Source organism: Pseudomonas sp. CCC3.1, assembly GCF_034347405.1.
Taxonomy (GTDB): Bacteria; Pseudomonadota; Gammaproteobacteria; order Pseudomonadales; family Pseudomonadaceae; genus Aquipseudomonas.
Genome location: NZ_CP133778.1, coordinates 4,282,501 through 4,397,843, shown reverse-complemented (window position 1 = coordinate 4,397,843; position 115,343 = coordinate 4,282,501). Strand labels below are relative to the sequence as shown.

Sequence of the window (115,343 nt, the reverse complement as noted above, 5' to 3'; positions counted from 1 at the left end):
CGGCGTACGGTATCACCGCCGCCATTACCGATGACACTCAGATGATGCTTTTTACCGCGGAAGGCTTGTTGCGGGCCTACGTGCGCGGTAGCTCACGAGGGGCTTGCCACGTCCCTGACGTCATTCATCATTCACTACTGCGATGGCTGATAACCCAGGGTCACGCTGCTGCGATACCGGTTGATCGAGACGGGTGGTTGTTCGAGCAACCGGCGCTCTGGTCTCGGCGCACACCTGGTACTACCTGTCTCACTGCACTCAAGGCCAGTCCACGGCTGGGCGCTGTGGCCGAGAACAACAGTAAAGGCTGTGGTGCCCTGATGCGAGCCGCACCTTGCGCCTTCTTTGCAAACGCCTTTGACTACGCTGCCCAGTCAGGACGCCTGACTCACGGGCATCCTACGGGCTATCTGGCGGCCGGGATGTTTGCCGATATTCTCCAGCGCATTGTCGATAGAGAAGACAGCCTGGAACACGCGATCACTCAGAGCCTGGCCCAATACGGTCAAGTTCCCGGTATGGAAGAAACACGAGCCCTCATTGAGCGTGTTCTCTTCTTCTTTTACGAGGGCTACCAGCCCACCGCGCAACGAATAGGCGAACTCGGTGGTGGCTGGGTCGCCGAAGAAACGCTGGCTATCGGATTGTGGTGCGCCCTGGCAGCCTCCTCGTTAGAAGAGGGCGTGATCAGAGCGGTGAATCACGGTGGTGATAGCGACAGTACCGGGCTCATCACCGGGCATTTGTTGGGGGCACAGTATGGTGCTACAGCGATTCCTGCTCGATGGTTAGAGCAACTGGAATTGCGTGAGGTGATTGAGCAGGTAGCTGAGGATCTTGAGCGCGTGCCGCGTGAGTACTGTGGGGTTGGCGGCGTGTTCGATCAGCAGATCGAATTGGCATATCCCGGGAGTTGAGCGCACGTAACGCAGGGTGGCTCAAAGGGGCGCTCGCGGAGCTACTGGCGCTGCAACGATTCTGAAGAATAGGTGGGTGATAGTTCGCCCGTTTTATCGAGCCGCGAACAGGACGGGGCTTTGAGCATTGAGACTTCACATCAGCTTTGTTCAGCACGATGTACAGCGACTCTGCATGGAACGGCGTGGACTCGATGAATTCAATGTCGGAGTATCGATGATACACAGGTTGCCAAATAGGTCCGGATCCATGGGAGCCTTGACGCTGGTGAAGGGCAGAATGCGCTGGTCAAGTACGTGGTGCAACGCTTTCAGATCAACTCCAATGTCAACGACCCCAAGCCCGAGGCCCAACAACTGGTGCTGGCGAACCGGGCTCATTTGCGGCCGTGGCTTTGCATCGATTGAAACGCGGCAGGAGCATGCGCGTTGTGACGTTCACGCCCCTGTCTGCTGGCTACCCTGGCTACCCTTGATCAGATCGCCCGATCGAGCAGCTGCGCCTCGGCGATTTGGCCATCTTGATAACGCAGCAACACCTGGTGTTCACCTTGATTGAATAGCGATTGGTGCAGCTGGCGGATGTCGAATGGACCTTGTGCCAGCGAACCGGCAATGCTGTCCAATTGCGCCGTGAAGCTTTGGCTTAGCGTGCTATCGAGGCTGAAGACTCGTGAGCTGGTCAGTTCCATCTGCGAGCTGTACACACTGCGACTCTGGGTGGCGATAGCGTCGAGCTGCCCCAGACTTGCAAGTACCTTGGCTGCAGCGCTGCAGTGACGTTGCTGCGGATCAGCCATATAGCGCAAGGCGCTGCTCACAACCTGCAACTGAGTAGCTTGCAAGTATCCGCTCACCCAACCTTCCATCTTCGCCAGGCTGCCTTTCAGCGCTTGGCGGGCACTGTCTGCCCCGAACAGCTTGTCGGCCTCGACAGCCTGGGCGACGTCCAGCTCTTCTTTCATTTTGCGGTCGAAGAATTGCCTCAGAGCCGTGATCTGGCTGTGCTGGCTTTCGAGGGTCTGCACAGCGTAGTGACTAATGCCGTCTTGCGCGTAGTGGTCGAGCAGGTCCTGGGTATAGTCGACCATTCCGGCGAGCGATTCCCAGCGGGCTTCGTCCAGTTCGCGCAGCACGCTGTCGAGCTGGCGTTTAATGGCGTTCAGCTTCTCGTTGATATCGTGCAAGTGCTTCTGGCCCACGGCTGAGGACACCGCGTTCCACACCGCACCGCTGAGTAGCACGTTCTGCAGGTCTTCAGGCAATGACAGGCTGGCCTGCTCGCTGATCTTGCCACCGGTACGGACGAAAGCTCTGACGCTGCCATCATTGTTGGCGTTTTTGGTCAGTGTCTCGAAGGGCAGGCTACACACTACATAGTTGCCCCTGGACATCTCTCCTAGCGCGGCAAGCCCCGGCACATTGGCCAGCAACGGGCTGAGCGCGCTGATCTGGTCGGTGGGGAGCGCACGATGTACGCCTGCAGGTGGTCGCTGCAGCACGTTGAGTTTCAGCAGTGTTTCGCCCTGGCCGTTCTGCACGACCAGCTCCGAAGCGCCCGGCGTGGAGGCGGGAGCGACAGTGTTCGGCGCCGGTGAGCGTGTCGCAGGCGCTTCGTGGCGCAGGCGAATCCAGCCCATCTGGGCCACAAATGGCACGGTCACCCGGTAGGCTTCGGCAATGCTGCTATGCAGGCCGAAGCCTAACGTGGCGACGGCGCCTATGGGGTTCAGGCGAAACCCCGTGGTTGCCACGGTGAACAACGCCGCGCTGCTTGCTGCCGACAGACCGACTGCAGTGCCAGAACTGACTGAGAGCGCGTCCTTGAGGTTGAACAGCCCGGCCAGCACCATGGTACTGGTGGTGCGCTCAAAGCGATCTTCGGGTGCCAACTCACGCCAACCGGCACCGAACAGCGCCAAGGCGATCTGACGTTCCTTGTCGGCGACGGACCGGCTCGCTGCGTCGCTGCCATTGAGCTTCTGATAAACGTCGTTGACGATTTCGGCATAGGGCACAGCGGACTTTTTCAGGAAACGGCGCGTCAGGTTCATCGCCGAGTGCCCGCCGAATTGCTGCAGTTCGTGTCCCAGCAGCTCGAGCTGCTGTTGTTCGTAGCCGGCAGGTCGGGAGCTGTGCTTGGCTTGTACCAGCCGCTTCTTGATGTCCGCGTCCAGACCGGCGCGGCCTCTTGAGAAGTCGGTGATGATGTCCACCAACATGTCCACCTCATCGGCCTTGGCGCTGAGCAGGCTGGCGAAGAGTTCGTCGTCGCAATCGATTCCTGTAGTTGCCATCGTGTTCTTGCCTCTCGGTGTCTAAATCAGGTTCAGGGGAGCCGCCGGCCAATATGGAGCGTGGGCTGCATCGCGCTAATTTGCCGTCGGCGGCTGCGTGGCCACTACCAGTTGAACCTCCACTCGACGGTTGAGGGCACTGGCGGGGTCTACGCCCGGTTTGGGGCGTGAGTCACCGTAGCCTGCCACCACCACGCGCCGTGCCTGCTGTGGCTCAATCGCCTGAATCAGCAGCTTGCGAGCCTCGCGTGCCCGTGCGGCAGACAAGGTGTAGTTGTCGTCATACACCGTGCAAAAACGCTCATAGTCGGTGACCGGGCGGGAAACCGGCAGGTTGTCGGTATGCCCCTCTACCAGCACTTGTCCCTGGCCATAATCCTGGATGAAGGTGGCCACCCGTGCGCTGAGCAGGGTCAGTGCGCCCTGGGCGGCTGGGGTAATGCAGGCGCTCCCTCGGGCGAAGGCATTGTCGGGGAGGGTCAGACGGCGGTTCTGAATGTCGATGTCCACCAGATCCGTTTCGCCGGTGCGCTGCAGGTCCGACTGCATAGCGGCCAGCAGTTTGCTCAGGCTTGCCCGCTGGGCTGCGTCGCCTTTGCTGCGCTCTTCTTGACGAGCGGCCTCCATCTGCTGCTTCTCAACTGCCATCGCAGCCTCGGCCGCTTTGTTCTGCAGCACCGACACCACAAGCATCAGCATCACTACGGCCATTACCCCAGACATAAGGTCGGAGATCGAGACCCATTCATTGGGTTTTTCTTTCATGGCCGTCTCACGCTGTCAGAGGCTCGTCGGAAGGCTTGCGTGCCAGCGGCTGCTGGGCTTGATCGGCCATCTGCTGGAGCAGGGCAACCGTAGAGCCCGCCGCTTGCTGCAGGGGTTGCAGGTGATTGGAGAACTGCTGCCCGACCTTTTCCGCCAGCGCTTGGGGCAGGTTGGCGACCTGCTGCGTGCCTTGCTGCGTGCTGGTTGTCAGCGTCTTGAGTTGGGAGGACAGCTGCGCCAGATTTTTCACCGCTTCGCTGAGCAGTTGGCCGCGCTGGTGCGGGTCGCTGCGCAGCTCACCTGCCAGTTTTTCGAGCACTAGCAAGGTTTGCGTGCCTTGGGCGAGCAGTTCCTGGAAATGCCCATGCAGCTTGTCAAAGCTATCGGGCAGCTCTTTCAACTGTTCGAGCTTCTTGCCCGTGGCTCGCATGTTCCTATTACTCTCAGAGATATCAGTCAGCCCTTGAGTGATCTGTTCTCCCAGCGTCCTCATGTTTTTTTCCATCTGACTGATGGCGCCGTTGAGCTCGTCGTTGGTCGTCGTGAACATCGCGCTGGCGTTGGTCTGAGCCCTGTTGGCCCCTTCGATGTTGCGGCTCACGCTCGCCATCACCTCATTGACCTCGCCAGAGAGCCGGACTACGGCCTCGGAAATATTGTCGGTAGCCGATCGCAGGTTCTCCGACATCGTCGTGGTGTTGTGAGTGAAGTCCTGGCTCATCCGGTTGACGTTATCCATCATCCCGGTCTGCAGCTCGTTCATTACGTCACTCAGGCGTGAGATGTTGGCATCGAGACTGCCCTGCATCGTCTGCAGGTGGGCATGGAAGTCATCGTTGAGCTTGTCGATGGCCGCACCGACGCTCTTCTCCATGGTTAATACGCTGCCTTCCAAGGCACTTGCAGATTGGGCCAGCTGCTTCGCGGCTTTACCCATGGTAATGCCGGCTTGCTCGAGCGTATTGAGGTTGTTGGTACTGGTGGTGACGAACAACTCCAGGCTCTGCTGGCTGGCTTGTGTATGCGCGCCAACTGCCTGTGTCGCTTCGATACCTTTAGTCGAAAGTGTGGCCAACTCATCAAACCGCTCTTGCAGATGAGTCGCCTGCGCGCGGTCTGCGTCGAGTTGCGCGCCATGCTGCTCAGTCAGGGTCGCCAGCAAGGTTTGGCTCTGGCGCTCACTTTCATCTCGCGCGTGCTCCCATTGCAGGGTAGCGGTCTGTTGTAGGCGCTCCGTCAACTGGTGGCCGTGTTCGAGTGTCTGCCCCAGCCCGGTGAGCTGCTGGCTCGACTGTTCCAGTTGCGCCTGTAGGCGGCCGAGGCCAGCGTCGAGGCCCAGCAGGGTTTCTCCTTGGCCCTCGAGCAGGTCCAGGCGCGGCAGGTGGGCGGAGTAGCGAGCCAGTGCCGCGAGATAGCCTTCCGCTCCGCTGAGTTGTTGCAGCTGCTGCAGTTGCCCGTCCAGATTGGCGGCGGTCCGCGCGAACTGCTCATCGCAGGTTTGTCCGCGTTTCAACTCGATCAGCTTAAGCTGCTTGAGTTCATTGCCCAGCAATTGGCTCTGACCGGCAATGGCCTGCACCAGTTGCTCACCGACGGCGGCCAGGGCCTGCCGGGTGAGTTGGTCACGGAGCTCGGTTGCGTTCTTGTGCTGATCCCGGCGGTTGTCGATGTCGCGCTTCATGCGGTCGACGCACCAGCCGGTCCGGCGGCTTTCAGCGGACCAGCGGGCAGAGTCCCACAGTTTCAGCGCGATAAAAGCGATGATCCCCCAGGTCGAGGTTTTGAACTTGGTACCCAAGTCTTTCATCATGCCCGTGAGCTGGCCCAACGAGTCGCTCATTGCGTTCAGAGAATCGGCGTTGCCCTGCAGGATTCCAGAGGCTTTGTCCAAGGCCATGCCCAGGCCCAGGAAGGTTCCCAGCAAGCCGACGATTAACAGCAGCCCCGGCATATTGGCTACGATGCGTTCGGGTAGAGTGGCCACTGCCTGGTTCAACTCACCGAGTGCCCCGTGCTCGATGTCCAGCGCGCCCTTGTGCGTGCCGCCTTGCCAGTTGCGCTCCCAAGCCGGAGCGCGGCCGAACACCTCGGCGGTGATCAGCGAAACCAGCATGCCACCTATGATCACCGTGCAGAATACCAACTCCAACGGGTTCCCCAACGATGGCGATAGGAACTCCAGAACTGTGCCACTCACGCTGCCACCTCAACCTGGGTGAATTGTTCGGCACGCTTGCGGCAGTCGGCTTCGAAGATGTTGGCGAAGCTGATGATCAGCGATTGTTCCTCGCGCTTGAGGTTCTCCCACTTCTCGCCGTTTTGGGCGCAGCGAATCAGCAGTTCACCCACCTCAAAACCGTCGTCGATAAGGTATTCACGGTCCTGGTCGATCAGGCGCTGCTCGTCATTTTCCAGTAATTGCAGGAAGCCCTCGGCTGCATAGACATAGTTGCGCTTGGCGAGGACATCGCTGGCAAGTTTGTCCAAACGGGCCTCGTCGGTAGGCAACAGTTTTTCGAGGTCGGTGAGCACCTTGGCCTCCTCGACCGGCAGTGGTTCCAGCTTCGCTAAATTGTTCAGGCGCTTGACGATCACCTGGTCGCGGGACACGCGCTTGCCCAACTCCTCCCAGGTGTCTTGATGCTGCTTTAGGTCCAAGCCCCACACGTTGATCATCTCTTCGAACACGAACGGGATCACCGGCTTGCCGAATCGAGCGGTGGTCAAGCTGTCGAGGCGCTCCATGGCATCGTCATCGAGTTCGGCGTGGCCTTCTATCAACTGGCTGGCGATCTGAATGATGAACAGCGGCTCATCCAGCACATTGTGAATTTCTTTGACGTGCTCCATCTGCTCTTCGTACAGGGGCAGCAGTTTCTGCACGGCTCGAATGCGTAGGTAGTGCTCGAAGTTGACGAACGCTTCATCCTCGACCAGTCGGCTGATCCGAGCACGAACCAGCTCGTAGCGGTTGCTCATGGCCAGGCCTTCGAGCGCTTGGCGGCCCGACTCATCAACGTGCTCCATCGCGGCTTCGAGGTCGGCGGCCCGCTGTTCGGCTTCTTTGACTTCCTGATCGTTAAGCAGATGGCGCTTGATGTCGCGGGCGCGGGCGATAACCCATTTGATCGCCGCATCGACCTTGGCTACAAGCGGATGGTTATCCAGATGCTCCAAGACAGCCAGTGCCTTGTCGAGCGCCATGCTGATGCCCTGAACCCAAGGGATTGGCACATTCGCGGCGATGGTCCTCAGCACCATACGGGCTTTGGAGATATAGGGCTTGGCGGCCTTGTATAGACGCTTGACTTCACCAACGAAGGTTTCGGCCTTGTCAGCCAGCCAGTTGACCGCCTCTACGACCTTCTCCTTGACCACCTGAACCGCTTTGCTGACAAAACCTTTGATCTTGCTCAACCAGCCCATTTACCCGTCACTCCTTGAGTTCACGCCCAACAATTTGCGTGCGATATCGGTACGCCCGGTCTGTTCGCCAGGTGTGGAAACATTTATGTCATTGCGTGCCAGGAGCAATTGCTCGATGGCGCCGAGCACATGCTCAGGCGTCAGCCGTCCACCGCCGCCTTCCAGCAAGGGTTTGGGCAACGCCAGGCGCAGGCAGGTGCGGATTTCCCGGCCAGAGAGACCGGCAGAGGGCTGCACTAGCGCCTCAATCAGATCTTCGCGCACCAGGCTCAGAGGGATGCCTTGGACCAGCAGCTTGGCCCAGATCGCTCGACGTTCGTCATCACCTGGAAGCTCGAAATGAATATGCTGAGAGATGCGGCTGACGAACGCCGAGTCGTAATTGCGAGCGAAGTTGCTGGCGAAAATCACGATCCCGGGGTGTTTCTCCAACTCGATCAGCAGGGTCGAGCGCATCGCGTTGACTTCATTGTCGATGCCCTGGGTCACTGAGGATAGGCGACGACCGAGCAGCGTATCGGCCTCATCGAGAAACAGCACCGCGTCCTCGTTGCGCGCTGCGGCAAACAGGCTGACGATGTTCTTCGAGGTGTCACCCATGAACTTGCTTTCCAGGTCAGCGATGCTGGCATTGATCAGCCGCTTGCCGATACTGCCGGCGAATGCTTCGGCGGTGAGGGTCTTGCCGGTCCCTGGGGCGCCATGAAAATTGAGCAGCGTGCCTCTGCCGTTTGGGTCGACCTGCGCGAAACCCCAGGTCTCATAGATGACGTCGTGATAGCGAATCTTGACTAAAGCCTCATCCAGTTGCTGACGATTACTGGCCGAGAGCACCACGTCCCGCTCAAGGGTGAAGCGCGGTTCGCTGCTGCGTTGCGGTGCACAGGCGTCAGCTAGGGCGGGTGCGTCGGGAGCGACGAGTTCAGGACGAAGGTTTTTGTACAGGTATTCTCTGGAAGACATGCTCAGCTCTGTCTCAGGTTATGGGGCAGGCAGATGACCAGGCCGGAGGGCGAATGGCTGAGCAGAGCAAATGTGCGGCGCAGGGGAATGTTCACACGAGAATTCCATTTGTCGAGGTGATGGGTGCGAAATGAATTGTGGCCATTTGCTTGTATCGGCCGGCTGCGACGGTACTTGAGGTGGATGTAAAAGAAAAGCGCGTCGGATTTATTCTCGTAAGCCGGTTGGGGCTGGGCTTGCTGCTTCCACTGCGAACTGGCATTTTGCGCGAAGATATCAATGCGGCATCATGCCGAATGAGCGTGAGCAACCCTCACGACGACCGTCCTGAAAGCGTCGCGACGACCGAAGAGGAAAAACGATGTCGATCCCGGATTTTCAAAGTGTCATGCGCCCCGTGTTGGAGGCTGTTCGGGACGGTGTTGCGATACCGCTTAGCGCACTTCGCGAGTGCATCGCTGATGTACTCCAGCTAACTGAAGATGAGCGCAAGGAGCGGCTGCCATCTGGGCATCAAACGGTGATCAACAACCGCGTGGGCTGGTCTAGGACGTATCTCAACAAAGCAGGTTTGTTGACTATCCCGAGCAAGGGCATGGTGCAAATCACCGACCGTGGTCGGCAAGCGCTGGCCAACGGCCCTGCGCGCATCACCGTGACTTGGCTGAAGCAGTTTCCTGAGTTCGCCGATTTCCACACCGCCAAACCCCAGACCACCGAGGTGCTGAGCGTGATGGGGGGTGTGGCTGTGGAGCGCGCCGAGACGACCCCGGATGAGCAACTGGCTGATGCTCACCAGGCACTTATTCAGTCGCTCGCCGAAGACCTTCTGGCACAGGTGAGGGCTGCCAGTCCGATTTTCTTTGAGCAGCTGGTGGTCGATTTGATGTTGGCCATGGGCTATGGCGGCTCGCGTAAAGAAGCCGGCAAGGCAACCCAGGCTACTAATGATGATGGCATCGACGGGATTATCAATGAGGATAAGCTCGGGCTGGACGTGATCTACCTGCAGGCCAAGCGCTGGAGCAATACGGTGCATCGGCCGGAGATTGATAAGTTTATCGGTGCGCTGACTCGGCAGCGGGCGCGTAAGGGGGTGTTTATCACCACCTCGGATTTTTCCGTGGGGGCCCGGGAGGCGGCGCTTGGGCTGGATATCAAAGTGGTGCTGATCGATGGGGTTGAGATGGCTCGGTTGATGGTTGAGAACAATTTGGGGGTTAGTGTTAAGCAGGTTTATGAAGTGAAGCAGCTGGATAGTGACTACTTTTCTGGGGAGTGAAGGTGGGGGAGGTGGGTTGATTGCTTCACCGGGGTGATTTTAATCTGCTCAGTAAGCTATTGATTTATAAAACTAATATCGACTTTTGTTTTTGGTTGGAATACCAATTGGAATACAGCACTCCACTTGACTACTCGTTTGCATTCGAACTGACCAGCACGCTTCGTAACCATGATTGGCAGTGAACTGCCCATAGCTGCAGATGGCGACAGGTAGAAGTCGGTCAACGATCGGATCGGGGCGCTGAGCATCTTTCTACTCGGCCTGCGCAGTTCATGCCTTTCTGTCCTGCATCAGCATCCGATCATGTATCGTGATGTAACGCTAAAATTTGGCCATGCCTCGCGGTCAGAAAGGACTCTGGATGTATGAGTGAATCAGCAATTCCGAACGCTTTGATTTTCGATTTGGAGGTGGTACCTCCGACTGAGTCAAAGCCGGCCAAAATAATAATGGTCGGGGCGTTGCGGCCCACTACAGGCCAAGAGTTAGAGCTCAAGATTTCCAAAGATCCAATGGCGGCGCTTGCTCAGTTGGATGCACTGGGGCAGGGGGCAGACTGTGTACTTGGGCACAACCTGATCGACCACGACCTGCCATTGCTCAAGTCCCAGGCACCTCAACTGGCGCTGCATGACCTAGCTGTAGTCGATACCCTGCGCTTGTCGCCGCTGGCTTTTCCAAAAAATCCGTATCACCGGCTGATCAAAGATTACAAACTCATCCGCGAAAGTTTGAATTCCCCGCTCGGAGACTGCCGCTCAACGCTTACGCTTTTCCAGGACCAGCAGGCCGCGTTTGCCGATCTGAAGTTGATGAATGTACGGGAGCTAATGTGCTACCAAACATTGATCGCTGCAAAAGGTAGTGACCTTGAGTCTATATTCCAGGCGATTACACAGACCCCTGCGCTTCCTCTCGAAGAGCTGCGCGCGGCAATCACGCAGCTTCTGGTCGAGACTGATCCGGCGTTCAAACGGCAATACAAAGTTTGCCAGACCCGGCTCTTCAGCTTGTTGGAAAATGATCTGGAGCGGGATGAGTTGCGCTGGCCACATGCCTATGCGCTCGCCTGGCTTCGCGTCTCTGGCGGTAACTCGGTGCTCGCACCTTGGGTGAGGCATCAGTTTCCCGAGGTCGGCCGAATCATTGGAGAGTTGCGCGATACCCCCTGTGGGAAAAAGGAGTGCGAGTACTGCAGCTCCGAGCATGACCCGGTCCAGGAGTTGAAACGCTACTTCGGTCACGACGAATTCCGTCGTGATAGCGATGGTCGGTCTCGCCAGCATGATGTGGCGCTTGCTGGTATGCGCGGTGAAAACGTCCTTGCCGTATTGGCCACAGGGGGCGGTAAGTCAATCGGCTATCAACTGCCGGCCCTGAACCGCTATCACCGAAATGGCAGCCTGACGATCATTGTCTCGCCGCTCCAATCGCTGATGAAAGATCAAGTAGATGGGCTGATCGCATCCAACGTCCAATGTGCTGCCGCCCTGAGCGGTCTGCTGACTCTCCCTGAGCGAGCCGATGTCCTGGAAAAAATCCAGATGGGTGACATCGGCGTGCTGCTCGTCTCGCCTGAGCAGTTTCGCAACAACACTTTTCGCCGGGCCCTCAGGCAGCGACAGGTTGGCGCCTGGATCTTCGACGAGGCCCACTGCCTGTCAAAGTGGGGTAATGATTTTCGCCCTGACTACTTGTATGCCTCGCGCTTCATTAGTGAATACCACAGAGACCAACCGCTCGCTCCGATTGGATGCTTCACTGCGACAGCCAAGCCGGACGTACTGGCGGACATCCGCGCGCATTTCCAAGACACCCTTGGCATTACTTTCAAGGAGTTCATTGGCTCGCACGAACGCGTCAACCTGCGCTTTGAAGTTGTCCCGTGTCAGAAGTCGGAAAAACGCCAGCGTACACAGCAGTTGCTGGAAGACAATCTGGTCACCCAAGAGGGAGGGGCCGTGGTCTTTGTCTCCAGCCGTAAAGGTGCGGAGGAGCTTTCGGAGTTTCTGGTTGGGAAGGGTTGGGCTTGCAAGTATTTCCACGCAGGGCTCCCGCCTGGCGAGAAGACCGACATTCAGAACGATTTCATCAAAGGGGTGCTTCGAGTCATCGTTGCCACCAACGCCTTCGGCATGGGGGTCGACAAGAAGGATGTCCGCCTGGTCATCCACGCGGATATCCCCGGCTCACTTGAAAACTACCTGCAGGAGGCTGGCCGCGCCGGTCGAGATCAGGAAAGCGCCCGCTGCGTGCTGCTCTACGATCCACAGGATATTGAAGCGCAGTTTGGGATAAGCGAGCGCTCCAAGCTCAGTCTTCGTGATATCCAGCAAATTCTGAAAAAGCTGCGCGGGGAAACTTCAAAGCGCAAAGGACGAGAGTTGGTTATTACGGCCGGCGAGATTCTGCTGGATGCAACTGTCGAAACGACATTCGCGGCAGAAGATCGTGATGCCGAAACCAAGGTGGTGACGGCCATCGCTTGGCTGGAACGTAGTGATTTTCTGCGCCGTGAAGAAAACCAGACGCGTATCTTTCCCGCCCGCGCTGCGCTCACCCTTGAAGAATCGCAGGCGCGTCTCGTGGAGGCGAAACTCCCCCAACGCAGGTTTGCCGAATTCAAGGCAATCCTCAACTACCTTTTTCAGGCCAAGGCCGACCAACGCATCAACACCGATGAACTCATGACGCTTACCGGCCAGTCGCTGGAGGAGGTTGCCGGGGCCTTGAAGCAGATGGAGCAGATGGGAATCCTGATCAATGATTCTCAGCTGACGGTGTTTGTCCGGCATGGCATCGTCGGCTCATCCAATCAGCGGCTCATGCAATCGCTGGAACTTGAAAAGGCATTGTTCGAGTTGCTGCCTGAACTCTCGCCAGATGCAGAAAATGGTGAATGGCAAGACATCAACCTTTCCCAGCTCAACACCGCATTGAAGGCCAGGTTGGAGCGCGACGATGTGAATCCCATTCAGGTACTCAGGCTGCTCAAGAGTCTGGCCCAGGATCGCGACGGTGAAAGCCAACAGCGCAGCACCTTCGAAATTCGCCCGATCAATCGTGATCATTTGAAGCTGCGCTTTACCGGCCGTCATAGTTGGAAGCGTATCAGTGCGTTTGGTGAGAAACGCCGCACCATTGCAACGCTGCTGCTTAATTACCTCATCTCCCAACTTCCACCGGGTGCCCGAGCCCGCGACCTGATGGTCGATACCACCTTTGGCAAGCTGGTCGCCACGCTTGAGGGCGATCTGGTCTTGAAATCCACGATGCCGGCAGGTCAGTTTCGCAGAGCGGTGGAGCACGTGCTGTTGTATATGCACCAGCAGGAAATCCTGACTCTGAACCACGGTATGACCGTCATGCGGCGTGCGATGACAATCAAAGTGGACGGCGAAAAGGCTGAAAAGAAGGTGGGGTTTTACAAGGACGATTACGCGAAGCTCGATGAACATTACCGGGAAAAATGTGTTCAGGTGCATGTCATGCGTGAATATGCCGAGCGCGGAATCCATGACATGGAACCGGCGCTCAGGCTGGTACTGGCGTACTTTGGCAACCCCAAGCGTGACTTCATCAAAGAATATTTCAATGAGCGCGAAGAAGTTCTGAAACTCGCAACCAGCGAGCAGTCTTGGAAGGCCATCACCCATTGCTTGAGTACCGTCCAGAGATTGGTCGTTGCCGACAACGATGACGTCAACCGATTAGTTCTGGCCGGTCCAGGGTCTGGCAAGACACGTGTCATCGTCCATCGGATTGCTTACTTGTTGCGCGTGCGCCGAGTACCCGCCAGCAGCATCATTGCCTTGGCATTCAACCGGCATGCGGCCAATGAAATCCGCAAGCGCTTGTTAGCATTGGTTGGAGCCGATGCTTACGGTGTCAGCGTACTGACCTACCACGCGATGTCGATGCGATTGACCGGCACCCGCTTCGAGCGCGGTGAGCCCGTCGATGAGAAGCGGTTGACTCAGGTAATCACCGATGCGGTGCACTTGCTGGAGGAGGGTGGTCGGGCGACCGGTGAGGACAACTTATGCGAGCAACTGCTGCGTGGCTACCGTTACATCATGGTTGACGAGTACCAGGACATTGATGAGATGCAGTACCGACTAGTCAGTGCGTTGGCTGGGCGCAATGCAGAAGAGGACGGGCGCTTATGCATTTTGGCGGTTGGTGATGACGATCAGAATATTTACGACTGGCGCCATACCAGCAATCAGTACATCGAGCAGTTCCGCGACAACTACGATGCCAGCGTCACCTACTTGGTGGATAACTATCGTTCGTCCGCCAATATCATCAATTCGTCGAACCGGGTGATCGGGGAAACTGAAGGCCGGATGAAGGCAGATCATCCCATCACCATCGACAAGGCTCGCCGGGAGCTACCCGCAGGTGGGCAATGGGAGGCGAGAGATCCGTCCCGGGCGGGTAAGGTGCTGCGAATCCAGCTTCCTTTTGCTGACCGGTCCAATGGCAACCTACAGGCTCAAGCTATGGCGGCTGAGCTGGCGCGGCTTATTTCACTGGAGGAAAACGGCACCTGGAACGGATGCGCGATACTGGGCCGAACTCATGCCTATCTCAAACCGGTCCAAGCCTGGTGCGAACTCAACGAGGTCCCTTATTTTCTCGCCTCCGAGAATGAGGACTCAATCCCTTTAACGCGCCAGCGGGGCTTCCTGAAAGGGATAGGGTGTTTACGCTTGATCGAGCAGCCTCAGACGGCGACGGAGGTCATCTCTACGCTTCGGCCGAGCCTGGATGATCCGCACTGGCAAGAGTTCTTTGAAACAGCCCTCCTGTGCCTTGTTCAGGAAATGGGCGAATGCCAGCTGTCTTCACAGTCAATCATCGACTGGTTATACGAGTACCCGCGGGCACTTCGCAAACAAGGAAGGCAGGGCTTGTACCTTGGCACCGTACATTCCGCCAAAGGCCTGGAGTTTCGCCATGTCGGATTGCTGGACGGCGCCTGGAGCAGCACATCTCAAAACTTGAATGCCGATCGCCGCCTCTACTACGTTGGCATGACGCGGGCGGAACAAACATTGACCTTGGGAGAGTTCGAGTCCGGAAATCCTTTCAGTCCCAAGCTTTCACACGGTGCCTTGGTACAAAGCTTTTCCGGCGATTTCGATCCACGACTGTCTCGCACCTACATTCAGCTTTCGCTGGCTGACGTAGACATCGGCTTTGCCGGCAGAAGCACTGCGACGCATCAGATACACCGGGCGATCGCCGAACTACAAACGGGCCACCCCCTTCTGCTCACGCGCGATGGCGAGCGGTACTTGCTTCAGGACGCCCAAGGGCGAGTCGTTGGTCGTACTGCGAAAAACTTCAAAGCGAACGTAGAGATAGACCAGTGTCATGTGGAAGGGATAATCGCCCGGTATGCCGATGAGGCTGATCTGCAGTTTCGACCTGCTCTGAAAATGGACATGTGGGAGGTGGTGATTCCTAGAATCAGCGGGACGCCGAGGTAATGTTCTGGCGCTTCGGCGCCTACATATGTGCGAATACTTTACCTGTACAGGACCACACTATGGACGTGTCTTGTGAGATTACATATCGTCTCTCTGCCGGCGCTTGCCGGGAACAGCTACTTCTGCTGGAGGGTATGCAAATAGAGCCGCCGCGCGAGGCGTCATGGAGTTGCATCGATGCATACCTCTGGCCGCAGCCGACTTGTGTGCTGCTCAAGCTGCTTGATTCCATGCCGATACGCGTTCTCGACGATGTATCGAAGCTGTAGACGTTTGTAGCTGGATTGCTTAGGGTGTGGCCATTCGATATTGCCCTTTCAGGGAACGAAAATGAGTACGTCATTGCAAGATGTTGTCAAAAAATTCGAGCGCAGCTCACCCTTTTCAATTCTTGCCGCAGACTGGCCTACGGCCGTCCGTGATGATTTCGCCGAGTTTGTACTGGCGGTGCATGACTCAGGTCTCGACCTATGGATCATCGCAGATGGCCAGATACGCTTGGGCAACAAGAGCGGTACCCGTGATCGCGCAGAAGCCTGTCTCGCCTGGATAATTGCGCAGAAAAACGGGCCCATCATCAGCTTCTCACGCCTCGTTGCTGGCGCTGACACCCCTTGGGAGGCAGTCGGAAAACCCGCGCTGGCGCGTTTGCAAGCGCCAGGCTTTTTGAAGACATATCCAATTAAGAACCGTGTTGTCAAATGGCCCAACGAGTACTCGCTTGATCAATCCGCGAATGGAGAGCCGTTCTCAACGGCCTCACCTGTGCCTGGCCAGTTCAACGGGCATGCGCTAACCGTTGAACAGATCGTAAGCGGTCTCGAACAAGCGGGATTTGTTTTGACACCCTTGCCGGGAAACAAAGTATTCCGCCTGATGCATCCAGCGTTGGATGAGCCGATTTATGTCAAGAGGGGGGCAGGTCAATCGACGCGTGCACCGTTGGTGTTGCATCCCATGCATGCTTCAAAGCTTGTCGAATGGTCCGAGATAACCGGTGTCGAGCGTCCAGCGGAGCCTTACTACCACAACAGCAACCTGCGTGGTTTTCCCAAGCGCCTCCATAGCGGCACTACGCCCATAAACTATGGGATTGCTTTTGGCTTTCGTGACACTGCAGCAATGAATGCTCTTGTCCAATCTCTGCTTGGTCACGAGTCCCTTCCTGACGAAGTGCCAGCTATGCCGGCTACGCCGGCTGCGATGACTATCGATCTGGGTGAGGTAGCTCTGACTGACACAGAGCGAGACGCTTTGATCAAAGCTCGTATCGGTCAAAGCCGTTATCGCGATTCCCTTGTGGCTTATTGGGGCGGTTGCTCAGTAACCGAGTGCTCCATTCCCCAATTGCTGCGTGCCTCGCATATCAAGCCTTGGCGGTCAGCGAACCATGCCGAGCGACTTGATCAGTTCAATGGACTGCTTCTGACCCCTAACCTCGACTTGGCCTTTGATCAAGGCTTGATCAGCTTTGATGACGATGGCGACATTTTGCTGAGCCCTGAAGTAGATGCAGCGACAGCGGCGGCGCTCCATTTGAGCCCTGCATTGAGGTTACGGCAGATCGAGCCGCGCCATCGCTCCTATCTGACATGGCACCGTGAAAACCTATTCCGGAATTGATCCGCTCTAACCCGATGTGTGACCACCTCCTAAATTTTCTGCCCTGAACGAATCACCGGATGGCTGGCCATGAACGAACTGCTGCATCACCGTGACTCGCTCTGCGCTTAGCCCAAACGTGCTATCCCCACTAAACTCCAGAATTGAGTTAAGTTTTTCTTCTGTCACTCCTGTGATCCAGCTGCAATGCTGCCATCGCCGCTCCAGTAGCTCCGCTGTCGCCACACGCGATACGACCTTGTTCGAGGCTATCGGGGTTATCATGTCAGACCGTGGCCGGCACGAAGGTTGAAGCACTCAAGTGGCCTAGTCATCATCCGCAAAATTAACGGCTTAATTCGCCGTACTCGTTCATACGCGATCTGGGCAGTGGTAAATCATGAATGCAGTAGAAATTGAGTCCGCTATTTCGGACCTGGCCCTTGAGCCCTTTGACGCGGTGGAATTTCCGTTTGTCTTCCTGGCCGCTTTTGGCAATAAGGAAACCGCCCTAAAACGCCTGCGTGCCGGCAACAACAACGCTTCCGACGTGCCCGGCGGTGTGCTACTGCGCAGCAACATCCATATCGCCGCATGCGAATCTGGTAGCGTAGGCGAAACACTCAAGGCATTGCGCGCCAGCCCTGCCACCACAAAAGCCAAAGCCAAGTTCATCCTTGCCACCGACGGGCAAACGCTTGAGGCCGAAGAGCTAATCACGGGTGAAACCATCACCTGCGATTACCCGGACCTCCCCAACCACTTCGGCTTCCTGTTGCCCTTGGCCGGTATCTCCACTATTAAGGAGATCAAGGACAACCCCATCGACGTGCGCGCCACCAGCCGCCTGAACAAGCTATATATCGAGCTGCTGAACGAGGACCCTGACTGGGCCAAGGACGAGCGCCGCGCCGACATGAACCATTTTATGGCGCGGCTGGTGTTCTGCTTTTTTGCGGAAGACACCGACATTTTTAATGGCGATGGCCTGTTTACCAAAACGGTTGAGCAGTACAGCGAACGCGATGGCTCCAACACCCATCAGGTGCTGTCTGAAATTTTCCGAGCCATGAACATCAAGCTGGCCGAGCGTGCCACTGTTCAGCCCCGGCTGCCCAATTGGGCCAACGGCTTCCCCTATGTGAATGGCGGCCTTTTTTCCGGCAGTACCGAGGTGCCGCGCTTCACACGCATGGCGCGTACTTATCTACTGCACGCCGGCAACCTGAACTGGAAGAAAATCAACCCAGACATCTTCGGCAGCATGATTCAGGCCGTAGCCGATGATGAAGAGCGTGGCGCATTGGGCATGCACTACACCAGCGTGCCCAATATCCTGAAGGTGTTGAACCCACTGCTACTGGATGATCTGCGCGCCCAATTGGATGCGGCTGGCGATAACAAGGCCAAGCTGCATAATCTGCGCAAACGCATGGCGCGCATCCGCGTATTCGACCCAGCTTGCGGTTCCGGAAATTTCCTGGTCATTGCCTACAAGCAAATGCGCGAAATCGAGGCGGAAATTAATCGTCGTCGGGGAGAACCTCATCTAGGCAGCGATATTCCGTTGACCAATTTCCGTGGCATCGAGTTGCGAGATTTTCCGGCGGAAATTGCCCGCCTGGCGCTCATCATTGCCGAGTACCAGTGCGACGTGCTGTATCGTGGCCAGAAGGATGCACTAGAAGAGTTTCTGCCGCTGGATTCGCAAAACTGGATCGTTTGCGGTAATGCGCTACGGCTGGACTGGCTGAATATCTGCCCGCCAACGGGCACGGGCGTGAAACTTCACGCCAATGATTTGTTTGCAACCCCACTGGATCAGGCTCAGATCGATTTTGAGAATGAGGGAGGGGAAACGTATATCTGTGGTAACCCGCCGTACAAAGGAAACGCAAAAAAAACTGCCGAGCAAAAGAAAGACATGGGCGATTTGCTCGATAAGAAGGTTGATGGATGGGGCTTACTTGACTATGTGTGTGGCTGGTTCTTCAAAGCTCACGAATATGCAAAGCAAACACGGGCGAAATTTGCTTTTGTGGCAACGAACAGCGTTTCTCAAGGACAACACGTAACAGGCTTTTGGAAGCCGCTTTTCGACGACGGATTGAAATTCAACTTTGCAGTTCGTTCTTTCAAGTGGAGCAACCTGGCGACAAACGATGCTGGAGTTACCGTTGTCTGCATCGGTGCTGGGGTACAAGCGGCGTCCGCAGACCTTTACGATGATGACAAAAAACTTTCGACTAAGAACATCAATGCGTACCTGATGCCGGCAGATGACTATTGGGTTATGCCATCATCCCGCCCGATTTCGGTCATCCCCCCGATGCTGAAGGGCAACTACTACGGCATGTCAGAGCATTTGATTTTTGATACGGAAGGAAAGAATAAATATTTGAATGCAGGGTTGGATGCTGCGTTTATACGAAAATTCTATGGTGCATCAGAAGTTACCAAAGCCAGACCGCGTGCTTGCTTCTGGTTTCCTGATGATCCGGCAGCGGAAATTCTTGAGATTGCAGATATCAAGAAGAAGCTGGAACAAGGCAAGGCTGCGCGACAGACATCAAAAGATGCCGTATCCAATGGCATGGTTAAAAGGCCGCATCAGTTTCGTGAGATGCGAAGCTGTGAAAACTATTTCTTCGCCATTCCTGTTGTATCTTCGGAGAACAGAAGCTACTTGCCAGTTGATTTATTAGACAACCAATCCATCATTTCTAATAAATGCTTCGCCCTTTACGACGCCCCGCTCTGGAACATGGCCCTCATCGCCTCACGCTTGCATTGGGCCTGGATTGGTGCGGTCTGCGTGCGAATGCGTACCGATTTTTCGTACTCGAACACCCTCGGTTGGAATACTTTCCCCGTGCCATTGCTCACCGAGCAGAATAAAGCCGACCTGACCGCCTGCGCCGAAGCCATCCTGCTGGCCCGCGAAGCGCATTTCCCCGCCGCCATCGCCGACCTGTACGACCCGGATAATATGCCGGATAACCTGCGTCGAGCTCACGAGTGCAACGATGAAGTGCTGGAGCGCATCTATATTGGTCGTCGTTTCAAGAACGATACCGAACGGCTGGAAAAGCTGTTTGACCTCTATACCAAGATGGCGGCAAACGCAGCGAAGGCCGCGCCGAAAAAGCCACGAGGGAGAAAGGCATGAGCGACACCCCTATTAGCCTGAGCATGCCACCCGAGGGCTACAGCGACTGGCTGATCGGCCTCAAAGGCCGTATTCATAATGCCCAGCAGCGCGCCACACTGGCGGTTAACCGCGAATTAGTGCTGCTCTACTGGCAGATCGGTCACGATATTTTGACCCGGCAAGCACAACAGGGCTGGGGTGCCAAGGTAATCGAGCGCTTGGCGCAGGATTTGCGCGCAGCCTTTCCCGATATGAAAGGGTTTTCGCCACGCAACCTCAAGTACATGCGCGCCTTTGCCGAGGCGTGGCCGGATGCGGAATTTGTGCAGCAGGCTGCTGCACAATTGCCTTGGGGTCACAATCTGGTGCTGCTGGACAAACTGCCTGGCCCCGAAACCCGCCGCTGGTATGCCGCCAAGGCCATCGAGCACAACTGGTCGCGCAACATTCTGGTGATGCAGATCGAGACTCGTCTGCTGGAGCGCAGTGGCAAGGCAGTCAGTAACTTCGAGAACCACCTGCCCAAACCGCAGTCCGACCTGGCCCGCGAGTCGCTGAAGGATCCTTACCGCTTCGACTTCCTCGGCCTGACCTTTGATGCGCAGGAGCGTGAGATCGAAAACGCTCTGGTCAAGCATGTCACCGAGTTCCTGCTGGAACTGGGCGCAGGTTTTGCCTTCGTTGGCCAGCAAGTGTTGCTGGATGTGGGCGGTGACGAGTTCTTCATCGACCTACTGTTCTATCACCTCAAGCTGCGCTGCTATGTGGTGATCGAACTCAAGGCCGGTAAGTTCAAGCCCGAGCACCTGGGCCAGTTAAGTTTTTACCTCACCGCAGTGGATGCCCAGCTCAAGCACCCACAGGACGGTCCCACCATCGGCCTGCTGCTGTGCAAGAGTAAGAACAAGGTAGTGGCCGAATATGCCTTGCGCGATAACGCCCGCCCCATTGGCGTGGCCGAATACCAATTGGTGGAATCCCTGCCGGCAGAGCTGCAAACCAGCCTGCCCAGCATCGAACAGATCGAGCGCGAGCTGGCAAGTGATGACGCATCCATGGACGACGACTCGCAATGACCGAACAGAACCACAACCCAACCAACACTTACACGGTGCCATCGGTATCCATCACCACGGCGCACACCGGGGCTTCCAGCAAAGCCAATGAGCTGGGCATGCGTACCATGCAGGAGCGCGCCTATACCAAGCGCGGCGAACAGTACCTGCTGATCAAGTCGCCCCCTGCATCAGGTAAGTCCCGCGCCCTGATGTTTATCGCGCTGGACAAGCTGCATAACCAGGGCTTGCAACAGGTAATTGTCGTGGTGCCGGAGCGCTCCATTGGCGGCAGCTTCGCCGATGAGCCGCTGAGCAAGTTTGGTTTTTACTGGGACTGGCAAGTGGCTCCGCAGTGGAACCTATGTAATGCTCCTGGCATCGATGAGCCGCGCGTGGCCAAATCCAAGGTGGAAGCCGTACGCGCTTTCCTGAAAAGCACCGACAAGACACTGGTTTGCACCCATGCCACCTTCCGTTTTGCCGTAGAAGAGCTAGGTATCGAAGCTTTCGACAACCGCCTAATCGCCATCGACGAATTCCACCACGTTTCCGCCAACCCGGACAACAAGTTGGGCGGCCAACTGAGTGCGTTTATCGGCCGCGATAAAGTGCATTTGGTGGCCATGACTGGCTCTTATTTCCGTGGCGACAGCGAGGCCGTGCTGGCCCCGGCGGAAGAAGCCAAGTTTGAGACGGTGACTTACACCTACTACGAGCAGCTCAACGGCTACCGCTGGCTCAAGTCGCTGGACATCGGGTACTTCTTCTATACCGGCAAGTATGTGGATGCCGTCGCCAAGGTGCTGGACCCAGCACTGAAAACCATCATCCATATCCCCAATGTGAATGCCCGCGAAAGCCTCAAAGACAAGGAGCGCGAGGTCAACGAAATCATGAGTGCGCTGGGCGATTGGCAGGGTGTCGACCCGGCCACCGGCTTCCACCTCATCAAAGCCAAGGACGGTCGCACGCTGAAAGTGGCAGACCTGGTGGATGACAGCGACGCGTCCAGGCGCTCCAAAGTGCTCAGTGCACTGAAAGACCCTGCGCAGAAGAACAACCGCGACAACGTGGATGTGATCATCGCACTGGGCATGGCGAAGGAAGGCTTCGACTGGATCTGGTGCGAGCATGCGCTGACCATCGGCTACCGTTCGAGCCTGACCGAAATTGTACAAATCATTGGCCGCGCCACGCGTGATGCGGAGGGCAAGGAGCGCTCGCGCTTCACCAACCTGATCGCTGAGCCTATGGCCGACCAAGCGGCTGTAGCCGAAGCAGTGAACGATATGCTTAAGGCCATTTCCGCCAGCCTGCTGATGGAACAGGTGCTCGCCCCGCGCTATGAGTTCAGTCCGAAAGATACCGGGCCGAAAGACGGTTTCATTTACAACGGTGGCGAGGGCTATCAATCAGGTGGCACCAATCTGGGCGTGAATGAAGCCACAGGCCAGTACCATGTCGAAATCAACGGTCTGACCACGCCGCAAAGCACAGAAGCCTCGCGCATCTGCAAAGAAGATTTGAACGAAGTGGTAACCAGCTTCCTGCAGGACAAAACCGTGCTGGAACGCGGCCTATTCGACAAGGAAAACACCCTACCCGAAGAGCTGACCCAACTGCGCATGGGCAAGATCGTGCGCGAGCGTTACCCCGACTTGAGCGACGTCGACCAGGAAGCAATCCGTCAGCATGCCATCGCAGCCATGAACATTACCCAACAGGCCAAATTGATGTTGGCTCAGACCGATGCCAGCGAGAGTGGCGCCTTACAAGGCAGTACGTCTCTGCTGGAAGGCGTGCGCAAATTCGTCAACGTGCGCGAGCTAGATATTGATCTGATCGACCGCATCAACCCTTTTGAAGCCGCCTATGCGGTGCTGGCTAAGGCGATGGATGAAAAATCCCTGCGCCAGGTGCAGGCCAGCATTGCAGCCAAGAAGGTGAGCATTCCTGAAAGCGAAGCACGAGACTTAGCAATGCGCGCCCTGCAGTTCAAAAACGAGCGTGGCCGGCTGCCAGACATCAACTCCGCCGATGTCTGGGAGAAACGAATGGCTGAAGGCGTGGTTGCGTTCGCACGTTACCGTGCCCAAGCCAAAGCGGCACAGGGAGAATCCACTAATGGCTAAGATGAACGATGACGACCTACTGGATGCGCTAGGGGTAGAAGTACCCTCGCTAAATACAGCCACTCGAACCCCTCGCGAAGAACGCATCTTCGCTGGCTTTGAGGACATTCGGCGCTTCTATCAGACCCATGGCCGCGCCCCACTACATGGCGAAGACCGCGACATTTTCGAGCGCTTGTACGCCGTGCGATTGGATCAGCTTCGCAAGTTACCGGAAGCACAAGCCCTACTGGCAGGCTTAGATAGTCACGGCCTACTGTCAGGTTCTGTGGTAGCCACGGTAAATGTGAATGACCTGGATGAGGACGCCTTGCTCGCCGAGCTGGGCATCGGCAGTGAGTCCATCGACCAGGACGATATCACCGTGCTGCGGCATGTGCGTTCCAGTGCGGCAATAAAAGCGGCAGAAGAAATTGCCGCCCGGAACCCATGTAAAGACTTCGAGAGATTTAAGCCACTGTTTGACGAGGTGGAAGCAGGCCTCAAGCAAAAACTATGGGTAACCAAGCCCTTTGGCAAGAACGCCAGCATCGAGGTCGGGGACTTCTTCATTCTGAGCGGACTCATTGCCTATGTCGCCGAGGTGGGAGACACCTACAAGACGCCGAATGCGGAGACGAATGGTCGTTTGCGGGTCATCTACTCCAATGAGACAGAAAGCGATCTGCTACTACGATCCTTGCAGCGGGCGCTCTACAAAGACGGTGACGGGCGTGCAGGGTCTCGGATCATCAAGGTAGACTCTGGCCCACTGTTCAGCGACATAACCGAGCCGGACGACATCGAGACTGGCACCATTTATGTGTTACGCAGCCGGTCCAACCATCCCTACGTAGCCGAGCACCGCGAGCTGATCCACAAGATCGGCGTAACCGGTGGCCGAGTGGAAACGCGTATCGCGGCGGCGGCGAAAGATGCCACCTACCTGCTGGCCGATGTGGAAGTGGTCGCAACTTACAAGCTTCACAACCTGAACCGCACCCGGCTGGAAAACATCTTCCACCGCCTGTTCGGCGCAGCGCAGCTGGACTTGACCATCGAAGACCGCTTCGGCCATCCAGTCAGACCTAGGGAGTGGTTCCTGGTGCCGCTGCATGTGATTGATGAAGCGGTTGAGCGCATCCGAGATGGGTCAATTACCGAAATGGTCTACGATCCCCACTCGGCTCGCCTGGTCAGCTAAAGACACTGATGAGGTAAACGATGACTAGATCGATGTCGCGCGCTTGCACGCGGCATCGATCTAGTCTGATCCCGAAACTCCTCTGGGCGTCCGCTAAATTGTTCTGCTTACTGCAAGTGGCGCTACTGCCGATGTCAGTATGGTATGCACGATATCTACAGATCCCGGCTTTCATGCCGCCGCTCGTTCTGCTTTACGTTTTCTCTTTCCTGAGCTTTTGCCTACGACTATACGGCCCGACGGACTTATAGGAAGGGGTGTTATTCACTAGATGTCGAAATAGTGGCATTGAATCGCTTTTTAACGAATGATGGCGGTTATGAAAGCGATGCTGCGTGTCTGTGGCAGTAAGTCCAGCTCGTAAGCAAGGGATGCTCCGCAAGCAAGGAGGCTCAGATGTGGGCTGATGTCGATACAAAAAGCGATTTTCTGAATTACTCAGAAGTGGCGGATCTGGTTGTGGACGTCATCCGTGATCCGTCCATGCGTCCGGTTACCATAGGCGTGTTCGGTTCCTGGGGTACTGGGAAGTCCACGCTGCTCAATCTGATCGAGCATGGACTGAACCCTCCTCGGGGAGCGTCTGAATTCGTCGTCGTTCGTTTTGACGCCTGGTTGTATCAGGGCTTCGATGACTCCCGCGCCGCGCTGATGGAGATCATCGCCTCCACTCTTATCGACGCTGCCGAAGAAACCAGCTTTCTTCCTGAAGCGAAGAAGCTTTTTGCGCGGGCAAACAAAATGCGAATGCTTGGTCTTATGGTCGAAGGCGGAGCGCTTGCTTTGGGTATGCCAGCTTTCGGTTTTGGTGCGAAAGGGGTGGAGGCTCTGGGGAAGCTCTTTTCCGGTGAAGCGGATCATGACTCGTTAGGAACTCTCAAAGATGAAGGTGGTAAGGCGAAGGACAGCTTTACCGGGCTGCTTGGCCCAGAAAAGCAGCAAACTCCCCCCCAACAGATCGAGGCGTTCCGAAAGGAGTTTTCAAATGTCCTCATCGGTCTCGACAAAACGTTGGTCGTTTTTGTCGACAACTTAGATCGCTGCTTGCCCAAGCAGACGATCCATACCTTGGAGGCTCTGCGTCTATTCCTCTTCATGAACCATACGGCTTTTGTCGTGGCGGCAGATGAGGAGATGGTTCGCCATTCGGTCAGTGAGCATTTCAAAGATCCTGGTGATCGTCATGTGACTGATTACTTGGATAAACTTATTCAAGTGCCTGTTCGTGTGCCAAGGTTGGGCGTTCAGGAGGTTCGGGCGTACCTATTCATGCTGTTTGCCTCGGCCGGTAACAAGGTCCCTGGCGAGCACATCGAGGCCTTGAGAGTCGGGCTTGAAGATAACTTGCGCAAGGCATGGAGAGACGAACCCATCAGCACAGAGAGGGCCTTAGAGTTGCTGGGCTCTAATGTGCCTGTGGAAGTTGCCGAAGCTTTTCCGATTGCTGATCGAATTGCGCCAATGCTCGCAAGCTCCAGCTCCGTGTTGGGTAACCCCAGAATCGTGAAGCGTATGCTCAACGTCGTTCGAATGAGGGTACGGGTAGCAGCACTGCGTGAAATGCCTGTAAACGAGGCCCTAATCGCCAAGGTAGCTCTTTTTGAGCGTTGCATGGAGGAGAAAGCGGTCGCCCATCTTTACTCGATGATAAATAGTGCTGCCGGCGGCAAACCTGAAGTGTTGGCCGAACTGGAGGGACTACTGGAAGACCCCGTGAAATTTACGGAGGCTTGTCCGGATTTATGGACCAAAGTAGACCTCGTGCGAGATTGGATCAGGCTCGAACCGCAGCTTTCGACTGTAGACCTTCGTCCGGTCGTTTATCTGAGCAGGGAAACCACTCCCTTACGGGTATTGCGCGCAGGTCTTTCTGCTGATGCGGCTGAAGCGCTTGCTGTGCTCAAACGGACGTCCAACACCTCGTCACCTTCTGCAAAAGCTGCTCTACAAACCATATCCGGTGGTGAGCACGCGGCCGTCATGACCCAGTTAATTGAATCGATGCGGTCGCATTCTGAGTGGACAAGCAAGCCAGTCGGCTTTGACGGTGCGCAGTTGCTTGCCGAGAAGTCACCCGAAGCCGGTGCGCTGCTATCGGACTTCATTCACACCGTAATGCCGGACAAAATTCGGCCTTGGCTCAGCAGCAAGCTTAAGGGCGCGAGCTGGTACAAGGAGCGGGAGAAGAAGTAATGGGAACCTCTACGTCAAGCAAAGGGCCTGGGGGTAATTCTCCATTTGTGCCTGGGTGGGTGGACACCGATGGGCAGCAGGTACCCGAGGCTCCTCCGCAGCGATTTAAAGACTTCCGCACAAATCTGGGGAGATTCGTCTCGACAGGAGACGGCGATTACCTTCGCTCTGCGATAAGCAGCTATGCAGGCGGTGCAACCGGTGGCAGTGGCATTGGACCTGCCCGGTTTGGCTCCATGGCCGGAGCCGGTGGAGCCTTATTTGGTGCGATGGCCACATTGAGGGAAGGGCATTCCCCTCTGGGGCTGGATCTCGCTGCGTTGAACGGCCAGGACACGGACATTGCTATCGACATGATCGTGCAGGCGCTTGCCACCGAGGACGGCGATTCTGATCGCGTTCGGGTTGCGATGAACGAGGCGCTTTCTGAATGCCTAGAGGGTTACCAAGAGTTTGATTTCGCGAGCATCACTGACGAGATGCTTGTACAGATGATGCTGGTGTACGTCACCAAATGCGTGTTTGGACAAGTAGTGCTCGATTCGAACGATGCGTTCGCAAAAGCTGAATCACCTGGCCAAGTCGAGCAGGCCGAGAAGGAACTGTACTCTCTCGTTGAATCGGTGACCGACAAGCACATGCGTCCCTTGTTGGGAGGCAGTCTGAAAGCGCTCTCCAGCAAACAAATTGAAAAGATTCAGATGGCCGCCATCCGCGAAGTGTGGAGTGAATGGGAGGCATACCAAGAGTGACAGACCTCATTTTCCATCACGAAGCTGATCAGCTTCGCTCGCAAACGGCTAATGAAATTCCCGTACTGATGTACGGCAGTCGCCCACCGACGCGGGGCACTTGCTCTATAGGGGGGCCGGTTCGCGCTGCAGTGAGGCGTTTGGGTGCTCCGGTCAGTAGAACCGGGTTCGATTTGTTGACTATAGCCATGGCCGTAACAGCCGCAGATACTTTTGTTGATAAAGCAGACGCTGATGATGGTTGGGCCCGGGACCTTCGTTTATTCATCCCCATCGCTGATCCGCAACTTTGGCAGGCCGCGATACCGCTTTTACAGAAGGCTCTGCATTTCTTAAGCGGCGATCTTTGGGAGATCATCCTATTGCCTGATGGACCCAGACAGCTCACGTCTCAGAACCGTGGTCGCATCACCGTTATGGCCGGCCACGATTGCGTCAGTTTGTTCTCGGGGGGGATGGATAGCGGCATTGGAGCGTTGAATTTATTAGCAGAGGGCAGACGCCCATTGTTGATAAGTCATGCATATCGAGGTGACTCGGAAAAGCAAATCATGGTTCGGGATCATCTACCGGTGGAGGTCTCAAGATTCGCTGCGGTGGCAAATCCGGTGTCCTTGACTGGGAGAAAAACCGATGTGCAGATGCGCACTCGAAGCTTCAATTTCCTCGCTTATGGTGCACTGGTTGGGGCCACACTGGCGCAGCTACGAGTCACTGGCACACCAGTAGAACTTTTCGTTCCCGAGAACGGGCTCATTGCGCTGAACCCTCCAATGACTGCTCGCCGCATTGGCGCGTTGAGTACTAGGACGACGCACCCACATTTTTTGGGCCTATTCCAAAAAATTCTGGATACGGTCGGCCTGCCTGTACGAGTCGAGAATCCGTACGCGCTTCAGACGAAGGGAGAGATGCTTTCTAGGTGTTTAGATCAAGCGAACTTGAGGGTCCTAGCATCGGAAACGGTATCGTGTGGTAAGTGGAAGCGGACATACCAGCAGTGTGGTAAGTGCGTCCCGTGCGTCATCCGACGCGCCTCGTTCCACGCTGCCGGAATGACGGACGGCACCGCGTACCATGCCAGAGGAGCGGATCTGACTTCAGTAGTTCGGGATGCGAATGCCAGAGATGATCTGATGGCCATGATCCTGGCAGCCCGCAGATTGCCCGCAGAGGATGTCGCGAAATGGGTGCGTCAATCCGGCCCGCTTCCACTCCACCGCCAGTCTCGTGATTATTTAATAGATGTGGCCAGCAGAGGCATGGGAGAGGTTAGAAACTACCTATGGTCTCTTGGTCTGCTCTGAAGGGAGCTGTAATCTTGAGGTGCCAGATCAGAAATTTTCTGGCCGTTCCCTAATCGCTTCCAGACCAATAGGGCGGTGAGCCGATAGTAATACCGGGTAGCATCGGAATGGTCTTTCAGGTACTGAGTGAGAAACCAGCGCACGTGCTTGATCTGCCAGGTCCAGGGATTGTCTCGCTGCCATCGTTGTTGAATGGCCGCTTGCATGATTCGGGCTTGGCGCAGGTGGCGTTGCTGCGTGGTCGTCGAGCCAGTCAGGACGCCGCTCAGGAACAGCGCCATATCGAAGGGCTTGGTCACGCTCTCCCTCCAATGTAGGCCGAAACCACATCGATCCGGTTATGACCGAGTTCAAGGCTGATCTGTTGGCGCACCTGTTGATCCAGGTCGCGGTCAATGCGATAGCAGTGGCCACCATTGACCGGTGCGGCGTGGCCCGTGAGCTGCTCGTAACGCTCGCAGGCGTAGGCCGCTCGCAGTTCATGGAAACCCTTCAGCCCGTGTTCATGCAGCGTTTCGCGGGCGGGGAGCACGGTCTGATGCAGGAATGCGGCGTAGCTTTCGTCTCGGGCCAGCAAGTTACGGCTGCCGGTCGGCGACGCCTTACGAGCCAACAGCAGTGCCGCCTTAACCTCTTCATTGGCCACGACCCATCGCGGCGCTGAAGCGCCTGAGCGGCCGCCTTTGGTGCCGTCCTGGATGTTGATGCGGCCTAAGTGTTCGGCTTCGCGGTGCAAGCGTGGCAGGTCAGCCAGGATTGCTTCGCGTAGGCGCATGCCGGTTGCTCGGGCCAACAGGACAATCGCCGCCACCCGCTCGTGTTGCCGTTCGCCAAGCACCTCAAACACTCGCCGCACCTGTTGGCGGTCTTGGCCATCCGGGGCGCGGGTGCGTGCGGTCGAGCGCTTCTGTCCCAACGCCTGGCTCGGGCTGGCGATCCTCACATCCTGATCACCGCGCAGCGCCGCGAGGGTGCGGTTGACGCTGCTCAGGCGGTTCTGCGCGGTGGCGATGCAGAGTTCACCTTGCTGGATCTGCTGGCGCAGGTAAGCGGCGTAGTCTTGTAGTGTACGTCGATTGATCTGACGCGCATCGTTGTAACCGGGGCCATTCTCTGACCGATACCAACGCACGAACGCTTGCCAGCGATCGCTATGCGCTTTGACCGTGGCGAAGTGGCCACCGGCAAACAGATCCTTTAGCGCTTGTGGGCCGGCGTAGCTCAGCTGGCGGCCATAGCCAAAGTTGCGACCCTCACGCCGACCGACCAGTGCCATCGTCATCACCGTTTTCGTTTGTTTGCAGAAAGAGCAGCAGGGCTTTCCAGTGGAGGCTGAGCCGGTCCAGCTGCTGCCAGTGTGTCGGGCGGATCAAGAGGGCATTTTTGTAGTGCAGCAGCAGTGCCCCTTCCTCACGCAGTTGTTCCATCAGCAGGACGAGGTAGGCAGGATCAAGTGGTGGTGTGGCGACAGCGGCGACAGTGGCGACAACCCGCGTCGTTTCTGGCCTGGGGCGTGGCGACAGGGTGGCGACAGAAGCGGCGACACGTCGTGATTCTGGCGGCGGTTGATGTTGCGCTTGGTAGCGGCGCACCGCGTCATTGAGGCGGAACATGACGGACCTCGAAGGTTCTTCCATCGCGGCTGCTCAGCCAGCGATGAGTGATCAACTCGACGAATAAAGAGGCGGTATGGTCAGCACTTTTTCGGGCAAAACGAGGACCGTTACGATTGACGTCGCGGACGGTGAAGTGGGTCCAGCCTTTCTGCACCAGCCAGCGCAGCAGCCGATCCGATTCCTCGCGTCGGCTATTGACCGGCTCCTGTTCGGTCAGGCGCTGAATCTCGGCCAGGTAGTAATCCATCAGCGTGGAGGCACGCTGGATGTGTGCTTCCTCCAACATACTGGCCTCTTCAACCATGGCCAACACGCCCGCGATACGCAGTACATTCGCCGCGGCCTTGCTCGCGACAGGCTGGACGCCGGCAAGCTCGCCGAACTCGCCAGACTGGCACTCGATGGTGTCGTGAATATCAATCCAGGCACGACGGGCACGGGGAGTCAGCTCCAGCGTGGCGGGATTGAGTGAGCCATCCTGGTGAAGCGACCAGGGCTGTTGCAGCAGGGCGGTGATCCGCTGTTGGTAGCGCTGGACTTTGGGATCTCGGGTCAGGTCGATTGCCTTGTAGAGCCGCTGGCCGGCCAGGCGCTCGGGCCAACTGATCAGGCAACGGCCGAGGATGCCTTGGCCATTGATCACCGGATCTTTGAAAATCTGGTTGGCCAGGTAGGGCTGCAGCATCAGATGCAGGCTGAGGCGGCGATCATAGGCCCGCAGGCTTTCTCCGGCCATGGAGCGGGCCCTGTCGATCGGGCTGCCATCCCACAGCATCGACAAGGTGGTGATTGCCTTGAGCAGATTCTCTTTGCTCATGGTGCTGCTGCCCAAGAATTGGCCACCTTCATCATTGAACAAACCCATGCTGGGTAAGCCATGGCACAGGCTTTTGACCAGGGCCTCGATAGTGGGCTCGGCAATGATCAGTCTCGGCGGTACCGGCTCGGACAGCTCACCGTCTTTCGACTCAGCGCGATCCGTTGAGGTTTTGGGCTTGGCCATGATGCTGGTAGCGGCGCGATAGGCTTTGAGCTTTTCCGCATACAGGGTCCACTGCTGTCGTTCCCAGTCGCGCGCCGCCTTCAGTGCCAGGTGATCCACTGCGCTTTTGCGATCACCCGAGGACGCCACCGTCAGTAGGTAGAGGGACAGCGGATAGGTTCGGCCATCGAGTTGGGCATTGGCATGGCCCTGGCTCACCAGGGCAGCGCTGGCCAGCACCGATTGTGCAGCCATGGCGCTGGGCACGCCGATCACCTCGGCCAGTCGTTCGACCGCAGGGCCCAACAGGTCCCCGAGTGCTTCGACCGGGTAGGGCAGTGGCGCCTGCTGGTATTCCAGCAATGGTTGTGGTGGCTCGAACGCTTCGCACAGTTGCATCGCTATTCTCCTGAGATTATCGACTTCGTCCTCACTCATCCCGCCACGGTTGTTGAGTGTTATCAGGGATCAAGGCCCCTGCGACCTGTGAGGGTTGTCCACTGACGCGGGACTGGCGGCTCTTTACGACCGGGAGCTTGGGCATCTCATGATCTGGCCTCCTGAACACTTCCGAAGACGTGGGCGGGTGGAGGCTGCGCTGGCTGACGAGACCAATGCCGCGAGATCCAGAGTCGGGTGAAGGCAGTGATGCGATGACCGGGGCATGCCTGACTGTCAGTCAGGTGCAGTCCATTCCTTGGGCTGCGGCACCATCATCGGCATCGCTGTGGCGAGTGAGCATTCGGTGTTTGTCACGCCGATTGTCACGAGGTGGAAAGCCGCAAAGCCCCATGCGAGCCGGGCTGCAGCAGTGTGAGATGCGCCCGTCTCTTTCGAGAGAAAGAGACGGGCGCAAGGTTGGCGCAAGAAATGGCCAAGCGGATAAGTTGCTGCAGGACAGCTGGGTAGGGGGATGAGTTGCCGCAGTAGGCACTCTGCTAGAAGTAGGCATCCATCACATGGGTAGTGACCGTACGAGCTGCCGGACGCTAATCGCACTTGGGGGTGAACCACCACGGTGTGGCGTAGACTCAAAGGTTCTGGCTACCTGGGTGCTGTCGAGGACAGCGCTTGTAAGGCTCTGGTGTAACGCTCGTTCTGCTCGCGGTCAACAGCATTTTGGGGGCACTGTTGCGCCAATCGGTAATGCTGGAAGACCTTGGAGACCGGTGGTTTCCCATGGCCGGGTGGTCGTTCGTCGGTTTTTAATGTGAGCCCATGCAGGTGGGAATGCGGAGCCTTCCCGCCTGCATGGGCTTGGCCGAAAAAGCTCCAAGAGCGAGGATTGCAACGGCGACAGTCGCCACTTTTGTCGCCATGCTGCAGGCCAGGTATTACACGGGTTGTCGCCGGTGTCGCCACTGTCGCCAAATCAACCATCACTCCATCTGGGGAGTCATTCTCGGTTACCGGCAGCGTCCGGTGAGCGCTCACCGTATCGGCACGACGTTGTGGTCCCTGGTTTGATTGATCGCAGATGCCGACAGGCTGCCGGTGGCCGCCTTCTGGATATACTCACTCCACCAGGCCATCATCGGACGCCGGCGTTCGATGTAGTCCGCCCGGTTGTAGGCACTACGGACTTCATCCTTGTCGACATGCGCCAGTGCGACTTCGATGAGCTCCGGATCCCACCCATGCTCGTTGAGGATGGTGCTGGCCATGGAGCGCATGCCGTGGCTGACCAAGCGGTCCTGAAAGCCCATGCGTTTCAACGCCATGTTGGCGGTCTGGCTGTTGGCGTGGGTACGCGGGTTTCTATCTGCCGGGAACACGTATTCTCTGTGGCCGCTATGGGTCTTGAGTGTCTCCAGTAACGCGAGTGCCTGTTCAGTCAGCGGAATGGTATGCGGGCGACGCTTTTTCATGCGCTCTGGTGGGATGGTCCAAATGCGTTTGTCGAAATCGATGTCTGCCCACCGAGTGGTGGCTGCCTCGACAGGGCGGGTCATCGTGTGCAACTGCCATTCGATCAGACAGCGCGTGACTCGCTTGATGCTGGCATTCGCGATTTCCATCATGAGCTCCGGAAGCTCGTCAGGTCGTAGCGCGGCCATGTTCTCTTTCCTGGGTTTTTTGAACACCGCCCGAATGCCACTGAGGGGGTTCGCAAAGATCAGTCCTGAATTGACCCCATAGGTCATGATTTCGTTGAGCCGTTGGCTCAGTCGCTTCACTGTCTCGAGACTGCCTTTGGCCTCAATCGGGCGAAGCAGTTCGATGACCATCGGTGCGGTAATTTTTGAGAGCGGCGTTGTTTTCAGGTCTGGAAATACGTGCAGCGTGAGCGATCGCCAAATGTCTTCGGCGTACGCCGGCGTGACGGAGTCCTTCTTTAGCTCGAACCAGGCGGTGGCCACGTTCTCGAACGTATGTTCCGTCTCCGCTCGTTTGGCTTCGTCCTGTGCATTGCGTTGCACCTTGGGATCAATACCTTGTGCAAGCAGCTCGCGCGCTTCCACCACTTTTTTCCTGGCGTTCGCTAGTGAGAGTTCTGGGTACGTGCCCAGCCCCATATTGATACGGTTTTTGGTTACCGGCTCGCGGTAGTTGAAGTTCCACAGCATCGAGCCATTGCTCCTGACTCGGAGCTGAAGGCCATCACCATCGCTGAGGACGTAATCCTTGTCTTTTGCCTTGACTGCCTTGAGCTGGCGGTCGGAGAGGCGAAGGGCTAGAGCAGGCATGAGAGCTACCTCTGACACCATTTTGGTATTCCAAAAAATAGCACCAGATGGCTTGGAATACCATTTGGAATACCAAAATTGCTAGAACTCCAAAAAGCTCTAGAGATCTCTATAGCCGCTAAACCCCTGTATTTACTGGATTTCAGGCACAAAAAAAGACGTCCGTGGACGTCTTTAGATGATGAAGTGGTGGAGCCGGGGGGATTTGAACCCCCGTCCGCCAGTACTCCGCTGTCGGTACTACATGCTTAGCCGTATCTATTAAGTTAACCCTCAGCGACCCGAAGGGCAGGGTGCTTTGGGCGAGTTGTGTAAGTTTTAGCCGCTTCGTCCACAACGTACTGCACGGCGATCCTGTTCTATATGACAATCACTTCAGGTTTACAGGCATCCCCTAGTGATTGCTGGGCCCGAAGGCACCAGGAGGATGGCTAAGGCAGCTTACGCTGCGAGAGCTTGACCCTCGTAGGTTTCGTCATTGGCAACTATAAGTAGTTGCAACAGTGGATTTACGAGTTCTGTTACCAACTCGGCATGCACCTAGAGTTTCGCAACCGGCGTCGAATCCTAAACGGCCCCGATGCTTGCTGTGTGTAACCAGCAAGCTTGCGGAGTCTACGCCAATTCGGCGCAGAAGGCCAACCTCAAGGGCTTACTTATCGTCGCCGCCTTTGGTGAGGTTTTGCAGTTTTTGCAGTGCCAGGGTTGATGTCGCAATGCAATCTTCGGTTTTGCCAGCAGCTTGTTCACCTTTGGCCTTTTCGACCAAGGCGTTGATATCGTCTTTGGTGTTCTCACTGGTCGCATTAAGCGTCGCGACGGCATCGTTGATTTTCTGAAGGTTGATCTGGCACAGATCTTCTGCCGCAAACACCGGGGAGGCCAACATTGCAGCGCAAACAAAAAGACCAGCAAGTGCGGTACGTTTCATAGGGGAAAGCTCCTTGTGCACAGTTAGGCCCGGTGTCTGCGGGCTCGGTTATATGCCCTAAACATTAGGGCCTTAAGCCAATTGACTATAGCCACACTCAGGAGTTCTGCTTTTATTTGGCCACTATTGAATGATTTTTTTTGCCCGAAAGTGGGACGTTTAAAGTGCTTTGGCAGGCCCAGTCGCTTTCAATCGGACGAAACTTCTTAGACTGCGCGGGCAGGGCGTCTGTCGATAAATCGCTGGGTGGTTTAACGATGCACTGACGCAGTACGCGTCTGTTTGGCGACAGACGCGTCATTTGCATGGCTATTAATACATGCTGCGTTAGCGCTGGATCAGAACAGTCCGGACGTTGGGAGTTGGGTGCCTTTGAGGTGGCTGGCACCGACCGCTGCGGCCTTCCAGTGACGTGGATTGTGATTGGCCACTGTTCGCGCGTTGCGCCAGTGCCGGTCCAGGTTGTAGCTGCGGCCGGTAGCAGAAGCGCCCCCTACGTCGAAGACTAATTCGGCCGCCTTGAGCGCCGATTCGGCGGCGATGTATTGAGCCTGCGCGACCTCGATGGCGGCCTGTTCGATCGAGTCGACGTCCAGGTCGTTGCGCCAGGCACGGTCTATCGCCTGGGCTGCACGTAAGACCACGGCTTCAGCTGCGTAGGCTCGCGCACTGATGTCGCCAACACTCAGTTCCACGTAGGGGTCATCGACTGAGCGTTTTGCGCTGCTGTGCACGATTGGTCGTGCATGATTTTGGGCAAAATCTTTTGCATCATTGAGGGCGTTTCGGGCGATGCCGGCTTCAACTGCGCCGAGGAACAGTTGCACGAATGGGGTGATGATGCTGCGCTTGCCGTCCACAGCGCGCGGTGGACGAAGCTCTTCGGGGTAGACCGCGACATTATTAAGGTGCGTTGTGCCACTGGCCGTGAGGCGCTGGCCCATTGCGTCGAAGTCGTCAATCAGTTCCAACCCTTCGCGGTCGCGGGGCAGAACAAATGAAAGCGGCTGGTCGTTTTCATCCAATGCAATCGCCATCACCCAATCCGCGTATAGCGCGCCGGTGCTGTAGTACTTACTGCCATTGACCCGGTAGTGATCGCCTTCGCGCACAAGCCGGGCGCTGACCGAACCATTGGCGCCGCCCACTTCCCAGCCTGCGTTGCCGACGACAGTTCCCTGCAGGTAGCGATCGAACCAAAGCGCGCGATCCTGCTCTGCGTTATCGCTGTGTGAGGCGAGCAGTCCTTCGAGAAATCCGAAGCCTGGGCGCAAGGCTTGGGCGGCGTTTGAGTCCACCGCCGCGATGCGTATCAGCAAGCTGATGGCATCTTCCACGCTGCCGCCGGGACCTCCGTAGGCTTTGGGGATCCGGCACGTGAGCACACCAGCGGCGGCCAGGCTGCTCAGCGCGGCATATGGCAGTTGGCGATTACGTTCGCGTTCGATCACGCCCTCGCCGATTTCCGGCAACAGTTTTTCCACCCGGGCGATGAGTTCATCAACAGACGCGGGCGGGGTCGAGTACGCGGAAGAAGGGGCAGAAGATCTGTAAGTAGGTAATGACATGGGCTAAACAGCTTCGATGCGGGTGGAGCTGTGTCATTGCAGAATCTGTGCCGATATTTTTTTCTATTTAAATCAGTTGGTTATGATTTTTGGTGGCGTGCGGATAGCAACAGTTTGTTTATCAACTGTTGCGTGGCAGACAGTGACTGGTTTTTTGAACCCGATACTGAGGAAGCGGCCGAAGGCTGCGATGTTTAAAGATCAAACGATCGCAGCCTGCGGTATTTCCTACAGGGCTCTCGGCGCGCTGACGCGGTCTACCAAATAGACCAGCCCGTGGTAGTCGATCCCGCCATGTTGGGTCAGGCCAATTTCACAGGTGCGGCTGGTCGAAATCCCTTCGCTGCACTGCTGCACCGCGTCTTTCAAGGTGCGCAGTGAATGGGCGTTCAGCTCGGGGGTGGTGAAGCCTTTGTCGCCTGCAAACCCGCAGCAATGAATGCCTTCCGGTATCACCACGTTGGTGCTGCACAGTCGTGCGATGTCGATCAGCGCCTGGCTTTCGCCCAGGTGCTGGGTGCTGCACGTGACGTGCACGGCAATCGGTGCGGTTTGCGGGGTGAAGTTCAACTTATCCACAAGGTGGGTGCGGATGAAACGCACCGGGTCGTACAGGTCGAGGCGGGTTTCACCCAAGTCTTGCACCAGGCGCAAAGTGCACGGGCTGGTGTCGCAGTAGATGGGGTCGATGCCGCCACGGCTGGCGTGCAGCAAGGCGCCGATCAGTTCCTGGCGTTTGTGCTCGGCCTGTTCGTTGTAACCCTTGGACGCGAACGGCTGGCCGCAGCACAGGCTGTCCATGTTGTCGGGGAATACCACTTGGTAACCGGCTTTTTCCAGCAGGCTCCGGGTTTTGTCGAGCAGCGAGGTTTGCTCGCTGTCGCCTGCGGCCGGGCCCATGACCCGCGAGACGCATGCCGCCAGGTACACCACGCGTGGACGTGCGTCTTTGACCGGCGGGCTAAAGCGAATGGCGCGCTCGGGCTGCGGCATGGCGTTGGTCCACAGGGGTACGCGGCCTTTGCTGGCCTTGGTCAGCGCCGCCGAGATTTTGCCCAGACGCGGCGCGCCCAGCAGCATGCGTGCACCATTGGCCACGTGCAGGGTGAAGCGCGCGCCTTGTAGCGTGGTTGCAAAGTGATTGCCCAGCCAATCGGCGGTTTTCACGCTGTTGGCGCTGCGGGCGCGCAGCTTTTTCACCAGCTCGCCGGTATTAATGCCGACCGGGCAACGCTGGGCGCACAAGCCGGTGGCGGCGCAGGTATCGATGCCTTGGTAAGCGTAGGCTTCTTCCAGCTCGCGGGTATCGACCCCGGCGCGCTTTCTGGCCTGGATGTCGCGCCAGATCACAATCCGCTGGCGTGGGCTGAGGGTCAGGCCTTTTGAGGGGCACACCGGCTCACAAAACCCGCATTCGATGCACTTATCCACAATCTCGTCGGCCGCAGGCATCGGCTTGAGGTGTTTAAGGTGGATGTGCGGGTCTTCGCTGAGCACCACGTCGGGGTTGAGGATGCCTTGCGGGTCGAGTAAACGCTTGAGTGTCCACATGAGCTGGTAGGCGTCGCTGCCCCATTCCAGTTCAACAAACGGCGCCATGTTGCGCCCGGTGCCGTGTTCGGCCTTGAGTGAACCGCCGAACTCCACGGCCACCAGTTGCGCCACGTCGTCCATAAAGGCTTGGTAACGTGCGACTTCTTCAGGGTTGTTAAAGCCCTGGGTGAACACAAAGTGCAGGTTGCCTTCGAGGGCGTGGCCGAAGAGGATCGCCTCGTCGTAGTGGTGCTTGTCGAACAACTCGATCAGGCGATTAACGCCGATGGCCAGTTGCTCGACCGGAAAGGTCACGTCTTCGATGATGACGGTGGTGCCGGTTTTGCGCACCGCGCCGACGGCCGGGAACGTGTCCTTGCGAATCGCCCAGAGCTTGGCGTTTTCGGCTGGGTTCTCGGTGAAGTCGACTTGTTTCTCGACCGGAAAACCCGCCAGCGACGCCATGATGTGCGCCAGTTGTTCGTGCAGCAAGGTCTGCGTTGCCGCGCGTGACTCGATCAGCAGGGCGCAGGCGTTGTCCGACAGTTGTTGTACGAAAGCCGGCATGCCGGGTTTGTCTTGTACCGAGCGCAGGCTGCGGCGGTCCAGCAGTTCAACGGCTGACACGGGCTGGCTTTTGAGCACGGTCACGGCGTTACAGCAGGTTTCAACGTCAGGGAAGACGATCAGCGCCGAGGCTTTGTTTGGGTGGTCGATGACGGTGTCGTAGGTAACCGAGCTGATGAAGCCCAGCGTGCCCTCGCTGCCTACCAGCAAGTGGCTGAGAATATCCAGTGGATCATCAAAGTCGACCAAGGCGTTGAGTGACAAGCCGGTGGTGTTTTTCAGACGGTATTTGTGGCGAATTTTTGCAGCCAGTTCGGCATTGGCGCGGGTCTCGCGGGCTAAAGTCCCCAACTGGTCGAGCAGCGCGGCGTGGCTTTGCCGAAAGGCGGCGATGTTGGCCGTGTCTTCGGTGTCGACTCGGGTGCCGTCGGCCAGTACCACGCGGATGCCAGCCAAGGTGTGGTAGGTGTTTTGCGCGGTGCCGCAGCACATACCGCTGGCGTTGTTGGCGACGATGCCGCCAATTTTGCAGGCGTTGATCGAGGCCGGGTCGGGGCCGATCTTGCGCCCGAACGGGGCCAGCCAGGCGTTGGCTTGGGCGCCGATCACGCCGGGTTGCAGGCGGATTTGCAAGCCTTGCTCGCGAATGACTTTGCCGTTCCAGTTGTCGCCGAGCACGATCAGTACCGAGTCACTGATGGCCTGGCCTGACAGGCTGGTGCCCGCAGCACGGAAGGTCACAGACACTTGATCGCGACGGGCCAAACGCAGTAGCTCGACCACTTCGTCTTCGGATTCGACGCGGATCACCAGTTTGGGAATCAGCCGGTAAAAGCTCGCGTCGGTGCCAAAGGCCAAAGTGGAAAGTGGGTCGGTGAAGCGGCGGTCTTGGGGGATCAATCGCTCGGCATCACGTACAAATGCAACGGGCAGGCTCATGCGTCCTCCAGAATCAACACCACCAGGTCTTTCGGGCCATGGGCGCCGTAGGCCAGTATTTGTTCAATGTCGGCGGTTTTTGACGGGCCAGACACCAGCAACGCGTTGGTCGGCATGCCTGCCGTCCACTTCATTTCGCGCTGCACCTGGTAGAAGTTGTCGCGGATTTCACTGGCCTTGAGCAACGCAAAATGCACCGGTGGCACCAGACTCATGAGGCGCGGTTCTTCTGGGGTGGGCCACATGATCAAACTGCCGGTGGCGGCAATTGCGCCCAAGGTGGTGGTGAAGCTGGCCGGGGTGTCGTTAAACAGTTCGGCTTTCCATTCTTCTATCGGGCGGTCGTAGGCTTTGAGTGTTGGCAGCGTAGGGTTCTGCGCCCAATGAGCTGTCACTTTTTGGCCGTGTGGCGTAGTCGGTGCGATCAAGAGGCTGGGCAATTGGCGATCGGTGACCAATTGCGCCAGCAGGGCGGGCCATTCGTGTTCGGTGCTGAGGTGGATTTCGGTGTGCACCGCTTCCATCAACTTGCGCAGTTGCGGGATGCGTTGCTCCGGGGTGTAGGTCCAGGGCTCTGTCACCAGCACTTCGTCGAAGTTATCGGGCACGGGTGTGGTGCCGGTCAGGCTGTTGCGCAGTTTGTTGAGGATGTTGTGTTTGGCGCTCATCGCGATTCTCCCGACTTTTTGGCCAAATGCTCGCGGGCCATGTCGTGCAGCGAACGGGCGGCGGGTTTGGGGGCGCTGTGGTTTTGAGTCCACGGCCCGACATTGCTGGGCGTCAACCCGCGCAGGCGGGTGGCGGCCTTGAGGAACACGCGATACAGGGCAGGCGAGCTGTTGAGCTTGGCCCACATGTTCCAGATCAGGCGTTCTTTGCGCGAGTACTTGCTGCCCTGGCCGCGCATGATACGAGGCGAGGCGTCTGGCGATTTAACGTTCTCTTCGCGTAGGCGACGCAGCAAGGCCGGGATCGGAATTTTTACCGGACACACTTCGCCACAGGCGCCGCACAGCGACGAGGCGCTCGGGTGATCCGGGACCTTGGCCAGGCCGACCATGTGCGGGGTAATGATCGCGCCAATCGGACCGGGGTAGACTTCGCCGTAGGCATGACCGCCGATGCGGGTGTAAACCGGGCAGTGGTTCATGCAGGCACCGCAGCGAATGCAGTTCAGGGTCTGGCGCAGTTCGCTGTCGGCAAAGGCTTGGCTGCGGCCGTTGTCGAGCAAGACCAGGTGCACTTCTTCGGGGCCGTCGAGTTCGCCGGGTTTGCGTGGGCCGGAGATCATGTTGACGTAGGTGGTGATCGGCTGGCCAAGCGCCGAGCGGGTCAGCAATGACAGCAGCGGGACAACGTCGCGCAGGTTTTCGACGACTTTTTCGATGCCGGTGACGGCAATGTGCACGGGCGGCACGGTGGTCGACATGCGGCCATTGCCTTCGTTTTCGACCAGCAACAGGGTGCCGGTTTCGGCCACGGCGAAGTTGACGCCGGACACGCCGATGTCGGCTTCGAAGAACTTTTGGCGCAGCACGCGGCGACCGATCTGGATCAGTTGGTCGACGTCTTTGGTGTATTCCACGCCGAGCTTTTGATGAAACAAGTCGGCCACTTGCCCGGCGTTTTTGTGAATCGCGGGCATGATGATGTGGGACGGCTTCTCGTTGTCGAGCTGAACGATGTACTCGCCCATGTCGGACTCAAGGCATTCAATGCCTTGGGCGCCGAGCACGTGGTTCATCTCCATCTCTTCGCTGACCATCGACTTGCCTTTGATCACTTGCGTGGCGGCACGGCGACGGGCAATCGATATCACGATTTCGTTGGCTGCTTCGACGGTTTCAGCCCAGTGCACCTGCACACCGTTGCGGGTCAGGTTGGCTTCGAGTCGCTCCAGCAGGTCGGGCAGTTTGGACAGGGCGCGGGCTTTGACCGCATTGCCCAAGGCGCGCAAATGTTCACGCTCGTGGGCATCGCTGAAGGACACCGCTCGTTTGGTCATCAGCGAATCCATGGCGCTGCGAAAGTTGTTTCGCAGTTGCTTGTCGCCCAATGCCTCATGGGCGCGCTCGCGGAAGTCCTCTTCCACGGCGACGGTAGGAATCAGTGTGCTGGTGCTCATTGTCCACCTCCGGTGCGCTGCCACAGGAAACTGGCCAGATGCTGGCCGCGCAGGGCTTGTTTCTGTTTTTCGAGCGAACCGTTGATGTTCATCAGGCAGCCGCAGTCGGCGGTCAGCACTTGGTGCGCGCCGGTTTCAATCAGGGAGCGGGTCTTGTCGGCGACCATGGCGCCAGAAATATCGGGCATGCGCACGCTGAATGTCCCACCGAAGCCGCAGCATTCACTTTCATGGCTATGGTCGATGCGCTCCACGTTGCTCAGTTGAGCGAGCATTTCGCGGCCGTGCAGGTGGGTGTTCATTTCGCGACGGGCCGAGCATGAGGTGTGCAAGGCGACTTTGACGGGCGCGCCGCTGTCCTTGAATTGCACGTTGCACACGAATAGCAGGAATTCAGTGAGTTCATAAGTGCGTTCGGCCAGGGCATGAACTTTTTTCAAGGCCTCGGGCTCGTCCTTGAACAGGTCTTCGTAGTGCTCGCGCAGCATGCCGGCGCAAGAGCCGGAGGGCACGACCACGGGGTAATCTTCGGCAAACAGCGCTAACTGGGCGCGGGCAACTTCGCGGGCCTGGTCGGTGTAACCCGAGGTGTAGGCCGGTTGTCCACAGCAGCTTTGGCCTTGCGGGTAGTCAACTTCGATGCCTTCGCGTTCGATCAGGTGAATCGCGTCCATCCCTGCCTCAGGGAAGAACAGGTCGACCACGCAGGTGCCAAACAGGTAGACCTTGCGGGGTTTGTGCGCAGGGTATTGGCGAGGGGTGGGAAGGGGGAGCGACACGGGTCGCGTTCGGCACGGCATTGTAAAAAAGCTCGCTCATCAGGCGTCTCCGGGTGGTCCCGGTTATGTGTCCATGGTTGCGGCTGAAAACCCTCTTCAGCCGCAAGGCGGACCGGGTAGTGAATTATGGGCGCCGGGTGTAAGCCCGGCGCTTTTAACGTGCAGTAACCATAGCGCTATTTATTAGTGCACCAGCATGCCGGTGAACCAGTACGCCTGAGCCAGGGTGATCAGGCCGACGATTGTTGCGAAGAACAGGCTGTGTTTCAGGGTGAAGCGGAACAGGTCAGACTCTTTACCCACCAGGCCGGTTGCCGCACAGGCCACGGCGATCGATTGCGGGGAGATCATTTTGCCGGTCACGCCGCCGCTGGTGTTGGCGGCCACCATGAGGGTGTCGCTCACGCCGATCTGGTGTGCAGTGGTCGCTTGCAGCGAGCTGAACAGGGCGTTCGACGAGGTGTCGGAGCCTGTCAGAAACACACCCAGCCAGCCGAGGAACGGCGAGAAGAACGGGAATGCTGCGCCAGTCCCCGCCAACACCAAGGCCATGGTGGAGGACATGCCCGAGTAGTTGGTGACGAAGGCAAACGCCAGCACCATGCCGATGGACAGGATCGGCCAGCGCAGTTCGAACAGGGTCTCTTTGAACGTGGTCAGACCGGTTTTGATGTCGATTTTCAGGATCAGCATCGAGATCAATGCCGAGAAGAAAATCGCAGTGCCGGTGGCCGAGATCGGGTCCAGTTTGAACACGGCGGCAATCGCGGTCGGGGCGTTGACGATTGGCGCGGTTTTGATCACCAGTTGATCAAGGTGCGGGATCGCAAAGTTGAACACCCAGCCATACATCGAACCGCCTGGCGAGAACATGGCCTTGAACGGTTTGAGGGTCCAGATGGTGACCAGCACAGTCAGGATCAGGAACGGCGACCAGGCTTTCAAAATCTGCATCAGGCTGTAAGGCGAAACCATGAGGTTGGTGGGTTTGCCGAAGCCGCCTGCACTGGCGGTGACGATGACGTCAGAGGTAACGCCCGCAATCTGCGCACCTGCGGTACGTTTTGGCTGCCAGACTTTCAGGAACAGGGTCAGGCTGACCAGGCTGGCCAGCGCGGAGGTAATGTCCGGCAGCTCTGGGCCAATGTAGTTGGAGGTGTAGTACTGGGTGATGGCGAAGCTCAAGCCGGCCACCAGTGCGGCAGGCCAGGTTTCACGCACGCCGCGCAGGCCGTCCATCATGAACACCAGCCAGAACGGCACGAACAGCGACAGCAGTGGCAGTTGGCGACCGGCCATGGCGCCGATCTTGAACGCGTCGATGCCGGTGACCTGGCCTGCCACGATGATCGGGATGCCGAGTGCGCCGAAGGCCACTGGGGCGGTGTTGGCGATCAGGCACAGGCCTGCGGCGTACAGCGGGTTGAAACCCAGGCCTACCAGCAAGGCAGCGGTGATCGCGACCGGAGCCCCGAAACCAGCTGCGCCTTCAAGGAATGCGCCAAAGCAGAAACCGATCAGCAGCACTTGCAGGCGCTGGTCATCAGTAATTGAGAGTACCGAGCTGCGGATGATTTCGAACTGGCCACTTTTGACGGTCAGTTTGTAGAGGAACACGGCAGCAACGATGATCCAGGCGATGGGCCAGAGACCATAGGCAAATCCATAACCTGCTGCGGCGAAAGCCATGTCGACAGGCATCTGGAAGGCGAAAATCGCGACCAGAATCGACAGGGCCAGGGTGATGCTGCCAGCGACGTGCCCTTTGAGGCGGAACACGGCCAAGGCCAGAAAGAAGAACACGATGGGGATAACGGCCGCGAGTGCGGACAGGCCGAGGCTGCCGAGCGGGCTGTAGAGCTGTTGCCAGGTTTGCATAGTGGGGTGGCCCCTAATTGTTATTGGTCGATGCTGCAGAGTGTATCTGGGTAATTGGTATTACCAATTTACAATCGCTGTCGGCTAGGTTAAAAGCCTTATGCGGTATGTGTCAATTTGCCGCCCCTAAATCTTTAGTCGAGATATTCGTTGTCAGGGCAACTGATGGGGTCAAAGGTGGCTTTTCTGATAGGTGTCTGGCGGGCGCCAATCGGCGAGAATAGAGGGCCCGGCGTGTGGTCGGGAGCGTGGAGAGCAGTTATGGGGTTTGATCAAATTCGTCAGCGCCGTTTGTCGGACGATATTGTCGAGCAGCTTGAGGGCATGATTCTTGAGGGCACGTTAAAGGCCGGAGAGCGTTTGCCAGCAGAGCGTGCGCTGGCGGAGCAATTTGGTGTGTCGCGCCCATCGTTGCGTGAGGCGATTCAAAAGCTGGCAGCCAAAGGTTTATTGGTCAGTCGTCAGGGCGGTGGCAATTACGTGGCGACGTCGTTGGGTTCGACGTTTAGTGATCCACTGCTGCAACTGCTGGAGAGCAACCCCGAGGCGCAGCGCGATTTGCTGGAGTTTCGTCATACGCTTGAGGCGTCTTGCGCGTATTACGCGGCGTTGCGGGCCACTGATATGGACCGCGAGCGTTTGCGGGTGGCGTTTGAGCGGTTGCAGGATTGTTATGCGCGGGTCGATGAGGTGAGTCGCGCCGAGGAGGGCGAAGCAGATGCCAGCTTCCACCTGGCCATCGCCGAAGCGAGCCATAACGCGGTGTTGTTGCATACGATTCGTGGGTTATTTGATTTGCTCAAGCGCAATGTGGTGACCAACATTGGCGGCATGTACAAGCAGCGCAGCGAAACGCGCGACATGCTGATTGATCAGCATCGCGAGTTGTATCTGGCGATTATTGAAGGCAGGGCAGAGGATGCGCGGGAGGTTGCGAGCCGCCATCTCATGTACGTGCAGGAAGTGCTGGAAGAAGTGCGTCAGGAAGTTCAGCGCGTAGCGCGGGCAGAACGACGCAATGGGTTGTGATGTTGATACCTCTCTTGTTGGAGCTGGCTTGTCAGCGATTGAGTCAGCGCGGTATGACGATCAAACCGCGTCGTTTGCATCGCTGGCAAGCCAGCTCCCACAGGGGGAGCAGAGGCGCTAGTCTTCCTTGCCCTTATTGCGCACCGCGCGTTGCAGCTCACGATCAGAATCGCGCTCACGCTCGGTATGACGCTTGTCGTATTCCTTCTTGCCTTTACCCAGGGCAATTTCGCACTTGATCAAGTGCTTGCTCCAGTAAAGCGAGAGGCAGACGCAGGCGTAACCCTTCTGCTGCACTGAGGCAAACAGCTTTTCCAGCTCGCGCTGGTTAAGCAGCAGTTTGCGGCTGCGCGTCGGGTCGGCAATAACGTGGGTGCTGGCGGTCGTCAGGGGGGCAATATGGCTGCCGAGCAACCATGCTTCACCATCCTTGAGTAGCACGTAGCTGTCGACCAGCTGTGCTTTGCCTGCACGCAGACTTTTTACTTCCCAGCCGGCCAGGACCAGACCAGCCTCGAACCGATGTTCGATGAAGTAATCGTGTCGCGCCTTTTTATTTTGCGCGATGGTCCCTGTGGGGTGCTTCTTCTGTTTAGCCATAGGGGCGGCATTATAGGCAGTTGCGAGCGAGTCGGCTACGGTCAACCTGTGCGCTTGAGCACGTAGATTGATTCCCGGACAATGCGCGCTCTTTTTTTGGTGGTTGGGCGTAGTAACGATGTCGACAGACAAGGTTTCTGTCCACGGCAGTTGGGCAAGCCGTTGGGTCTTTATTTTCGCTGCAACCGGTTCTGCCGTGGGGTTGGGCAGTATCTGGAAATTCCCTTACATGGTTGGCGTCTACGGTGGCGGCGCGTTTGTTCTGGTGTTTTTGGCGTGTATCGCGCTGATTGGTGTGCCGGTGATGCTGGCTGAAACCTTGATCGGGCGGCGCGCGCGACTCAGTCCGGCGAATGCTTTGAAAGTCTTGGCGGTGGAAGCGGGGCACTCAGGGCGTTGGTCGTGGGGGGCGTTCGCCGGGATGATCACGGCGTTGCTGATTCTTTCTTTTTACAGTGTGGTCGGCGGTTGGTCGCTGGATTACATCATCAACATGGGCAAGGGCGACTTTCAAGGCGCCACCGCTGATCAGGTCAGCGAGTATTTCGGTGGGGTGATTTCAAATCCCTGGCGCCTGACGTTTTGGCACACCGGGTTTATGTTGCTGTCGGCGTATGTGATTGCCAAGGGCGTGGTGGCGGGGCTTGAGCGCAGTCTGCGGATCATGATGCCGCTGTTGTTTGTGCTGTTGCTGGTGTTGTTGGGCTACAGCATGACCACCGGGCATTTTATGCAAGGCGTGCATTTTATGTTCGACTTCAACCCCGACCGCGTGCTCGATGGGTTGCTGGCCGCGATGGGGCATGCGTTCTTTTCGCTGAGCGTGGGCGTGGGTTCGATCATGATCTACGGCGCGTATATGCCCAAGAGTGCGTCGATCTCAGGCACCGTGGTCGGTGTGGCGTTGATCGATACGTTTGTCTCATTGCTGGCGGGGCTGGCATTGTTTCCGATTGTGTTTGCGTCGGGATTGAACCCGGGCGAAGGCCCAGGCCTGATGTTTGTGACGCTGCCGTTTGCTTTTGGCAATGTGGCGTTCGGTCAATTAATGGGCGTGGTGTTCTTTGTTCTGGTGGCTGTCGCGGCCTGGAGTTCGGCTATTTCATTGCTTGAGCCGATGGTGGCTTATTTGGTTGAGCGGACCCAAGTCCGGCGCCTTTGGGTGACGTTCTGGCTGGCGTTTAGCTGCTGGTTTGTCGGCTTGGGCACGGTGTTTTCGTTCAATATCTGGAAACAGGCCAAGTTTTTTGTGAGTGAAGACTCTGGTTTTCACCTCTATCAATGGGGCGCCGCGAGCGGTTTGGACTTCTTTGGTGTCGTTGATTTCTTCACCTCGCGTATCATGCTGCCTTTGGGTGGGCTGTGCTTTGTGGTCTTTGCAGGCTGGATCATGGGGCGCGGCGCGGTTCGCGACGAATTGTCGATGCGCAGCCCGAGGTTGTTTGCCCTGACTCTTTTTTTGATGCGCTATGTGGCGCCACTCGGCATTCTGATTGTGTTTGCCGCCCAGCTGTGGAAATAACGCTGACATGACTACCCATATCCAACGTTCCGCCTTGCTGCCTTATCCGGCGCAGGCACTGTATGACCTGGTCAACGATGTAGCGCACTATCCGGAGTTTTTGCCGTGGTGCTCATCGGCCGAGATCATTGAAAGCACTGAGGTGCTGATGCGCGCCAGCCTGGGCGTGGCCAAAGGTGGCTTGAGTCAGCACTTTGTCACGCGCAATACGTTGGTGCCGGGCCAATCGATTGAGATGAACCTCGAAGAGGGGCCATTTACCAAGTTGCACGGCCTTTGGGTGTTCAAGCCATTGGGTGAGAAGGCCTGCAAAATCAGCCTCGACATGACCTTTGATTATGCCGGTGCGATTGTTAAAGCGACGCTGGGGCCTTTGTTTAATCAGGCCGCCAATACCTTGGTCGATGCCTTCTGCCAGCGTGCAAAACAGTTGTATGGCTGAGTCGGTGATAGATATTGAGGTGGTGTACGCGGCCATCGATCGCCAGCAGTTGTTGGCGTTGACGGTTCCTGAGGGCACAACACTGCGTGCTGCGGTGTTGGCGTCCGGGATGGGGCAGGCGTTTCCTGAGCTGGACTTGGCCGATTGCCCGGTGGGTATCTTTGGCAAGCAGGTGATGAACCCGCAGGTTCGCGTGGTGCAGGCTGGGGATCGTATCGAGATCTACCGCCCTCTGTTGGCTGATCCTAAAGAGATCAGGCGTCAGCGTGCTGCCAAGGCGGCTGAAGCCAAGCGATTGAGCGAGTTGTAAACCGCTCTTTAGTGCAGATAACAAAAAGCCCGGCATGCCGGGCTTTTTCGTAACGAGCGGTTATTGCTCGTTGGTATCCAGAGGCGTTGGCGTCGGGACAGGTACTGTTTCAACCCCGTCGACGTCCTTCTGGATTTGATCAAGCAATGATCCCGGTTTGGCCGGAACATCACTCTTCTCGGCAGGAGCTGGTACCGGATCCGTCGGTGTGATCACCTCGGATGGACCTTCTTTGCCCAGAATCGCTTCGTCGCGGCTTACACCAGGCTTGAAATCACCTGACAAGCTGACGAGCTGGTCGTTTTGGTTGAAGAACACACTGATGCGTTCTTGTTGGCGTTCACCGCCGCCGGGCTGCAGGCTATACAAATAATCCCAGCGATCAGGGTGGAATGTATCGGTCAGCAGGGCGTTGCCCATAATAAACCGCACTTGCCGGCGGGTCATTCCCGGGCGCAACTGGTTTATCATGTCCTGCGTGACGACATTGCCCTGTTGGATGTCGATTTTGTAAACCCCGGGGAATGAACAACCGGCGAGTGCGAGCAGTCCCACAAAGGTGAAACTGGTTAGCAAGAGCTTGGTGTTTTGCATCGGTGGGCGACTTCCACTATCTTGGCTGGGACAACGTAAACGCCGATCATACCCGTATTAAGAGAAGCTGCGAAGCGGCTTCCGCGAGAAAGCTAACCATGGTTGAAAATAGCGAACTACGTAAGGCCGGACTTAAGGTGACTCTGCCACGAGTCAAGATTCTACAAATGCTTGACTCTGCCGAGCAGCGTCACATGAGCGCCGAGGATGTATATAAGGCTCTTATGCAGGCTGGCGAAGACGTCGGTCTGGCCACGGTTTACCGTGTGTTGACCCAGTTTGAGTCAGCCGGGCTGGTGATCCGCCACAATTTTGATGGCGGTCATGCGGTCTTTGAACTGGCTGATGCGGATGGCGGTCACCACGACCATATGGTCAACGTGGACAGCGGTGAAGTGATTGAATTTTTCGACGAAGACATCGAAAAATTGCAGCACGCCATCGCGGCCAAGCACGGTGTTGAGTTGGTGGATCACAACTTGGTGCTGTACGTACGCAAGAAAACTAAATAAGCATGTCGCGCGAATTTCGGTTCGCGAAACGAACGAAGGCGACCTCCGAGTCGCCTTCGTGCTGTCTGGAAAATGATTTTCCGTGACCGTTCGTCGTTAAGCTGCGAGATTTTTCGCAGTGACCACCATTTTCTTGGCGTGAGCCAGCGATTCTTTGGTCAGGTCAATGCCGCCGAGCATGCGGGCGACTTCTTCTACGCGTTCTTTTTTGCTCAATTTTGAGACGGCTGTGCGTGTTGTCTCGCTTTCGCGAGCCTTGTGCACGAAGAGATGCTGATGGCACTGCGCGGCGACTTGCGGTAGGTGAGTGACCGTCAATACTTGGCCGCGCTCACCCAGGCGGCGCAGTAGCTGGCCGACGATTTCAGCAGTCGGGCCGCCGATGCCCACGTCTACCTCGTCGAACACCAGGGTCGGTACGCGCGAGGTTTGTGCCGTGATGACCTGAATGGCCAGGCTGATACGTGATAACTCACCACCAGACGCTACTTTGGCTAACGCCTTGAGCGGTTGACCAGGGTTGGCACTGACCAGAAGCTCGACATGTTCCAGGCCGTGGGGCATCGGGTCGCTGCTGCTCTGTGGGCGCAACTCGATCACAAAGCGGCCGCCGGGCATGCCCAAGCGCTGGATTTCTTCTTCAACGGCGCTGCTCAAGCGGGTCGCGGCATGACCGCGCAGGTTGCTCAGTTCGCGTGCGCACTCTTGATAGTGGCGGGTGTAAGACGCCAGCTCATTGGTCAGGCGCTCGATGTTTTCATCGTTTGCGTTGAGTGTTTCCAGTTCGTCGAGCAGGTTTTGTTGCAGGGCAGCGACGTCGGCAGGTTGCACGCGGTGCTTGCGTGCGAGGCTGTAGATGGTGTCCAGCCGTTCTTCGAGGTATTGCAGGCGACCCGGATCCGCATCGAAATGATCGAGGAAGCGATTGAGTTCGCCCACGGCTTCTTCGACCTGAATCTGCGCACTGGCCAGCAGGTCGGTTGCTTCGCTCAATGAGCCAGAGTTGTTATTGATGCTCGACAGGCGATTCAGGCTTACCGTCAGGGCATTGAGGACGTTGCCGGAGTCGTTTTCACTGCACTGTTCGACAACCTGGCGGCAAATAGTCAGCAAGGTTTCGGCATTGGTCAGGTTTTTGTGTTCCTGCTCCAGTTCTTCCAGTTCGTTTTCACCCAGCGACAAGGTTTCGAGCTCTTCGAGCTGATAGCTCAGTAGCTGATGACGTGCGCGCTGTTCGTCCCCGGAATTGGACAGGTGCTCAAGCTCTTGGCGGGTTTGGCGCCAGCGTTGTGCGGCCAGTTGCACCTGGCGGGCCAGGTCGGAGGCCCCGGCATATTCGTCGAGCAGTCGGCGGTGAGTGTCGGGTTTTAGCAGCGACTGATGTTCGTGCTGGCTGTGAATGTCTATCAACAGTTCGCCCAGGGCTTTCAAGTCGCCTTGCGGGCTGGGGGTGCCGTTGATGTAGCCCCGTGAGCGACCTTCGGCGGTGATGACTCGGCGCAAGATGCACGGGCCGTCGCTGTCCAGGTCGCGTTCGGCAAGCCAGGCCCGGGCTTCGGGAATGTTTTGCAGGTCGAAGGTGGCCAGAATGTCGGCTTTGTCGGCCCCAGGGCGAACCACACCACTGTCTGCACGGTCACCTAAGGTGAGGCCGAGTGCATCCAGCATGATCGATTTACCGGCGCCGGTCTCACCAGTGATTACACTCATCCCGCGATCGAGTTCGAGATCGAGATGTTCAACGATGGCGTAGTTGTGTACGGACAGGTGCACCAGCATGGGAGCCGCTCCAAAACGTAATGTCTGGTTATTTATACAGTGTTTTGTTTCGTGCTGACAATGGGTGTGCTTAGTTCTATTTGCTTGGATTTAAGGCTTTTTTAGGCGGTTTTGAGTTCGCAGGCGGGGCATTCAAGGAGGCAGGAGGCGTTTCTTAGTGCTTTTTGGCTCTTGAACCTGAAAATTGCGACCCCATATATCTTGGCAGAAGCGCGAGTCGAGCTCGCGGACGATGTTTGAAAGGAGAAATCTATGGCAGACGAACAGACTATGGATACGCAGAATCAAGATGCTAATCAGGCCGCCGATGCTTCAGGCGAAGATCTGGTGGCCCGTGTACAGGTGCTCGAAGAGCAACTGGCTGCAGCTAATGATCAAGCTCTGCGTGTAGCTGCTGATTTGCAGAACGTTCGCCGTCGTGCCGAACAGGATGTTGAAAAAGCACACAAATTTGCATTGGAAAAGTTCGCTGGCGATCTATTGCCGGTAATCGACAGTCTGGAGCGCGGCCTTGAGCTGTCCAATCCGGATGACGAGAACATTCGTCCAATGCGCGAAGGGATCGAGCTGACCCTGAAAATGTTCCAGGACACCCTGAAGCGTTATCAGTTGGAAGCCATTGATCCTCACGGCGAACCCTTCAATGCCGGGCTTCACCAAGCGATGGCAATGCAGGAGAGCGCAGACCTGGAGCCAAACAGTGTGCTCAAGGTGTTTCAAAAGGGCTATCAGCTCAATGGCCGCTTACTGCGCCCGGCTATGGTCGTAGTCAGCAAGGCGCCAGCGCCGGTTTCGCCATCGATTGACGAACAGGCTTGAAATCGGTCGCAAGGCCCCCATTTAGAAGTCAAGCGTTTAAGTAATGCCGCAGTTGGTCATCACTGCTGCGGCAACAAAATCCAAATTTAGGGAGAGTTAACATGGGCAGAATTATCGGTATTGACCTCGGGACCACCAACTCGTGTGTGTCGGTTCTGGAAAACGGTAAAGCAAAAGTTATCGAAAACGCAGAAGGCGCGCGTACTACGCCGTCGATCGTTGCGTACGCTAACGATGGTGAAATTTTGGTTGGCCAATCCGCCAAGCGTCAGGCAGTGACCAATCCGCATAACACCCTGTACGCGGTGAAGCGTCTGATCGGTCGTCGTTTTGACGAAGAAGTTGTACAGAAAGACATTCAGATGGTGCCTTACAAGATCGCCAAGGCTGACAACGGCGACGCTTGGGTTGAAGTGAACGGCCAGAAAATGGCACCGCCACAAATCTCGGCTGAAATTCTGAAGAAAATGAAGAAGACTGCCGAAGACTACCTCGGCGAGCCAGTGACTGAAGCGGTGATTACCGTTCCGGCCTACTTCAACGACAGCCAGCGTCAGGCGACCAAAGACGCCGGCCGTATCGCGGGTCTGGACGTAAAACGCATCATCAACGAACCAACCGCAGCTGCTCTGGCTTACGGTATGGATAAAGCGAAAGGCGACCACACGGTCATCGTTTATGACTTGGGTGGCGGTACTTTTGACGTATCGGTTATTGAAATTGCTGAAGTTGATGGCGAGCACCAGTTTGAAGTGCTGGCGACCAACGGTGACACGTTCCTGGGTGGTGAAGACTTTGATATCCGTCTGATCGACTACCTGGTTGACGAGTTCAAGAAAGAAAGCGGCATGAACCTTAAAGGTGACCCGCTGGCGATGCAGCGTCTGAAAGAAGCTGCTGAAAAAGCCAAGATCGAACTGTCTTCGAGCCAGTCGACTGATGTGAATCTGCCGTACATCACTGCAGATGCCACCGGTCCTAAGCACTTGAACGTGAAAATTTCGCGCGCCAAGCTGGAATCGCTGGTTGAAGACCTGGTTCAGCGCACCATCGAGCCTTGCCGTCTGGCTCTGAAAGATGCTGGTATCGATGTTGGCGCGATCAACGACGTGATTCTGGTCGGTGGTCAGACTCGTATGCCGCTGGTACAGAAGCTGGTCACTGAGTTCTTCGGCAAAGAAGCACGTAAAGATGTGAACCCGGACGAAGCGGTTGCAATGGGTGCTGCTATCCAGGGCGCGGTATTGGCTGGTGATGTTAAAGACGTTCTGCTGCTGGACGTGAGCCCGCTGACGCTGGGTATCGAAACCATGGGCGGTGTAATGACTGCTCTGATCGAGAAAAACACCACGATTCCTACCAAGAAATCGCAAGTGTTCTCGACTGCTGACGATAACCAGGGCGCGGTGACCATTCACGTGCTGCAAGGTGAGCGTAAACAAGCGGCTCAGAACAAGTCGTTGGGCAAGTTCGACCTGGCTGACATTCCACCTGCTCCACGTGGCGTGCCTCAGATCGAAGTAACCTTCGACATCGATGCCAACGGCATCCTGCACGTAAGTGCAAAAGACAAGGCGACTGGCAAGTCTCAGTCCATCGTGATCAAGGCGAACTCGGGTCTGTCCGAGGAAGAAATTGCTCAGATGGTACGTGACGCTGAAGTCAACGCTGAGGAAGACCGCAAGTTTGAAGAGCTGGCGGCAGCGCGTAACCAGGGCGACGCACTGGTTCACTCGACTCGTAAAATGGTTGCTGATGCTGGCGACAAGGTTACTGAGGAAGAGAAAGCTGCAATTGAAGCTGCTGTAGTTGCACTTGAAGCCGCTGTTAAAGGCGACGACAAGGCTGCTATCGAAGCCAAGGTTGAAGAGCTGTCCAAGGTGTCTGCTCCAGTCGCACAGAAAATGTACGCGGAGCAAGCGAACCCGGCAGACGCAGCGGCCAAGCCAGCTGATTCGGCTGAAAAAGCGGATGACGTTGTCGACGCTGAGTTCGAAGAAGTTAAAGACCACAAGTAATTAGCTTGTTGGTCGGCCGGTTGACCGTGCATAAGCGGTGACTGGTAGGATGTCGCCGCGCGGGAGCTTGCTCCCGCGTTGGCGTGTCTGGAGTAGAGGAATTTTTACAGCATGCGACAAGGTCGAATGCTGGCGGTTGGGACAAACGCTTTTATGTGTCTCTGTCTGAAGTAACCGCTCCTGTCGGCCAATGCATTGGCTGTTAATCAGAAACCAATATCGTTGAAAAGACGTGAGTTGAGCCTTGTTTGTCCAGGCTCGGCGGGTTTGGTGAGGCTCGGGAGGGTTTTTCCAAACGTCCTTGAGAGTGCAAAGAATTATGGCAAAGCGCGACTATTACGAAATATTGGGTGTCGAACGGACCACCACTGAGGTGGAGCTGAAAAAAGCGTATCGTCGTCTCGCAATGAAGCATCACCCGGACCGTAATCCGGATGACAAGGCCTCCGAAGAGCTGTTTAAAGAGGCGAATGAGGCGTATGAAGTGCTGTCGGACTCCAGCAAGCGTGCTGCTTACGATCAGTACGGCCATGCCGGTGTTGATCCGCAAATGGGTGGCGGCGGTGCTGGTTTTGGTGGGCAGAACTTCTCCGATATCTTCGGCGATGTATTCAGCGATTTCTTTGGCGGCGGCCGTGGCGGCTCTCGGGGTGGTGCTCAGCGCGGAAGCGATTTGCGCTACACACTGGAACTGAACCTGGAAGAAGCTGTACGCGGTACCACGGTCAATATTCGTGTGCCGACGTTGGTCAATTGCAAGCCGTGCGACGGTTCCGGCGCGAAGAAAGGTTCTTCGCCAGTGACCTGTACCACCTGTGGCGGTATTGGTCAGGTGCGCATGCAACAGGGTTTCTTCTCTGTTCAGCAGACCTGCCCGCGTTGCCATGGCCAAGGCAAGATCATCTCCGATCCTTGTGAAAGCTGCCGTGGCGAAGGTCGCGTAGAAGAGTACAAAACGCTTTCCGTGAAAGTGCCGGCGGGTGTCGATACGGGTGATCGTATTCGTCTGTCTGGCGAAGGTGAAGCAGGTGTGCAGGGCGGCCCGGCTGGCGATCTGTACGTGGTCATCGATGTGCGCGAGCACGCGATTTTCCAGCGCGATGGCAAACATCTGTTCTGTGAGGTGCCAATCAGTTTTGCTGATGCTGCACTGGGTGCGGAACTTGAAGTGCCGACGCTGGATGGTCGGGTCAAGCTCAAAGTCCCTGAGGGCACGCAAACCGGTAAGCAGTTCCGCCTGCGTGGCAAAGGTGTTGCTCCGGTTCGTGGTGGCGGTGTTGGCGACTTGATGTGCCGTGTTGTGGTTGAGACGCCTGTGAAGCTGAGCCGTCGTCAGCGTGAGTTGATGGAAGAGTTCCGTTCGACGCTGGAAGGCGATAGCTGCCACTCGCCGAACGCGACCGGTTGGTTCGAAGGTGTGAAGCGTTTCTTCGGCGACTTATAAGGGGCAGGGCATGCGACGTATAGCTGTGATGGGCGCTGCCGGGCGCATGGGCAAGACGCTGATTGATGCGGTGCAGCAGCGTTCACCGCTGTGTGGCCTGACTGCGGCGGTTGTCCGTCCAGGCAGTTCGCTGGTGGGCGCTGATGCGGGTGAGCTCGTGTCTCTTGGGCGCATCGGTGTGCCGCTGTCAGCAAGCCTTGAAGATGTTGCTGATGAATTCGACGTACTGATTGATTTCACGCTGCCTGAGGTGATGCTCAATAACCTGGCTTTCTGCCGCAAGACGGGCAAAGCCATGGTGATCGGTACCACGGGGTTGAGCGCTGCACAGAAGCAGTTGCTGGTTGAAGCTGCAAAAGATATTCCGATTGTGTTTGCGGCGAACTTCAGTGTTGGCGTCAACCTGTCGCTCAAGTTGCTCGATATGGCGGCGCGGGTGATGGGTGATGATGCGGATATTGAAATCATCGAAGCTCATCACCGGCACAAGGTTGATGCGCCATCGGGCACGGCCATGCGCATGGGTGAGGTGATTGCTGATGCGTTGGGGCGTGACCTGCAAAAGGTTGCGGTTTACGGCCGTGAAGGCCATACCGGTGCTCGTGAGCGCGAGACTATTGGTTTTGCGACCGTTCGCGGCGGCGATGTGGTTGGCGATCATACGGTTCTGTTTGCTGCAGAGGGTGAGCGTCTTGAGATCACCCACAAGGCATCCAGTCGCATGACTTTCGCCAAGGGTGCTGTTCGCGCTGCCTTGTGGCTGCAAGGGCGTGAGCCTGGTTTGTACGACATGCAAGATGTGCTCGACCTGCGTTGAGTCGACTCTGTAAAATCGGGCTGTTGCGCAACCTGCAGCCCGATTTTTAACCGCTAAGCGATGACCTGTCGCATTCCTCTGCCTTTTCGGCTCTTTAGCGGTAGACCAAAAAAGCCTTTTTCTGTAAGCTACAGCTTTAGTGTGTCCACTAAAAGCGCGCAGATATTCGATGAAGAAGCGGGGTGACGTGTCCATACGTCACTCCGCTTTTTTACAACCTGCGATCGCCCTTTCAGGCTTTATTTACGGGAGGTCTTCTTGACTAAGCAAGCCATACTCGCCCTCGCTGATGGCAGCATTTTTCGCGGCGAAGCCATTGGGGCCGACGGTCAGACCGTTGGTGAGGTGGTGTTTAACACCGCAATGACTGGCTACCAGGAGATCCTGACGGATCCTTCCTATGCTCAGCAAATCGTGACCCTGACTTACCCGCATGTTGGCAATACCGGCACTACCCCGGAAGATGCCGAGTCTGATCGTGTCTGGTCCGCAGGTTTGGTAATTCGTGATCTGCCGCTGGTTGCCAGCAACTGGCGTAACACAATGTCGCTGTCTGACTACCTGAAAGCCAACAATGTTGTGGCAATCGCCGGTATCGACACTCGCCGTCTGACTCGCATTTTGCGCGAGAAGGGCGCGCAGAACGGCTGCATCATGGCCGGTGACAACATCTCGGATGAAGCAGCGATTGCAGCAGCTCGCGGCTTCCCAGGCCTGAAAGGCATGGATCTGGCGAAAGTCGTCAGCACCGAAAAAGCCTACGAATGGCGTTCGAGCGTCTGGAACCTGGCAACTGACAGCCATCCGACGATTGAAGCCAGCGATTTGCCTTACCACGTAGTGGCTTATGACTACGGTGTTAAGTGGAACATCCTGCGTATGTTGGTTGAGCGTGGCTGCCGCGTGACAGTGGTTCCAGCACAGACACCGGCCAGCGATGTTCTGGCTCTCAATCCAGATGGTGTGTTCCTGTCCAACGGCCCGGGCGATCCTGAGCCTTGCGACTACGCGATCACGGCGATTCAAGACGTGTTGAAAACCGAGATTCCGGTATTCGGCATCTGCTTGGGTCACCAGTTGCTGGCACTGGCCTCTGGCGCCAAGACCGTGAAAATGGGTCATGGCCACCACGGCGCGAACCACCCGGTTCAAGACCTGGACACCGGTGTTGTGATGATCACCAGTCAAAACCACGGTTTTGCGGTTGATGAAGCGACGTTGCCAGCCAACGTACGTGCCATTCACAAGTCGCTGTTCGACGGTACCTTGCAAGGCATCGAACTGACTGACAAGAGCGCTTTCAGCTTCCAGGGTCACCCTGAAGCGAGCCCGGGCCCGAACGACGTTGCACCGCTGTTCGATCGCTTCATCAATGAGATGGCCAAGCGCCGCTGATCAGCCCTTCGCAATGAGTAGCCCAAGGGCGGCCCCGACATTCGGCGGCCCCTTGGGTGGCTCAGGAAACTGATCGACGGCTTGCCGACTGACCTGCGGATTTGAGTGACAAACCCATGCCAAAACGTACAGACATTAAAAGCATCCTGATTCTCGGCGCTGGCCCGATTGTTATCGGCCAGGCCTGCGAATTCGACTACTCCGGCGCCCAAGCCTGTAAGGCTCTGCGTGAGGAGGGTTACCGCGTCATCCTGGTGAACTCTAACCCAGCCACCATCATGACCGACCCGGACATGGCCGATGCCACCTACATCGAGCCGATCAAGTGGCAGACAGTAGCCAAAATCATTGAAAAAGAGCGTCCAGATGCGCTGCTGCCAACCATGGGTGGCCAAACAGCTCTGAACTGCGCACTGGACCTGGAGCGCGAAGGCGTTCTGGAGAAGTTCGGCGTAGAGATGATCGGTGCTAACGCCGACACCATCGACAAGGCTGAAGACCGTTCGCGTTTCGACAAAGCGATGAAATCCATCGGCCTGGATTGCCCGCGCTCCGGTATCGCTCACAGCATGGAAGAGGCCAACGCGGTTCTCGAAAAACTGGGCTTCCCGTGCATTATCCGCCCGTCCTTCACCATGGGCGGCACCGGTGGCGGCATTGCTTACAATCGTGAAGAGTTCGAAGAAATCTGTGCTCGTGGTCTGGACCTGTCGCCAACCAAAGAGTTGTTGATCGACGAATCGCTGATTGGCTGGAAAGAGTACGAGATGGAGGTTGTCCGCGATAAGAAAGACAACTGCATCATCGTTTGCTCGATCGAAAACTTTGACCCGATGGGCGTGCACACCGGTGACTCGATCACCGTTGCTCCTGCGCAAACCCTGACTGACAAAGAATATCAAATCATGCGTAACGCCTCGTTGGCGGTACTGCGTGAGATCGGCGTTGAAACCGGCGGTTCCAACGTTCAGTTCGGTATCTGCCCGGACACTGGCCGTATGGTCGTGATCGAGATGAACCCGCGTGTATCCCGCTCTTCGGCGCTGGCTTCCAAAGCCACTGGCTTCCCGATTGCGCGTATCGCCGCCAAGCTGGCGATCGGCTACACCCTGGACGAGTTGCAAAACGAAATCACCGGCGGCGCGACACCTGCGTCCTTCGAGCCGTCCATCGACTACGTTGTGACCAAGCTGCCACGCTTTGCTTTCGAAAAGTTTGCAAAAGCCGATGCGCGTTTGACCACGCAGATGAAGTCCGTGGGTGAAGTTATGGCTATTGGCCGGACTTTCCAGGAATCGCTGCAGAAAGCCCTTCGCGGTCTGGAAGTGGGCGTTAGCGGTCTTGATCCAAAGCTCGACCTGAGCAACCCGGAAAGCATGGCCGTGCTCAAGCGCGAGCTGACTGTGCCGGGTGCCGAGCGTATCTGGTACGTGGCTGACGCGTTCCGTGCGGGCATGACTGTTGAAGATATCTTCGGCATGAACATGATTGACCCTTGGTTCCTGGTACAGATCGAAGATCTGATCAAGGACGAAGAGAAGATCAAGACTCAAGGCCTGTCTTCGATCGATCGCGACACCATGTACCGTCTCAAACGCAAAGGCTTCTCTGATGCGCGTTTGGCTGTGCTGCTGGGTGTGACCGAGAAAAACCTGCGTCGCCACCGTCACAAGCTGGAAGTGTTCCCGGTCTACAAGCGCGTTGACACCTGCGCGGCCGAGTTCGCCACAGACACCGCTTATATGTACTCGACCTATGAGGAAGAGTGCGAAGCCAACCCGTCGGACCGTGACAAGATCATGATTCTGGGTGGTGGTCCGAACCGTATCGGTCAAGGTATCGAGTTCGACTATTGCTGCGTTCACGCTGCCCTGGCGCTGCGTGCTGATGGTTACGAAACCATCATGGTCAACTGCAACCCGGAAACTGTTTCCACTGACTACGACACCTCGGATCGCTTGTACTTTGAATCCGTAACCTTGGAAGACGTGCTGGAAATCGTCCGCGTCGAGAAGCCAAAAGGCGTGATCGTTCAGTACGGCGGCCAAACCCCGCTGAAACTGGCTCGTGCTCTGGAAGAGGCAGGCGTACCGATCATCGGTACCAGCCCTGACGCTATCGACCGTGCAGAAGACCGTGAGCGCTTCCAGCAAATGGTTGAGCGTCTGAACCTGCGTCAGCCGCCAAACGCCACTGTGCGCAGCGAAGACGAAGCCATCCGCGCTGCCGGCAAGATCGGTTACCCGCTGGTTGTTCGTCCTTCCTACGTGTTGGGTGGTCGTGCGATGGAAATCGTTTACGAAGAAGAAGAGCTCAAGCGTTACCTGCGCGATGCGGTGAAAGTGTCCAACGACAGCCCTGTGCTGCTGGACCACTTCTTGAACTGCGCAATCGAAATGGACGTTGATGCTGTCTGTGACGGCACCGACGTTGTGATCGGCGCGATCATGCAACACATCGAACAAGCCGGTGTTCACTCCGGTGACTCCGCATGTTCGCTGCCGCCGTACTCGCTGCCGCTGCATATCCAGGACGAGATGCGCGAACAGGTCAAGAAAATGGCCCTGGAGTTGGGTGTTGTCGGCCTGATGAACGTGCAGTTGGCCCTGCAAGGCGAAGACATCTACGTGATTGAAGTGAACCCGCGTGCTTCGCGTACCGTTCCTTTCGTGTCCAAGTGCATTGGTGTCTCGCTGGCAATGATCGCTGCTCGCGTGATGGCCGGTAAGACCCTGAAGGAAATTGGTTTCACTAAAGAAATCATTCCTAACTTCTACAGCGTGAAAGAAGCGGTCTTCCCGTTCGCCAAATTCCCGGGTGTTGACCCGATCCTCGGCCCAGAGATGAAGTCGACGGGCGAAGTGATGGGCGTGGGTGATACCTTCGGTGAAGCGTTTGCCAAGGCTCAGATGGGCGCAAGCGAAGTGCTGCCAACTGGCGGTACTGCGTTTATCAGCGTGCGTGACGACGACAAGCCTTTGGTGGCGGGTGTTGCGCGTGATCTGATCAGCCTCGGCTTTGAGATCGTTTCGACTGCGGGCACCGCCAAGTTCATCGAAGCTGCTGGTTTGAAAGTTCGCCGCGTGAACAAGGTGACCGAAGGTCGTCCGCACGTTGTCGATATGATCAAAAATGACGAAGTCACGTTGATCATCAACACTACTGAAGGTCGTCAGTCGATTGCTGACTCTTACTCCATTCGCCGCAACGCTCTGCAGCACAAGATTTACTGCACCACGACTATTGCTGCTGGCGAAGCGATCTGCGAAGCGCTTAAGTTCGGTCCTGAAAAAACCGTACGTCGCTTGCAGGATCTCCACGCAGGATTGAAGGCATGATCAAATACCCAATGACCGTCCAGGGCGCGAAAGCCCTGGAAGAAGAACACGCACACCTGACTAAGGTTGTTCGGCCCAAGCTGAGCCAGGACATCGGCACGGCACGTGAGCTGGGCGACCTGAAAGAAAACGCTGAATACCATGCTGCCCGTGAGCAGCAAGGTATGGTTGAGGCGCGTATTCGCGATATCGAAGGCCGCATGCAGAACGCGGTCATCATTGATGTCACGACTATTCCTCATACCGGCAAAGTGATTTTCGGCACCACGGTTGAAATCGCTAACGTTGAAACTGACGAAAGCGTGACTTATCAGATCGTGGGAGAGGATGAGGCTGACTTCAAGCTCGGAAAAATCTCCGTAGGTTCGCCACTTGCTCGCGCCTTGATTGCTAAGGAAGAGGGTGACGTGGTTGCGGTGAAAACACCGAGCGGCGTCATTGAGTACGAGATTGTCGAAGTGCGTCACATCTAAGTAAAAGCGCCCGCTTCGTGCGGGCGCTCTGCTTTGGCCGCTAGCCCGGACTTATGGGTTGGCCGCTTGCGGTTGCTTTACACAGAATTTGTGCGGTGCTGGTCTGAATAGATTGGTGCGGCGGTTGGTTAAGGCATCGCGTGGAGCGCTTTGAATGCAGCGCATGTCGCGTGATGTTATCTGCTGGCGGGATGTAGTGCGTTGGGCGGTTCTGGCTGCCTGATGCATTGCGCGGGCAGTTGTTGAAAAAGGTGTCAGGGCGCGCAATGCGCGCCCTTGACCCCTGTCGGCATCACTTGAAACGATGGATGTTCGACAGATGCTTGTTAACATTGACGTTCTTGCGGTACAGAAGCGCCATTTTGCCGATAACCTGTACCAATTCCGCTTTGCCGGCCTTGCACAGTTCTGCAATGGCCTCCAGGCGGGATTCGCGGTCCAGGATGTTGACTTTGATTTTAATCAGCTCGTGATCGCCCAATGCGCGTTCGAGTTCGGCTAAAACACCTTCAGTCAAACCATTATCAGCCACAGTCAATACTGGTTTCAGATGGTGGCCAATGGATTTGTACTGTTTCTTCTGCTCTTGAGTGAGCGGCATAATCTGACCCCTGTGTCTGATCTTGTAAAAAGCGGCGGCCAGTTTACCCGAGCGAGTCCGGGACCGCCCAGTTAATCACGACCCGTTTATATTTTTGAGGTGGCCCGTGGCCCGTTCCAAGACTAGCCTTAACTGGCTGAAAGAGCATTTCAACGACCCATACGTCAAAATGGCGCAAAAAGATGGGTATCGTTCGCGTGCAAGTTACAAGCTTCTGGAGATCCAGGAGCGTGATCGTTTGATACGCCCGGGCATGACGGTGATTGACCTGGGCGCCGCCCCGGGTGGCTGGTCGCAGGTGACTAGCCGTCTGATCGGTGGCCAAGGCCGTTTGATTGCTTCGGACATTCTGGACATGGACAGCATTCCAGATGTGACCTTCATCAAGGGTGACTTTACCGAGGACGCTGTACTGGCTCAGATTCTTGAGGCTGTCGGAAATACACAAGTAGACCTTGTGATTTCAGATATGGCCCCCAATATGAGTGGATTGGCAGCTGTAGATATGCCGCGGGCAATGTTCCTCTGTGAATTGGCACTGGATCTTGCCGGGCGAGTTCTGCGTCCGGGTGGTGATTTTTTGATCAAGGTCTTCCAGGGTGAGGGCTTCGACCAATACCACAAAGACATCCGCAAACTTTTTGATAAGGTGCAGATGCGCAAGCCAAGCTCGTCACGAGACCGGTCCCGCGAGCAGTATCTGCTAGGGCGCGGCTTCCGTGGAATCGAGGGTTCTGCCAGTGATGAACGTCTCTGACAGGGGCGATAAGTTTTTTTGTATCGCTTTACAGCGCTGTCACAACGAATATTGTGTAGTCAAAGTTTCACAAAGGGTTACAGACGGAGCCTGCAAGGGTTGTAGGCAATGTAGTAAGTTATGCCGGTGAATATCATGCGAAGCACGCTTCAGTAGCGGGGCTTGCTTCAGAGGGTAGCTAATTGAACGATATGGCAAAGAATCTGATCCTGTGGTTGATCATCGCAGCTGTCTTGGTGACAGTGATGAACAACTTCTCCAGTCCAAACGAGCCACAAACCCTCAACTATTCCGACTTCATCCAGCAAGTTAAGGATGGCAAGGTCGAGCGCGTTGCCGTGGATGGCTACGTGATTACCGGCAAACGAAGCGATGGCGATACCTTCAAAACCATTCGTCCGGCAATTCAGGACAACGGTTTGATCGGTGACTTGGTTGATAACCATGTGACCGTTGAGGGCAAACTGCCTGAGCAGCAAAGCATCTGGACTCAACTGTTGGTTGCGAGCTTCCCGATTCTGGTGATCATCGCTGTCTTCATGTTCTTTATGCGTCAAATGCAGGGCGGTGCCGGCGGTAAAGGCGGCCCGATGAGCTTTGGCAAGAGCAAGGCGCGTCTGTTGTCCGAAGACCAGGTCAAAACGACTCTGGCTGACGTTGCAGGCTGTGATGAAGCCAAAGAAGAAGTGGGTGAACTGGTTGAGTTCCTCCGTGATCCAGGCAAATTTCAGCGCTTGGGTGGTCGTATTCCTCGTGGTGTGCTGATGGTTGGCCCGCCAGGTACCGGTAAAACCCTGCTCGCCAAGGCGATTGCTGGCGAAGCCAAGGTTCCATTTTTCACGATTTCCGGTTCCGACTTCGTTGAGATGTTCGTGGGCGTCGGTGCGAGCCGTGTTCGTGACATGTTTGAGCAAGCTAAAAAGCATGCGCCTTGCATCATCTTCATCGACGAAATCGACGCAGTCGGTCGTCACCGTGGTGCCGGTATGGGCGGCGGTCATGATGAGCGTGAGCAGACCCTCAACCAATTGCTGGTTGAGATGGACGGCTTTGAAATGAATGACGGCATCATTGTGATCGCCGCCACCAACCGTCCTGACGTGCTAGACCCTGCGCTTTTGCGTCCGGGCCGTTTTGACCGTCAGGTAGTGGTTGGTTTGCCAGATATCCGTGGTCGTGAGCAGATCCTCAAAGTGCACATGCGTAAAGTGCCGATGGGTGATGACGTTCAGGCGGGCGTGATTGCACGGGGTACTCCGGGTTTCTCGGGTGCTGACCTCGCTAACCTGGTGAACGAAGCGTCCTTGTTCGCAGCGCGTACCGGTAAGCGCGTTGTTGAAATGAAAGAATTTGAGCTGGCCAAAGACAAAATCATGATGGGCGCCGAGCGCAAATCGATGGTGATGTCGGATAAAGAAAAGCGTAATACGGCCTATCACGAAGCGGGTCACGCTATTGTTGGTCGTGTCGTGCCTGAGCATGATCCGGTTTACAAAGTGTCGATCATTCCACGTGGTCGTGCATTGGGCGTCACTATGTTCCTGCCGGAAGAGGATCGTTATAGCCTCTCCAAACGTGCGCTGATCAGCCAGATTTGCTCGCTGTACGGCGGTCGTATCGCTGAAGAGATGACTTTGGGTTTTGACGGTGTGACCACCGGTGCATCCAACGACATCATGCGTGCGAGCCAGATTGCGCGAAACATGGTCACCAAGTGGGGCTTGTCCGAGAAGTTGGGCCCGCTGATGTATGCCGAAGATGACGAGTCTTATCTGGGGCGCGGTGGCGGTGGTCAAGGGGCTAGCGTTTCGGGCGAGACAGCCAAGCTGATCGACTCTGAGGTGCGAAGCATCATTGATGAGTGCTATGGCACGGCCAAACAGATCCTGACTGACAATCGTGACAAGCTGGAAGCGATGGCGGATGCGTTGATGAAGTACGAGACGATCGATGCCGATCAGATCGACGACATCATGGCCGGTCGTCCACCGCGTGAGCCGCGTGACTGGGAAGGCGGTGGCACAGGTACCCCAACTGCGCCGCCGTTGGATAAAACCGAGCGTCCAGAAGCACCTATCGGCGGCCCTGCTGCTGATCACTAAGGCTTGAAATGACTTCTGCTCAGTCCCTGACCCGGTTGCCTTGCGGCAACCGGGTTCTTGATTTAACCCATGCGCATGTTATGGGTATTCTTAATGTCACTCCTGACTCGTTCTCTGATGGCGGTCGCTTCGCTCCGGTAGATGCGGCTTTGCGCCATGCCGAGGCTATGGTGTTGGCGGGCGCCACCCTGATTGATGTGGGGGGTGAGTCCACGCGTCCAGGTGCTCGCGTAGTGTTGCCACAAGAAGAGCTTGATCGGGTCGCTCCTGTTGTCGAGCGCATCAGTCGTGAACTTGATGTGATTATCTCGGTCGATACCTCCGCGCCAATTGTCATGACCGAAGTTGCGCGCCTGGGGGCGGGGCTTATCAATGATGTGCGCTCGCTGCGCCGAGAAGGTGCCGTGCAGGCTGCTGCTGCCACGGGGCTGCCGGTATGTCTGATGCATATGCTGGGTGAGCCGGGCGATATGCAGGATAATCCGCATTACGCCGATCTGGTGGGTGAGGTTTCGGCATTTCTGGTTGAGCGAATGGAGTGTTGCGCGGCGGCTGGAATTGCAGCTGAGCGCATCGTCCTTGATCCGGGCTTTGGCTTTGCAAAAACACTGCAACACAACCTGAGTCTGTTTAAGCACATGGACACCCTGCATGCGTTGGGGCGGCCATTGCTGGTGGGTGTGTCGCGTAAAAGTATGATCGGGCAGACGTTGAATCGGCCAGTCGGTGAGCGCCTTTATGGCAGTCTTGCGCTGGCAGCACTTGCTGTGACTAAAGGGGCGCGTATTGTTCGCGTCCATGACGTTGCCGAAACGGTTGATGTGGTACGGATGATCGCAGCGGTAGAGTCCGCCGACTAAGAACAATGGAGCACTTATGACGAAGAAATATTTTGGCACCGACGGTATTCGCGGTCGCGTCGGCGTTTATCCGATTACCCCAGATTTCATGCTCAAGTTGGGTTGGGCTGCGGGTATGGCGTTTCGTAGCATGGGTGCTTGTCGAATCCTGGTCGGCAAAGACACGCGTATTTCGGGCTATATGTTTGAGTCTGCACTAGAAGCCGGTTTATCGGCAGCTGGGGCAGATGTCATGCTCTTGGGGCCAATGCCTACGCCGGCGATTGCGTACCTCACGCGTACTTTCCATGCGGAAGCGGGCATCGTGATCAGTGCTTCGCACAACCCTCATGACGATAACGGTATCAAGTTCTTTTCGGGTGAGGGTACCAAGCTCCCTGACGAGGTTGAGCTGATGATCGAGGAGCTGCTGGATGCTCCAATGACGGTCGTGGACTCTGACAAACTGGGCAAGGTGTCGCGTATCAATGATGCCTCTGGCCGCTATATCGAATTTTGCAAAAGCAGCGTGCCGACCAGCACCAACTTCAGCGGTCTGAACATCGTCATCGATTGCGCGCATGGTGCAACGTATAAGGTCGCGCCGAGCGTGTTCAAAGAGTTAGGCGCGAACGTCACTGTTTTGTCGGCTCAACCCAATGGTCTGAACATCAATGACAACTGTGGTTCGACCCATATGGGGTCGTTACAGGCAGCTGTTTTGTCTGAGAAAGCTGATTTGGGTATCGCTTTTGATGGCGATGGCGATCGAGTGCTGATGGTTGATCACACAGGTGCCATCGTCGATGGTGATGAGCTGTTGTTCATCATTGCGCGTGATTTGCATGAGCGCGGTAAATTGCAGGGCGGTGTTGTTGGAACGCTGATGAGCAATCTGGGGCTTGAACTGGCGCTGGCCGATCTTGGTATTCCGTTCGTGCGGGCCAATGTGGGAGATCGTTATGTCATTGCGGGTTTGCAAGAGCATGATTGGCAGATCGGTGGTGAAAACTCCGGGCATATCGTTTGCTTCCAGCACACCACAACGGGGGATGCGATCATTGCGGCCCTGCAAGTGCTGCTGGCGCTGCGTCGCCGTGGTGAAGGTCTGGCTCAGTCCCGTCAGGCGTTGCGTAAGTGTCCGCAGGTGCTGCTGAATGTACGCTTTGCGGGTGGCGTAGATCCTGTTGAGCATCCCGCCATCAAAGAGGCGTGTGCGCGTGTTACAGAGGCGATGAAAGGTCGTGGGCGCGTGTTGTTGCGCAAGTCGGGTACCGAGCCGTTGGTGCGTGTGATGGTGGAAGGTGATGACGAAACTATGGTTCGTGGTTACGCAGAAGAGCTGGCGAAGCTGGTAAGTGAAGTTTGTGCCTGAATTCGGCTTGCCAGCGCGGATGTGGTTGGGTAACATCTGCGCCCACTTTGACCGACGAGGTAAAGCATGCGTCGCACTATGGTAGCTGGTAACTGGAAGATGCACGGTACCCGCGCCAGCGTCGCTGAGCTGATCGACGGTCTGCGTAATCTGGCCTTGCCGAGCGGTGTTGAGATTGCGGTATTCCCATCTGACTTGTTTATTGATCGTGTAATCAATGGCTTGAAAGATACGCCAATTTCGGTTGGTGCTCAGGATGCTGCAATCGACGAGAAGCAAGGTGCGCTGACAGGGGAAATTTCTCCGAGCCAGTTGGTGGATGCGGGTTGCAAGTTGGTACTTGTTGGGCACTCAGAGCGTCGCCTGATTTTGGGTGAGCAGGATGAGACGCTTAATCGCAAGTTTGCAGCCGCTCAAGCTTCTGGCTTAACGCCGGTGTTGTGCATAGGGGAGACCCTGGAGCAGCGTGAGGCGGGGCAAACGCTTGAAGTTGTGGAGCGTCAGCTGAACGTTGTCATTGATGAGTTCGGTATTGAGGCTTTTACAAACGCAGTGATTGCATACGAGCCGGTCTGGGCCATTGGTACCGGACTGACTGCAACACCGCAGCAAGCGCAAGATGTGCATGCGGCCATTCGCGCACAGCTGGCGCAGAAGAATTCTGAGGTTGCACAAGGTGTGCGACTTCTATACGGCGGCAGCGTGAAGGCGGCCAATGCGGTCGAACTGTTCAGCATGCCGGATATCGATGGGGGGCTCATTGGTGGGGCTTCCCTGAATGCAGATGAGTTCGGTGCGATTTGTCGCGCCGCGGGAAACTGAGAAAATGCTGGAAACAGTCGTAGTCGTTTTTCATCTGTTGGGTGCATTGGGCGTAATTGCTCTGGTATTGCTGCAACAGGGTAAAGGTGCGGATGCTGGAGCATCTTTCGGAGCAGGTGCATCAAATACTGTGTTCGGAAGCCAAGGTTCCTCTACCTTTCTTAGTAAGTTTACTGCTATACTTGCCGCAGGTTTTTTCATAACCAGCTTAGGGTTAGGTTACTTTGCTAAAGAGAAAGCTCATGAGCTGACTCAAGTAGGTTTGCCAGATCCAGCAGTGTTGGAAGCACCAAAGCAAAAACCGGCTTCAGATGATGTGCCGGTGCTTAATGAGCAAAAGTCGGCTACTCCAGCGACTGACGTACCTCCAGCTCAAGAGCAAAAGTAAAACGGGTTTCATGATGTAACTGTAGTATTGCCGAGGTGGTGGAATTGGTAGACACGCAACCTTGAGGTGGTTGTGCCCATAGGGTGTAGGGGTTCGAGTCCCCTTCTCGGTACCAATTATCAAGAATGCCCGCAGTAGCGGGCTTTCTTGTATGTGGAAGGCTACATTGACCCTGAAAAGGATCAAACGTATACTTCCGCTCCAGCTTTGTCGCGGGATGGAGCAGTCTGGTAGCTCGTCGGGCTCATAACCCGAAGGTCGTCGGTTCAAATCCGGCTCCCGCAACCAGTTTTAGCGGAGCCCCTTATTAGGGGCTTTTTGTTAACTGGACACTTTATAGCGTCGGTATTCAACGACGTTTCAGAGATGGGCGCTTCGCCCATTTTTTTATTTTGCACAGCATGCACAAACATGCACTAGGGGGTTCAGGTGTCGAGCAAGCTAGAAGAGTTGCAGGCCTTGTTGGCCCCGGTGGTCGTGGCCCTTGGCTATGAATGCTGGGGTATTGAATTTTCGGCTCAGGGCCGCCATTCAATGTTGCGTGTGTATATCGACAAGGAAGGCGGCGTTTTGGTGGATGACTGCGCAATTGTCAGTCGTCAAATCAGCGGCGTTCTGGATGTCGAAGATCCTATTTCTGTTGAGTACACCCTTGAGGTTTCTTCTCCTGGCATGGAGCGCCCGCTGTTCACGGTTGAACAGTTTGCCCAATTCGCCGGTGAGCAAGTAAAGATCAAGCTGCGTTCACCCTTTGAAGGGCGACGCAACTTTCAGGGCCTTCTGCGCGGCGTAGAAGAACAAGACGTAGTGGTGCAAGTTGAGGACCACGAGTTCTTGTTGCCGATCGATATGATCGACAAGGCCAACATTATTCCCAGTTTTGACTGAGACGCGGATCCCGCGGATCCAATGGCTTGCGAAAGGCGAGGCGTACGATGAGCAAAGAAGTACTGCTGGTTGTTGAGTCGGTGTCCAATGAAAAGGGCGTACCGGCAAACGTAATTTTTGAAGCGCTGGAGCTGGCTCTGGCCACCGCTACCAAAAAGCGTTTTGAGGACGAAGTCGATCTGCGTGTGGAAATCAACCGCCACACCGGTAACTATGAGACTTTCCGTCGCTGGACTGTGGTCGAAGACGAAGATCTGGATGATCCAGCAATCGAGTTGGCGGTAGACCAGGCCCAGGCAAAACAGCCAGGCGCTGTAGCTGGCGATATTATCGAAGAGAAAATCGATTCTATCGAATTCGGTCGGATTGCTGCACAAACTGCCAAACAGGTTATTGTGCAAAAAGTCCGCGAAGCTGAGCGCGCTCAAGTAGTCGATGCTTATCGCGAGCGTTTGGGCGAAATCATTTCTGGCACCGTTAAAAAAGTGACACGTGACAACGTGATCGTCGATCTGGGTAACAACGCAGAAGCGTTGCTGGCCCGTGAAGACATCATCTCGCGTGAAACTTTCCGTGTTGGCGTACGCCTTCGCGCATTGTTGAAAGAAATTCGTACCGAGAACCGCGGTCCTCAACTGATTCTGTCGCGCACTGCGCCAGAGATGTTGATCGAGCTGTTCCGTATCGAAGTTCCAGAAATCTCTGAAGGCCTGATCGAAGTAATGGCGGCCTCCCGAGATCCTGGATCGCGCGCTAAAATAGCCGTTCGCTCCAAAGACAAACGCATTGATCCGCAAGGTGCTTGCATTGGTATGCGCGGTTCGCGCGTCCAGGCAGTGTCCGGCGAATTGGGCGGAGAGCGAGTGGATATCGTCCTTTGGGATGACAACCCGGCGCAGTTCGTGATCAACGCAATGTCGCCAGCAGAAGTAGCGGCAATTATTGTCGACGAAGATGCCCATGCAATGGACATCGCCGTTGGCGCAGACAATCTGGCCCAGGCGATTGGTCGCGGCGGTCAGAACGTACGTTTGGCTAGCCAGTTGACTGGCTGGACCTTGAACGTGATGACCGAATCGGACATCCAGGCTAAGCAGCAAGCAGAAACCGGCGACATCCTGCGCAACTTCATCGAAGAGTTGGAAGTTGATGAAGAGTTGGCGCAGGTGCTGGTTGATGAAGGCTTCACCAGCCTGGAAGAGATTGCCTACGTACCGGTGGAAGAAATGCTCAACATCGACGGCTTTGACGAAGATATCGTCAACGAGCTTCGCGCTCGGGCCAAGGATCGCTTGTTGACTAAAGCCATCGCTACTGAGGAAAAGCTGGCAGACGCCCATCCGGCCGAAGACCTGCTCTCGCTTGAGGGTATGGACAAGGATTTGGCGATGGAACTGGCGGTGCGCGGCGTAATTACCCGCGAAGACCTGGCCGAGCAGTCTATTGACGACCTGCTCGACATCGACGGCATTGACGATGATCGTGCCGGCAAGTTGATCATGGCCGCCCGAGCCCATTGGTTCGAGTAATTAGGCGCGGCCTGAGGAGAGAAATGCATGACGCAAGTCACGGTGAAACAACTGGCCGATGAGGTCAAAACACCGGTTGAGCGCCTGTTGCAGCAGATGCGTGAGGCAGGTCTGCCGCACACCGCCGCCGAGCAGAATGTGACCGACAGTGAGAAGCAAGCTCTGCTGACTCACCTGAAAAGCAGCCACAAGGCGAAAGTGGAAGAACCGCGCAAAATCACTTTGCAGCGTAAAACCACCAGTACCCTGCGTGTTGCTGGAAGCAAAAGCATCAGCGTTGAAGTACGCAAGAAGAAAGTCTTCGTACAGCAAAGCCCGGAAGAAATTGAAGCCGAGCGCAAACGTGAGATGGATGAACGCCGTGCAGTAGAAAATGCCGCACGTCAAAAGGCTGAAGAAGAGTCCAAGCGTCGCGCCGAAGAAGAAGCGCGTCGTCAGCCTGCCGCTGCTCCGACTGCCGCGCCTGTTGCTGCTCCTGCACCTGTGCAAACTGCACCGGTAGCCGCGCCTGCACCAGCTGCACCTGCTCCAGCAGCAGATGCACGCAAGCGTGATGAGCAACGTCGTCCAGACAAACCACGTGCTGACGATAACAATCGTCGCGGCAGTGGCGATGGCGAGCGCAAAAACGCTCCGCATCGTGCTTCTGTTAAAGAGAAAGCGCCAACTCCACGCGTTGCACCTCGCACCTCCGACGAAGAAAGCGACAGCTTCCGTCGCGGTGGTCGTGGCAAGAGCAAGCTGAAGAAGCGCAACGCTCACGGTTTCCAGAGCCCAACCGGCCCTGTGGTTCGTGACGTACAGATTGGCGAGACCATCACTGTCGGCGATTTGGCTGCACAGATGTCGGTCAAGGCTGCCGAAGTCATCAAGTTCATGTTCAAGCTGGGTACTCCAGCGACCATCAACCAGGTACTGGATCAGGAAACTGCCCAACTGGTTGCTGAAGAACTGGGCCACAAAGTGACTCTGGTCAGCGACAACGCTCTGGAAGATTCCCTGGCCGAGTCCCTGAAGTTCGAAGGCGAGTCGTTCTCCCGTGCACCGGTTGTGACCGTAATGGGCCACGTTGACCACGGTAAAACGTCCCTGCTCGACTACATCCGTCGTGCCAAGGTAGCTGCTGGCGAAGCCGGTGGTATTACTCAGCACATCGGTGCATACCACGTTGAAACCGAACGCGGCATGGTCACTTTCCTCGATACCCCGGGTCACGCAGCGTTTACCGCAATGCGTGCACGTGGTGCCAAGGCCACTGACATCGTGATTCTGGTTGTGGCTGCAGACGACGGTGTAATGCCGCAAACCATCGAAGCGGTTCAGCATGCGAAAGCAGCTGGCGTGCCTCTGGTGGTTGCAGTGAACAAAATCGACAAGCCAGGTGCTGACCTCGATCGCATCCGTAGCGAACTGTCCGTTCACGGCGTGACGTCGGAAGAGTGGGGTGGTGACACTCCGTTTGTTTCAGTCTCGGCGAAAATGGGTACGGGCGTTGACGAGTTGCTCGAAGCCGTATTGCTGCAAGCTGAAGTTCTGGAACTCAAGGCGACTCCATCGGCTCCTGGCCGTGGCGTAGTTGTTGAGTCCCGTCTGGACAAAGGCCGTGGCCCTGTTGCGACTGTTCTGGTTCAAGACGGTACCCTGCGCCAAGGCGACATGGTTCTGGTCGGTTCCAACTATGGCCGCATCCGCGCCATGCTCGACGAGAACGGCAAGCCAATCAAGGAAGCCGGTCCATCCATCCCTGTCGAGATTCTCGGCCTGGACGGAACGCCAGATGCTGGCGACGAGATGAGCGTAATGACCGACGAGAAGAAGGCGCGTGAAGTTGCCCTGTTCCGTCAAGGCAAGTTCCGCGAAGTGAAGCTGGCGCGTGCTCACGCAGGCAAGCTGGAAAACATCTTCGAGAACATGGGCCAGGAAGAGAAGAAGACGCTTAACATCGTCCTCAAATCTGACGTCCGTGGTTCGTTGGAAGCTCTGCAGGGCGCTCTGAGCGGCCTGGGTAACGACGAAGTGCAAGTGCGCGTAGTGGGCGGCGGTGTCGGTGGTATCACCGAGAGCGACGCTAACCTGGCACTGGCCTCCAACGCTGTATTGTTCGGCTTCAACGTGCGTGCTGATGCTGGCGCTCGCAAGATTGTCGAGCAAGAAGGCCTGGACATGCGTTACTACAACGTCATCTACGACATCATCGAAGACGTCAAGAAAGCCCTTACCGGCATGCTTGGCAGCGACGTTCGGGAGAACATCCTGGGTATCGCTGAAGTCCGCGACGTATTCCGTTCGCCTAAGTTCGGTGCGATTGCAGGTTGTATGGTGCTGGAAGGTGTTGTTCACCGTAACCGTCCAATCCGTGTACTGCGCGAAGACATCGTTATCTTCGAAGGCGAGCTGGAATCCCTGCGCCGCTTCAAAGATGACGCGTCCGAAGTGCGTGCTGGCATGGAATGCGGTATCGGCGTCAAGAGCTACAACGACGTTAAAGTCGGCGACAAAATCGAAGTGTTCGAGAAGGTCCAGGTTGCTCGCAGCCTCTAAATCGCGAGCCTCAAGAGCGAGGACGAGCACAGGCATGCAAATGCAACGTGCTCGGCCTGGACTCTAAACGCAACGCCCGGTCCGGCTTCTGTCTGGCCGGGCGTTTGCCGCTTTCAGAACGCATGGGTTTCCCATGGGTGAGTGACAGGTAACAAGACATGGCAAAAGAATATAGCCGTACCCAACGTATCGGCGATCAGATGCAGCGCGAGCTGGCCCAACTGATCCGTCGTGAAGTCAAAGACCCGCGTGTGGGTCTGGTCACCATTACTGCCGTTGAAGTCAGCCGTGACGTGGGTCACGCCAAGATCTTCATCACCGTAATGGGGCAGGACAACGCAGAAGATATTGCGCAGACCATCAAGGTATTGAACTCCGCAGCTGGCTTCCTGCGCATGCAACTGGCGCGTGAAATGAAACTGCGTAGCGTGCCTCAATTGCACTTCCACTACGACGAAAGCGTTGTGCGCGGTGCCCATCTGTCCGCTTTGATCGAGCGTGCAGTGGCTGAGGACAACCAGCACCCTGGCGCCAGCACTCCTGAAGACACCAAGGAGTAACCGGTGGCTCAGGTCAAGCGTATCCGTCGTAACGTCAGCGGCATCATCCTGCTCGATAAACCGCTAGGATTCACCTCCAATGCGGCCTTGCAGAAAGTCCGCTGGCTGCTCAATGCCGAGAAGGCAGGGCACACCGGTAGCCTCGATCCATTGGCCAGCGGCGTCTTGCCGTTGTGCTTTGGCGAAGCCACCAAGTTTTCGCAATACCTGCTCGATTCCGACAAGGGTTATGAAACCCTGATGCAATTGGGCAAGACTACGACCACTGCTGACGCCGAAGGTGAGGTTTTACTCACGCGTCCAGTGACCGTTGGTCGCACCGATATCGAAGCTGTATTGCCTGAATTTCGTGGGCAAATCAGTCAGATACCGCCGATGTACTCGGCGCTGAAGCGCGACGGTCAGCCGCTTTACAAGTTGGCCCGTGCAGGCGAAGTGGTGGAGCGTGAACCACGTTCTGTTACTATTACCCGCCTCGAATTACTGGCCAGCGAAGGCGACACTGCGCGCTTGTCCGTTGACTGCACCAAAGGCACCTATATCCGGACCCTCGTGGAAGATATTGGTGAAGCATTAGGTTGCGGTGCATACGTTGCAGAGCTGCGTCGCACGCACGCCGGACCTTTCAGTCTGGCCCAAACGGTCACGCTGGAAGAGCTGGAAGCTGTACACGCCGAAGGCGGCAATGAAGCAGTTGATCGCTTCCTGATGCCATCGGACAGCGGTTTGCTGGACTGGCCGTTGCTGCACTTCTCGGAGGCCAGCGCGTTCTATTGGCTCAATGGCCAACCGGTACGTGCGCCTGATGCCCCGAAGTTCGGCATGGTGCGGGTACAAGATCACAACGGTCGCTTCATCGGTATCGGTGAAGTGAGCGAAGACGGGCGCATCGCGCCGCGTCGACTGATTCGGTCAGAATGACCGGAACAGGACGAATCGGGGTGTAATGCCTCGGATCGTACTGAAAAGAGGGTGGCTGTTATTAGGCACGGTCACATCTCACATTTAAATACGAGGATTTGTCCTCGGCCTATTGGATCTGTCTTGCTCGCAAGCAGACCCCTAATGAAAGGAAATGCCTCATGGCACTGACAGTTGAACACAAAGCAGAAATCGTAAAAGACTACCAGCAAGCTCCAGGTGATACAGGTTCTCCAGAAGTGCAAGTTGCACTGCTGACCTTTAACATCAACACGCTGCAAGGTCACTTCAAAGCAAACAGCAAAGACCACCACTCCCGTCGTGGTCTGATCCGCATGGTAAACCAGCGTCGTAAGCTGCTGGACTACCTGAAAGGCAAGAACGTTGAGCGTTACAAAGCGCTGATCGCTCGCCTGGGTCTGCGTCGCTAATAGCGATGTTGCTAGAGGCTGGTCGTCTGTCGTGCGTTTGTGGGTTTCCTACAGACGTACGTCAGGCTTCCAGCCTCAAGTTTTATCTGGACCAGACGGATCCTTACGAAAGCTCGCCTGGCAGGCGGTTTTCGTAAGCATCTTGAATCGGGCATGACCCGGCAGTGCACACGTATTTCGCAAGAAACCCATTCCCCAAGAGCCACAAAGAAGGTAGGACACCGTGAACCCGGTTATCAAAAAATTCCAGTTCGGTCAGTCGACCGTCACCCTCGAGACTGGCCGCATCGCCCGTCAGGCCTCCGGCGCAGTATTGGTCACCGTTGACGATGACGTCAGCGTATTGGTGACTGTAGTCGGTGCCAAGCAAGCCGATCCAGGCAAGGGCTTCTTCCCTCTGTCTGTTCACTACCAAGAAAAAACCTACGCCGCGGGTAAAATCCCAGGTGGTTTCTTCAAGCGTGAAGGTCGTCCTTCCGAAAAAGAAACCCTGACCTCGCGTCTGATCGACCGTCCGATCCGTCCACTGTTCCCGGAAGGCTTCATGAACGAAGTGCAGGTTGTCTGCACCGTTCTGTCCACCAGCAAGAAAACCGATCCGGACGTCGCTGCGATGATCGGTACTTCGGCTGCGCTGGCAATCTCCGGTATTCCTTTTGATGGCCCAATCGGCGCTGCACGCGTTGCTTACCACGAAAGCACCGGCTACCTGTTGAACCCAACTTACGAGCAACTGGCCGCTTCAAGCCTGGACATGGTTGTTGCTGGTACGTCGGAAGCCGTACTGATGGTTGAATCGGAAGCCAAAGAGCTGACCGAAGACCAAATGCTGGGCGCTGTACTGTTCGCCCACGACGAATTCCAAGTGGTGATCCAGGCTGTTAAAGAGCTGGCTGCCGAAGCTGCAAAACCAACGTGGGACTGGGCTGCTGCTCCAGAAGCTACCGCACTGCTGGGCGCTATCCGTGCCGAGTTCGGCGAAGCGATCTCCCAGGCTTACACCATCACCATCAAGGCCGACCGTTACGCTCGTCTGGGCGAACTGAAAGACCAGGTGGTTGCCAAGTTGTCCGGTGAAGAAGGTCAGCCTTCGTCCAGCGAAGTTAAAGCTGCATTCGGCGAAATCGAATACCGCACCGTTCGCGAAAACATCGTAAACGGCAAGCCGCGTATCGATGGCCGTGACACCAAGACTGTTCGCCCTCTGAACATCGAAGTTGGCGTTCTGCCAAAAACCCACGGTTCGGCTCTGTTCACCCGTGGCGAAACTCAGGCGCTGGTCGTTGCAACACTGGGTACCGCCCGTGATGCACAACTGCTGGACACCCTTGAAGGCGAGAAAAAAGACCCGTTCATGCTGCACTACAACTTCCCGCCGTTCTCGGTAGGTGAGTGTGGTCGTATGGGTGGCGCTGGTCGTCGCGAAATCGGCCACGGCCGTCTGGCCCGTCGTTCGGTTCAGGCCATGCTGCCTGCTGCTGACGTGTTCCCGTACACCATTCGTGTGGTATCGGAAATCACTGAGTCCAACGGCTCCAGCTCCATGGCTTCGGTCTGCGGTGCTTCCCTGGCCCTGATGGACGCTGGTGTTCCGATGAAGGCACCGGTTGCCGGTATCGCCATGGGTCTGGTTAAGGAAGGCGAGAAGTTCGCCGTTCTGACTGACATCCTGGGTGACGAAGACCACCTGGGCGACATGGACTTCAAAGTAGCCGGCACCTCTAAAGGTGTTACCGCGCTGCAGATGGACATCAAGATCAAAGGCATCACCGAAGAAATCATGGAGATCGCTCTGGGCCAAGCCCTGGAAGCTCGCCTGAACATCTTGGGTCAGATGAACCAGATCATCGGTCAGTCGCGTACCGAGCTGTCGGCCAACGCTCCGACCATGATCGCGATGAAAATCGACACCGACAAAATCCGTGACGTTATCGGTAAAGGCGGCGCGACCATCCGTGCAATCTGTGAAGAAACCAAAGCTTCGATCGATATCGAAGACGACGGTTCGATCAAGATCTTCGGCGAGTCCAAAGAAGCAGCAGAAGCGGCTCGTCAGCGCGTTCTGGGCATCACCGCAGAAGCCGAGATCGGCAAGATCTACATCGGTAAGGTTGAGCGTATCGTCGACTTCGGCGCATTCGTAAACATCCTGCCAGGCAAAGACGGCCTGGTTCACATCTCCATGCTGAGCGACGCTCGCGTTGAGAAAGTGACTGACATTCTGAAAGAAGGTCAGGAAGTGGAAGTGCTGGTACTGGACGTGGACAACCGCGGCCGTATCAAGCTGTCCATCAAAGACGTAGCTGCTGCGAAGGCGTCGCAAGCTTAATCGCTGCCGACACCTGTTTTGAAAAAGGATCCTTCGGGATCCTTTTTTTATGTGTGCGGTAAAGACAGTGCAAAAGGCCATGATTCAAAAGCCGCAACTTGCATGCAGAATTGAAGAGGGTCATGCAATCTGCACGATGCCTTAAAAACGAATTGTTTATAAGTTATTGATTTATAAGGGATTAATAATTTTAAAAAGTTGGCACAAGCCCTGCACTAGTACTTGTAACCCTGCTGCCGTGTGACGGCGCAGATTTTAAAGAAGACAGGAGTTACTCGTATGAAGAAGTTCGCTATCGCTGCCGCAACTGCCACCGCTCTGACCCTGACTATGGCCAATGCTGCATTTGCTGCTCAAGCAACGACTCAGTCGCCTATGATCGTGGCTTCAGGCGAAGTCGCCAAAGCCAAAGAAGCTACTTCTGATACCTGGATCACGACCAAAGTTAAATCTGATCTGCTGACCGAGAAAGGTATTCCAGGCTCAGATATCAAAGTTGAAACCAACAAAGGTGTGGTTTCCCTTTCTTCGACAGTCGCTGTGACTGATGCACAGAAGGAAATTGCTGTCGCTATCACCAAGAAAATCAAAGGTGTTCAAGCCGTTTCGGCTGATGGCCTGAAAGCTGAGTAACACACGCTTTTCGTGGAACCGGGGGGAAAGCAAGTGCAGGTGATTTAAGCGCCACACCTGCACCTGCGGGCTTTCAAAAAAGGTTCATGCGACGGCCACACGGATGTGGCCATTACAGCCCCCGGCGTTCTGCGCCGGGGGCTGTTCTATTGGAGAAAAGAAAAGTGTCTGGCAACCCCTTCGTAGCAGTTGCCGAGCCTGCGAGGCTACGTCTGGCTGCGCAGCAGTCGTAAAGCCAGACGATTGAGTGTGTCAATTCAACCTTGCACTTAGTGTTTACGATCACTTCGCAATCGGACGTAGCCTCGCAGGCTCGGCAACTGCTACGAAATCGGCTTTACTCGCTATCAAGGTGCAGCGGCGAGACGACCCGGCCATCGCTCTCAGGTTCACCGAGCGTGGCATCGACAAAATACACACGCTCATCGGCCAACCCGCCTTTATCCACCAGGTAGTCCTTGATACTACTGGCGCGGTCCTGGCCCAGTTGGCGCAGCAGCACTTCGCTTTTACTCCAGAAGTCGATGAGTGCAGCGCTCATCTTGGCGGCGCGTTCATCACGACTCAGATCAGCCCATTCAGCAGGCGGCTGTTGCTTGAGTCGCGTGCGGTAGATGCCTTCCAGTAAAGGGCCTTTCTCGTCATCCGGCACTTTAAGCAACGATGCCTGAGCCGGCACCTTGTCGCCACGGCGCTGGAGAATCTTGTAGTAGTTGTACTGGTACTCGCGTTCCAGTCGCTCTTGCGCAATGAGCGGACCGTCACTTTTTTGCGCAGCAGTGCCCTCAATCTCCAAGCGTAAGGCCGGACGTTGCTTCAGAGCATCTGCCAGGGTGTTCAGGGCTTTTTGTGCGTCAGGGCTCAGCTCGCTTGATCCTGGCGCGAATGACACCGTGCCCAGGTCTTCGGCGCCACCACCACTGATCAGCCCACCAATGAACTTGAACGGGGCCTGGACAGCACGCATCACCAGATTGCGCAGGGTTTGCCAAACAATGGGCATCACACTGAACTGCGGGTTATTCAGATCGCCCGTCACGGGCAGTTCGATAGAGATGGTGCCGTCTGTGTCTTTGAGCAGGGCAATAGCCAGCTTCAGTGGCAAGTTCACGGCGTCCGGACTGTCGACTTTCTCACCGAGTTGCAATTGCTCGATAACGACCTTGTTTTCTGCCTTGAGCTGGCCTTTAGTGATCAGGTAGTGAACATCCAGGCTCAGACGGCCTTTGCGAATCCGGTAGCCCGCGAATTTTCCGGAGTAGGGCGTCAGTGTCGTGAGCTCGACACGTTTGAAACTGGTGGCGATATCGAGGCTAGCCATGGGGTCAAAAGGATTGACACTGCCCTTGATCGTCACGGGTGCGTAACGGTCAACCTTGCCTGCAACATTCACACTGGCCGGTTTGGCCTGGCGACTATCAATGGTGCCGATTTGGCCGTTGAGCTGTTGAATGGCCGTGGCGAAGTTGGGGGTCAGGCTGAAGTCGGCAAAATTGGCGGAGCCATCATTGATCGCGATACTGCCGACATGGATGCCCAGTGGTTTTTCTTTGGCTGCGGGTTTGGCAGCGCTCTTGGCGCCGCTGTTGGCAGGTTGCGCAATCAACAAGTCATCGATGTTGGTGGTGCGATCATCGTTGATCATGAAACGCACATATGGCTGTGTGATGTTGATCTTGGAAATCGACACGTTGTCGCCGTGCTGATACTTCACCTCTTCGAGCACCAACCGCTGCCATTTAAGGAAGTCGCGGTTTTTCATCGTGTCCAGCGTGTGCAACTGATCAATCTGGGCTCGCCCCTCTACCGTAAAGGCCAATGGCTCAACACTTTTCAGGTTGACCGCCAAATCACTGCCGAGCATGCCGCTGCGCAGTTCCAGACGAATAAACGGGTCGATGTAGGCTTGGGCTACCCGCAGGTCGATGTCTTTGGTGGTGACTTTCAGTTTTGCGCCAATCGGGCTCAGGTTGACGTCGCCGCTGGCCGTCAGCTTGCCCTGCTTGCCAATGCCGGTGTCGAGCGTAAGGCTGAAGGGCGACTGATTCAGGCTGTCGAAGTTTTTCAGGTTCAGGTTGAGCGGGCCGATGTCCAGCGCCACCGGGGTTTTGGGCTCTTTGTCGGCCAGATGCACGCGGTAATCGCGCAGTTCCACATCCTTGAGCAGCACTTGCCACGGCTTGCTGGGGGCTGCGGGGGTGGATGCGGGCTTTGACGCTTCAGCCGCCACTGTCTGATCAGTGTTGCGCGCAGCCTTGGCAGGCTGGCTGGCAAACAGCTTTTGCCAGTCGAGCTGGCCATCTTTCTCCCGCGCGGCCCACGTTTCGAGGTTGTTGCTTTGGATTTTTCCGACAACCACGTGCTGCTTGGCCAGGTCGACCGTGGTATCGCTGACATCCAGACGTTCCAGGCGCACGAGTGGCCGACCGTCCGGGGCATTGATGTTGAATGGGGCAATGCTGGCGGAAGCGTTGCTCAAGACCATTTCAGTGTTTTTGGCCAGGTTCAACGTGTAGTCAGTGCTGAAATTCAATACGCCGTTTTCGAGTGCCAGCGGCAGTGCATCACGGACATACGGCCACCAGACCTTCATCTGGCCATCGGTGACCTTGAGTTTGCCTTCGGACGCAATGGGCACCAGGCTCAGCGTGCCGCTCCAATCGATCCGCCCGCCCGCCGGGCCCATCGCCACGAGCGTCATGTCAGCGTTGTCTTTGGGCAAAGTACTGAGGTTTTTCAGTTCAAGGTTCATCGAGTCATACAAAAACTCGATCGGTTCGCTGGGCCGCCTATCGGTGAAATGCAGGTAGCCTTCGGCCAGCTTGATGTTGTCGATGCGTACCGGGAACGGGTTGCTGTCAGGCTGTTCGGGCGTGGGCTCACTGGTCGGCAGTTTGAACAATTGAACGAGGTTGAGTGAGCCGTCCTTGTTATACAGCAGCTCAGTCTTTGGCTTGTCCAGCTGCACGTCGGTCAAGTGCAAGGCTTTGGTCCACAGACTATCGACTTGCAAATTGGTGTAAAGACGCTCGAAGCCGATTTGCTCCTTGCCAGGTTCGCCGACGCTAAAGCCCCACAGCGTGAGTTCCAGGCTGAACGGGTTGAATTCCAACCGGTCGAGTTTTGCCGGAACCGTGGTGTAGTTGGCCAACTGCTGGTTGATAACGCGCAAGCCTATGCCGGGCAAAATAAAGAAGCCCAGCACGCTGTAAATTGCGATAGCAGTCAGCACTGCGCCAATGGCGCGGATCAATCCTTTGAGCATGGGGGGGCGTCGTCTTTACGTTCAGGAGTGCCTTTGAGTATGGCACGCGTTTCCGGTTCCGATATGGGCGCCTTATTTCGGGTAGGACTTTTCCCTTTGTTACGAGTTTTTTAGAACTGCAAGATCAGTGTTTTCAACGGAGGCTGTTGATCCTGTGACGGGAAATCCGTGGCGGGTGTCAGCACTTGCCAGTCGCGCACGGGGCGACCTGCCTTCTCGGCGCAACGCAGCACCTGTTCGCGCCAGTCGTCCATGCTGACTTTTGCCAGGTTGTTGCAACAGATCAGCACGCCATCCGCTGCTGTTGCGAGTACCGCAGGCTTGAGCAGGCTTTGGTAGTCACGCAGCAGGTCAACCGTGCCGAAAGCACTCTTGGCCCAGGCAGGCGGGTCGAGCAGTACCAGATCATATTCGCGCTGCTCCAGGCGCGGATAAGCGGGTAATTTGTGGCGACGCTGAATGATCGGCAGCCCGGCCAATTGGCGGATGGCGGCGAAATAATCCGATTGCACGAATTTCATTTTCTTCAGCTCAGGGTTCAGCAGGCCATTCTCACGGCCTACTGCCAGATTGCCTTCGGCAAAATCCAGGTTACAGACTTCGCTGGCACCACCGGCCGCTGCGCTCAAGCCTACGCCACAGGTGTAGGCAAACAGGTTGAGTACGCTTTTACCGGCGCTGTGCTGTTTGACCCAGCCGCGCGCATTGCGCAGGTCGAGAAACAGCAGCGGATCCTGTCCGGCATGACGCCCGCGCACGCGGTATTTAAGGCCCCATTCGTGGCCGACCATGTCAGCCAGCGCGGCCTCATCAGCTTTGTACACCGTGTCTTCGCGATCGATGCGCGAGTTGCCTTGGGAGCGATCGTTGTAGACCAGCAGTAATTCCAGGCCCAAGTGGCGATTGATGGCGTCATGCAGTTGCAGCAGATCATCGCGTTCAAGGCGCTGATGGAAACTTTGCACCAACAGTTGCGGGCCGTAGCGGTCGATGGTCAGACCGCCAGCACCTTCTTGGCTGCCGTGGAACAGGCGATAGCAGTCAGTGCCCTGAGCGTGCAGCTCGGCCAGCAAATCCTGACGATTATCGAGGGCGGCGCGCAGCGCCTGATTCAAGGAAGACATGCGATGCGCCTTGGGGATAGATAAGGCGCGGCAGTTTAACAGAATAGGGCGAATGTACGTCTCAAACCTGTGGGGGCGGGCTGCCTACGCTTCAGGTATCCAGCCCCATCCGCCGCCGTGCCCGTTGCACGGAGCCATTGCGCACGGCCCAGCGCAGGATCGGCGCCGTACTGTTTACCCCTGCATGCACCAGCTTGCGGGTCAGCGGCTGTTGCTCAAGTTCCAGCTGATCGCTGGCCCAGTCCGGCAGTAAATCAATCCCGGCTTGCATCATCAGTGACCCAAAGGGTTTGGCCAGCAGGCTGGGGGCGGGCGCATTCAGCAACAGGCGAATGACCTCGTGACTGCGTTCATCGCACAGTAACCGGGGACGAATGCCCTCAAGGTAATCAGCAATTTGCTGGCGTGAGCGCGGCACATCGGTGGCGCCCAAGCGTTCAGCGACCAAGGCAATTTCATCGTAGTAACGGTCTTGATCTTCTGCGCACAAGTGCGGATTTCGGTAGCGAAGATGTGCAGCGAGGAAGTTGCTGACTTCTGCCACATGCACCCATGTCAGCAACTCGGGGTCGCTGGCGGCATAAGGTTTGCCATCAAGCCCGGTGCCAATGACTTGCAGGTGAATGGTGCGGACTTTGTCGATCAGCCAGTTGGCGTCTGCGGTAGAGCCAAAGGTAGTGCCGGAAATGAACTGTCCGGTGCGGCGCAACCGGCCCAGCATGTCCTGGCGGAAATTGGAGTGATCCCACACCCCGGCCAAGGCCTGCGGGTGCAAGGCTTGCAGCATCAAAGCGCTGATGCCGCCAATCAGCATGCTGGTGAAGTCACCGTGCACACGCCAACTGATAGAGTCCGGGCCAAACAGTCCGGGGTCGCCTTTGGGGTTTTCGAGGTCGAGCTGGCCGAGCGAAAGCCCGGTCAGGCTCATGATTTGGCGTTCGATGGGACGACGGATAAATTCCATGCTGCCTCGGTGCCAGCCAGTCGGGGAGACTGGCTGGCCATCGATCAACCGCGATGACGACCGCGGAAGTAGTTGATCAGACCTTGGGTCGATGCGTCGTCGGCAGGCTCTTCGAGGCTGCCAGTCAGGCGATTGTAAACGCCTTTGCCCAGCTCTTTGCCCAGTTCCACGCCCCATTGGTCGAAGGCGTTGGTGCCCCAGATCACGCTTTGCACGAAGACTTTATGCTCGTACAGCGAAACCAGTGCGCCCAGGCGGCGCGGGCTGATGCGTTCAACCACCAGGGTATTGCTCGGACGATTGCCCGGAATCACCTTGTGCGGCGCCAGTTTTTGCACCTCTTCTTCGCTCATGCCTTTGTCGCGCAATTCAGCTTCGGCTTCTTCGCGGGTTTTACCCAGCATCAGCGCCTGGCTTTGCGACAGGCAGTTGGCGTACAACCACTGATGGTGATCGGACACCGGGTTGAAGCTGACGATCGGCACGATGAAGTCGGCCGGAATCAGTTGGGTGCCTTGATGCAGCAACTGGTGATACGCGTGCTGACCGTTGCAACCTACGCCGCCCCAGATGACCGGGCCTGTGTCGGTGGACACTGGCGTGCCGTCCTGACGCACGCTCTTGCCGTTGGATTCCATGTCCAACTGCTGCAAGTGCTTGGTGATGTTACGCAGGTAGTGGTCATACGGCAGGATCGCGTGACTTTGCGCGCCCCAGAAGTTGCCGTACCAAACGCCGAGCGAGGCCATCAAGACCGGCATGTTCTGTTCAAACGGCGCGTTCTGGAAGTGCTGATCCATGCTGTAGGCACCGGACAGCAGCTCTTTGAAGTTGGACATACCGATGGCCAGTGCAATCGGCAAACCGATGGCCGACCACAGCGAATAACGACCGCCCACCCAGTCCCACATCGGGAAGATGTTTTCTTCGCGAATCCCGAACGCTACAGCGGCCGCGTTGTTGCTCGACACCGCGATGAAGTGGCGATGCAACTCGGCTTCAGAGCCACCTTGAGCCAAGTACCAGGCACGCGAAGCCTGAGCGTTTTTCAGGGTTTCTAGGGTGTTGAAGGATTTCGACGACACGATAAACAGCGTGGTTTCAGCGCGCAGTTTTGCAGTCAGTTCGTGGAACTCACTGCCGTCGATGTTCGCCAGGTAGTGGCAGCGCACGCCTTTTTGGGCGTAGGACAGCAGTGCTTCGGACACCAGCTCCGGGCCGAGGAACGAGCCGCCAATACCGATGTTGACCACATCAGTAATCGGCTTTTCGGTGTAGCCACGCCACAGGCCGTCGTGAATCCGGCCGACCAGTTCGGTCATTTGGTTCAGGACTTTATGCACCTGCGGCATGATATTTACGCCGTTCACCGACAGCTTGTCGGCCACTGGGCGGCGCAATGCGGTATGCAGGGCAGGGCGGCCTTCGGAGGCGTTGACGATTTCGCCTTCAAACAGCGACTTGATTGCACCCTTGAGGTTGGCCTCGTTCGCCAGGTTTACCAGCAAGCTGCGGGTTTTATCGGTGATCAGGTTTTTCGAGTAATCCAAAAACAAGCCACAACTGCTCAGAGTGAAGTCTTCAAAGCGTTTGGGGTTGTTGTTGAATGCATCGCGCATGCTGAAATGCTGCATGTCGGCGCGGTGGAGTTTCAACGCTTGCCAAGCGGGCAGAGCGGTAACGTCATGAGGAGTGCGGTAGTACGCCATCGCTGCGAATATCCTTTTGCTTGAACTGCCTTTTGGACACTGAATACACCGAAATCTTCGTTCTAATGTCGATATTTCGGTCAGTCTGCTTCTGCGCTTCATTCAGAAGCAGGGCGATAACAGTAAACCTCGCGCCTGCTTCTGTCTCGGCTTTGTCTGACGCTACTGAGTAACTTTTGTCACGAGCATGTTACTCGGGTCCTACACAGTTTTCAGTGTTGGATCATGAGGGCCGATTAATCCGCTGTTCCGCGCGGCCTGTGTCTTACCGCGAGCTGTCGAGAGTCAGGTGTAGGTTGTCGATCAGGCGTGTTGTGCCCAGGAACGCCGCGACCAGAATCACGATGTCACGATCACTGGCTTGCGCTGGCAGCAAGGTCAGAGCATGACGGACTTCCAGGTAGTCGGGGCGAAACCCTTCGGCTTCGATACGCTGCAGATGCTGGCGAACCAAGTGCGGGTAATCGCGCTCGCCCGTTTTGATGGCCTGAGCGATCTCGTTCAGATGCTGATACAGAGCCGGCGCAACATGGCGCTGCTCTTCGGTCAAATAGCCGTTACGGGACGACAGGGCCAGACCATCTTCGGCACGCACCGTCGGTTCGCCAATAATCTGCACCGGGATGTTCAGGTCATGAACCATGGCGCGAATAACGGCCAATTGCTGGTAGTCCTTTTGCCCAAAGATCGCGAGATTGGGTTGGACCATATTGAACAATTTGCTGACGACCGTCGTTACCCCGTCGAAATGCCCTGGTCGGCGGCTGCCGCACAGTTCATTGCTGAGCTGGGCGGCGGTCACGCGCGTCAGACCTGCCATGCCGTGGGGGTACATTTCTTCTACTGTCGGGGCGAACAACAGGTTGCAACCGGCTTGCAGGAGTTTTTCCTGATCGGCCGCGAGGGTGCGCGGGTAGGTATCGAGGTCTTCGTTGGCGCCGAACTGCAACGGGTTGACGAAAATACTCGCCACAACGAAGTCGGCCTGCTGAGCCGCAGTGGTCACCAACGCTGCGTGGCCACTGTGCAGATTGCCCATGGTGGGCACGAGGCCGATTTGTTTACCTTCGCTACGGGCGCGGGCGACTGCAGCGCGCAACTCGCGAACGGTTTTTACTGTGTTCATGCAGAGAATCCGTGTTCGGTACCAGGAAAACTGACGGCTTTGACTTCAGCCACGTAAGCGCTGAGTGCCGATTGAATGTCGGGTTGACCCGTCATGAAATTCTTTACGAATTTTGGGACGCGTCCGGTCAAGGACAGGCCGAGCATGTCGTGCAGCACCAAGACCTGGCCGTCAGTGTCGCTGCCTGCGCCAATGCCGATCACCGGGATTTTGACCGCATGGGTGATTTCCCGGGCCAGCTCGCTCGGCACGCATTCCAGCAGCAACATGGCCGCGCCTGCTTGTTCCAGAGCAATAGCATCGGCTCGCATTTGGCGGGCCTGAGTTTCGTTGCGGCCTTGTACTTTGTAACCGCCCAATACGTTCACAGTTTGCGGGGTCAGGCCCATGTGTGCGCACACGGGAATGCCGCGCTCGGTCAGCAAACGAATGGATTCAGAGAGCCAGACGGCGCCTTCAACCTTGACCATGTGCGCACCGGCTTTCATCAACTGGGCGCTGTTGTTCAAGGTTTGCTCGAGTGTCGCGTTGGCCATGAATGGCAGGTCGGCGAGAATCAGTGCGTCTTGGTTGCCGCGTTTGACACTGGCCACGTGGTACGCCATGTCGCAGGTAGTGACTGGCAGCGTGCTGTCATGCCCTTGCAGAACCATGCCCAAGGAGTCGCCCACCAGTAACACTTCCACACCGGCCTGATTACAGATGTGGGAAAAGGTGGCGTCATAGCACGTCAGCATGGTGATTTTTTCACCTTTTTGCTTAAGGCTTTGCAGGGTGGTCAGGGTGATAGCCGGCATGAAAAAGGATCCTCGTCAGGCAGTGTGATAACCACAGCGTGTTACGCACGTGATTGATCGTATAAGCAGGAACACCTTTATGGACGGTGCTTATAAAGCCTGCTTTTCACATTGCGCCGCCCAATGGACGGCAGCGGGACGCCTATAGTCGTGACGGGAACACTGGAAGTCAATTAGAGGTGTTACCGCGGGGGTGTTACCGGGATCATTGATTCGTTTCAGCTTAACGTTCGAAGCGCTCAAGGCCGACAAACGGGCAGTCTGCCAGCAGCTGTTTGAGGCTACGGCCATCGGCGAGCGTCAGCGATGCAGGCGTCAGCTCGGCTAATGGGTACAAAACGAAGGGGCGGGCGTGCATGTGGTAATGCGGAACTTTGAGCCTGGGCTCGTCGATCAGTCGATCACCGAATAGCAGGATGTCCAGATCCAGAGTGCGCGGCCCCCAGCGTTCATGGCGCTCGCGACCTTGATCCCGCTCGATGGCTTGCAGCGCATCCAGTAAGTCCAGAGGTGCCAGCGTGCTGTCGATGGCGGCCACGGCATTGGTGTACCGCGGCTGGCCGGGTAACAGCGAATCGCTTTGATAGAACGCCGACACCCCGATGAAACGGGAGTTTGGCAGTTGCGTCAGCGCCTGCACAGCGCTGCGCAATTGGTCTGCCGGGTCAGCCAGATTGCTGCCCATGCCGATGTAGATCCGCTCCATCGCTTACTCGTCCGCGCCAGCGCTACGTTTGCGTTTACTGCTGCTGGTGCGGCGGCGTTTGCGCGGGGCAGTCCCTGTGCCGTCATCTTTGCTGTTGCTCAAATCGCGGATCATGTCGCGACGGCCACTGTCATTGGCGTCCTGGTAATCAGTCCACCATTCGCCCAGGCCATTGGTCTGCTCGCCAGCGCTTTCACGTAACAGCAAGAAGTCATAGCCTGCGCGGAAACGCGGGTTGTCCAGCAACATGTCAGCGCGTTTGCCGCTGCGACGCGGCAGGCGTTCTTGCATGTCCCAGATCTCGCGAATCGGCATGGTGAAACGCTTGGGAATGGCAATCCGCTGACACTGCTCGGCGATCAGTTCGTGGGCGGCTTCCTGCATGGCCGGAATGGGCGGCATGCCACGGTCTTGCAGGCGCAACACGCGAGCAGGCAATGCAGGCCACAGCAGCGCGGCAAACAGGAAGGCCGGGGTCACTGGCTTGCCCTGCTTGATACGCAGATCGGTGTTGCGCAAGGCTTCGCTGATCAGGGTGTGGGTGTACGTCGGGTTGTGCTCCAGTGCTTCGGCGCTGGCCGGGAACAATGGATCGAACAACTCAAGGTCGACCAACATTTCGAACGTGTCGCTGGCATTGCCAGAAAGGAACAGCTTCAACACTTCTTCGAACAGCCGTGCTGCCGGGATCTCACGCAGCATGGGCGCCAGATCGCGGATCGGTGCTGCCGTGTGTTTTTCGATACCAAAGTCGAGCTTGGCAGCGAAACGCACAGCGCGCAGCATGCGCACCGGATCTTCCTGGTAACGCTGTTGCGGGTCACCGATCAGGCGCAGCAAGCGGTTGCGAATGTCGTGCACGCCATTGGCGTAATCGAGAATGCGTTCGCTGACCGGGTCGTAGTACAGGGCATTGATCGTGAAGTCACGACGCTGAGCGTCTTCTTCAAGGGTGCCGTAAACGTTGTCGCGCAAAATACGCCCGCTTTCGTTACGAGAGGATTGGTTGCTGTCTTCCTCTTCGTCGTTTTGCGGGTGATTGGCGCGGAAGGTCGCGACTTCAATGATTTCGCGACCAAAGTGGATGTGTACCAATTTGAACCGCCGACCGATGATCCGCGCGTTGCGAAACTCGGCACGCACCTGTTCAGGGGTAGCACTGGTGGCGACGTCGAAGTCTTTAGGGGTGATGTTGAGCAGCATGTCGCGTACACAGCCGCCGACCAGATAGGCCTGGTAACCGGCATTCTGCAGGCGCTCGACAATATTGACCGCGTAACGGCTGAATTGGGCGCGTTGCAGCGAGTGTTGGCTGCTGTTGAGCACTTCAGGGGTGCTACGCAGTTGTTGCGTACGACGCTTGGGAGAACGGAGTGACTGGAACAGCTTCTTCAGCATGGGATGCACTGTTTGAAGGAATGTTCGGCCAAAACGAAGAATGACCGCATGATGGGCGGGGATTCTAGCATTTAGTCAGGGGATGGTGTAGGAAGCTGAACCGCTCTTGCGAGCGAAGCTACAAGCGGCGCGCTAAAACAGCTGCAAGAGGGCTGAGGTAGAGCGTTTAATCGGATTTTACTGAATTGCAGGAAGCACAAGGGGAGCCGAAGCTCCCCCAGAATTAGTTGCATGCTCTATTTTTATTATGTTTTTCGGGCTTTTTGTTTTTGTTAAGTGCCCTGACTACAAAGGTTTTGCCTGTGTAGCCCTCTCAAATTGAGAGATAAGAGCAAACGGATTGCTTTGGTCGCTGTGTTGATGTGATCAATGATCCAACTAGTTCAGGCTCTGCTTTAAGTGCAGTTTTTGTTGTTCTCTGCCTAGTCGTGGGGCAAGCCCCATTTACAACGCCTCTCCAAAACAATCAGTTAGCTGCGCCTCCGCCGTGTTGTTTTTGTTATGCGTGAGCCGATACGTCTTATTTTTATTGTGTGCTGCTGTGATTCTTATTGTTCTTGTACGAATACATATAGCAGGGGTCGTGCCAACTTTTGCGCGGCCCAGCAAAATAAGGGGTTTTGACGGTTTCCACTTTTCTACGGGCCAAAAAAAGCCGGGGTTTCGTTACCGTAGTCCCCGGCTTTTGTTACGCGTTTAGGCGGCGGTAACAGTTTTTTCACAGTCTTGCGTGTTACCTGAGGCGTTACCTGACTCAGTTTTCGCTGGCGACTCCGGTTTTTCGGCGCGGAATGCCCAGGCGCTGGCGCCGCTCCCACAGACATTTACGGCTGACCCCGAGTTTGCGGGCCAGTTCGGTCTCGGTCATGTGATCTTGATGTTCCAGTACAAAGTGCTGGAAGTAGTCTTCCAGTGACAGGTCTTCGGTCGGATCCAGGCTGGTGTTACCGCTGCTGATGCTCTGCTGCGGGGCCAGGCCGATGAAGTCGTCGTCTTGCAAGTCGCTCAGTTCAATGTCGATGCCCAGCAGATCAGCCGAAATTTCCGGGCTTTCGCACAGGATGACGGCGCGCTCTACTGCGTTCTCCAATTCGCGAACGTTACCCGGCCACGTGTAATGGCTGATGGCGCGTTCTGCGTCTGGGGCGAACTTCAAGTCGTTGCGGCCAACGCGGGCGCTTTGACGGGCGAGGAAGGCGTGGGCAATTTCGTTAACGTCAGCGCCTCGTTCACGCAAGGCGGGCAGCTTGAGTGCGATGACGTGGAGGCGGTAGTACAAGTCTTCGCGGAACTGGCCGACCTTGGCCAGGTTCTTGAGATCTCGGTGGGTCGCCGCGATCAGGCGCACATCGACCTTTTGCGATTGCACCGAGCCGACGCGGCGAATTTCGCCCTCTTGCAGGACGCGCAACAGGCGCGCCTGGGCTTCGAGTGGCAGCTCACCGATTTCATCGAGGAACAAGGTGCCGCCATCGGCCGCTTCGACCAATCCGGCACGCCCTGCGCTGGCGCCGGTAAATGCGCCTTTTTCGTGGCCGAACAGTTCGGATTCGATCAGCGACTCGGGAATGGCTGCGCAGTTGACCGAAATCATCGGTGCCTTGGCGCGCTTGGACAGGTTGTGCAGGGCGCGTGCGACCAGCTCTTTACCTGTACCGGATTCACCTTGAATCAATACATTGGAGTCGGTGGGCGCCACTTTGCGGATTTTGCTGTACATGTCGAGCATCGGCGGGCACGAGCCAATGATGCCAATTTCACCGTTGCTGTTGTCTGCGGTGTTTTTGTCGGCACTGCCGGCCTTGGTCGCCGGGCGTTCAGCAGCCACGCTCTGCAGGTGTTGACGGTCTCGCAGAATGCGCGCGACGGCTTGCAGCATTTCGTCGTGATCAAAGGGTTTGGCAATGTAGTCGACCGCGCCCATTTTCATCGAGTCTACGGCTGAACGCAGGCTCGCGTAGCTGGTCATGATCAGCACCGGCTTGCCTTGCCCCAGCTTGATCAGCTCGGTGCCTGGCGCTCCTGGCAGGCGCAAATCGCTGACAATCAAGTCGAACGAGGGAATGCTGAAACGCTCTTGCGCTTCCTGCACCGAGCCAGCTTCGCTGACCTGATACTGATTACGCTCCAACAGACGGCGCAACGCGGAGCGGATGATTGTTTCGTCTTCGACGATCAAAATATGCGGCATTGATTCGGTTCTCTCGACGGTCTCAGTTCACAGCGGACGTCGCTTCGACATGACGCGGTAGTGTCACCCGGATACGGGTTCCGCGTTGGCTTTGAATGTCAGCCGGGCTGTCGATGGTGATTTGTCCATAATGCTCTTCAACGATGGAATAGACCAGTGCAAGGCCCAGACCGGTGCCTTCGCCAGGGTCCTTGGTGGTGAAGAAAGGTTCGAACAATCGGTCCATGATGTTCTTTGGAATACCGGTGCCTTCGTCTTCCACGATCAGGTCGACCGTGTGTTCGCTGGCCTCGCTCTTGACGCGCACGGCACTGCCGGCAGGCGAAGCGTCGCGGGCGTTTGACAGTAAGTTGATCAGCACTTGAGCCAAGCGTTGCGGGTCGCCGTCGACCCAGTGGTCGGGATCGCACAGGTTGTAGAACTGAACTTCAAAATTGCGCCGGTTCAGGGCCAGCAGACCAATGGCATCTTGAGCGACTTCGGCCAGACAAACGGGCTCGTCATTGTGTTGGTGGCTGCCCGCGTGGGCGAAGCTCATCAACGACTGCACAATGCGCGATATGCGTTTGGTCTGTTCAAGAATCTGGCTGCTGATTTCGGTCAGCTCGCTGTCGTCTTCGCGCTCCTCGCGCAGGTTTTGCGCCAGGCAGGCGATACCGGTTACCGGGTTGCCGATTTCATGAGCCACACCCGCTGCCAATCGACCGATGCTGGCCAAACGCTCGGAGTGCACCAGTTTGTCTTCGAGCATTTGTGTTTCAGTCAAATCTTCGACCAGTAACACCAGGCCACTGTTGCCCGGTGCCAACGGTTCATCAATGGCTGCCTTGTGCAGGTTTAACCAGCGCGTCTGGCCGTCGAGGGCCAAGTGCTGTTTGTGCAAGTGTTCGTCGGGCAGGTCGATAAAGCCTTGCAGCAGTTCACGCCACGGGTTGCCCAAGGTGCTCAGGCGCGAGCCCACGACGCGTTGTGCAGCAATGCCGGTCAGCTCTTCCATGGCCTTGTTCCACATCAGGATCTCTTGATCCTTGGCCAGCGAGCACACGCCCATTGGCAGCTCTTGCAACGTTTGGCGGTGGTAGCGGCGCAGGGCATCGAGTTCGGCAGCCAGGCCGGTCAGGCGCGAGTGATAGTCCTCAAGCCGGCTTTCGATGAAGTGAATGTCTTCGGTAACGTAGTTATCGCCGCCTGATTTATAAGGCAGGAAGGTTTCGACCATGTCTTGGGCAACGCTTGGGCCCATCAGGCCTGACAGGTTGGCTTCGATCCGGTCACGCAGACGGCGCAAGGCATAAGGACGGCGCTCGTCGAACGGCAAGTACAGGTCGCGCAAGGCCTGCTCGACTTCTTTTTGCGCCGCCTTGGCGCCCAGAGGCTTGGCCAGTTGGGTGGCGAATTCTTGTGGTGAGGCCGCATGCAATTCGCGCCGCTGTGGGCGACGAACGTTATCCACAGCGCAGGCTTCGGCGGCACTGGCTTCTTCGGGGCTGGCGTTGGTGAACAAGGAGATCAGGGTAAACATCAGCACGTTGGCGGCGAGCGAGGCGATGGCTGCCATGTGCCAGCTGGTATCGTCCAGCACGTAGATCATGTCCAGCCACGGGATGTAGAAGCCCTGGAAGTCGCCGATCAGCGGAAACAGCATGCTGACCATCCACACCACAATCCCGGCCAGCAAACCGGCAATAAAGCCGCGTCGATTAGCGGTTGGCCAGTACAGGACCGAGAGCACGCCCGGCAAGAACTGCAACGTGGCGACAAAGGCCACGATGCCGAGGTTGGCCAGATCCTGTTCGGCGCCCAGCAGCAAGTAGAATCCGTAGCCAGCCATGATGATGGCCACAATCAGCGCGCGGCGGGTCCACTTCAGCCAGCGGTAGATATTGCCTTCTGCGGGCGGCTGGTAAAGCGGTAGCACCAGGTGGTTCAACGCCATGCCCGACAGCGCCAGCGTGGTGACGATAATCAACCCGCTGGAGGCCGATAGCCCGCCCACATAAGCCAGTAACGCCAGGGATTTGCTGTTGGCGGCGATGCCGATACCCAAGGTGAAATATTCGGGATTGGTGGTGGCGCCCAGTTTGAGCCCGGCCCACAGGATGAGCGGCACCGCGAGGCTCATCAACAGCAAGAACAGCGGCAAGCCCCAACTGGCGCTGACCAGCCCGCGAGGGTTGAGGTTCTCGGTAAAGGTCATGTGATACATGTGCGGCATCACAATGGCCGAGGCAAAAAACACCAGCAGCAAGGTGCGCCACGGCCCTTCTTGCAACGGTGTGTGCAGGGCCGCGAGAGCCGTCTGGTTTTGCAGCAACCACACTTCCAGTTGCTGCGGGCCATCAAATACGCCGTACAGCGCGTAGAGGCCCACTCCGCCAATGGCCGCCAGTTTGATCACCGATTCAAAGGCAATCGCAAACACCAGCCCTTCGTGTTTTTCACGGGTGGCGATGTGCCGTGACCCGAAGAAAATCGTGAACAGGGTGATCATCGCGCAGAAGCTCAGGGCCACGCGGTGCTGCACCGGCTCGCGGGTCAGGATGCTGATGGAGTCCGCCACGGCCTGAATTTGCAGGGCCAGCAGCGGTAACACGCCGATCAGCATGAAAATGGTGGTCAGTGCCCCCGCCCAAGAACTGCGAAATCGGAAAGCAAACAGGTCGGCCAGCGATGAGAGCTGGTAGGTGCGGGTGATTTTTAAAATGGGGTAGAGCAGCACGGGAGCCAACAGAAACGCCCCGGAAACCCCGAGGTAGCTGGACAAAAAGCCGTAGCCGTATTCATAAGCCAGGCCCACGGTGCCGTAGAAAGCCCAAGCGCTGGCATACACGCCCAGTGACAAGGTGTAGGTCAGCGGGTGACGAATGATGGCGCGCGGGATCATGCCGCGTTCACTGATCCACGCCACGCCAAACAGCACCAGCAAGTAGGCGGCGCTGACCAGCACCATCTGGGTCAGGCTAAAGCTCATCGGCATCTTTTTGGCTCTGAAGAATAAAGGTCACAACGATCAGAATCAGCCAAAGCAGATACGGCCTGTACCAGGCCCCCGTCGCGTCAATCCACCAATCCATGATGGCGGGGGAAAACAGGTAAATCCCGACAACCAGCAACAGGACCAAACGATAGATATACATCCTGCCCTCACTTTTGCTGGCCGCATGCCCTAAAAACGTGCGGCGATGGTAACGGATGGCTGGCAACCTGCAAGGGGTGTCAGCGTAATTGCGCTTCGGCCAGGGTGAGCGTGCGCGGTATGAGTTCGGCATTCCAGTGTGCGATGCCCCAATCGAGGATTTCACGCGGGCTGGCGCCATTCAGGTGTTCGTCGGGTGCCTGGCCCAGTGTGCGCAAGGCGCGAAGCAGCGAGGGAGTAGCCTGTTCGGGTGTCAGCGGCGGCGAACGGTACGATTTTCCGAGCTTGTGGCCGTCCGGCTGTACGATCAACGGTACGTGCAGATAGCGAGGTTGCGACAAGCCGAGTAGCTCTTGCAGGTAGAGCTGGCGCGGCGTGGAGTCAAGCAGGTCGGCGCCACGGACAATATCGGTCACGCCTTGCCAGGCATCGTCGAGCACCACGGCTAATTGATAGGCATACAGCCCGTCGCGGCGACGAATCACAAAGTCGCCCACGTCTCGGCCCAAATGCTGGCGAAATGCGCCTTGAACGCGGTCTTCAAACGCATATTCCAGCTCGGGGACACGCAAACGTATGGCGGCGTTTTCCATTGAGTGACCCGCATTGCGGCACAGCCCCGGATAAATCCCGTTATAGCCTTCGAGTTGTTTGCGAGAGCAGGTGCAGGCGTAGGCCAAGCCTTGGCTGAAGAGCCGGTCCAGTACATGCGCGTAGGCGTCGTGGCGCTCGCTTTGACGAATCAGTTCGCCGTCCCACTCAAAACCATAGCCTTGCAGCGCAACCAGAATCGCGGCCTGGGCGCCGGCCATTTCGCGCGGAGGATCGAGATCTTCCATACGCAACAGCCAGCGGCCACCGACGGAACGGGCATCAAGGTAAGAGGCGAGGGCGGCAACCAGCGAGCCAAAGTGCAGATGGCCACTGGGCGTTGGGGCGAAACGCCCGACGTATGAAGGATTTGGAGAGGCCGTCATGGCATAGATCCTGTAACCGCTGCCATAGGCTGCGATGGGTGCGCAGCAGCCCTGATATTTTGAAGGCCTTTCGGTCCTTATCGCAGCCTGCGGCAGCGGCTACAGAGCTGGGAGACCACATTCCAAAAACAAAAATGGGGCGTTCGCACGCCCCATTTGGTCAAGCCGACGATTACTTGCCGACTTGTTTTTCCTTGATTTCAGCCAAGGTTTTGCAGTCTACGCACATGTCCGCAGTGGGACGTGCTTCGAGCCGGCGGATACCGATTTCGACGCCGCAAGACTCGCACCAACCGTATTCTTCGTCTTCGATCAGTTGCAGGGTCTTGTCAATTTTCTTGATCAGCTTGCGCTCGCGATCGCGGGCACGCAGTTCCAGGCTGAATTCTTCTTCCTGGCTTGCGCGGTCAGCTGGATCCGGAAAGTTGGCCGCTTCGTCTTTCATGTGATCAACGGTGCGGTCGACTTCCTGCATCAAGTCCTGTTTCCACTTTTGCAGAATCTTGGTGAAGTGCTTGCGCATGGGCTCGCCCATGTACTCTTCACCCTTCTGTTCAACGTAGGGTTCGAAGCCGCTAAGTTGACTATTCTGTTGCTTTGCTTGTGTGGGCATGAAATGGACCGCCTCTCATTCTTCTAATCCATTGCGCAGGATTGCAACATCACCGACACCTGCCGGCCCTGCGGCTGCAAGCGGGCGAACTTACCAGATCAAATCGGGCCGCGCTACTCCCGGTTGTCTAGCCCATAGTCAGTTGCTGTGTACAGAGCCTGTGATGCTTGAGATTAGTGGCTAATTAATAATTTTAGTCGAGCTATGACTGACGCTTGCGCCGTTTGGTTCTAGTCACGGGCAGTCTAAGACTCTAATTCGCTCTCCCTTGTGACAGTGCTTGGGTAGAATCGGGCTTTTGCTTACCCAGGAAGGCAGGCTCATGGCTCAGTCTTACAGTGCGCGCAGTCGCGCGATCGAACCGTTCCACGTGATGGCGTTGTTGGCGCGCGCCAACGAACTGCAAGCGGCGGGGCACGATGTGATTCACCTGGAGATCGGTGAGCCGGACTTCACCACGGCTGAGCCGATTATTGCGGCTGGCCAGGCGGCGTTGGCTGCTGGCAAGACGCGTTACACCGCCGCGCGTGGCCTGCCCGAGTTGCGAGAAGCTATTTCTGGGTTTTATCAGCAACGTTACGGCCTGAATATTGACCCTTCACGCATTCTGATCACCCCCGGAGGCTCTGGTGCTTTGCTCTTAGCCAGTAGCCTACTGGTCGATCCCGGCAAACACTGGTTACTTGCAGATCCGGGCTATCCCTGTAACCGACACTTCCTGCGCTTGGTCGAAGGTGCCGCGCAACTGGTGCCGGTCGGTCCTGACGTTCGGTACCAACTGACCGCCGATTTGGTGGAACGATACTGGGATCAAGACAGCGTAGGGGCGTTGCTGGCTTCGCCTGCCAATCCGACGGGCACGATTTTAAGCCGCGATGAGCTGGCCTCGTTGTCGGCGGCCATCAAGGCGCGCAAGGGGCATTTGGTGGTGGACGAGATCTATCACGGCCTGACGTATGGCTGCGAGGCGGCCAGCGTGCTGGAGGTTGATGACAGTGCGTTTGTGCTCAACAGTTTCTCCAAATATTTCGGTATGACTGGCTGGCGCCTGGGCTGGCTGGTGGCACCGCCTGAGGCAGTGGCCGATCTGGAAAAGCTCGCGCAGAACCTCTACATCAGCGCCCCGAGCATGGCGCAGTACGCCGCGCTGGCCTGTTTTGAGCCGCAAACACTGGCCATTCTGGAAGAGCGCCGTGCCGAGTTTGGGCGTCGTCGCGATTTTCTGTTGCCAGCCTTGCGTGAGCTTGGGTTCGGGATTGCGGTTGAGCCCGAAGGTGCGTTTTATCTGTACGCCGATATCAGCGCGTTTAGTGATGATGCATTCGCATTTTGCCGGCACTTCCTTGAAACGGAGCACGTAGCGTTCACGCCGGGGCTGGATTTTGGTCGTTTTCAGGCCGGGCACCATGTGCGCTTTGCCTACACTCAAAGCCTGCCGCGCTTGCAGGAAGCCGTTGAGCGGATCGCTCGTGGCCTGCGGAGCTGGAAAAACTGATGCAGTTCTCACCCGCGTTAGAAGAGGGCCGTCTGCTCAAGCGCTACAAGCGTTTTTTGGCGGACATTGAAACAGCCACGGGCGAGTTGCTGACCATCCACTGTCCGAATACGGGCTCGATGCTCAATTGCATGGTGGAGGGCGGGCAGGTCTGGTTCAGTCGCTCCAATGACCCCAAGCGCAAGTTGCCGGGCACGTGGGAAATCAGCGAAACCCCGCAAGGGCGGCTGGCGTGCGTGAACACCGGACGCGCCAACCGTTTGATCGAGGAAGCGCTGTTGGCAGGCGTCATCACGGAGTTGAACGGCTTTTCTGCGCTCAAGCGTGAAGTGGCCTACGGACAGGAAAACAGCCGGATTGATTTTCGCCTGGAGTACCCGGACGGTTTTGCCTTTGTCGAGGTTAAAAGCGTCACGCTGGGGTTTGACGACACGCGGGTCGCAGCTTTTCCGGATGCGGTCACTCTGCGTGGTGCCAAGCACTTGCGTGAGCTGGCCAGTCTGGCCCGCGAAGGTGTGCGGGCCGTGCAGTTGTACTGCGTCAATCTCACGGGCATCGACGCCGTGCGCCCGGCACAAGAAATCGATCCCGGTTACGCCGCAGCCTTGCGCGAGGCAGTCGCTGCCGGGGTTCAGGTGCTGGCGTATGGTGTAAGTCTTACTGCTGATGCAGTGGTGGTTGATCGCCGGTTAGACGTCATCCTCTGATTCTTCTGGTGTCATCCAGATCCCTTGATTGTCTTCGCGGCACTCAAGGGCTGTCAGAAATTTCCCGGCACAAGGGCCGGCAACGCATTCCCCGCTTTCAATCAGAAACAGCGCGGCGTGGGTCGCGCATTGAATCAGGCTGGCGCTGGGGTCGAGGAACTGATCGGGTTGCCACTCCAGCGGCACACCGCGATGCGGGCAGCGGTTTTTGTAGACATAGACCTTTGCGTCTCGGCGAACCGCGAACACGCGTATGCCGTCATGTTCGAACCCCAGGCTGGCGCCTTCGGTCAGCGCTTCTGAGAGGCATAAAAACTTCATTGCAATCCTTAACCTACCCTGATTTTTGGGTAGATAGCGCGTATGGGTACGGGTTAAGAGGTTGACGTGCAAATGCAAACAATTATCAAATGGCCGCTTGCTCTGCGATGTGCTGTTTTGACTGCGCGGTAAACCGTTGTCCCGTGAGCCCTCTTATCAAGGAACGCCCTGTATGCGCTTGAGTACCCGCCTGATAATGCTTTGTGCAGGCCTTATGATCAGTCATGCCAGCTTGGCTGGCGAGTTGCCACAACGTTGGGTCAGCGCTGGGGGCGCGCTTTCGGAGTGGGTCAGCGCATTAGGCGCAGAGTCTAAATTGGTTGGGGTCGATACCACCAGCCAACATCCTGAATCACTTAAATCCCTGCCCAGCATTGGCTATCAGCGTCAGCTCTCGGCGGAAGGGATTTTAAGCTTGAAGCCGGATGTATTGATCGGCACCGAAGAAGTGGGCCCGCCACCTGTTCTGGCGCAGATTCGCGGTGCGGGTGTCCCGGTCGAAATGTTCTCGGCAGAGGCCGACCTGGCAACCCTGCAGGGCACGCTCGCGCATCTGGGGCGTCTGCTGGGCGATGAGGCGCAGGCGGCGCAGGTGTTCAAGGTTTACCAACAACAGCTGGACGAGCACCAGCAGCAGGTCAAACAGGCGCAGGCGAATCACGCGTCACCCGGTGTGTTGCTATTGCTCGGGCATGCGGGAGGCAAGCCGTTGATCGCGGGCAAAGACACCGCAGCGGATTGGTTGCTGACTCAGGCGGGCGGGCACAATCTGGCGACTCACACCGGCTACAAACCTTTTTCCACCGAAGCGTTGGCAGGTTTGAACCCTGAAGTGCTGGTGTTTGCAGACCGCAGCCTGACAGGGAATGCGGCACGTCAAGCGCTGATGAAGGAGACCCCGATTCTGGCCTCGACCCGCGCCGCCAAAAACGCACGTATTTATGAGTTGGACCCAACGCTTCTGGTGGGTGGCCTGGGCCCTCGTTTGCCGGCCAGTTTGAAGCAATTGACTGCTGAATTTTACCCAGCGGCTTCGGCCAACCCATGAGGACGCTGGTAAAACCGCGCCCTTTATTTATTGGGCTGAGTGCACTGTGTCTGCTGGCAATCTGGTTATCGCTGGCGCTGGGGCCGGTGAGCCTGCCGTTATTTGACACGTTGCGGGCTGCACTGCGTTTGATCGGCGTGCCGATTCAGGGGCAAGGGTTGGAGCAGGCCGAGTTGATTCTGGGGCAGATTCGTTTGCCCCGGACACTCCTCGGGCTGGCAGTCGGCGGTGTGCTGGCGCTGTCAGGCGTGGCGATGCAAGGGCTGTTTCGTAACCCTCTGGCCGACCCGGGCTTGGTGGGTGTGTCCAGTGGCGCCGCGTTAGGGGCGGCGATTGCGATTGTGGGCGGTGCGGCATTTGGCGGGCTGCCAGACGTCATGGGGCCGTATCTGCTGTCGATCTGTGCGTTTCTCGGTGGGTTGGGTGTGACCGCGCTGGTGTACCGGCTTGGGCGACGTAACGGCCAGACCAATGTTGCGGTGATGTTGCTGGCGGGTATCGCGTTGACGGCCTTGGCCAGCTCGGCCGTCGGGTTGTTTACTTACCTGGCCGATGACGCCACGTTGCGCACACTGACGTTCTGGAATCTGGGCAGCCTGAACGGCGCCAGTTATTCCCGTCTGTGGCCTCTGCTGATTGTCACTGTGGGCGTTGCCTTGTGGCTGCCACGCCGCGCCAGTGCGCTGAATGCGTTGTTACTGGGTGAGTCTGAAGCCAATCATCTGGGCGTCAATGTCGAAGGTCTGAAGCGTGAGTTAGTGTTTTGCACCGCGTTGGGCGTCGGTGCGGCGGTGGCAGCGGCCGGCATGATTGGTTTTGTCGGGTTGGTTGTGCCGCATTTGGTGCGATTGCTGGCGGGCCCTGATCATCGGGTGTTGTTGCCAGCGTCTGTATTGGCTGGCGCGGCTTTGCTGCTGTTTGCCGATCTGATTGCGCGTCTGGCCTTGGCGCCGGCAGAGCTGCCGATTGGTATTGTGACTGCGTTTTTGGGCGCGCCGTTTTTCCTTTACTTGCTGTTGCGAGGCCGCCACTGATGCTACGCACAGAAAATTTGCAGATTCGCCGCGGTTCAAAAGTGGTACTGGCCGATGTCAGCCTCGATGTTCGTCCGGGCGAAGTATTGGGCGTGCTGGGCCCCAACGGTGCGGGTAAAAGCACGCTATTGGCGGCGTTGTGCGGGGAGTTGGCACCGACCGAAGGGCAGGTCTGGCTGGATGATCAGGCGTTGAGTCAATGGAAGGGCGGCGAGCGGGCGCAACGACTTGCTGTGTTGCCGCAAACCTCGACTTTGGACTTCGCGTTTCGTGTTGAAGAAGTGGTTGGCATGGGCCGCTTGCCGCATCAGACCGGGAGCGTGCGTGACGCCGAGATTATCTGCGCGGCCTTGCAGGCGGCCGATGTCGAACATCTAACAGGTCGCAGCTACCTGGCCTTGTCGGGTGGAGAGCGACAGCGGGTTCATTTGGCGCGGGTGCTGGCGCAATTATGGCCGGGGCAAAATGGGCAAATTCTTTTGCTCGATGAGCCAACCTCGATGCTTGACCCTTTGCATCAGCACACAACGTTGAAAGCCATTCGTGCATTCGCGGATCGCGGTGCAGCGGTCTTGATCATCCTGCATGACTTGAACCTGGCGGCGCGTTATTGCGATCGCGTGCTGCTGCTCGAAGACGGCTGCCCACGCGCGCTGGATTGCCCGCAACAGGTGTTGCAGCCGCACTTGCTGAAAGCGGTGTTTGGTCTGGATGTGTTGGTTCAGCCGCACCCGGAGTTAGGGCATCCGGTGATTATTGCGCGCTGATTGGGCGTGCCAGTCAGTTAAGCGAATGCTGTTTTAAATGCAGCGAGAACCCTGTGGGAGTCTGGCTTGCCAGCGAAGCAGGCGATGCGGTTTTCCTGTTAAGCCGCGTCGATAGCAGCGCGGGCAAGCCCACTCCCACAGGAGGTATGCGTTAACTGACTGGCTTTACGCTTTACAGATAGCTTTTTATGGGCAAAAAAAGACCCGGCAAGAGCCGGGTCAAATAACCGTGATTAGCCTGATGAGGAGATTTTCTGAGAGTCCGAACCAAGGGCCTTCCAGAAGATCGACTGGTCTCGCGACCAGATGGCGTAATAATAACAATTCTCATTTTCAAGTCAACACCTGTTTTTGAGCTTTTTCTGCGGCCCCGATAAACGGTGCCGGCTAGCTTTTTTTCAGCGTCGACAAACTCTCCACCTGCTTGTTCAGAAACGCTTTTCGCTCCGTCGGAATGTCGTTCCAGTGAACGTCCAGCAGGGCTCCTTCAATGGCATACAGCAGCACTTTCGATGCTCGAAAGCCTCGAGCCTTGACGGCTCGGTAGGCATCAACCGCGCCAAGGCGCCTTAAGTCCGAGGCACTGTGAATGCCGACCGCGTGCAGCCATTGTGCTGAGGTTTTTCCAAGGTTTTTCAGATGCTGGAGTTCATCGTGCATCAGCCCTCCTTGCGACGGCGTGAGCTCAGCGTGTACGAGATAAAACGAATTTCTCTGAGTGTAGCGGCTGATAGGAAAATCGCCGTGCGTTAGTCGGTTTTGGAACAAGCAGGGGGTAGGTAGGAAGAAGTTTGCGCTAGGCCAATCTGAGTAAATCGTTGAGATGCCGAGGCTAGAGCATCTGCCACGCGCATAGAGTCCCAGCCCAACGCCGCGCGTGTGTTGGAACGGGTGTCGTATTTGCTTTATTTGGGGCGGTAGCGCAAACGCGTGCCGAAATTGACTGACATCAGAATTTCATCAGCCGTCAGCTCGACCGGGAAATACGCGCCTGAAATTTGCGCATGGGCGAGGCTGGCACCTTCGAGACACGTATGACGCAAGTCCACGCCGCGCAGATCTGCCGAGCGAAAGTAGCCATCGGTAAAGTCCACCTCATCGGCATTTAACGTTCGCAAGTCCAGCCCGCGAAAGTCTCCGCCGCGCATATCGATGCGTCCGGGTGGGCGCTGTTGGTTAAACCCGTTGATATCGTCTTTATGCAGTAACGAGTAGAGCGCCGATTCAAGCAAGGCTGGGCGGCTCATGGGGCGTCTCCTGATGGATGTGCGCGCTAGTATTATAGTGCCACTATTGGTGCGCCGCGAAACCCTTGCAGTTTCGCGGCGCGTACCCGCACTTATAGACCAGGTAGGCGTTGGCGGATATCGCTAATCAGCGTATCGAGGCTTTTGCTGTTGTTGGTTTCAACGCGCTTGCTGCGCAGGATTTCATCCGCGCCTAGCGCTTCGCGGCTAGCTTGTTGTGCTTTCACGACTTCAATGGTTGCGTCCGATGGGTCGTTGCCAATGCTTTTGCGATGAGCCAGCCAGCCTTCGATCACGGCGTCTGGCGCGGTGCAATCGAGGATCAGACACGGTACGCCAGTGGCCTCTGCCACTTTGGCTGCGGCATCGCGTTGCTCGCGATTGAGATAGGTCGCGTCAATGACCACGGGGAAACCTGCACGCAGAACGATGCCAGCCAGTTCATGCAGTTTGTTGTAGGTAGCAGCGCTGGCGTCGGCGCTGTAAATGCCTTGGCCGACGGCGTTGTCCGTGTTTTGTTCGCCGAACAATTGTTTGCGGACAACGTCGGAGCGCAAACGAATGGCCCCCAGAGATTCAACCAGACGCATGGCAACGGAGCTTTTACCGACAGCCGAAACGCCATGGGTAATGGTCAGGAAGCGTGAAGGAATCGTGCTGTAGCTTTCCGCCAGGTTGGCGTAGTTGCGGTATTGGCGCAGTGTGGCGGCGCGCTGAACGGCGCTGGCCTCGGCTGGCATGCTGAACAGGCTGACTTTGGCGCGAACCAGAGCGCGGTAGGCTTTATAGAAGTTCAGCAGCTCAAGGCCTTGGTAGTCGCCAGTCAGTTCCAGGTACTGGCTGACAAAACGTCGTGCCAGGGATTTAAGGCCACGGTCTTCAAGGTCCATGGCCAGGAACGCTGCGTCGGCGTACACGTCCGTAAAGCGGAAAGGCTCGTTGAATTCGATACAGTCGAAAATCACCACCTTGCCGTCGAGCATGGTTGCGTTGCCCAAGTGAATATCACCGTGGCATTCGCGGATAAAGCCTGCTGCCTTGCGCTGCTCCAGAAGCGGTTTGAGGCGGGTGAAGCTGGCTTCAGCCCAGGCCTGGAGTGCGTCGAGTTGCTGCAAGTCGGCCTTGTCCGAAAGGAAAGGGCGAATCTGGTCGAAGTTCTGACGCACCGGCTCCATGACGGCTTCGGGCGTGCCTTGATGGTGATCCAGCGCAACATGCGGGGCATGCGCATGGAAATGGGCGATTTGCTGGGCCATCTCGTCGATGTGCGCGGCAGTCAGTTCGCCATTGGCTTGCAGTGTGCTCAGCAGTTGGCTTTGTGGGAATTGGCGCATTTTCAGCGCGTATTCGATGACTGGGCCATCACCGCCCAGTTGGGGCGCTTCAACGGTGCCGGTGATTGGCAATACGTCGAGGTACAGACCTTCGGTCAGGCGTTGGTTGAGGCGCAGTTCTTCGTTGCAAAAGAATTCGCGGTCGTTGAGTTTGGTGAAGTCAAGAAAGCCGAAGTTAACCGGTTTTTTGAGTTTGTAGGCATAGGGCCCGGTGAGGATGACCCAGGAAATGTGGGTCTCGATAACCTGAAACCCGTTTGCTTCGTGCGGGTATAACTTCGAGTTTTGTAACGCGGCAATCAGGTTCTGGCTCACAGGCGGTCCTTCTAAGGCGGGAAAATTCGATGCGCCATTATGGCTGTTGACAGCGGTCGTGCAAACCGCCGGACGCGCATGATGAACATGAGCAAAGTGCGTATAATCTCGCGCCATGACTCGAACTCGATCCCCCCGCACTCGCTCCAAACGTCCTTCTGGCGGCCTTCGGCCCTGGCTGGGCTGGGCCCTGAAGCTCAGCCTCGTCGGCCTGGTTGTGCTGGCAGGTTTTGCTGTTTACCTCGATGCCATCGTTCAGGAGAAGTTCTCCGGTAAGCGCTGGAGCATCCCTGCCAAGGTTTATGCGCGACCGCTGGAGCTGTTCGTCGGCCAAAAGCTGAGTAAGAACGACTTCCTGACGGAGCTCGATGCGCTGGGCTATCGCCGCGAAAGTGTGGTCAATGGCCCCGGCGCGGCTTCGGTAAATGGCAACACGGTTGACCTCAACACGCGAGGCTTCCAGTTTTATGAAGGCGCTGAGCAGGCGCAGCCAGTGCGTGTGCGCTTTTCTGGCGACTATGTATCAGAACTTTCCGCGACCAACGGCGCCAAGTTGCCCGTTGTACGGCTTGAGCCGCTGTTGATTGGCGGTATTTATCCGAAGAACCTTGAAGACCGCATTCTGATCAATATCGATCAAGCACCGCCGTACCTGCTCGATACGCTGGTAGCGGTAGAAGACCGCGATTTTTATCATCACTTTGGTGTGTCGCCCAAGTCGATCATTCGGGCCATGTGGGTCAACACATCGTCCGGGCAAATGCGCCAGGGCGGCAGTACGTTGACGCAACAGTTGGTTAAGAACTTCTACCTGACCAACGAGCGCAGCCTGACCCGCAAACTGACCGAAGCGATGATGGCGTTGCTGTTGGAGATGCACTACGACAAGCGCGAGATCCTTGAGGCTTACCTCAATGAGGTGTTTGTCGGCCAGGACGGCCAGCGTGCCGTGCACGGTTTTGGCTTGGCCAGTCAGTTCTTCTTCAGTCAGCCGTTGTCTGAACTCAAGCTGCACCAAGTGGCGTTGCTGGTGGGAATGGTCAAGGGGCCTTCTGCTTACAACCCGCGTCGTTACCCTGAACGGGCGCTAGAGCGCCGTAACCTGGTGCTCGATTTGCTGGAACAGCAGGGTGTTGCGACTGCCGAGCAGGTTGCCGCTGCCAAGAAGATGCCGCTGGGTGTGACTAAGCGAGGCAGTCTGGCGGACAGCTCGTTCCCGGGCTTCCTGGACCTTGTCAAACGTCAACTGCGTGAGGATTATCGCGACGAAGACTTGACCGAAGAAGGGCTGCGGATCTTCACCAGTTTCGATCCGATTCTGCAGATGAAATCTGAGGCGGCGGTTGGCGATACGTTTAAGCGTCTGGCCGGGCGCAAAGGCTCGGATGAAGTCGAAGCGGCGATGGTGGTGACCAACCCTGAAACCGGTGAAGTTCAAGCGTTGATCGGCAGCCGCTTGCCAGGCTACGCGGGTTTCAACCGGGCACTGGATGCGGTTCGCCCAATTGGTTCGTTGATCAAGCCGGCGGTCTATCTGACGGCGCTTGAGCGGCCGAGCCAGTTCACGCTGACGAGTTGGTTGTCGGATGAACCGATATCGATCAAAGGAGCCGATGGCCAGGTCTGGACGCCTCAGAACTATGACCGGCGCTCGCACGGCACGATTTTCCTGTATCAGTCGATGATGAACTCCTACAACCTCGGTACCGTTCGGTTGGGGCAGCAAGTCGGTGTGCCTAATGTGCTCAAGACGCTTGCGCGGCTTGGTGTTGAACGCGAGTTTCCAGCGTTCCCATCGATGCTGCTGGGCGCCGGGGCTCTGAGCCCGATGGAAGTGGCGACGATGTATCAGACATTGGCCAACGGTGGCTTTAATACGCCAATGCGCGGCATTCGCAGTGTGTTGACGGCTGAAGGTCAGCCGCTGAAACGTTATCCGTTTCAGATCCAGCAGCGCTTCGACCCGGCTTCTATTTACCTGATTCAGACCGCGATGCAGCACGTGATGCGCGAAGGTACGGGGCGTTCGGTCTATAACGTGTTGCCGAAAAATCTCACGTTAGCGGGTAAAACCGGTACCAGTAACGATTCGCGTGACAGCTGGTTCGCAGGTTTCAGTCAGGACTTGCTGGCGGTGGTGTGGCTGGGCCGTGATGACAACGGCAAAACGCCCTTTACTGGCGCGAGCGGTGCTTTGCAGGTGTGGACCAGCTTTATGAGCAAGGCTGATCCATTGCCGCTTGATATGCCGCAGCCGGACAACATTGTTCAGGCCTGGATTGACCCGCATACCGGGCAAGGCTCTGCCGCCGACTGCCCGGGTGCGGTGCAGATGCCGTATATTCGCGGCAGTGAGCCGCCTGCGGGGGCCGGTTGCAGCGCGCAGGCGCCAGCGACAGGCGAAGCCGTGATGGATTGGGTCAAGGGCTGGTTGAATTAAGCAAAGAGGGTTTGACGTGAATAAGTGGTGGATTCCGGCTGTTTCAGCCCTGGCTTTGCTCAATGGTTGCGCCAGCGTGCCACAGGGGTCGATCCCTGTGGTCGATTCCGGTGTTCCGGTGTCGAACAGCGAACGCGTTTCGTCGCAGCGCACGACAAATAGTTATCCACAGGCTGCTGCGCCGCGTGCCACGCAGGCTCAGGCGATTCCTCAGGATTCGGGTGTGGTGGTGATGATTCCGGGTGGCGGCGCGGCCGTTTCGACGCCGATCAGCAGTGAGCCGTTCACGCCAGGGCCGATTACCCCAGGCCCGGCAGCGGTTGCGCCGATCAGTACTGGCAGCTACACGCCGTCAACGACGTACAGTGCGCCGGCACCTATTACGCCGAGCGGCATTCCGTCCAGCAGCAGCAGTGGCCTGGCCGCTGATGAGCAGTTAGATGGGCCGGTGTTGGCGTTGTTGACTACGGCTCAGCAGCAACAGGCGAGTGGCGACTTGAACGGTGCTTCGTCGAGCCTTGAGCGGGCGCAGCGCGTGGCGCCTCGTGAACCTCAAGTGCTTTACCGCCTGGCGCAAGTGCGTATGGCCCAAGGCGATGCAGCCCAGGCTGAGCAGTTTGCTCGTCGTGGTTTGACCTTTGCCAGTGGCCGTCCGGATTTGCAGGCGAGCTTGTGGGGGTTGATCGCCCAGGCACGTGACAAACAAGGGGATGCGGCGGGCGCTGCACTGGCACGTCAAAAAGCCAAGGTCAGTCTCTGATGGATTTCCGATTTGGGGCGATTGCCGAACAATTATTGCTGATTGAACGTGAGTTGCGCGTGCAGGGCTGGTGGGACGAGGTGTCTCCCAGTGCTGAAGCGCTGAGCAGTGTTGAGCCATTTTCTGTCGACACGCTGGACTTCCATCAGTGGTTGCAATGGATCTTTCTGACAAGGATGAAGCAGATCCTTGAGCAGGATCTTCCTCTGCCCAATGCGTCGGGGATTCTTGAGATGGCCGAGATGGTATATGCCGATCGGCCACTAGAGAGCCTTGGGTTGCGGACTGCGCTGAAAAAGTTCGACCAATTGATCGTCGACGCTCGTTAATTGCCTGGCTGCCGGTTTTTTCGGCAGTCTTGCGCATATTTCTACCGCTTTGCGCCATTTATGCGAGTTTTATCCCTCCTCAAGTAGGTTTCTTCTATGTTCTCATGCGCTTAGTTGGAAAAAAGCGCAATTATTGCTTGACTTGGAGAGGCTGAAACAGAAGAATCCAAAGTCCGCTGTACAGGGACTGCCAGAAGCAGACCCTCTCAGCAGATCATGAGGCGCATACCCGCGCCGACCTGTTACACCCGCAACGCGTTACCTCGCGCTGGGTGGGAAAACCCCGCAACATTTGGGGAGCTCCCAATACTTGCTCAGTCAGTGCTGACGTAGTCGGCGACCACCGTCGCTCATGCTCTGCTGAGAAGTAAACCTATTAAGACCCGTTCGTATTTTTGTGAACGGTATTCTGGCGTTTTAGAGGTGAACAACGTGGAGCTTTTATCTGGCGGTGAGATGCTCGTCCGCTTTTTGCGTGACGAAGGTGTCAAATATATCTACGGGTACCCTGGTGGTGCTCTCCTGCATGTCTACGATGCACTGTTCAAAGAACCGGACGTTACCCACATCCTGGTTCGTCACGAACAAGCTGCGACCCATATGGCTGACGGCTACGCCCGTGCTACCGGTAAAGCCGGTGTGGTACTGGTCACTTCCGGGCCGGGTGCTACCAACGCCATCACCGGTATTGCGACTGCCTACATGGACTCCATTCCGATGGTGATCATTTCTGGTCAGGTGCCTAGCACTATGGTCGGGACTGATGCTTTCCAGGAAACCGACATGATCGGTATTTCGCGGCCTATCGTGAAGCACAGCTTCATGATCAAGCATGCGTCGGAAATCCCGGAAGTCATGAAAAAGGCGTTCTACCTCGCGCAATCCGGCCGTCCTGGTCCGGTGGTGGTCGACATTCCGAAAGACATGACCAATCCGGCTGAAAAGTTCGAATATGTTTTCCCGAAAAAAGCCAAGCTGCGCTCTTACAGCCCGGCTGTTCGTGGTCACTCGGGACAAATCCGCAAAGCGGTAGAAATGCTGCTGGCGGCCAAACGTCCGGTTCTGTACGCAGGTGGTGGCGTTATCTTGGGTGGCGGTGCTGCGCCGTTAACCGAGCTGGCGAAAATGCTCAACGTTCCCGTTACCAATACACTGATGGGCTTGGGTGCGTACCCGGGCACAGACCGTCAGTTCATTGGGATGCTCGGCATGCACGGCAGCTTTACCGCCAACATGACCATGCACAACGCTGACGTCATCCTGGCGGTGGGCGCGCGTTTTGATGACCGAGTCATCAACGGTGCTTCCAAGTTCTGCCCGAACGCCAAGATCATTCATGTCGACATCGACCCGGCATCCATCTCCAAGACCATTAAGGCAGACGTGCCGATTGTCGGTCCGGTCGATAGCGTGATGACCGAAATGGTTGCGATCCTCAAGGACATTGGCGAGAAGCCAAACCCTGAAGCGGTTGCTAACTGGTGGAAGCAGATCGATGAGTGGCGCGGTGACCGCGGCCTGTTCCCTTACGACAAGGGCGACGGCAGCAAGATCAAGCCACAAGCTGTGATCGAGATGCTTTGCGAAGTCACCAAGGGCGATGCTTTTGTGACGTCCGATGTGGGCCAGCACCAGATGTTTGCTGCTCAGTATTACCGTTTCAACAAGCCTAATCGCTGGATCAACTCGGGCGGTCTGGGCACGATGGGCTTCGGTTTTCCGGCTGCGATGGGTGTAAAACTGAGCTTCCCTGATGCTGACGTCGCTTGTGTGACGGGCGAGGGCAGCATTCAGATGAACATTCAAGAGTTGTCGACGTGCCTGCAGTATGGCTTGCCGGTAAAAATCATCAGCCTGAACAACGGTGTTCTCGGCATGGTGCGCCAGTGGCAGGACATGAACTACGGCAGCCGTCACTCGCACTCTTATATGGAGTCGCTGCCTGACTTCGTCAAGCTGGCCGAGGCTTATGGGCATGTGGGTATTCGGGTCACCGATCTCAAAGACCTGAAGCCTAAGATGGAAGAAGCCTTCGCCATGAAAGATCGCCTGGTGTTCCTGGATATTCAGGTTGATACCAGTGAGCACGTTTATCCGATGCAGATCAAAGATGGCTCCATGCGCGACATGTGGCTGAGCAAGACGGAGCGTACTTAATCATGCGGCACATTATTTCTTTGCTTCTTGAAAACGAACCCGGTGCTCTGTCTCGCGTTGTCGGGCTGTTCTCGCAACGTAACTACAACATCGAAAGCCTGACGGTAGCGCCCACTGAAGACCCGACTCTGTCGCGTCTGACGTTGACGACCGTGGGGCATGATGAGGTGATTGAGCAGATCACCAAAAACCTGAACAAGCTGATCGAAGTGGTCAAGCTGGTGGATTTGTCGGAGAGTGCTCACATCGAGCGCGAGCTGATGCTGGTTAAGGTCAAGGCTACGGGTGCTCAGCGCGCAGAGATCAAGCGCACTACGGATATTTTTCGTGGGCAGATCGTTGATGTCAGCGCCAGCGTGTATACCGTGCAGTTGACGGGCACCAGCGACAAGCTCGACAGTTTCATCCAGTCGATTGGTACCGCTTCGATCCTGGAAACAGTTCGTAGTGGCGTGACGGGTATTGCCCGTGGCGACAAAGTACTCAGCATCTAAAACCTAACAAGTGCTAATGGCCTGAATGGCCTGGATACATAAAGGAAAATCATGAAAGTTTATTACGACAAAGACTGCGACCTTTCGATCATCCAGGGCAAAAAAGTAGCCATCATCGGTTACGGCTCCCAGGGTCACGCTCAGGCGTGCAACCTGAAAGATTCCGGCGTGGACGTTACTGTCGGTCTGCGTAAAGGTTCGGCTACTGTCGCCAAAGCTGAAGCTCATGGTCTGAAAGTTACTGACGTAGCCAGCGCTGTTGCCGCTGCTGACCTGGTTATGATTCTGACCCCGGACGAGTTCCAATCGGCCCTGTACAAGAACGAAGTCGAGCCGAACATCAAGAAGGGCGCAACTCTGGCCTTCTCCCACGGCTTCGCGATTCACTACAACCAGGTTGTTCCGCGTGCTGACCTCGACGTCATCATGATCGCGCCAAAAGCGCCGGGTCACACTGTACGTTCCGAATTCGTAAAAGGCGGCGGCATCCCTGATCTGATCGCGATCTATCAGGACGCTTCGGGCAACGCTAAAAACGTAGCCCTGTCGTATGCAGCTGGCGTGGGTGGCGGTCGTACCGGCATCATCGAAACCACGTTCAAAGACGAAACCGAAACTGACCTGTTCGGCGAACAAGCCGTTCTGTGCGGCGGTACTGTTGAGCTGGTTAAAGCCGGTTTCGAAACCCTGGTTGAAGCGGGCTACGCGCCAGAAATGGCTTACTTCGAGTGCTTGCACGAGTTGAAGTTGATCGTTGACCTCATGTACGAAGGCGGTATCGCCAACATGAACTACTCGATCTCCAACAACGCTGAATACGGCGAGTACGTAACCGGCCCAGAAGTGATCAACGCAGAATCCCGTCAAGCAATGCGCAACGCTCTGAAGCGCATTCAAGATGGTGAATACGCGAAGATGTTCATCAGCGAAGGTGCTACCGGCTACCCATCGATGACCGCCAAGCGTCGTAACAACGCTGCTCACGGCATCGAAGTCATCGGTGAGCAACTGCGCTCGATGATGCCTTGGATCGGCGCGAACAAGATCGTCGACAAAGCCAAAAACTAAGTCAGTACGATGCAGAGAAAACGCGGCCTAGGCCGCGTTTTTTCGTTTAAGCGGCGGCTTCTGGTATAAAGCAGGATCGTTTGCGGGTGAGTGTTGGTCTGCAAGCCTCTATTGAAACTTTCCATATCGTTGCAAGGTAATGTCCATGAGCGAACGTCCCGAAGAGCCAAAACAGGCTCCTGACGCCGATAGCCTGCTACCTATCGATGAGCATGTCGAAGAAGGGCATGACGCTGAAGGTCGCAAAGTCCGGCATCGTGGTATCTATCTGCTGCCGAACCTTTTCACGACTGCGAACCTGTTCGCCGGTTTTTATTCGATCATCAGCTCCATGAGTGCTCAAAGCGCCATGAGTGCGGGTGATGCGGCGGGTGCAAGCAAGTATTTTGCGTTTGCGGCCATTGCGATTTTTGTGGCCATGGTGCTGGACGGCCTCGATGGTCGTGTTGCTCGTATGACCCATACCGAAAGCGCTTTTGGCGCTGAATACGATTCCTTGTCGGACATGGTCGCCTTTGGTGTGGCGCCCGCGTTGCTGGCGTTTGGTTGGGCATTGGGGGACATGGGTAAGGTTGGCTGGATGGTTGCCTTCATTTATGTCGCAGGCGCTGCTTTGCGTTTAGCTCGTTTCAATACGCAGGTCGGAACTGCCGACAAGCGTTACTTTATCGGTTTGGCCAGCCCGGCTGCCGCCGGTGTTGTCGCGGGTATTGTCTGGGCGTTCAGTGATTACGGAATCCAGGGCTCGAAAATGTCGTTTTTGGTGGCCTTGCTGGTGGCTGCGGCGGGCATGCTGATGGTCAGCAACATCAAGTACAACAGCTTTAAAGAGCTGGACTTGAAGGGGCGCGTGCCATTTGTGGCGATCCTGGCGGTGGTGCTGGTGTTCGCAGTGGTTTTCAGTGATCCGCCGCGCATTCTGCTGCTGGCCTTCCTGGCGTATGCCGCATCGGGGCCGATTCAGTATTTATTGCACCTGCGGCGTAACAAAGCCGGCCAGTGATGTAATTTCTCCCATACTCCGTAGTCTATTGGGGCATCAGTCCTCCAATACTGCGGAGTTGCCATGCTCATCAAGCTGCCAAAAGCGTCCGACTGCAAAGAGTCGGACGTCACCCCTGAATCCTTCTATTTATCCCGTCGTGCATTGCTGGGTAGCTCGCTTGCAGGATTAGCGGTAGGCGCTCTTCCGCGCTGGGCGAATGCTGATGAGGCTTCGCGCTATGCAGAGGTTGAGCCGGGCAAGGCGCCAGGCTGGTTTGCTGAAAAGCTGCCGCAAACCAAATGGCAAGCGATCACGGTCAAGGGTGAGGCGATCACGCCCTTCAAGGATGCTACGCACTACAACAACTTTTATGAGTTTGGCACTGACAAAGGTGACCCTGCGCAAAACGCGGGCGCTTTGAAGACCGAGCCGTGGACAGTGGTTGTGGACGGGGAGGTGGGTAAGCCCGGGCGCTACGCGCTTGAGGATTTCATGAAGCCTTATCAGTTGGAGGAGCGAATCTACCGTTTGCGCTGTGTTGAAGCCTGGTCGATGGTGATCCCCTGGATGGGTTTTCCATTGTCTGAATTGCTCAAGCAGGTTGAGCCGACTTCGAAAGCTAAATACATACGTTTTGAAACCTTACAGGACCCAAAGGTGATGCCGGGCCAGCGTTCGGGGTTTGCTTTGATTGACTGGCCTTATGTAGAAGGTTTGCGCCTGGACGAGGCGATGAATCCATTGGCGATATTGGCGGTGGGGATGTATGGCCGCGAATTACCTAATCAAAACGGTGCTCCGCTGCGTTTGGTGGTGCCGTGGAAGTATGGTTTCAAGAGTGTGAAGTCGATTGTGCGAATCAGCCTGGTTGAGATGCAGCCGAAAACCACATGGCAGAGCATTGCTGCGGATGAGTATGGTTTCTACGCAAACGTGAACCCGCAGGTCGATCATCCTCGCTGGACGCAGGCCCGGGAGCGGCGTCTGCCGAGCAGTTTGTTCAGCCCGAACGTGCGGGATACGCAGATGTTTAATGGCTATGCAGATGAAGTCGCTTCTTTATATACCAATCTGGATTTACGGAAGAACTACTGATGCGATTTCCTCTTTGGCGTTGTGGCGTATTTATAGCGGCGGCGATCTGGCCTTTGTATTGGCTCTATGAGGCGTGGAGTTTTGCCTTGGGGCCGGACCCGGGAAAGGTGCTGGTCGACCGTCTTGGTCTCGGAACACTGATTTTGTTGTTGGTGACGTTATGTATGACGCCCATGCAAAAACTGACGGGATGGCCAGGGTGGATTGCTGTCCGGCGCCAAATCGGTTTGTGGTGCTTTGCTTACGTGGTACTGCATTTGTGTGCCTATTTATTCTTTGTGCTCGGGCTCGACTGGTCGCAATTGGGGGTAGAGCTACGTAAGCGGCCTTACATTATTGTTGGTAGCTTGGGGTTCCTGTGCTTGCTGGCGCTGGCGGTGACATCCAATCGCTACAGTCAAAGGCGTATGGGGGGGAGTTGGAAGAAGCTCCATCGATTGGTGTACGTAGTTTTGGGGTTGGGGTTGCTGCATATGTTGTGGATTGTGCGAGCTGATCTCAAAGAGTGGTCGATCTATGCCGTTGTAGGCAGCTTCCTTCTGGTGATACGGACACCGGCTGTGATGCGTCGAATTCCACGTCTATATAAGAAGAAACCACAAATTGTCACTTAAGTCTGAATTAGCCCTTGACTCAGATTTCCAACGGCCTATAATTCGCCCCACTTCCGGCGCAGTCGAAACGGAAAACTCCTTGAGTATCAATGAGTTGGATTGGTTTTCGGCAGTGCCAGCTTCAAGTCATCGAAGCAGGAAATGAGGTGTTGACAGCAGCGTGTAACGCTGTAGAATTCGCCTCCCGCTAACGAGAGATCGAAAGCGAAAGTGGTTGAAGTTGTTAAAGATTTCCAAGCGAAACTTTGAAAACTTCTTAAATAACCGCTTGACAGCAACAGAGGCTGCTGTAGAATGCGCGCCTCGGTTGAGCGAAAGCTTAACCAACCGCTCTTTAACAACTGAATCAAGCAATTCGTGTGGGTGCTTGTGGAGTCAGACTGATAGTCAAAAAGATTATCAGCATCACAAGTTACTCCGCGAGAAATCAAAGATGTAACCAACGATTGCTGAGCCAAGTTTAGGGTTTTCTCAAAACCCAAAGATGTTTGAACTGAAGAGTTTGATCATGGCTCAGATTGAACGCTGGCGGCAGGCCTAACACATGCAAGTCGAGCGGTAGAGAGGTGCTTGCACCTCTTGAGAGCGGCGGACGGGTGAGTAATACCTAGGAATCTGCCTGATAGTGGGGGATAACGTTCGGAAACGGACGCTAATACCGCATACGTCCTACGGGAGAAAGCAGGGGACCTTCGGGCCTTGCGCTATCAGATGAGCCTAGGTCGGATTAGCTAGTTGGTGAGGTAATGGCTCACCAAGGCTACGATCCGTAACTGGTCTGAGAGGATGATCAGTCACACTGGAACTGAGACACGGTCCAGACTCCTACGGGAGGCAGCAGTGGGGAATATTGGACAATGGGCGAAAGCCTGATCCAGCCATGCCGCGTGTGTGAAGAAGGTCTTCGGATTGTAAAGCACTTTAAGTTGGGAGGAAGGGCATTAACCTAATACGTTAGTGCTTTGACGTTACCGACAGAATAAGCACCGGCTAACTCTGTGCCAGCAGCCGCGGTAATACAGAGGGTGCAAGCGTTAATCGGAATTACTGGGCGTAAAGCGCGCGTAGGTGGTTTGTTAAGTTGAATGTGAAATCCCCGGGCTCAACCTGGGAACTGCATCCAAAACTGGCAAGCTAGAGTATGGTAGAGGGTGGTGGAATTTCCTGTGTAGCGGTGAAATGCGT

The 115,343-nt window shown here is 56.6% G+C and carries 88 protein-coding genes, 2 tRNA genes, 1 rRNA gene, 1 other RNA gene and 1 pseudogene (2 of these 93 only partly in view); 54 read left to right on the top strand and 39 right to left on the bottom strand.

Annotated features, from left to right (window positions below; all coding sequences use genetic code 11):
• Positions 1-917: the 3' portion of an ADP-ribosylglycohydrolase family protein gene (locus RHM56_RS19350; protein WP_070413365.1), read on the top strand. 136 nt of this gene lie to the left of the window's left edge; only the last 917 of its 1,053 coding nucleotides appear in the window; the start codon falls outside the window, past its left edge; its stop codon occupies positions 915-917.
• A 476-nt stretch (positions 918-1,393) separates the two neighbouring features.
• On the opposite strand, the gene RHM56_RS19345 is transcribed toward RHM56_RS19350, so the two are convergent.
• The 5 genes from RHM56_RS19345 to RHM56_RS19325 all read right to left on the bottom strand — a co-directional run bounded on the left by RHM56_RS19345 (position 1,394) and on the right by RHM56_RS19325 (position 8,368).
• Positions 1,394-3,214 carry a hypothetical protein gene (locus tag RHM56_RS19345; RefSeq protein ID WP_070413316.1) on the bottom strand — a complete coding sequence of 607 codons (1,821 nt, stop codon included), beginning with the start codon at positions 3,212-3,214 and terminating at the stop codon, positions 1,394-1,396.
• A gap of 75 nt (positions 3,215-3,289) precedes the next feature.
• Positions 3,290-3,979, bottom strand: coding sequence for an OmpA/MotB family protein (locus RHM56_RS19340; RefSeq protein WP_070413317.1), 690 nt, complete (start codon positions 3,977-3,979; stop codon positions 3,290-3,292).
• A gap of 7 nt (positions 3,980-3,986) precedes the next feature.
• Positions 3,987-6,176 (bottom strand): hypothetical protein, encoded by a 2,190-nt coding sequence (locus RHM56_RS19335; protein ID WP_231740648.1) that lies wholly within the window; start codon positions 6,174-6,176, stop codon positions 3,987-3,989.
• The gene (locus RHM56_RS19330; protein ID WP_070413319.1) at positions 6,173-7,405 is read right to left on the bottom strand and encodes a hypothetical protein; all 1,233 of its coding nucleotides are present in this window, start codon (positions 7,403-7,405) and stop codon (positions 6,173-6,175) included. The genes RHM56_RS19335 and RHM56_RS19330 overlap by 4 nt, the downstream gene beginning before the upstream one ends.
• Positions 7,406-8,368, bottom strand: coding sequence for an ATP-binding protein (locus RHM56_RS19325; protein ID WP_070413320.1), 963 nt, complete (start codon positions 8,366-8,368; stop codon positions 7,406-7,408).
• A gap of 361 nt (positions 8,369-8,729) precedes the next feature.
• On the opposite strand from RHM56_RS19325, the gene RHM56_RS19320 reads away from it, so the two are divergent.
• From RHM56_RS19320 to qatC, 10 genes are all read left to right on the top strand, one after another.
• Positions 8,730-9,650 (top strand): restriction endonuclease, encoded by a 921-nt coding sequence (locus RHM56_RS19320; protein ID WP_069673153.1) that lies wholly within the window; start codon positions 8,730-8,732, stop codon positions 9,648-9,650.
• Positions 9,651-10,018: 368 nt separating this feature from the next.
• Positions 10,019-15,151: a RecQ family ATP-dependent DNA helicase gene (locus RHM56_RS19315; protein ID WP_070413321.1), complete on the top strand. Its 5,133-nt coding sequence runs from the start codon at positions 10,019-10,021 to the stop codon at positions 15,149-15,151.
• Positions 15,152-15,481: 330 nt separating this feature from the next.
• Positions 15,482-16,774: an HNH endonuclease gene (locus tag RHM56_RS19310; RefSeq protein ID WP_083294000.1), complete on the top strand. Its 1,293-nt coding sequence runs from the start codon at positions 15,482-15,484 to the stop codon at positions 16,772-16,774.
• A 379-nt stretch (positions 16,775-17,153) separates the two neighbouring features.
• A complete protein-coding gene (locus RHM56_RS19305) occupies positions 17,154-19,922 on the top strand; it encodes a class I SAM-dependent DNA methyltransferase (protein ID WP_106116479.1) in 2,769 nt (922 codons plus the stop codon).
• Positions 19,919-20,980: a PDDEXK nuclease domain-containing protein gene (locus RHM56_RS19300; protein ID WP_070413324.1), complete on the top strand. Its 1,062-nt coding sequence runs from the start codon at positions 19,919-19,921 to the stop codon at positions 20,978-20,980. The genes RHM56_RS19305 and RHM56_RS19300 overlap by 4 nt, the downstream gene beginning before the upstream one ends.
• A complete protein-coding gene (locus RHM56_RS19295) occupies positions 20,977-23,094 on the top strand; it encodes a DEAD/DEAH box helicase (RefSeq protein WP_070413325.1) in 2,118 nt (705 codons plus the stop codon). Before RHM56_RS19300 ends, RHM56_RS19295 begins: the two co-directional genes overlap by 4 nt.
• Positions 23,087-24,277 (top strand): GIY-YIG nuclease family protein, encoded by a 1,191-nt coding sequence (locus tag RHM56_RS19290; protein ID WP_070413326.1) that lies wholly within the window; start codon positions 23,087-23,089, stop codon positions 24,275-24,277. Before RHM56_RS19295 ends, RHM56_RS19290 begins: the two co-directional genes overlap by 8 nt.
• Before the next feature lie 396 nt (positions 24,278-24,673).
• Entirely contained in the window at positions 24,674-26,470 is a 1,797-nt protein-coding gene (locus tag RHM56_RS19285) for a KAP family P-loop NTPase fold protein (RefSeq protein ID WP_070413328.1), read from the top strand.
• 236 nt (positions 26,471-26,706) lie between these two features.
• Positions 26,707-27,222, top strand: a complete 516-nt coding sequence (locus tag RHM56_RS19280; protein ID WP_083294002.1) for a hypothetical protein — start codon at positions 26,707-26,709, stop codon at positions 27,220-27,222.
• A gap of 188 nt (positions 27,223-27,410) precedes the next feature.
• The gene (gene qatC, locus RHM56_RS19275) at positions 27,411-28,529 is read left to right on the top strand and encodes a Qat anti-phage system QueC-like protein QatC (RefSeq protein WP_231740650.1); all 1,119 of its coding nucleotides are present in this window, start codon (positions 27,411-27,413) and stop codon (positions 28,527-28,529) included.
• Here qatC and RHM56_RS19270 read toward each other — a convergent pair.
• From RHM56_RS19270 to RHM56_RS19210, 13 genes and pseudogenes are all read right to left on the bottom strand, one after another.
• The gene (locus tag RHM56_RS19270; protein ID WP_070413331.1) at positions 28,502-28,828 is read right to left on the bottom strand and encodes a hypothetical protein; all 327 of its coding nucleotides are present in this window, start codon (positions 28,826-28,828) and stop codon (positions 28,502-28,504) included. The two genes, qatC and RHM56_RS19270, sit on opposite strands and share 28 nt — an antisense overlap.
• Positions 28,825-29,805, bottom strand: coding sequence for an integrase domain-containing protein (locus RHM56_RS19265; RefSeq protein ID WP_322241813.1), 981 nt, complete (start codon positions 29,803-29,805; stop codon positions 28,825-28,827). Before RHM56_RS19265 ends, RHM56_RS19270 begins: the two co-directional genes overlap by 4 nt.
• On the bottom strand, positions 29,783-30,142 hold the full coding sequence (locus tag RHM56_RS19260) for a hypothetical protein (RefSeq protein ID WP_070413333.1): 360 nt from the start codon (positions 30,140-30,142) through the stop codon (positions 29,783-29,785). The genes RHM56_RS19265 and RHM56_RS19260 overlap by 23 nt, the downstream gene beginning before the upstream one ends.
• Positions 30,126-31,526: a YfjI family protein gene (locus RHM56_RS19255; RefSeq protein ID WP_070413334.1), complete on the bottom strand. Its 1,401-nt coding sequence runs from the start codon at positions 31,524-31,526 to the stop codon at positions 30,126-30,128. Before RHM56_RS19255 ends, RHM56_RS19260 begins: the two co-directional genes overlap by 17 nt.
• Positions 31,527-32,557: 1,031 nt before the next feature.
• Positions 32,558-33,814 carry an integrase domain-containing protein gene (locus RHM56_RS19250; RefSeq protein WP_070413367.1) on the bottom strand — a complete coding sequence of 419 codons (1,257 nt, stop codon included), beginning with the start codon at positions 33,812-33,814 and terminating at the stop codon, positions 32,558-32,560.
• Positions 33,815-34,001: 187 nt separating this feature from the next.
• Positions 34,002-34,393, bottom strand: a transfer-messenger RNA (tmRNA) gene (gene ssrA, locus RHM56_RS19245).
• Positions 34,394-34,466: 73 nt separating this feature from the next.
• Positions 34,467-34,745, bottom strand: a complete 279-nt coding sequence (locus RHM56_RS19240; protein ID WP_322235036.1) for a hypothetical protein — start codon at positions 34,743-34,745, stop codon at positions 34,467-34,469.
• Between the two features lie 338 nt (positions 34,746-35,083).
• A complete protein-coding gene (locus RHM56_RS19235; protein WP_322235034.1) occupies positions 35,084-36,313 on the bottom strand; it encodes an acyl-CoA dehydrogenase family protein in 1,230 nt (409 codons plus the stop codon).
• A 228-nt stretch (positions 36,314-36,541) separates the two neighbouring features.
• Entirely contained in the window at positions 36,542-39,352 is a 2,811-nt protein-coding gene (locus tag RHM56_RS19230) for an FAD-binding and (Fe-S)-binding domain-containing protein (RefSeq protein WP_322235031.1), read from the bottom strand.
• The gene (locus RHM56_RS19225) at positions 39,349-40,020 is read right to left on the bottom strand and encodes a lactate utilization protein (RefSeq protein ID WP_322235029.1); all 672 of its coding nucleotides are present in this window, start codon (positions 40,018-40,020) and stop codon (positions 39,349-39,351) included. The genes RHM56_RS19230 and RHM56_RS19225 overlap by 4 nt, the downstream gene beginning before the upstream one ends.
• Positions 40,017-41,477, bottom strand: a complete 1,461-nt coding sequence (locus RHM56_RS19220; protein WP_322235027.1) for a LutB/LldF family L-lactate oxidation iron-sulfur protein — start codon at positions 41,475-41,477, stop codon at positions 40,017-40,019. The genes RHM56_RS19225 and RHM56_RS19220 overlap by 4 nt, the downstream gene beginning before the upstream one ends.
• Positions 41,474-42,296, bottom strand: a pseudogene (locus tag RHM56_RS19215) ((Fe-S)-binding protein). The gene RHM56_RS19220 and the pseudogene RHM56_RS19215 overlap by 4 nt, the downstream one beginning before the upstream one ends.
• A 143-nt stretch (positions 42,297-42,439) precedes the next feature.
• Positions 42,440-44,134: a lactate permease LctP family transporter gene (locus RHM56_RS19210; RefSeq protein WP_322235025.1), complete on the bottom strand. Its 1,695-nt coding sequence runs from the start codon at positions 44,132-44,134 to the stop codon at positions 42,440-42,442.
• A gap of 261 nt (positions 44,135-44,395) precedes the next feature.
• Here RHM56_RS19210 and RHM56_RS19205 point away from each other — a divergent pair, with 261 nt between their 5' ends.
• Positions 44,396-45,163 carry a GntR family transcriptional regulator gene (locus RHM56_RS19205; protein WP_322235023.1) on the top strand — a complete coding sequence of 256 codons (768 nt, stop codon included), beginning with the start codon at positions 44,396-44,398 and terminating at the stop codon, positions 45,161-45,163.
• A gap of 117 nt (positions 45,164-45,280) precedes the next feature.
• Here RHM56_RS19205 and smpB read toward each other — a convergent pair whose 3' ends face one another.
• Positions 45,281-45,763 (bottom strand): SsrA-binding protein SmpB, encoded by a 483-nt coding sequence (gene smpB / locus RHM56_RS19200; RefSeq protein WP_048383611.1) that lies wholly within the window; start codon positions 45,761-45,763, stop codon positions 45,281-45,283.
• A gap of 118 nt (positions 45,764-45,881) precedes the next feature.
• Between smpB and RHM56_RS19195 the strand changes: the two genes are divergently transcribed.
• From RHM56_RS19195 to RHM56_RS19185, 3 genes are read left to right on the top strand one after another with little or no spacing between them, the layout of a single operon-like run.
• Complete coding sequence (locus RHM56_RS19195) at positions 45,882-47,285, top strand: sodium-dependent transporter (RefSeq protein WP_322235021.1); 1,404 nt, start codon at positions 45,882-45,884, stop codon at positions 47,283-47,285.
• Positions 47,286-47,292: 7 nt separating this feature from the next.
• Positions 47,293-47,727 (top strand): type II toxin-antitoxin system RatA family toxin, encoded by a 435-nt coding sequence (locus tag RHM56_RS19190; protein WP_322235018.1) that lies wholly within the window; start codon positions 47,293-47,295, stop codon positions 47,725-47,727.
• Positions 47,720-48,037: an RnfH family protein gene (locus RHM56_RS19185; RefSeq protein WP_322235016.1), complete on the top strand. Its 318-nt coding sequence runs from the start codon at positions 47,720-47,722 to the stop codon at positions 48,035-48,037. The genes RHM56_RS19190 and RHM56_RS19185 overlap by 8 nt, the downstream gene beginning before the upstream one ends.
• A 60-nt stretch (positions 48,038-48,097) precedes the next feature.
• Here RHM56_RS19185 and RHM56_RS19180 read toward each other — a convergent pair whose 3' ends face one another.
• On the bottom strand, positions 48,098-48,631 hold the full coding sequence (locus RHM56_RS19180; RefSeq protein ID WP_322235014.1) for an outer membrane protein assembly factor BamE: 534 nt from the start codon (positions 48,629-48,631) through the stop codon (positions 48,098-48,100).
• Between the two features lie 98 nt (positions 48,632-48,729).
• On the opposite strand from RHM56_RS19180, the gene fur reads away from it, so the two are divergent.
• Positions 48,730-49,143 carry a ferric iron uptake transcriptional regulator gene (gene fur / locus RHM56_RS19175; RefSeq protein WP_003439580.1) on the top strand — a complete coding sequence of 138 codons (414 nt, stop codon included), beginning with the start codon at positions 48,730-48,732 and terminating at the stop codon, positions 49,141-49,143.
• Positions 49,144-49,239: 96 nt separating this feature from the next.
• Here fur and recN read toward each other — a convergent pair whose 3' ends face one another.
• Positions 49,240-50,922, bottom strand: a complete 1,683-nt coding sequence (gene recN, locus RHM56_RS19170) for a DNA repair protein RecN (RefSeq protein WP_322235011.1) — start codon at positions 50,920-50,922, stop codon at positions 49,240-49,242.
• Positions 50,923-51,174: 252 nt separating this feature from the next.
• Between recN and grpE the strand changes: the two genes are divergently transcribed.
• From grpE to greA, 7 genes are all read left to right on the top strand, one after another.
• Positions 51,175-51,741 carry a nucleotide exchange factor GrpE gene (grpE, locus tag RHM56_RS19165; RefSeq protein WP_322235009.1) on the top strand — a complete coding sequence of 189 codons (567 nt, stop codon included), beginning with the start codon at positions 51,175-51,177 and terminating at the stop codon, positions 51,739-51,741.
• A gap of 101 nt (positions 51,742-51,842) precedes the next feature.
• Entirely contained in the window at positions 51,843-53,759 is a 1,917-nt protein-coding gene (gene dnaK, locus RHM56_RS19160; RefSeq protein WP_322235007.1) for a molecular chaperone DnaK, read from the top strand.
• 319 nt (positions 53,760-54,078) lie between these two features.
• A complete protein-coding gene (gene dnaJ / locus RHM56_RS19155; RefSeq protein ID WP_322235004.1) occupies positions 54,079-55,203 on the top strand; it encodes a molecular chaperone DnaJ in 1,125 nt (374 codons plus the stop codon).
• 10 nt (positions 55,204-55,213) lie between these two features.
• Positions 55,214-56,020 carry a 4-hydroxy-tetrahydrodipicolinate reductase gene (gene dapB / locus RHM56_RS19150; RefSeq protein ID WP_322235001.1) on the top strand — a complete coding sequence of 269 codons (807 nt, stop codon included), beginning with the start codon at positions 55,214-55,216 and terminating at the stop codon, positions 56,018-56,020.
• Between the two features lie 258 nt (positions 56,021-56,278).
• Positions 56,279-57,415, top strand: coding sequence for a glutamine-hydrolyzing carbamoyl-phosphate synthase small subunit (gene carA, locus RHM56_RS19145; protein WP_322234998.1), 1,137 nt, complete (start codon positions 56,279-56,281; stop codon positions 57,413-57,415).
• 116 nt (positions 57,416-57,531) lie between these two features.
• Entirely contained in the window at positions 57,532-60,753 is a 3,222-nt protein-coding gene (gene carB, locus RHM56_RS19140) for a carbamoyl-phosphate synthase large subunit (RefSeq protein ID WP_019410407.1), read from the top strand.
• Positions 60,750-61,226 carry a transcription elongation factor GreA gene (gene greA / locus RHM56_RS19135; protein WP_122783712.1) on the top strand — a complete coding sequence of 159 codons (477 nt, stop codon included), beginning with the start codon at positions 60,750-60,752 and terminating at the stop codon, positions 61,224-61,226. Before carB ends, greA begins: the two co-directional genes overlap by 4 nt.
• 292 nt (positions 61,227-61,518) lie before the next feature.
• On the opposite strand, the gene yhbY is transcribed toward greA, so the two are convergent.
• Positions 61,519-61,827, bottom strand: a complete 309-nt coding sequence (gene yhbY, locus RHM56_RS19130) for a ribosome assembly RNA-binding protein YhbY (protein WP_322234996.1) — start codon at positions 61,825-61,827, stop codon at positions 61,519-61,521.
• A gap of 106 nt (positions 61,828-61,933) precedes the next feature.
• Between yhbY and rlmE the strand changes: the two genes are divergently transcribed.
• From rlmE to RHM56_RS19050, 16 genes are all read left to right on the top strand, one after another.
• On the top strand, positions 61,934-62,584 hold the full coding sequence (gene rlmE / locus RHM56_RS19125; protein WP_322234993.1) for a 23S rRNA (uridine(2552)-2'-O)-methyltransferase RlmE: 651 nt from the start codon (positions 61,934-61,936) through the stop codon (positions 62,582-62,584).
• A gap of 191 nt (positions 62,585-62,775) precedes the next feature.
• Positions 62,776-64,686: an ATP-dependent zinc metalloprotease FtsH gene (ftsH, locus tag RHM56_RS19120; protein WP_019410403.1), complete on the top strand. Its 1,911-nt coding sequence runs from the start codon at positions 62,776-62,778 to the stop codon at positions 64,684-64,686.
• Positions 64,687-64,694: 8 nt separating this feature from the next.
• Positions 64,695-65,546: a dihydropteroate synthase gene (gene folP, locus RHM56_RS19115; RefSeq protein WP_322234991.1), complete on the top strand. Its 852-nt coding sequence runs from the start codon at positions 64,695-64,697 to the stop codon at positions 65,544-65,546.
• A gap of 16 nt (positions 65,547-65,562) precedes the next feature.
• Positions 65,563-66,900 carry a phosphoglucosamine mutase gene (gene glmM / locus RHM56_RS19110; RefSeq protein ID WP_322234989.1) on the top strand — a complete coding sequence of 446 codons (1,338 nt, stop codon included), beginning with the start codon at positions 65,563-65,565 and terminating at the stop codon, positions 66,898-66,900.
• Between the two features lie 66 nt (positions 66,901-66,966).
• Positions 66,967-67,722, top strand: a complete 756-nt coding sequence (gene tpiA / locus RHM56_RS19105) for a triose-phosphate isomerase (protein WP_322234986.1) — start codon at positions 66,967-66,969, stop codon at positions 67,720-67,722.
• Between the two features lie 4 nt (positions 67,723-67,726).
• Positions 67,727-68,110 (top strand): preprotein translocase subunit SecG, encoded by a 384-nt coding sequence (gene secG, locus RHM56_RS19100; RefSeq protein ID WP_019410399.1) that lies wholly within the window; start codon positions 67,727-67,729, stop codon positions 68,108-68,110.
• Between the two features lie 29 nt (positions 68,111-68,139).
• Positions 68,140-68,225: transfer RNA gene (locus RHM56_RS19095), tRNA-Leu, on the top strand.
• Between the two features lie 96 nt (positions 68,226-68,321).
• A tRNA-Met gene (locus RHM56_RS19090) sits at positions 68,322-68,398 on the top strand.
• Positions 68,399-68,539: 141 nt separating this feature from the next.
• Entirely contained in the window at positions 68,540-68,998 is a 459-nt protein-coding gene (gene rimP / locus RHM56_RS19085; protein WP_322234983.1) for a ribosome maturation factor RimP, read from the top strand.
• 47 nt (positions 68,999-69,045) lie between these two features.
• Positions 69,046-70,527, top strand: a complete 1,482-nt coding sequence (nusA, locus tag RHM56_RS19080) for a transcription termination factor NusA (RefSeq protein ID WP_019410397.1) — start codon at positions 69,046-69,048, stop codon at positions 70,525-70,527.
• A 27-nt stretch (positions 70,528-70,554) separates the two neighbouring features.
• Positions 70,555-73,068, top strand: coding sequence for a translation initiation factor IF-2 (infB, locus tag RHM56_RS19075; protein WP_322234981.1), 2,514 nt, complete (start codon positions 70,555-70,557; stop codon positions 73,066-73,068).
• 158 nt (positions 73,069-73,226) lie between these two features.
• Entirely contained in the window at positions 73,227-73,628 is a 402-nt protein-coding gene (rbfA, locus tag RHM56_RS19070; RefSeq protein WP_322234979.1) for a 30S ribosome-binding factor RbfA, read from the top strand.
• Between the two features lie 3 nt (positions 73,629-73,631).
• On the top strand, positions 73,632-74,549 hold the full coding sequence (truB, locus tag RHM56_RS19065) for a tRNA pseudouridine(55) synthase TruB (RefSeq protein ID WP_322234977.1): 918 nt from the start codon (positions 73,632-73,634) through the stop codon (positions 74,547-74,549).
• Between the two features lie 161 nt (positions 74,550-74,710).
• Complete coding sequence (gene rpsO / locus RHM56_RS19060; RefSeq protein WP_016783433.1) at positions 74,711-74,980, top strand: 30S ribosomal protein S15; 270 nt, start codon at positions 74,711-74,713, stop codon at positions 74,978-74,980.
• Between the two features lie 223 nt (positions 74,981-75,203).
• Positions 75,204-77,309, top strand: coding sequence for a polyribonucleotide nucleotidyltransferase (gene pnp / locus RHM56_RS19055; RefSeq protein ID WP_019410393.1), 2,106 nt, complete (start codon positions 75,204-75,206; stop codon positions 77,307-77,309).
• 279 nt (positions 77,310-77,588) lie between these two features.
• Positions 77,589-77,942 carry a BON domain-containing protein gene (locus tag RHM56_RS19050; RefSeq protein ID WP_322234974.1) on the top strand — a complete coding sequence of 118 codons (354 nt, stop codon included), beginning with the start codon at positions 77,589-77,591 and terminating at the stop codon, positions 77,940-77,942.
• A gap of 337 nt (positions 77,943-78,279) precedes the next feature.
• Here RHM56_RS19050 and RHM56_RS19045 read toward each other — a convergent pair whose 3' ends face one another.
• From RHM56_RS19045 to dksA, 13 genes are all read right to left on the bottom strand, one after another.
• Positions 78,280-81,207 carry a DUF748 domain-containing protein gene (locus tag RHM56_RS19045; protein WP_322234971.1) on the bottom strand — a complete coding sequence of 976 codons (2,928 nt, stop codon included), beginning with the start codon at positions 81,205-81,207 and terminating at the stop codon, positions 78,280-78,282.
• Between the two features lie 110 nt (positions 81,208-81,317).
• Complete coding sequence (locus RHM56_RS19040) at positions 81,318-82,331, bottom strand: class I SAM-dependent rRNA methyltransferase (protein WP_322234969.1); 1,014 nt, start codon at positions 82,329-82,331, stop codon at positions 81,318-81,320.
• 91 nt (positions 82,332-82,422) lie between these two features.
• Positions 82,423-83,295 (bottom strand): oxygenase MpaB family protein, encoded by an 873-nt coding sequence (locus tag RHM56_RS19035; protein WP_322234966.1) that lies wholly within the window; start codon positions 83,293-83,295, stop codon positions 82,423-82,425.
• A gap of 44 nt (positions 83,296-83,339) precedes the next feature.
• On the bottom strand, positions 83,340-85,004 hold the full coding sequence (pgi, locus tag RHM56_RS19030) for a glucose-6-phosphate isomerase (RefSeq protein ID WP_322234964.1): 1,665 nt from the start codon (positions 85,002-85,004) through the stop codon (positions 83,340-83,342).
• A gap of 265 nt (positions 85,005-85,269) precedes the next feature.
• Positions 85,270-86,130, bottom strand: a complete 861-nt coding sequence (panC, locus tag RHM56_RS19025) for a pantoate--beta-alanine ligase (RefSeq protein WP_322234962.1) — start codon at positions 86,128-86,130, stop codon at positions 85,270-85,272.
• Positions 86,127-86,927, bottom strand: a complete 801-nt coding sequence (panB, locus tag RHM56_RS19020; RefSeq protein WP_322234960.1) for a 3-methyl-2-oxobutanoate hydroxymethyltransferase — start codon at positions 86,925-86,927, stop codon at positions 86,127-86,129. The genes panC and panB overlap by 4 nt, the downstream gene beginning before the upstream one ends.
• A gap of 223 nt (positions 86,928-87,150) precedes the next feature.
• Positions 87,151-87,633, bottom strand: coding sequence for a 2-amino-4-hydroxy-6-hydroxymethyldihydropteridine diphosphokinase (gene folK / locus RHM56_RS19015; RefSeq protein ID WP_322234958.1), 483 nt, complete (start codon positions 87,631-87,633; stop codon positions 87,151-87,153).
• A gap of 3 nt (positions 87,634-87,636) precedes the next feature.
• Entirely contained in the window at positions 87,637-89,031 is a 1,395-nt protein-coding gene (locus tag RHM56_RS19010; RefSeq protein ID WP_322234956.1) for a polynucleotide adenylyltransferase PcnB, read from the bottom strand.
• 754 nt (positions 89,032-89,785) lie between these two features.
• The gene (locus tag RHM56_RS19005) at positions 89,786-91,222 is read right to left on the bottom strand and encodes a sigma-54 dependent transcriptional regulator (protein WP_322234955.1); all 1,437 of its coding nucleotides are present in this window, start codon (positions 91,220-91,222) and stop codon (positions 89,786-89,788) included.
• Positions 91,223-91,244: 22 nt separating this feature from the next.
• On the bottom strand, positions 91,245-94,199 hold the full coding sequence (locus RHM56_RS19000) for a sensor histidine kinase (RefSeq protein ID WP_322234953.1): 2,955 nt from the start codon (positions 94,197-94,199) through the stop codon (positions 91,245-91,247).
• Positions 94,183-94,359: a hypothetical protein gene (locus tag RHM56_RS18995; RefSeq protein WP_003176118.1), complete on the bottom strand. Its 177-nt coding sequence runs from the start codon at positions 94,357-94,359 to the stop codon at positions 94,183-94,185. Before RHM56_RS18995 ends, RHM56_RS19000 begins: the two co-directional genes overlap by 17 nt.
• 79 nt (positions 94,360-94,438) lie before the next feature.
• A complete protein-coding gene (gluQRS, locus tag RHM56_RS18990) occupies positions 94,439-95,335 on the bottom strand; it encodes a tRNA glutamyl-Q(34) synthetase GluQRS (protein WP_322234951.1) in 897 nt (298 codons plus the stop codon).
• 172 nt (positions 95,336-95,507) lie between these two features.
• Entirely contained in the window at positions 95,508-95,948 is a 441-nt protein-coding gene (gene dksA / locus RHM56_RS18985; protein ID WP_019410380.1) for an RNA polymerase-binding protein DksA, read from the bottom strand.
• Between the two features lie 322 nt (positions 95,949-96,270).
• On the opposite strand from dksA, the gene RHM56_RS18980 reads away from it, so the two are divergent.
• Positions 96,271-97,443 (top strand): pyridoxal phosphate-dependent aminotransferase, encoded by a 1,173-nt coding sequence (locus RHM56_RS18980; RefSeq protein ID WP_322234949.1) that lies wholly within the window; start codon positions 96,271-96,273, stop codon positions 97,441-97,443.
• Positions 97,443-98,150 carry a DNA/RNA nuclease SfsA gene (gene sfsA, locus RHM56_RS18975; protein WP_322234947.1) on the top strand — a complete coding sequence of 236 codons (708 nt, stop codon included), beginning with the start codon at positions 97,443-97,445 and terminating at the stop codon, positions 98,148-98,150. The genes RHM56_RS18980 and sfsA overlap by 1 nt, the downstream gene beginning before the upstream one ends.
• On the opposite strand, the gene RHM56_RS18970 is transcribed toward sfsA, so the two are convergent.
• Entirely contained in the window at positions 98,133-98,471 is a 339-nt protein-coding gene (locus tag RHM56_RS18970) for a Rieske (2Fe-2S) protein (protein ID WP_322234945.1), read from the bottom strand. The genes sfsA and RHM56_RS18970 overlap by 18 nt on opposite strands.
• Before the next feature lie 172 nt (positions 98,472-98,643).
• Here RHM56_RS18970 and RHM56_RS18965 point away from each other — a divergent pair, with 172 nt between their 5' ends.
• From RHM56_RS18965 to RHM56_RS18955, 3 genes are read left to right on the top strand one after another with little or no spacing between them, the layout of a single operon-like run.
• The gene (locus RHM56_RS18965; protein ID WP_322234943.1) at positions 98,644-99,519 is read left to right on the top strand and encodes a heme/hemin ABC transporter substrate-binding protein; all 876 of its coding nucleotides are present in this window, start codon (positions 98,644-98,646) and stop codon (positions 99,517-99,519) included.
• A gap of 50 nt (positions 99,520-99,569) precedes the next feature.
• Positions 99,570-100,553, top strand: a complete 984-nt coding sequence (locus RHM56_RS18960) for an iron ABC transporter permease (protein ID WP_322241811.1) — start codon at positions 99,570-99,572, stop codon at positions 100,551-100,553.
• Positions 100,550-101,320, top strand: a complete 771-nt coding sequence (locus tag RHM56_RS18955; protein WP_416194920.1) for a heme ABC transporter ATP-binding protein — start codon at positions 100,550-100,552, stop codon at positions 101,318-101,320. Before RHM56_RS18960 ends, RHM56_RS18955 begins: the two co-directional genes overlap by 4 nt.
• Before the next feature lie 387 nt (positions 101,321-101,707).
• On the opposite strand, the gene RHM56_RS18950 is transcribed toward RHM56_RS18955, so the two are convergent.
• The 3 genes from RHM56_RS18950 to RHM56_RS18940 all read right to left on the bottom strand — a co-directional run bounded on the left by RHM56_RS18950 (position 101,708) and on the right by RHM56_RS18940 (position 104,216).
• Complete coding sequence (locus tag RHM56_RS18950) at positions 101,708-101,980, bottom strand: TfoX/Sxy family protein (protein ID WP_322234939.1); 273 nt, start codon at positions 101,978-101,980, stop codon at positions 101,708-101,710.
• Positions 101,981-102,225: 245 nt separating this feature from the next.
• Positions 102,226-102,567 (bottom strand): pentapeptide repeat-containing protein, encoded by a 342-nt coding sequence (locus RHM56_RS18945; RefSeq protein WP_322234937.1) that lies wholly within the window; start codon positions 102,565-102,567, stop codon positions 102,226-102,228.
• Positions 102,568-102,659: 92 nt separating this feature from the next.
• A complete protein-coding gene (locus RHM56_RS18940; protein WP_322234935.1) occupies positions 102,660-104,216 on the bottom strand; it encodes an AAA family ATPase in 1,557 nt (518 codons plus the stop codon).
• A gap of 115 nt (positions 104,217-104,331) precedes the next feature.
• Between RHM56_RS18940 and mrcB the strand changes: the two genes are divergently transcribed.
• The 10 genes from mrcB to RHM56_RS18890 all read left to right on the top strand — a co-directional run.
• Complete coding sequence (gene mrcB / locus RHM56_RS18935) at positions 104,332-106,656, top strand: penicillin-binding protein 1B (RefSeq protein WP_322234933.1); 2,325 nt, start codon at positions 104,332-104,334, stop codon at positions 106,654-106,656.
• A gap of 16 nt (positions 106,657-106,672) precedes the next feature.
• Positions 106,673-107,416: a tetratricopeptide repeat protein gene (locus tag RHM56_RS18930; RefSeq protein WP_322234931.1), complete on the top strand. Its 744-nt coding sequence runs from the start codon at positions 106,673-106,675 to the stop codon at positions 107,414-107,416.
• Positions 107,416-107,745: a YqcC family protein gene (locus tag RHM56_RS18925; protein ID WP_322234929.1), complete on the top strand. Its 330-nt coding sequence runs from the start codon at positions 107,416-107,418 to the stop codon at positions 107,743-107,745. The genes RHM56_RS18930 and RHM56_RS18925 overlap by 1 nt, the downstream gene beginning before the upstream one ends.
• Before the next feature lie 432 nt (positions 107,746-108,177).
• On the top strand, positions 108,178-109,902 hold the full coding sequence (locus RHM56_RS18920) for an acetolactate synthase 3 large subunit (protein ID WP_322234927.1): 1,725 nt from the start codon (positions 108,178-108,180) through the stop codon (positions 109,900-109,902).
• Between the two features lie 2 nt (positions 109,903-109,904).
• Positions 109,905-110,396, top strand: a complete 492-nt coding sequence (gene ilvN, locus RHM56_RS18915; protein ID WP_019410366.1) for an acetolactate synthase small subunit — start codon at positions 109,905-109,907, stop codon at positions 110,394-110,396.
• Between the two features lie 51 nt (positions 110,397-110,447).
• A complete protein-coding gene (gene ilvC, locus RHM56_RS18910) occupies positions 110,448-111,464 on the top strand; it encodes a ketol-acid reductoisomerase (RefSeq protein WP_048383755.1) in 1,017 nt (338 codons plus the stop codon).
• Positions 111,465-111,609: 145 nt separating this feature from the next.
• Positions 111,610-112,467, top strand: a complete 858-nt coding sequence (gene pssA, locus RHM56_RS18905; protein ID WP_322234924.1) for a CDP-diacylglycerol--serine O-phosphatidyltransferase — start codon at positions 111,610-111,612, stop codon at positions 112,465-112,467.
• A 63-nt stretch (positions 112,468-112,530) separates the two neighbouring features.
• Entirely contained in the window at positions 112,531-113,544 is a 1,014-nt protein-coding gene (msrP, locus tag RHM56_RS18900) for a protein-methionine-sulfoxide reductase catalytic subunit MsrP (protein ID WP_322234922.1), read from the top strand.
• Entirely contained in the window at positions 113,544-114,158 is a 615-nt protein-coding gene (msrQ, locus tag RHM56_RS18895; protein WP_322234920.1) for a protein-methionine-sulfoxide reductase heme-binding subunit MsrQ, read from the top strand. The genes msrP and msrQ overlap by 1 nt, the downstream gene beginning before the upstream one ends.
• A gap of 490 nt (positions 114,159-114,648) precedes the next feature.
• Positions 114,649-115,343, top strand: a 16S ribosomal RNA gene (locus tag RHM56_RS18890); it runs 842 nt beyond the window's last position.

Coding starts and splice junctions, on each gene's coding strand:
- RHM56_RS19345 (WP_070413316.1), bottom strand. CDS start 3,214: ATGGCAACTACAGGAATCGATTGCGACGACGAACTCTTCGCCAGCCTG.
- RHM56_RS19340 (WP_070413317.1), bottom strand. CDS start 3,979: ATGAAAGAAAAACCCAATGAATGGGTCTCGATCTCCGACCTTATGTCT.
- RHM56_RS19330 (WP_070413319.1), bottom strand. CDS start 7,405: ATGGGCTGGTTGAGCAAGATCAAAGGTTTTGTCAGCAAAGCGGTTCAG.
- RHM56_RS19325 (WP_070413320.1), bottom strand. CDS start 8,368: ATGTCTTCCAGAGAATACCTGTACAAAAACCTTCGTCCTGAACTCGTC.
- RHM56_RS19320 (WP_069673153.1), top strand. CDS start 8,730: ATGTCGATCCCGGATTTTCAAAGTGTCATGCGCCCCGTGTTGGAGGCT.
- RHM56_RS19315 (WP_070413321.1), top strand. CDS start 10,019: ATGAGTGAATCAGCAATTCCGAACGCTTTGATTTTCGATTTGGAGGTG.
- RHM56_RS19310 (WP_083294000.1), top strand. CDS start 15,482: ATGAGTACGTCATTGCAAGATGTTGTCAAAAAATTCGAGCGCAGCTCA.
- RHM56_RS19305 (WP_106116479.1), top strand. CDS start 17,154: ATGAATGCAGTAGAAATTGAGTCCGCTATTTCGGACCTGGCCCTTGAG.
- RHM56_RS19300 (WP_070413324.1), top strand. CDS start 19,919: ATGAGCGACACCCCTATTAGCCTGAGCATGCCACCCGAGGGCTACAGC.
- RHM56_RS19295 (WP_070413325.1), top strand. CDS start 20,977: ATGACCGAACAGAACCACAACCCAACCAACACTTACACGGTGCCATCG.
- RHM56_RS19290 (WP_070413326.1), top strand. CDS start 23,087: ATGGCTAAGATGAACGATGACGACCTACTGGATGCGCTAGGGGTAGAA.
- RHM56_RS19285 (WP_070413328.1), top strand. CDS start 24,674: ATGTGGGCTGATGTCGATACAAAAAGCGATTTTCTGAATTACTCAGAA.
- RHM56_RS19280 (WP_083294002.1), top strand. CDS start 26,707: ATGGCCGGAGCCGGTGGAGCCTTATTTGGTGCGATGGCCACATTGAGG.
- qatC (WP_231740650.1), top strand. CDS start 27,411: ATGGCCGTAACAGCCGCAGATACTTTTGTTGATAAAGCAGACGCTGAT.
- RHM56_RS19265 (WP_322241813.1), bottom strand. CDS start 29,805: ATGGCACTGGTCGGTCGGCGTGAGGGTCGCAACTTTGGCTATGGCCGC.
- RHM56_RS19260 (WP_070413333.1), bottom strand. CDS start 30,142: ATGTTCCGCCTCAATGACGCGGTGCGCCGCTACCAAGCGCAACATCAA.
- RHM56_RS19255 (WP_070413334.1), bottom strand. CDS start 31,526: ATGCAACTGTGCGAAGCGTTCGAGCCACCACAACCATTGCTGGAATAC.
- RHM56_RS19250 (WP_070413367.1), bottom strand. CDS start 33,814: ATGCCTGCTCTAGCCCTTCGCCTCTCCGACCGCCAGCTCAAGGCAGTC.
- RHM56_RS19240 (WP_322235036.1), bottom strand. CDS start 34,745: ATGAAACGTACCGCACTTGCTGGTCTTTTTGTTTGCGCTGCAATGTTG.
- RHM56_RS19235 (WP_322235034.1), bottom strand. CDS start 36,313: ATGTCATTACCTACTTACAGATCTTCTGCCCCTTCTTCCGCGTACTCG.
- RHM56_RS19230 (WP_322235031.1), bottom strand. CDS start 39,352: ATGAGCCTGCCCGTTGCATTTGTACGTGATGCCGAGCGATTGATCCCC.
- RHM56_RS19225 (WP_322235029.1), bottom strand. CDS start 40,020: ATGAGCGCCAAACACAACATCCTCAACAAACTGCGCAACAGCCTGACC.
- RHM56_RS19220 (WP_322235027.1), bottom strand. CDS start 41,477: ATGAGCACCAGCACACTGATTCCTACCGTCGCCGTGGAAGAGGACTTC.
- RHM56_RS19210 (WP_322235025.1), bottom strand. CDS start 44,134: ATGCAAACCTGGCAACAGCTCTACAGCCCGCTCGGCAGCCTCGGCCTG.
- RHM56_RS19205 (WP_322235023.1), top strand. CDS start 44,396: ATGGGGTTTGATCAAATTCGTCAGCGCCGTTTGTCGGACGATATTGTC.
- smpB (WP_048383611.1), bottom strand. CDS start 45,763: ATGGCTAAACAGAAGAAGCACCCCACAGGGACCATCGCGCAAAATAAA.
- RHM56_RS19195 (WP_322235021.1), top strand. CDS start 45,882: ATGTCGACAGACAAGGTTTCTGTCCACGGCAGTTGGGCAAGCCGTTGG.
- RHM56_RS19190 (WP_322235018.1), top strand. CDS start 47,293: ATGACTACCCATATCCAACGTTCCGCCTTGCTGCCTTATCCGGCGCAG.
- RHM56_RS19185 (WP_322235016.1), top strand. CDS start 47,720: ATGGCTGAGTCGGTGATAGATATTGAGGTGGTGTACGCGGCCATCGAT.
- RHM56_RS19180 (WP_322235014.1), bottom strand. CDS start 48,631: ATGCAAAACACCAAGCTCTTGCTAACCAGTTTCACCTTTGTGGGACTG.
- fur (WP_003439580.1), top strand. CDS start 48,730: ATGGTTGAAAATAGCGAACTACGTAAGGCCGGACTTAAGGTGACTCTG.
- recN (WP_322235011.1), bottom strand. CDS start 50,922: ATGCTGGTGCACCTGTCCGTACACAACTACGCCATCGTTGAACATCTC.
- grpE (WP_322235009.1), top strand. CDS start 51,175: ATGGCAGACGAACAGACTATGGATACGCAGAATCAAGATGCTAATCAG.
- dnaK (WP_322235007.1), top strand. CDS start 51,843: ATGGGCAGAATTATCGGTATTGACCTCGGGACCACCAACTCGTGTGTG.
- dnaJ (WP_322235004.1), top strand. CDS start 54,079: ATGGCAAAGCGCGACTATTACGAAATATTGGGTGTCGAACGGACCACC.
- dapB (WP_322235001.1), top strand. CDS start 55,214: ATGCGACGTATAGCTGTGATGGGCGCTGCCGGGCGCATGGGCAAGACG.
- carB (WP_019410407.1), top strand. CDS start 57,532: ATGCCAAAACGTACAGACATTAAAAGCATCCTGATTCTCGGCGCTGGC.
- greA (WP_122783712.1), top strand. CDS start 60,750: ATGATCAAATACCCAATGACCGTCCAGGGCGCGAAAGCCCTGGAAGAA.
- yhbY (WP_322234996.1), bottom strand. CDS start 61,827: ATGCCGCTCACTCAAGAGCAGAAGAAACAGTACAAATCCATTGGCCAC.
- ftsH (WP_019410403.1), top strand. CDS start 62,776: ATGGCAAAGAATCTGATCCTGTGGTTGATCATCGCAGCTGTCTTGGTG.
- folP (WP_322234991.1), top strand. CDS start 64,695: ATGACTTCTGCTCAGTCCCTGACCCGGTTGCCTTGCGGCAACCGGGTT.
- glmM (WP_322234989.1), top strand. CDS start 65,563: ATGACGAAGAAATATTTTGGCACCGACGGTATTCGCGGTCGCGTCGGC.
- tpiA (WP_322234986.1), top strand. CDS start 66,967: ATGCGTCGCACTATGGTAGCTGGTAACTGGAAGATGCACGGTACCCGC.
- secG (WP_019410399.1), top strand. CDS start 67,727: ATGCTGGAAACAGTCGTAGTCGTTTTTCATCTGTTGGGTGCATTGGGC.
- nusA (WP_019410397.1), top strand. CDS start 69,046: ATGAGCAAAGAAGTACTGCTGGTTGTTGAGTCGGTGTCCAATGAAAAG.
- infB (WP_322234981.1), top strand. CDS start 70,555: ATGACGCAAGTCACGGTGAAACAACTGGCCGATGAGGTCAAAACACCG.
- rbfA (WP_322234979.1), top strand. CDS start 73,227: ATGGCAAAAGAATATAGCCGTACCCAACGTATCGGCGATCAGATGCAG.
- rpsO (WP_016783433.1), top strand. CDS start 74,711: ATGGCACTGACAGTTGAACACAAAGCAGAAATCGTAAAAGACTACCAG.
- RHM56_RS19050 (WP_322234974.1), top strand. CDS start 77,589: ATGAAGAAGTTCGCTATCGCTGCCGCAACTGCCACCGCTCTGACCCTG.
- RHM56_RS19045 (WP_322234971.1), bottom strand. CDS start 81,207: ATGCTCAAAGGATTGATCCGCGCCATTGGCGCAGTGCTGACTGCTATC.
- RHM56_RS19040 (WP_322234969.1), bottom strand. CDS start 82,331: ATGTCTTCCTTGAATCAGGCGCTGCGCGCCGCCCTCGATAATCGTCAG.
- RHM56_RS19035 (WP_322234966.1), bottom strand. CDS start 83,295: ATGGAATTTATCCGTCGTCCCATCGAACGCCAAATCATGAGCCTGACC.
- pgi (WP_322234964.1), bottom strand. CDS start 85,004: ATGGCGTACTACCGCACTCCTCATGACGTTACCGCTCTGCCCGCTTGG.
- panC (WP_322234962.1), bottom strand. CDS start 86,130: ATGAACACAGTAAAAACCGTTCGCGAGTTGCGCGCTGCAGTCGCCCGC.
- panB (WP_322234960.1), bottom strand. CDS start 86,927: ATGCCGGCTATCACCCTGACCACCCTGCAAAGCCTTAAGCAAAAAGGT.
- folK (WP_322234958.1), bottom strand. CDS start 87,633: ATGGAGCGGATCTACATCGGCATGGGCAGCAATCTGGCTGACCCGGCA.
- RHM56_RS19010 (WP_322234956.1), bottom strand. CDS start 89,031: ATGCTGAAGAAGCTGTTCCAGTCACTCCGTTCTCCCAAGCGTCGTACG.
- RHM56_RS19005 (WP_322234955.1), bottom strand. CDS start 91,222: ATGCCGCATATTTTGATCGTCGAAGACGAAACAATCATCCGCTCCGCG.
- RHM56_RS19000 (WP_322234953.1), bottom strand. CDS start 94,199: ATGCCGATGAGCTTTAGCCTGACCCAGATGGTGCTGGTCAGCGCCGCC.
- RHM56_RS18995 (WP_003176118.1), bottom strand. CDS start 94,359: ATGTATATCTATCGTTTGGTCCTGTTGCTGGTTGTCGGGATTTACCTG.
- gluQRS (WP_322234951.1), bottom strand. CDS start 95,335: ATGACGGCCTCTCCAAATCCTTCATACGTCGGGCGTTTCGCCCCAACG.
- dksA (WP_019410380.1), bottom strand. CDS start 95,948: ATGCCCACACAAGCAAAGCAACAGAATAGTCAACTTAGCGGCTTCGAA.
- RHM56_RS18980 (WP_322234949.1), top strand. CDS start 96,271: ATGGCTCAGTCTTACAGTGCGCGCAGTCGCGCGATCGAACCGTTCCAC.
- sfsA (WP_322234947.1), top strand. CDS start 97,443: ATGCAGTTCTCACCCGCGTTAGAAGAGGGCCGTCTGCTCAAGCGCTAC.
- RHM56_RS18970 (WP_322234945.1), bottom strand. CDS start 98,471: ATGAAGTTTTTATGCCTCTCAGAAGCGCTGACCGAAGGCGCCAGCCTG.
- RHM56_RS18965 (WP_322234943.1), top strand. CDS start 98,644: ATGCGCTTGAGTACCCGCCTGATAATGCTTTGTGCAGGCCTTATGATC.
- RHM56_RS18950 (WP_322234939.1), bottom strand. CDS start 101,980: ATGCACGATGAACTCCAGCATCTGAAAAACCTTGGAAAAACCTCAGCA.
- RHM56_RS18945 (WP_322234937.1), bottom strand. CDS start 102,567: ATGAGCCGCCCAGCCTTGCTTGAATCGGCGCTCTACTCGTTACTGCAT.
- mrcB (WP_322234933.1), top strand. CDS start 104,332: ATGACTCGAACTCGATCCCCCCGCACTCGCTCCAAACGTCCTTCTGGC.
- RHM56_RS18925 (WP_322234929.1), top strand. CDS start 107,416: ATGGATTTCCGATTTGGGGCGATTGCCGAACAATTATTGCTGATTGAA.
- ilvN (WP_019410366.1), top strand. CDS start 109,905: ATGCGGCACATTATTTCTTTGCTTCTTGAAAACGAACCCGGTGCTCTG.
- ilvC (WP_048383755.1), top strand. CDS start 110,448: ATGAAAGTTTATTACGACAAAGACTGCGACCTTTCGATCATCCAGGGC.
- pssA (WP_322234924.1), top strand. CDS start 111,610: ATGAGCGAACGTCCCGAAGAGCCAAAACAGGCTCCTGACGCCGATAGC.
- msrP (WP_322234922.1), top strand. CDS start 112,531: ATGCTCATCAAGCTGCCAAAAGCGTCCGACTGCAAAGAGTCGGACGTC.
- msrQ (WP_322234920.1), top strand. CDS start 113,544: ATGCGATTTCCTCTTTGGCGTTGTGGCGTATTTATAGCGGCGGCGATC.